General features: G+C 49.6%; 70 protein-coding genes and 2 tRNA genes. 53 read left to right on the top strand and 19 right to left on the bottom strand.

Annotated features, from left to right (window positions below; all coding sequences use genetic code 11):
* Nucleotides 1–18: 18 nt before the first annotated feature.
* Nucleotides 19–681 carry a class I SAM-dependent methyltransferase gene (locus VF399_06690; GenBank protein HEX7320021.1) on the bottom strand — a complete coding sequence of 221 codons (663 nt, stop codon included), beginning with the start codon at nucleotides 679–681 and terminating at the stop codon, nucleotides 19–21.
* Nucleotides 682–1,086: 405 nt separating this feature from the next.
* Between VF399_06690 and VF399_06685 the strand changes: the two genes are divergently transcribed.
* The 6 genes from VF399_06685 to VF399_06660 all read left to right on the top strand — a co-directional run bounded on the left by VF399_06685 (nucleotide 1,087) and on the right by VF399_06660 (nucleotide 8,047).
* Nucleotides 1,087–2,136, top strand: a complete 1,050-nt coding sequence (locus VF399_06685; protein HEX7320020.1) for a site-specific integrase — start codon at nucleotides 1,087–1,089, stop codon at nucleotides 2,134–2,136.
* Between the two features lie 102 nt (nucleotides 2,137–2,238).
* A tRNA-Leu gene (locus VF399_06680) sits at nucleotides 2,239–2,324 on the top strand.
* A 104-nt stretch (nucleotides 2,325–2,428) separates the two neighbouring features.
* Complete coding sequence (locus VF399_06675; protein ID HEX7320019.1) at nucleotides 2,429–3,970, top strand: hypothetical protein; 1,542 nt, start codon at nucleotides 2,429–2,431, stop codon at nucleotides 3,968–3,970.
* 232 nt (nucleotides 3,971–4,202) lie between these two features.
* Nucleotides 4,203–6,155, top strand: coding sequence for a choice-of-anchor J domain-containing protein (locus VF399_06670; GenBank protein HEX7320018.1), 1,953 nt, complete (start codon nucleotides 4,203–4,205; stop codon nucleotides 6,153–6,155).
* A 180-nt stretch (nucleotides 6,156–6,335) separates the two neighbouring features.
* A complete protein-coding gene (locus VF399_06665) occupies nucleotides 6,336–7,097 on the top strand; it encodes a tetratricopeptide repeat protein (protein HEX7320017.1) in 762 nt (253 codons plus the stop codon).
* 2 nt (nucleotides 7,098–7,099) lie between these two features.
* A complete protein-coding gene (locus tag VF399_06660; protein ID HEX7320016.1) occupies nucleotides 7,100–8,047 on the top strand; it encodes a carboxypeptidase-like regulatory domain-containing protein in 948 nt (315 codons plus the stop codon).
* A gap of 18 nt (nucleotides 8,048–8,065) precedes the next feature.
* On the opposite strand, the gene VF399_06655 is transcribed toward VF399_06660, so the two are convergent.
* Both VF399_06655 and VF399_06650 read right to left on the bottom strand, forming a co-directional pair.
* Nucleotides 8,066–9,586 (bottom strand): tetratricopeptide repeat protein, encoded by a 1,521-nt coding sequence (locus VF399_06655; GenBank protein ID HEX7320015.1) that lies wholly within the window; start codon nucleotides 9,584–9,586, stop codon nucleotides 8,066–8,068.
* Nucleotides 9,587–9,772: 186 nt separating this feature from the next.
* Nucleotides 9,773–11,170: a diguanylate cyclase gene (locus VF399_06650; GenBank protein ID HEX7320014.1), complete on the bottom strand. Its 1,398-nt coding sequence runs from the start codon at nucleotides 11,168–11,170 to the stop codon at nucleotides 9,773–9,775.
* A 143-nt stretch (nucleotides 11,171–11,313) separates the two neighbouring features.
* On the opposite strand from VF399_06650, the gene VF399_06645 reads away from it, so the two are divergent.
* From VF399_06645 to VF399_06635, 3 genes are all read left to right on the top strand, one after another.
* The gene (locus VF399_06645) at nucleotides 11,314–11,436 is read left to right on the top strand and encodes a hypothetical protein (GenBank protein ID HEX7320013.1); all 123 of its coding nucleotides are present in this window, start codon (nucleotides 11,314–11,316) and stop codon (nucleotides 11,434–11,436) included.
* A gap of 95 nt (nucleotides 11,437–11,531) precedes the next feature.
* Nucleotides 11,532–12,251, top strand: coding sequence for an OmpA family protein (locus tag VF399_06640; GenBank protein ID HEX7320012.1), 720 nt, complete (start codon nucleotides 11,532–11,534; stop codon nucleotides 12,249–12,251).
* A gap of 58 nt (nucleotides 12,252–12,309) precedes the next feature.
* The gene (locus VF399_06635; GenBank protein HEX7320011.1) at nucleotides 12,310–12,600 is read left to right on the top strand and encodes a hypothetical protein; all 291 of its coding nucleotides are present in this window, start codon (nucleotides 12,310–12,312) and stop codon (nucleotides 12,598–12,600) included.
* Nucleotides 12,601–12,654: 54 nt separating this feature from the next.
* Here the strand turns inward: VF399_06635 and VF399_06630 are convergent, their stop codons facing one another.
* Nucleotides 12,655–13,026, bottom strand: coding sequence for a DUF559 domain-containing protein (locus tag VF399_06630; protein ID HEX7320010.1), 372 nt, complete (start codon nucleotides 13,024–13,026; stop codon nucleotides 12,655–12,657).
* Nucleotides 13,027–13,403: 377 nt separating this feature from the next.
* Here VF399_06630 and VF399_06625 point away from each other — a divergent pair, with 377 nt between their 5' ends.
* The 3 genes from VF399_06625 to VF399_06615 all read left to right on the top strand — a co-directional run bounded on the left by VF399_06625 (nucleotide 13,404) and on the right by VF399_06615 (nucleotide 16,788).
* Nucleotides 13,404–13,637, top strand: coding sequence for a hypothetical protein (locus VF399_06625; GenBank protein ID HEX7320009.1), 234 nt, complete (start codon nucleotides 13,404–13,406; stop codon nucleotides 13,635–13,637).
* An 88-nt stretch (nucleotides 13,638–13,725) separates the two neighbouring features.
* Nucleotides 13,726–15,627 carry a serine/threonine-protein kinase gene (locus VF399_06620; GenBank protein ID HEX7320008.1) on the top strand — a complete coding sequence of 634 codons (1,902 nt, stop codon included), beginning with the start codon at nucleotides 13,726–13,728 and terminating at the stop codon, nucleotides 15,625–15,627.
* Nucleotides 15,628–15,732: 105 nt separating this feature from the next.
* The gene (locus VF399_06615; protein HEX7320007.1) at nucleotides 15,733–16,788 is read left to right on the top strand and encodes a T9SS type A sorting domain-containing protein; all 1,056 of its coding nucleotides are present in this window, start codon (nucleotides 15,733–15,735) and stop codon (nucleotides 16,786–16,788) included.
* A gap of 8 nt (nucleotides 16,789–16,796) precedes the next feature.
* Here VF399_06615 and VF399_06610 read toward each other — a convergent pair whose 3' ends face one another.
* A complete protein-coding gene (locus VF399_06610; protein ID HEX7320006.1) occupies nucleotides 16,797–18,524 on the bottom strand; it encodes an ABC transporter ATP-binding protein in 1,728 nt (575 codons plus the stop codon).
* A gap of 9 nt (nucleotides 18,525–18,533) precedes the next feature.
* A complete protein-coding gene (locus VF399_06605) occupies nucleotides 18,534–20,324 on the bottom strand; it encodes an ABC transporter ATP-binding protein (GenBank protein HEX7320005.1) in 1,791 nt (596 codons plus the stop codon).
* Nucleotides 20,325–20,490: 166 nt separating this feature from the next.
* Here VF399_06605 and VF399_06600 point away from each other — a divergent pair, with 166 nt between their 5' ends.
* Complete coding sequence (locus tag VF399_06600; GenBank protein HEX7320004.1) at nucleotides 20,491–21,804, top strand: kelch repeat-containing protein; 1,314 nt, start codon at nucleotides 20,491–20,493, stop codon at nucleotides 21,802–21,804.
* Between the two features lie 2 nt (nucleotides 21,805–21,806).
* On the opposite strand, the gene VF399_06595 is transcribed toward VF399_06600, so the two are convergent.
* Nucleotides 21,807–22,844: a T9SS type A sorting domain-containing protein gene (locus VF399_06595; protein ID HEX7320003.1), complete on the bottom strand. Its 1,038-nt coding sequence runs from the start codon at nucleotides 22,842–22,844 to the stop codon at nucleotides 21,807–21,809.
* A gap of 119 nt (nucleotides 22,845–22,963) precedes the next feature.
* Here VF399_06595 and VF399_06590 point away from each other — a divergent pair, with 119 nt between their 5' ends.
* Nucleotides 22,964–23,428 carry a cyclic nucleotide-binding domain-containing protein gene (locus tag VF399_06590; protein ID HEX7320002.1) on the top strand — a complete coding sequence of 155 codons (465 nt, stop codon included), beginning with the start codon at nucleotides 22,964–22,966 and terminating at the stop codon, nucleotides 23,426–23,428.
* A 116-nt stretch (nucleotides 23,429–23,544) separates the two neighbouring features.
* On the opposite strand, the gene VF399_06585 is transcribed toward VF399_06590, so the two are convergent.
* The 3 genes from VF399_06585 to VF399_06575 form a co-directional block, all read right to left on the bottom strand.
* On the bottom strand, nucleotides 23,545–25,197 hold the full coding sequence (locus VF399_06585) for a T9SS type A sorting domain-containing protein (protein ID HEX7320001.1): 1,653 nt from the start codon (nucleotides 25,195–25,197) through the stop codon (nucleotides 23,545–23,547).
* Nucleotides 25,198–25,366: 169 nt separating this feature from the next.
* Nucleotides 25,367–27,634 (bottom strand): VIT domain-containing protein, encoded by a 2,268-nt coding sequence (locus VF399_06580; GenBank protein ID HEX7320000.1) that lies wholly within the window; start codon nucleotides 27,632–27,634, stop codon nucleotides 25,367–25,369.
* Between the two features lie 69 nt (nucleotides 27,635–27,703).
* A complete protein-coding gene (locus tag VF399_06575) occupies nucleotides 27,704–28,513 on the bottom strand; it encodes a patatin-like phospholipase family protein (protein HEX7319999.1) in 810 nt (269 codons plus the stop codon).
* 192 nt (nucleotides 28,514–28,705) lie between these two features.
* Between VF399_06575 and VF399_06570 the strand changes: the two genes are divergently transcribed.
* From VF399_06570 to VF399_06555, 4 genes are all read left to right on the top strand, one after another.
* Nucleotides 28,706–28,999, top strand: a complete 294-nt coding sequence (locus VF399_06570) for a hypothetical protein (protein ID HEX7319998.1) — start codon at nucleotides 28,706–28,708, stop codon at nucleotides 28,997–28,999.
* 45 nt (nucleotides 29,000–29,044) lie between these two features.
* Entirely contained in the window at nucleotides 29,045–29,923 is an 879-nt protein-coding gene (locus VF399_06565; protein HEX7319997.1) for a VCBS repeat-containing protein, read from the top strand.
* A gap of 127 nt (nucleotides 29,924–30,050) precedes the next feature.
* A complete protein-coding gene (locus VF399_06560) occupies nucleotides 30,051–31,013 on the top strand; it encodes a GGDEF domain-containing protein (GenBank protein HEX7319996.1) in 963 nt (320 codons plus the stop codon).
* On the top strand, nucleotides 31,006–31,998 hold the full coding sequence (locus VF399_06555) for a serine/threonine-protein kinase (GenBank protein ID HEX7319995.1): 993 nt from the start codon (nucleotides 31,006–31,008) through the stop codon (nucleotides 31,996–31,998). Before VF399_06560 ends, VF399_06555 begins: the two co-directional genes overlap by 8 nt.
* An 86-nt stretch (nucleotides 31,999–32,084) precedes the next feature.
* Here the strand turns inward: VF399_06555 and VF399_06550 are convergent, their stop codons facing one another.
* Nucleotides 32,085–33,737, bottom strand: coding sequence for a HEAT repeat domain-containing protein (locus VF399_06550; protein HEX7319994.1), 1,653 nt, complete (start codon nucleotides 33,735–33,737; stop codon nucleotides 32,085–32,087).
* A 179-nt stretch (nucleotides 33,738–33,916) separates the two neighbouring features.
* On the opposite strand from VF399_06550, the gene VF399_06545 reads away from it, so the two are divergent.
* The 4 genes from VF399_06545 (at nucleotide 33,917) to VF399_06530 (ending at nucleotide 42,058) form a co-directional block, all read left to right on the top strand.
* Nucleotides 33,917–35,380, top strand: a complete 1,464-nt coding sequence (locus VF399_06545) for a T9SS type A sorting domain-containing protein (protein ID HEX7319993.1) — start codon at nucleotides 33,917–33,919, stop codon at nucleotides 35,378–35,380.
* A 421-nt stretch (nucleotides 35,381–35,801) separates the two neighbouring features.
* Nucleotides 35,802–39,110 carry a T9SS type A sorting domain-containing protein gene (locus tag VF399_06540; protein HEX7319992.1) on the top strand — a complete coding sequence of 1,103 codons (3,309 nt, stop codon included), beginning with the start codon at nucleotides 35,802–35,804 and terminating at the stop codon, nucleotides 39,108–39,110.
* 101 nt (nucleotides 39,111–39,211) lie between these two features.
* A complete protein-coding gene (locus VF399_06535; GenBank protein HEX7319991.1) occupies nucleotides 39,212–41,263 on the top strand; it encodes a PDZ domain-containing protein in 2,052 nt (683 codons plus the stop codon).
* Nucleotides 41,264–41,311: 48 nt separating this feature from the next.
* Nucleotides 41,312–42,058 carry a trypsin-like peptidase domain-containing protein gene (locus VF399_06530; protein ID HEX7319990.1) on the top strand — a complete coding sequence of 249 codons (747 nt, stop codon included), beginning with the start codon at nucleotides 41,312–41,314 and terminating at the stop codon, nucleotides 42,056–42,058.
* Nucleotides 42,059–42,175: 117 nt separating this feature from the next.
* On the opposite strand, the gene VF399_06525 is transcribed toward VF399_06530, so the two are convergent.
* A tRNA-Cys gene (locus VF399_06525) sits at nucleotides 42,176–42,247 on the bottom strand.
* Between the two features lie 156 nt (nucleotides 42,248–42,403).
* Here VF399_06525 and murA point away from each other — a divergent pair.
* From murA to VF399_06460, 13 genes are all read left to right on the top strand, one after another.
* Nucleotides 42,404–43,666, top strand: coding sequence for a UDP-N-acetylglucosamine 1-carboxyvinyltransferase (gene murA / locus VF399_06520; protein HEX7319989.1), 1,263 nt, complete (start codon nucleotides 42,404–42,406; stop codon nucleotides 43,664–43,666).
* A complete protein-coding gene (ispG, locus tag VF399_06515) occupies nucleotides 43,663–44,736 on the top strand; it encodes a flavodoxin-dependent (E)-4-hydroxy-3-methylbut-2-enyl-diphosphate synthase (protein HEX7319988.1) in 1,074 nt (357 codons plus the stop codon). The genes murA and ispG overlap by 4 nt, the downstream gene beginning before the upstream one ends.
* Nucleotides 44,717–45,319 carry a gamma-glutamyl-gamma-aminobutyrate hydrolase family protein gene (locus tag VF399_06510; GenBank protein ID HEX7319987.1) on the top strand — a complete coding sequence of 201 codons (603 nt, stop codon included), beginning with the start codon at nucleotides 44,717–44,719 and terminating at the stop codon, nucleotides 45,317–45,319. Before ispG ends, VF399_06510 begins: the two co-directional genes overlap by 20 nt.
* 28 nt (nucleotides 45,320–45,347) lie before the next feature.
* On the top strand, nucleotides 45,348–46,568 hold the full coding sequence (locus VF399_06505) for a Xaa-Pro peptidase family protein (protein ID HEX7319986.1): 1,221 nt from the start codon (nucleotides 45,348–45,350) through the stop codon (nucleotides 46,566–46,568).
* A gap of 196 nt (nucleotides 46,569–46,764) precedes the next feature.
* Nucleotides 46,765–48,543, top strand: coding sequence for a class I SAM-dependent DNA methyltransferase (locus VF399_06500; GenBank protein HEX7319985.1), 1,779 nt, complete (start codon nucleotides 46,765–46,767; stop codon nucleotides 48,541–48,543).
* Complete coding sequence (locus VF399_06495; protein HEX7319984.1) at nucleotides 48,530–49,567, top strand: Fic family protein; 1,038 nt, start codon at nucleotides 48,530–48,532, stop codon at nucleotides 49,565–49,567. The genes VF399_06500 and VF399_06495 overlap by 14 nt, the downstream gene beginning before the upstream one ends.
* Nucleotides 49,568–49,819: 252 nt before the next feature.
* Complete coding sequence (locus VF399_06490) at nucleotides 49,820–50,662, top strand: hypothetical protein (protein HEX7319983.1); 843 nt, start codon at nucleotides 49,820–49,822, stop codon at nucleotides 50,660–50,662.
* The gene (locus VF399_06485; protein ID HEX7319982.1) at nucleotides 50,659–54,546 is read left to right on the top strand and encodes a hypothetical protein; all 3,888 of its coding nucleotides are present in this window, start codon (nucleotides 50,659–50,661) and stop codon (nucleotides 54,544–54,546) included. Before VF399_06490 ends, VF399_06485 begins: the two co-directional genes overlap by 4 nt.
* Before the next feature lie 13 nt (nucleotides 54,547–54,559).
* Nucleotides 54,560–55,774 carry a restriction endonuclease subunit S gene (locus VF399_06480; GenBank protein ID HEX7319981.1) on the top strand — a complete coding sequence of 405 codons (1,215 nt, stop codon included), beginning with the start codon at nucleotides 54,560–54,562 and terminating at the stop codon, nucleotides 55,772–55,774.
* Nucleotides 55,771–56,562 carry a HEPN domain-containing protein gene (locus VF399_06475; protein HEX7319980.1) on the top strand — a complete coding sequence of 264 codons (792 nt, stop codon included), beginning with the start codon at nucleotides 55,771–55,773 and terminating at the stop codon, nucleotides 56,560–56,562. Before VF399_06480 ends, VF399_06475 begins: the two co-directional genes overlap by 4 nt.
* Complete coding sequence (locus VF399_06470; GenBank protein ID HEX7319979.1) at nucleotides 56,555–59,713, top strand: HsdR family type I site-specific deoxyribonuclease; 3,159 nt, start codon at nucleotides 56,555–56,557, stop codon at nucleotides 59,711–59,713. The genes VF399_06475 and VF399_06470 overlap by 8 nt, the downstream gene beginning before the upstream one ends.
* Before the next feature lies 1 nt (nucleotide 59,714).
* Nucleotides 59,715–60,278 (top strand): M48 family metallopeptidase, encoded by a 564-nt coding sequence (locus VF399_06465; protein ID HEX7319978.1) that lies wholly within the window; start codon nucleotides 59,715–59,717, stop codon nucleotides 60,276–60,278.
* On the top strand, nucleotides 60,271–61,182 hold the full coding sequence (locus VF399_06460) for a site-specific tyrosine recombinase (protein ID HEX7319977.1): 912 nt from the start codon (nucleotides 60,271–60,273) through the stop codon (nucleotides 61,180–61,182). Before VF399_06465 ends, VF399_06460 begins: the two co-directional genes overlap by 8 nt.
* A 228-nt stretch (nucleotides 61,183–61,410) precedes the next feature.
* Here VF399_06460 and VF399_06455 read toward each other — a convergent pair whose 3' ends face one another.
* The 7 genes from VF399_06455 to VF399_06425 form a co-directional block, all read right to left on the bottom strand.
* Complete coding sequence (locus tag VF399_06455) at nucleotides 61,411–62,154, bottom strand: hypothetical protein (GenBank protein ID HEX7319976.1); 744 nt, start codon at nucleotides 62,152–62,154, stop codon at nucleotides 61,411–61,413.
* Nucleotides 62,151–62,915 carry a polysaccharide deacetylase family protein gene (locus VF399_06450; protein HEX7319975.1) on the bottom strand — a complete coding sequence of 255 codons (765 nt, stop codon included), beginning with the start codon at nucleotides 62,913–62,915 and terminating at the stop codon, nucleotides 62,151–62,153. Before VF399_06450 ends, VF399_06455 begins: the two co-directional genes overlap by 4 nt.
* Complete coding sequence (locus tag VF399_06445; GenBank protein ID HEX7319974.1) at nucleotides 62,878–64,083, bottom strand: MFS transporter; 1,206 nt, start codon at nucleotides 64,081–64,083, stop codon at nucleotides 62,878–62,880. Before VF399_06445 ends, VF399_06450 begins: the two co-directional genes overlap by 38 nt.
* Before the next feature lie 91 nt (nucleotides 64,084–64,174).
* Complete coding sequence (locus VF399_06440) at nucleotides 64,175–65,296, bottom strand: glycosyltransferase family 4 protein (protein HEX7319973.1); 1,122 nt, start codon at nucleotides 65,294–65,296, stop codon at nucleotides 64,175–64,177.
* Nucleotides 65,293–65,871: a dUTP diphosphatase gene (dut, locus tag VF399_06435; protein ID HEX7319972.1), complete on the bottom strand. Its 579-nt coding sequence runs from the start codon at nucleotides 65,869–65,871 to the stop codon at nucleotides 65,293–65,295. Before dut ends, VF399_06440 begins: the two co-directional genes overlap by 4 nt.
* Nucleotides 65,868–66,680: a lysophospholipid acyltransferase family protein gene (locus VF399_06430; GenBank protein HEX7319971.1), complete on the bottom strand. Its 813-nt coding sequence runs from the start codon at nucleotides 66,678–66,680 to the stop codon at nucleotides 65,868–65,870. The genes dut and VF399_06430 overlap by 4 nt, the downstream gene beginning before the upstream one ends.
* Nucleotides 66,681–66,738: 58 nt before the next feature.
* Nucleotides 66,739–67,935: a pyridoxal phosphate-dependent aminotransferase gene (locus VF399_06425; GenBank protein HEX7319970.1), complete on the bottom strand. Its 1,197-nt coding sequence runs from the start codon at nucleotides 67,933–67,935 to the stop codon at nucleotides 66,739–66,741.
* 201 nt (nucleotides 67,936–68,136) lie between these two features.
* Between VF399_06425 and VF399_06420 the strand changes: the two genes are divergently transcribed.
* The 18 genes from VF399_06420 (at nucleotide 68,137) to VF399_06335 (ending at nucleotide 89,571) form a co-directional block, all read left to right on the top strand.
* Complete coding sequence (locus VF399_06420; protein HEX7319969.1) at nucleotides 68,137–68,856, top strand: hypothetical protein; 720 nt, start codon at nucleotides 68,137–68,139, stop codon at nucleotides 68,854–68,856.
* A 66-nt stretch (nucleotides 68,857–68,922) separates the two neighbouring features.
* Nucleotides 68,923–69,972, top strand: coding sequence for a type IV pilus twitching motility protein PilT (locus tag VF399_06415; GenBank protein ID HEX7319968.1), 1,050 nt, complete (start codon nucleotides 68,923–68,925; stop codon nucleotides 69,970–69,972).
* Nucleotides 69,973–69,974: 2 nt separating this feature from the next.
* Complete coding sequence (locus VF399_06410; protein ID HEX7319967.1) at nucleotides 69,975–71,048, top strand: type IV pilus twitching motility protein PilT; 1,074 nt, start codon at nucleotides 69,975–69,977, stop codon at nucleotides 71,046–71,048.
* A complete protein-coding gene (gene recG / locus VF399_06405) occupies nucleotides 71,048–73,126 on the top strand; it encodes an ATP-dependent DNA helicase RecG (GenBank protein ID HEX7319966.1) in 2,079 nt (692 codons plus the stop codon). The genes VF399_06410 and recG overlap by 1 nt, the downstream gene beginning before the upstream one ends.
* A gap of 16 nt (nucleotides 73,127–73,142) precedes the next feature.
* Nucleotides 73,143–74,108: a DUF4837 family protein gene (locus tag VF399_06400; GenBank protein HEX7319965.1), complete on the top strand. Its 966-nt coding sequence runs from the start codon at nucleotides 73,143–73,145 to the stop codon at nucleotides 74,106–74,108.
* Nucleotides 74,109–74,164: 56 nt separating this feature from the next.
* A complete protein-coding gene (locus tag VF399_06395; GenBank protein ID HEX7319964.1) occupies nucleotides 74,165–75,601 on the top strand; it encodes a tetratricopeptide repeat protein in 1,437 nt (478 codons plus the stop codon).
* A complete protein-coding gene (accB, locus tag VF399_06390) occupies nucleotides 75,598–76,068 on the top strand; it encodes an acetyl-CoA carboxylase biotin carboxyl carrier protein (GenBank protein HEX7319963.1) in 471 nt (156 codons plus the stop codon). The genes VF399_06395 and accB overlap by 4 nt, the downstream gene beginning before the upstream one ends.
* Nucleotides 76,069–76,107: 39 nt before the next feature.
* A complete protein-coding gene (locus tag VF399_06385; protein ID HEX7319962.1) occupies nucleotides 76,108–77,214 on the top strand; it encodes a PilT/PilU family type 4a pilus ATPase in 1,107 nt (368 codons plus the stop codon).
* 73 nt (nucleotides 77,215–77,287) lie between these two features.
* Nucleotides 77,288–78,643, top strand: a complete 1,356-nt coding sequence (accC, locus tag VF399_06380; protein HEX7319961.1) for an acetyl-CoA carboxylase biotin carboxylase subunit — start codon at nucleotides 77,288–77,290, stop codon at nucleotides 78,641–78,643.
* A 96-nt stretch (nucleotides 78,644–78,739) separates the two neighbouring features.
* Nucleotides 78,740–80,479, top strand: a complete 1,740-nt coding sequence (locus tag VF399_06375) for a TonB-dependent receptor (GenBank protein HEX7319960.1) — start codon at nucleotides 78,740–78,742, stop codon at nucleotides 80,477–80,479.
* The gene (locus VF399_06370) at nucleotides 80,480–80,956 is read left to right on the top strand and encodes a PTS sugar transporter subunit IIB (protein HEX7319959.1); all 477 of its coding nucleotides are present in this window, start codon (nucleotides 80,480–80,482) and stop codon (nucleotides 80,954–80,956) included.
* The gene (locus VF399_06365; GenBank protein ID HEX7319958.1) at nucleotides 80,953–82,872 is read left to right on the top strand and encodes an alpha-amylase/4-alpha-glucanotransferase domain-containing protein; all 1,920 of its coding nucleotides are present in this window, start codon (nucleotides 80,953–80,955) and stop codon (nucleotides 82,870–82,872) included. Before VF399_06370 ends, VF399_06365 begins: the two co-directional genes overlap by 4 nt.
* A gap of 13 nt (nucleotides 82,873–82,885) precedes the next feature.
* Nucleotides 82,886–83,527, top strand: coding sequence for a PTS sugar transporter subunit IIC (locus VF399_06360; GenBank protein HEX7319957.1), 642 nt, complete (start codon nucleotides 82,886–82,888; stop codon nucleotides 83,525–83,527).
* A complete protein-coding gene (locus tag VF399_06355) occupies nucleotides 83,500–84,195 on the top strand; it encodes a PTS system mannose/fructose/sorbose family transporter subunit IID (protein HEX7319956.1) in 696 nt (231 codons plus the stop codon). Before VF399_06360 ends, VF399_06355 begins: the two co-directional genes overlap by 28 nt.
* 16 nt (nucleotides 84,196–84,211) lie before the next feature.
* Nucleotides 84,212–84,469, top strand: coding sequence for an HPr family phosphocarrier protein (locus VF399_06350; GenBank protein HEX7319955.1), 258 nt, complete (start codon nucleotides 84,212–84,214; stop codon nucleotides 84,467–84,469).
* Complete coding sequence (gene ptsP / locus VF399_06345) at nucleotides 84,469–86,220, top strand: phosphoenolpyruvate--protein phosphotransferase (GenBank protein ID HEX7319954.1); 1,752 nt, start codon at nucleotides 84,469–84,471, stop codon at nucleotides 86,218–86,220. The genes VF399_06350 and ptsP overlap by 1 nt, the downstream gene beginning before the upstream one ends.
* Nucleotides 86,221–86,225: 5 nt before the next feature.
* Complete coding sequence (locus tag VF399_06340) at nucleotides 86,226–87,296, top strand: bifunctional phosphoglucose/phosphomannose isomerase (GenBank protein ID HEX7319953.1); 1,071 nt, start codon at nucleotides 86,226–86,228, stop codon at nucleotides 87,294–87,296.
* A gap of 64 nt (nucleotides 87,297–87,360) precedes the next feature.
* Complete coding sequence (locus VF399_06335) at nucleotides 87,361–89,571, top strand: hypothetical protein (protein HEX7319952.1); 2,211 nt, start codon at nucleotides 87,361–87,363, stop codon at nucleotides 89,569–89,571.
* Nucleotides 89,572–89,720 lie beyond the last annotated feature (149 nt).

Below are 89,720 nucleotides of genomic sequence, written 5' to 3'. Positions count from 1 at the left end.
GCTTCTTTAACAGCGCAATTACCTGTTCCTCGGTGTATCTTCTGCGGGCCATATTGAGCCTCCTTCGGTCGCCTTTCGGCAACCATTATATCCCCGGCGACTCAACTTGTAAACTGTCCAGTTTTTGGGGGTAGGGTCAGTTGCCGTAAATCCGTCCTTGCAGACGATAATTCCATTCCCAGTTTTATTAATATCAATTTCACCAATTAATCCGGCTGCTGCCTGTAATTTAAACCATTCCAGGCGATAGGGCCAGAATTCATCGGCATAACTGGAAAAAATCGTCGAACCACCCAATTTAGTCACCCTTACCACCTCTAGGATCAGTTTCCTGGGATCAATATGAAAGGCGGAAATCCCGTTTTGGATGCATATGACCCGGTCAAAGGATTGGTCAGGGAAACCGAGTTGGATCGCATTCATGACCAGTAAATGGCAGTGACCAATAAGATTAAGCGCTTTTTGACCCTTAGAAATCGATGTTTTCGAAGTATCTATACCAATAACGAAACCTGCCCTGGCAGCAAACTGGGGTATTACCCGGCCATAGCCGCAGCCAAGTTCAAGGAGCCTTTCTCCCGGCTTGATCTTGTCATAGACATGGTTGATCTCGGCTTTCAGGTACTGCTGTACCCGTGCCGGCGCCAGGTCGTAGCAGCGCTGAAGTTTATCGGCTGACAACTGATTAACATAATAATTCTGAACCTTCAGCTTAGATTGGTCCAATTCGTTTAAGGGTTTTTTTTAAAGGGTCCATCGTGGCCATGAAACCGGATCGTTTCCCCATAAGTCAAACGCTTTTGTTTCTTATATATCATCCCAACCTCCGATTTTCATTAATAGTACATCGCAGGATGATAATGTCAAGAACGGTGATTTTACCACGATAAACCTTCAAACAAGCTGAAAAATCAATTTTTTATAAAAACCAACCTTTCTATATGCAGCAGACATCACTGCTTCTATCATTTTTTACTAGAAAAACCGGTTTCGGCCGTTATTATTAGTATAGAGGAAATCCATGAGCATTGACTTTTCTTTGAGATATAATATAATGAGCCAGAATAAAATATCCGGGGGCTGCCCGTGAGGAAGTATCGGCGTGGCGACTCATGGGGCATTGACCGGTTCGCTAACGGCAAAAGACTCCGGTACATCGTTGGAACCGAAGAAGAAGCGGATAGGGAGCTCGCCCGGCTTCGTGCGGAACTTGCCAGCGGCGCGCAGCCATCCGATCCGAAAAGGAAAGGGTTGATCTTTGACAACCTATGTGCGGAATATCTAGAATATTCCAAAGCGAACAAGAAACCACAGTCACACCGCCGGGATCAGGTAAGCATAAAGAGCCTGCTCGACACCTTCGCCCAAAAACTGGTCGTCAAAATCACCGCGTACGACCTTGAGCATTACAAAACCAAAAGGCTTTTGCATGTCAAACCGGCCACGGTCAACCGCGAGCTTTCGTGCATCAAGCACATGTTCAATCTGGCCGTCGTCTGGGAGAAAATAAAAAGCCATAATTTGCACAAGGTAAAGAAGTTCAAAGAACCGGATGGAAGGGTCAGGTATCTGAGCGACGATGAAATACCCCGGGTCCTTGCCGCTTGTTCCCGATATTTAAGACCGATCGTGATCATGGCATTGAACACGGGCATGCGCAAAGGCGAGATCCTGAACCTGAAATGGACCGAAGTCGATATGAATAACAAATTGATCATAATAATCGACGCGAAGAACAACAAGTCAAGGAGCATACCCATTAATCCGGTTCTCTTCAATGAACTGGTCGTAAAAAAATCAAAAGCCAACAGCGAATATGTGTTCGCGCATCACGACGGCACAAGGTTCCATGAATTGTACTATGGTTTCATGTCGGCGCTTAAAAAGGTGGATATAAATAACTTTCATTTTCACGACCTCCGCCACACGTTCGCTTCAAGGCTTGCCATGAGCGGTATTGACATCAGGATCATTCAGGAATTAATGGGCCATAAAACGATCACCATGACCATGAGGTACAGCCATCTGTCCAGTAAAACCCTTCGGGAAGCAGTTGACAGACTATGCCGTCCGGAAGATATAAAACCCGGAAATAGTGGCGCAGACGCACAAAATTCCAGCACAACCATAGCTTAAAAAATCGATATTTGGATGTGACATGGCACACAACACAGAATAACATGGCACATTTTAAAAATTTCCTTGAAAAACCGATGAAAAGTGATGAAATTTCGAGCCGCCGGGATGATGGAATTGGTAGACATAGCGGACTTAAAATCCGCTTCTCAGCAATGAGAGTGCCGGTCCGAATCCGGCTCCCGGCATGTCGCAACGCAGTTGCAGCAAACACAATATACTGAATACCCATCTGTCACAAAGGGTATCGCGGACTAATAGTCCGTGTAGAAGTGCTTGACATCAATTCTGTTTGGTTTATAATTTTAGGGAGGACAAAATAAATATATTAATCGGAGCAATCTTACCTCTCATACTTTTTGCTCAAATAGAAAACTGGGTCTACCGGTATAACGGATCTGGTGGCAATGATTACGCCCATTCTCTGGTCTATGGTATGGATGGTAATATTTATACTGCAGGAACTAGTTCCGAAAGTGGCTCCTCCACCTATTTCACTGTGATTAGCCTGACACCTGCCGGTGACACCAATTGGGTGTACCGGTATAATGGGCAAGAGAATTCAGATGCATATGCTGTTACATATGGCGCTGATAGCAATATATATGCAGCCGGAAAAAGTGATGATGGTGGTCTCGCTATGGATTTTTTAGTAATCAGCCTAACACCTCGTGGTGATACCAATTGGGTCTACCGGTATAATGGACCGGAGAATGGTAAAGACCAAGCTCGTTCTATTGTCTACGGTATGGATGGCAACATATATGCAGCTGGATACAGCGAAGACAGCAGCACTTATTTTGATTTTATCGTTATCAGTTTAACACCCGCTGGTGACACCAATTGGACATATCAGTACAATGGATCGGGTAACGATCAGGATATTGCCAATTCCATTGTCTATGGTGCGGATGGCAATATTTACGCCGCAGGATGGAGTGCAGACAGCAGCACTTATTTTGATTTTATCGTTATCAGTTTAACACCCGCTGGTGACACCAATTGGACATACCAGTACAATGGACCGGGTAATGATCAGGATATTGCCAATTCCATTGTCTATGGTGCGGATGGCAATATTTATACTGCGGGAAGTAGTGTAGGCAGTGATACTATCATGGACTTTTTAGTGATTAGCCTGACACCTGCCGGTGATGCTAACTGGGTTTACCGGTATGATGGGCCAGGGCATGATGATGACCAGGCGCGTTCCATTGTTTATGGTTTAGATGGCAACATTTATGCTGCAGGTGATAGTCGTGGAAGTGGCACTAACTACGATTTTATAGTGATCAGCCTAACGACTGCCGGTGACACCAACTGGGTTTACCGGTATAATGGACCGAGTAGTTCAATTGATGAAGCTCATTCGATTGTCTACGGTAATGACGGCAACATTTATGCCGCTGGATATAGTTATAACAATGGTACGTATACAGATTTTTTGGTGATTAGCCTAACGACTGCAGGTGACACCAACTGGACATACCAGTATAATGGCTCAGTGAATGATGAAGATAATACAGAGTCCATTGTCTATGGAGGTGATGGTAATATCTATATCGCGGGATATAGCAGGGGCTATGACTATAGTGCTGATTTTATGGTTATAAGTCTTTCGCCAGATCTTGGTGTTGAAGAGAAAAACAATTTTATTGAAAAAAATCGGCATGGAACTACAGTCTTTAGCGGACCATTACATTTTCCGAACGCGAAGAACTGCAAGGTTTTTGACATCACGGGCCGGCAAGTCATGCCGAATGAGTTAAGACCAGGAATTTATTTCATTGAAATTGATGGGGTAATATCGCAAAAGGTGGTTAAAGTTAGGTAAAATTAAATTTTGTTGGAAAAGAAGGGGAGTGATTTTTAGTCGCTCCCCTAATTTTTTCGTGTCACGGATTTGTCACACCTTCTGATCTATAAGGATTGGAAGATCCAACCGGAAACCAATTGAAAATTGACGATCGGGATCTAATCCGCATTGTAATATCGTAATCCGATATGGGGATTGACTTGAGCGGTGAATCCAGTAATAATACGGTAATATATTCAGGGGGTTCGAAATGGCTATATTGACGCTGGTGATTTGCTGCGCCTGGACCGAGAGTTTTGAAACCCAGAATTATTTCCCGCCCGATGACTGGATCATCGTAAATGAAGACGCTCTGGACGCAGTTTGGTACCGGGCTACGGGCCAGGGGCACACGGGAACAAAGGTTGCCGCGTGCTATTATGATACTGCCTACACCGGTCTTAACCATACAAACCTGGATTACCTCATCACCCCTCGTATTCTACCCCAGGCAGGCGATACGTTGCTGGGTTTTTGGTGCCTATCAACGACCACGGCAGGCTGCAGCCTGGATATTATGATCTCAACCGCGTCGCCAATATCGATGCCTTCATTAAGTGTTATCCAGACCATCAACGTGACCGGTACCTCATGGACTCAATATTCTGTTTCCCTGGGTTCATATGCCGGTGTCCCCGTCTACATTGCTTTCAGAACAAGAAAAATTCCGCTTCACCAAGCGTTTGGTCTGGATGATATAACGCTCCCGACTAAAATCACCCAGCCGTATATCTGCAATGGCCGGTTGAGAACAAAGGGACCGCCGTCGCAAAAATATCTGCAGGTCTGGGGCAGCCATTACCAGATGGGTTATGCCCACGGGTTCTATCTCGCCGAAGAAATAATGGCATCGTTCAGTCACCGGTGGATCGGGTACACCAGTTACCATGCCTGTACACCCGCGGTGTGGGAAAATTCATTTCTACCTTCTTTCCGCGCGTACTATTATGTACCGCAGAAATTCCAGGATGAAGCTCAAGGGATATGCGATGCATTCGCCGCCAAGGGAGTGAGTCTCTATCATGCCGCATTGGGAAGAAACATAACCAGTGAAGACATCCTTGCCATGACCGCGGCAACCAGTCAAGACAAGTTCGGATGTTCAAGTGTTTCCGGCTGGGGACAATCGACCGCGGCCGATGATACTCTACAAGGCGGGTTCATCATTGGCCGGAACGTGGACGCGCGGGTGGGTCTGTACACAACCATGGGTAACATATCCTTAATAATTGCTTATACCTCTGATGATCCGGATGAACAACCTTTCTTTAATGTCAGCATGGCTGGTATCTTCGGTGCTTTTTCATGTATCAACCGCAATGGCGTCGGTCTGTGTCAAAATACCGGCAATCACCCCGATACCGACACCATACCGCCAAACTCCCTGCTCGGCGATTTTCTGTCCAGCCGGTTCGGGGTCGAGATGATTGATCCGGATGGCAATGGCGTGAATGATATTTTTGACATCGATTCGATGAAGGTCCATTCCGAACATGTGCGTTCCAACGATCTTCATGTCTATTCGCCTAACGATGCGGCGCATCCAGTACCCGCTGCAATTCTTGAGATAAATCACCTCGCGGACACGCTCCGTTTCGTTGAGCACAATACGATCCCGCCGGTAATAAACTCATCATGGAATCTCGCGGTGACCAATCACGACCGGTTGCTGTACCCGCCGGTGGGTTGTTGGCGATACCAGAGGCTGGCCGACTCGCTCAATGCCGACTATCATTTAAATACGCCGCGCACATCGAGAATCGCCAATACGGTGGCGATTGATTATGATGCCGGCACCAGCCATTGTACATACCATTCCATGGTGCTCCGTCCCGATCTGGTAGTTTCAAACCCGGACTGGCCCTGCGTCGGTGTCAGCTATGCGCGCTGTTATCGCGGCGCTCATACCCAGGGAAAAGTGTGGTATTCCTGGAATGAACTGTTCGATGGAGTAATACCGGTTGAAGAAATCACTGCCCGACCGATAAACAGGGAAGCGGTTACGGCCACCATCGTTGCCGGGCCTCTGCGATTGCCCAAAGGCAAGATCTGCCGAATCTTTGACATCACCGGCCGGGTAGTGATGCCGGACAAGATGAAATCCGGTATCTATTTTGTTGAAATTGATGGAAAGATGACAAATAAAATAATTAAAGTCAGGTAAAAATCTATATGAATTTTGTGATGCTTTAAGCAAAACAGGAGAGTGGTTTTTTTTGGGTCACTCCCCTTATTTTTTCAGGTCACGGATTCGTCACTTTTTCGGGGTAAAAAAACCGAAACAGGCCGGGAAAAAGGACTTGACAATGGCGCGATGCCGGCTATATATTAAGACGCATAGAACATGATCTACAACCTGAAAATGATTTCAATGAAGAATTTTTGCTATTTCAGTTTCATTCACCTTTTTGTGTTTTTCACCAGCGCTATCGCGCAAAATACTAATGACGATCTGTCTAAAAAAGTCATTGAGCAGGTAGCGGTATATTATGCTGGAGGTGAATATCGAGCAGTGATTAATTCGCTCGAATACACTTTACCGCAACTCAATGAATCAGCAAAGCCCGAAGCGCATAAGTACCTGGCGCTGAGCTATGCAGCATTAGGTAATATACCGACAGCACGGGAACATTTTAGAACGGCGCTCAGTTTGAATGCGAAGATGATACTAGATACGGCTATGGTTTCGCCCGATATTATGGAGCTTGTTTGGCAAGTAAAAAAAGATATATCCCGTGAAGGAGCGATGTGTTCTTGTTTTATCCCGGGCTGGGGACAGATGGCAAAGGGCGAAACCAGAAAAGGCTGTATCGTGCTTGGGGGCTCAGTTGCCACTGTGGTCACTTCAGTATTACTGTGGTTTATCGCGGAGGACAGACACGACGATTATCTTGCTTTAGGTTACGATGATCAAGCGCGGATGGACAGTTATTACCATGCCTACGATCGCTGGTACAAAGCAGCACTATTGAGTTCCACGGTATTTGCCGGTATCTACGTTTACGGTTTTTATGACGCCTTATCGGTAAACAAAACCAGCATTACCGATCAATTCGATGACATCAAAAGTAAACGCGTCCGGATCGGTTACAAGATAAAATTTTAAACATGCAAGCCATCCAAAATTTGATTATATCAAGTATTGTCTGTAGTCTTGCATATACGAGCTGTATTAATGCACCGCGCGATAATAAATACGATCCTCTCAATCCTGATAAAGCAGAAATAATCGGCAAAGCCGGTGAACCTGATGGTCGTAACATTGCTGGCGTAAACGTGGAGCTGATTCATGAATATGATGATGAAGTTGTCAAAAGTGATACCAGCGATCGGTCCGGCAATTTTTGTTTTGATAATATCGACCCGGGAGTATACCGTATTCATGGCTCAGCACCTCATTTTACCGAGGTGAGCACCGCACCTGAAAGCCTTTGGGCCGGAACCTGCCTCGATGAGTATCGACTATATTTCACTACCTTTGATTTTGAAGACGATACGGAAGGTGCAATGCCATACGGTTTCAGCAAAATAGATGGCTCATGGCGGGTTTCCAAGGATCCAATAATGGCAAATGAGCATTCTGTACCCAACGTCACCAGCGGCTTGGATATTGACGGTCATGATTCTGCCCCGTCTCTGACAATATTTAGAACAAAAGCCGAATATGTTGATATGGCACTCAAACTCAAAGTTTTGAATTCATCCAGTCCACGGTGGCAGACCGGAATTGTTTTCCGATACCAGGACACCGAGAACTATTATTTCACAAAGATCGATTCTCAATCGGCGAGCATTGGTTTTATTAAAGATTGCGTTGAGTCGACATTAGTCGACACCAACCTGGTTTTTCTGTCGGATATCTGGTATACCTTGAAAATGCGTTGCGATACTGCCGCCACGGACATCTACTTGGATGATGCGCTCATATTTCATATCTCGACAATCAACTGCGTCTTTCCGGACGGTTTTTTCGGTATGTTGGTGTCAAGTCGAGAATCAGGAATTGCCGCAACGGTAAATTTTGACGACATTCTTATAGATTACAAGCTTCAATAATATTCATCTTCAAGCTGCTTACTCAAACCCTTTTATTTCATCCAAGAGAAATACAAATCCGAGTTCCTTCGCAAGCGCTTTGGCCTTCTTTATTTCATCGGCATATTCTTTTCCCGTTGCCTTGTTAAACCGCGCTTGGACAAACAGTGCTTCTGCCGTAAATTCCCTGTTGTCCAGTTTTTTAACGAAATTGGATAATTCGAAAAGCTTTTTTTCCGCTTTTTTGTATTTTTCTCTTGCGATACCGTATTTTATGAAAATAATAAGTAACATACCTTTATCTTTACCGGTATCCGCGTCTTTGTAGATATTTTCCAGTTGAGATATATAATCAGATATTCCCGGCAAGTATTTTTTACTTTTTTCTTCGATCGCTGTTCTGACGTACTCTTTAAGCGCCAGAACCTTCAGGTCTGACATTTTGTGTTTTTCCGCTAACCCAATGCTGTTATTTAGCAGTCTGATGCTTTTAGCATACTCTTTAAGACCCCTGAATACCTTGGCTTTCATCGTACTGCATCGGATAACGATCTCTAAGAGGTCGGCGTGTAGCCCGATCTTCTCCGACTTATTCAGGTATTCAAGTGCCGCTTTATAGTCGCCCCGATCGCAATAGTTCATGCCGAGATCGAGCAATGCCATAGCGGTCCCGGGTTTGTTGCCGATCTTTTGGAAGATGTCCAAACTCAGAGTGTAATATTTAAAAGCATTGCTGAAATCGCAAAGATTCTCGTAACAAAGACCGGCATTAAGCAGGTGCGCGGCCGTACCGGCTTTATTCCCCACCTCTTCGCCAATTTTTATTGCCTTTAAGAAATATTCAAGGGCAGTATTATACTTTTCCTGATCGTTGTTGATTATTCCAATATTCCCCAGAATTACTGAAACCGCGTTTTTGTAACCTATCTTCTGGGCGATCCCAAGGCTTTTCTTAAAACAGTTTTCGGCAGTTTCCATTTTTGAATTATGCCAATAGATAAGACCGATATTGTTCAGCGATTGTGAAATGGCTATCTGATCATTGATCTTTTTGCCTATTTCCAGTCTTTTTTTGAAATTTGCCAGGGCTGAATCGTATCTGCCCTGGATGTTGTTGACCATGCCCATGGTATTGTATGCGTTCGAAATATTTTGCAGGATACCCCGGTGATCTTCGCTCCGGCGCTTTGCGCTTTTCCCCACCGATCGGTACAAATTTATTGATCTCTGCGATGTTTTTAAGGATAATTCATAATTGCCTTTATCGCGCAAAGCGCCCGCTTTTACTGTCAAAGCCTTACCTTTTGAAAGCAGGTCCATTTTCCTGGTGAACCTGATCAGTTTGTCCGCATATGATAATTCCTGGTCATAATCGCCTAGTTCACCATGCAGAACGCTTAGCCCGATCAACGCATCTCGCTTGTAATTGATATCGCGTGAAAGCCTGATCACTCTTTCAAAATCTGCCATTGATTTTTGTAATACCCCGATAATATGATATACTTCGGCCCGGCCCGTGAGCGCCCTGATCGTTTTAGTGTGAAGAGTTTGGCGGTTCATGGCTCTTTCATTCATCCGGCATAAAACACTCAACATCCAGTATCTGCAATTGGTGAATTATAACTACCAATAAACATCTGTCAACGCATCGTACATGTTAAATTGCGGAATAACCGATCTTTTGTTCATATTTTAACCAAAAAGACTAAATAGACTAGAAAGACTAAATATTTTAATATTCTGGTGCTACTCTGCCGGGCTGATCTTCTTGCTTTGTTTGTGCCGGTACATCATCCGGTCGGCCTGGGCCAGCAAGGTGTATATCGACCGGGGCCGGGCCGGATCATAACGCGCCCAGCCAATGCTCAGCGCCAGCGCGAAGGGCAGCCGGTTATACCGGTTGAAGGAATCCAGGCTTTTCTGGAGGCGGGTATAAAAGGTTCGGGCGCTCGCGTTTGATATTTCCAGGGTCAGGACCACAAACTCGTCGCCGCCGATGCGCGCGATGATATCAGACCCGCGGAAGGTTTTTTTAAGGATCTGCGTGGTCTGGACTAAAGCCCGGTCGCCGATCGGATGGCCGAACTTATCGTTGACGTCCTTCAGGTTATCCAGGTCGATGAAAAGCAGGAACACGGCTTTTTTCGCCCGGTTCGCGATCTTCAACTGGTGCTCGGCCAGGGTCAGAAACCCGCGCCGGTTATAAAGATTGGTCAGGTCGTCGACCAGGGAAATGGCGCGCAGCTGTTCTTCCATCTGCTTGCGCTCGGTGATGTCCACGATCACGCCGTCGATCCATTTCACCTTGCCGCTCTCGTCGTGCTGGGCTTTGGCGTAGACCGAAACCCAGATCGGCGCGCGGTCTTTCTTCCGCAGGAGCAGTTCCTTGTTCCGGACATAACCCAGAGATTTTAGTTCCCGCATGAAAATCAGCCGGTCGCGGGTTTTCTGATACAGGTTAACGACGCGGGTCTTCATCATGTCTTTAACCGAAGGATATCCGAAGATCTTGGCAAAGGCCGGGTTTATCTGCAGGTAGCGACCCTTGAGGTCGCCGGTCGTGCGGAAGACGCCGATGTTGACGTTATGGACGATCGTCCGGAATTTTTCCTCGCTTTCACGCAGAGCGCCGGCCGCCTCTTTCTGGGCGGTGATGTCCTGGGTCATGGTGACGATGAACTCGACGCGGCCCTGGCGGTCCTGGATCGCGTAGTAATACTGGGAGATCCACTTGGGCAGGCCGGGCCGGGGATCAGAGACCCTGAGCTCGGGCAGGAAAAGCTCGCCGCCCCGCCTGAAGATCTGCTGCACCTGAGGGGATAAATTTCTGAGGTAGGGATAACGCTGTTTTACGGTCCAGCGTTGGCTTATGCGCTCGTTCTTCTGGATTTGCCGGTTGGTCAGCCTCCAGATCTTCTTCCAGGCCCGGTTGACGGAAAGCAGTTTGCCCGTCCCGAGCCGGACCGAAATACCGACCGGCGCGTGTTCGAACACCGCCCGGTTCAAAGCCGTGCTGTGCCGGAGCTCGTCCTGAAGTTGGTTGACCAGGGTATCCAGGTCAACAGCCTGCCGTAATGGTTTATAGAGATTTTTATTTGTTCTCAAATTGCGGCGAGCTACGGTTTTCTTGATTTTTTTAACCATTTTAACCACGCTTGTCTACTAAATAATACGGTAATTTTTAAAAAAATCAAGGGGCAAGAATTGGGTTCAGCCGGTCTGGTTTATTCAATAGTATTTTACATTGTTTCTTGACTTCCGTGTAAAAAAGTATTAAAATAAATGCGATGATCAAGGTCGAAGACCTGGCTAAGAACTACAACGGGCTCCAGGCGGTGGACGGGGTTTCGTTCAGCGTTGAAGAAAGGGATATCTTCAGCTCATCCAATAGTAACACTTACCTATTGTAACATCAGTGAGTGATGCGTTCTTGACAATGTCTTAAATCTTGATTAAAATACAGTGACATAAAGATCGATTCCTAATATCAGAAAGGAGGATGATCATGAAAGTCGTACTTATCATTGTAAGCGTCATCGCTTTATTGGCGATCGGCGCCGCCGGTGTTTTTTACAGCATCAATAAAAAAACACAGGACCGTCTTGGGGGATTGTCCAACGCGATCGACAGCCTTACTATCAGAGCCGACAACCTGGAAGAGGAAAAGAACTATATCGCGAACGCGCTCGCAGCAAAGATCGTCGATATTTCAAAAGAGAAAGAAGAGGAGATCGAACGGCTGAAATTCACCCACGATGAACTTGTGACTAACCTTAAAAAAGAAATCGAAGACGGGCAGATAAAGATCACCCGGCTTGCAGACCGCCTGTCGGTCAGCATGGTCGATAAGATCCTGTTCCCGTCCGGCGAAGCGGACATCACCCCGGCGGGCTTGAAAATACTGGAACGTGTGGGCAAGGTATTGAAAAATACGAAGAACAAGATAATCCGCGTCGAGGGCCACACCGACAACGTGGCGATAAAGTCGCCGCTGCAGGAGAAATTTCCCACGAACTGGGAACTTTCAACGGCGCGGGCAACGAATGTCGTGCGTTTTCTGCAGGATAAGGTCGGCGTGGAGCCGGTGCGGCTGGAAGCCATCGGCATGTCTGAATATCATCCGGTGGTGACGAATAAGACGCCTGCCGGGCGAAGCAGGAACCGCAGGATCGAGATCAATTTGATGCCCGACATTGCCAGCGGCGCACCGCCGGACACAAAGTAGCAGCGTAACAAAAAATAAAAAGGAGCTAACGATGTCTAATGGTAGGAGATGGTTTGTTTTGTTTACGATCTTGGTGGTAGCCGCGTTCTGTTTGAATTGCGCGGCCGGGAATTACCGGTGGGACCAGAATATCAACCCCGGTCAAAAGGCCGGTTTCTGGGCCGGGCTGTGGCACGGGCTGATCATAATCATCACTTTCGTCATCAGCCTGTTCGACAAAAAGGTCGGCATCTACGAGGCAAACAACGCCGGCTGGCCGTACAACCTCGGCTTCATCATCGGGCTGTGTTTTTCGATCCTGGCACCCTGGCGGGTGACAAAAAAGCGTCATCATCATAAAGAGGAATAAGTCCGCGCCTGATCTGATAAACCCTGACCCCTCTCCATTTTTCCTGTTGATATTCTAAGGTATTCCCCCTCCCTCGATGGCAACTTTGAACAAAATATATTTAATGACTGGTGTCCCGTTAGGGGGAGGGGATAAAGGGGAGGGTGAAATATGATATGTGATTTTCTCTACCACACCATCAATATTCTTCAGCACATCGTTGTTCCAGAACCGGATTACTTGGTAGCCCTGGTTGATAAACCATTCATCACGCCTGGTATCAGGACCGCATTGATCATGCTGGCCGCCATCAACCTCGATTATGATCCTTTTCTCAAAACAGACAAAATCCTCAATATACCTGCCCACCGGCTGTTGCCGGCGAAACTTTACGCCCAATTGCTTCCCGCATATTTTATACCACAGCTTTCTCTCAGCATCAGTCATGTTTTTCCTTAAACCCCGAGCACAGTATGAGCGCAATGAACCTGAAGTCACTTATTATCACCCCCACCTTAATCCTCCCCCATCAAGGGGGAGGAGAAAAAGATTGAAGAATCCCCCATCAAGGGGGAGGAAATCCTTAAGACATAAATCGGCGATCTTTCATGCACGTCCCCATTCTACATAAACGGCATGCAAAATCAAGAAAAAAAGTGGCGAGGACTCAGTGATAAAACCCCTTGACAAACAATGAATTCCGGTTATATTTATGATTAACCAATGAAGGTGTTATTCTCATCAAGGATAACATTAACCTCAAACATCACGTTAGAGAATTTTATTTTTTCAATACCGGCAGTACGGGTGCCAGGATCGGATTGATGGCAGACAAGCCGGCAATGCACAAAAAGAACCGTCCTTTCAACCAGCGCCTTGGCCAGGTTTTAATAACGCTTGATGTCGTCAACTACGTGAATGTGATCAAGGCGCGTCAGCTTCAGATAGCTCAAAAACCGCCGGTACCGATCGGCAGGATCCTGATCGAACTTGGGTACATCACTGCCGAGGATCTGAACCGCGCGCTGAGCCTGCAGAAAGATCTGGACATCAGTTAGACTGACCTCTTAATTCCCTGTATTCGCGCTTTATAAGACTCAAAACAGCTGGTATTGACTTGCGGAATGACCTTTTATATAATGGGTTATGTATGCCGGCGATACGGATCCGACGGTAAAATCCTACAACCCGTCCAATGGCAGCGAGTTCACGCCGGCTCCCGGCGACCGGATCCGCGAGTATGAAATCCTTGAGATGATCGGCAAAGGCGGGATGGCGACCGTGTACAAAGCGCGCCACACGCTGATCAACCAGCTGGTGGCGTTGAAAATCCTCAATCATGCCCTGACCTCGGATCCTCAGTTTTGTGAACGCTTCATGCGCGAAGCTCAGACTCAGGCCCAGCTTACCGGCCATAAGAACATCGTTACCATCCATAATTTCATCATCGAGCGGGGTTTGTACATCATCATCATGGAATATGTCGACGGGATCGGCGTCAGCGGGCAGAAGATCCGCACCCTGGCCGAACAGCTAAGGCATTTCGGCGCTATGGATGCCTGGCATTTAAGGCCGATCCTGGAGGGTGTGCTCGCGGGTCTGGATTTTGCCCATGAACAGGGAATCATTCACCGCGATATCAAACCTTCGAACATCATGTTCACGAACCGGGGGGTTGCCAAGATCGCAGATTTTGGCATCGCCAAGATCATCGTGGACCAGCGTTTGACGAGAACCGGCGTTGCCATCGGCACGCCCAAGTACATGTCGCCGGAACAGGTGCGCGGAAAAACACTGGACGCGCGCAGCGACATCTATTCCCTGGGCATCACTCTCTACGAAGCGTTGACCGGTACTGCCCCCTTTGACGGGGACACGGACTATGAGATTATGCGCAAGCACGAGGAAGAAACGCCCAGACCACCGCGGGAAATAAACGTGCGCATCCCCGAAGCCTGGGACGCGATGATCCTGAAATGCATAGCCAAGGACCCGGATCAAAGACCGCAGAATTATCGGGGAGTATTCCAGATCATCGAAACGTCCTCGGCGGCGAAAAAAATGCCCGAAAAGATCGTAATCGAAAACGATGACAAAACTGGATTCGATACCGAACGCGGCGGATCGTCAGAAACGATTACGCCGGCAGATACGATGGAGATCATATGGGAAGAAAAGAGAAAGCCGGCTTTATTGTGGTGGATCATGGGTGTCGCCGGTTTCTTTATGATCGCGATCGCCGTGGCTTATTTCATTATTAACAGCAATCCCGGTAACAAAATCATGAATAATTTGAAACTTCCGGGCTATAATCAAAAGGAGACGCTGCGCAAAAGGTCGCTGGAAGGGAAACTTGCCGGTATCGGCTATCTGGTCACCCGCTTACCGTGCACTGTGGACGCGGTGATAACACGTGATGATGCCTTATTGCATGATATTATCACAGCGATGCGCAATGAGGAGCTGGAAATAAACTACGCGCACTTTGCCGACGCGCAGGGCGTGATAATCGCATCGAGCAATTCCCAGTCCGTGGGCGAGATATTCTATCCGGCGCAGGGTCTGAATGATTCCAGCCCGGTTGTTGAAAAAAACGGCACTTATGATTGCGGTTTTGATCTGCGAGTGAGCGAGAAAAAGGTCGGATCGTTTTATTTCGGCGCGATCACGGCCAAAAGCCCGGATATTCAGAGCGAAAAGGATATCCAACCTGGCCGTTTGCTGTGTATCGGCAAGCTCATCGTCCATATGGCCTACGTGGAGGACGCAGTTGCCAACAATGAAGAATGGAAACTGCTGGAAACAATCGAGACTATCGCCGTCAATGAGCCGGGGTTGGTTTATGCCCATTTCGTCGGCAAGAAAAATAAGATAATTTCATCCAGTGACCCCGAAAACCTGGGCCGGATCTACAATACGGGGCTAATCGTTGGTGACACAAGCGCCTTCAGAGAAGAAAACGGCGTCTATGAATGCGGCTTCAGTGTCAGCCGCCACGGCAAAAAATCCGGCACCCTGTACTTCGGCGTAAAGACCATCACTGAGTGATTTGGCGGGAGAATGACTGGCTGAAAACAAATTGCCATCGATTCCATGGACTTTATTGACATTTAATGATATATGGTTAAAATATGATATTCCAAAGGAGGCGGTATGAAAATTTTTTTTCTTTTAGTCGCATTATTCTTAGGTTTAAGTCTAGGCGAACAGGCGACTTTTCTTGACGGCGTGCTAACCAGCGGCGGACCAGCGGTAAAACCGGCCGACGGTTCGCGGCTGTTCGTCGTCGTCGATTCGTTCGCTTCGCCAATGGGATACTCCATGGGGCTCGGCTGCGACGGATATTATATCTGGAATGATGAGGCTTGGTCGCGTTATTTCGCGCGCATCGATCCGGTAACCCATGCCGTTGTCAACACCTTTACGCCAACCTACGGCAACCGGGACATGGCTTTTGACGGTACCTATCTCTGGGCATCGGACTGGGAGACATATAGGATATATAAATACGACACTTCGAACTGCGCTATCCTGGCTACTTATGATCCGGGCTTTTCCGGCCACGCCCACGGCATGGCGTGGGACGGGAATTTTTTGTGGGTGGGCGAGGAATCAGGCCGCATTTATAAGATGAACACGACCGGCGATACGATCCGCTCGATCCCATCGCCCGGGTCGTACCCCAGCGATCCCCGCGGGCTGGCGTTTGCCGACGGTCATTTGTGGGTGGGACACCAGGGCTATGGACGTATCTACGAGATCGACACGATCACGGGTGCGATCCTCAATTATTATAGCGCGCCGGGAGTTGTACCCGGGTGGCGGTTCCAGCAGGGCCTTGATTATGGCGGCAGTTATCTCTGGTCAACCAGCGGTGGTTCGGTGAACATGATCTACAAGATCGATATCGGCATGGTCAATGTTGAAGAGCACCGGCCAATTTCCGAAGTCAAAACCGGTCTGAGCATCAAACCGAACCCCTTGAACCATGACGGCCGGATAAATTTCACGATCCTCAAAGCCTCGGTCGTTAAGATCTCAGTGACCGACGCTGCGGGCCGGGTTGCGGCCGAAATTCTCGGCACGCAGCTGCTTGACGCCGGTGATCATCAGTATCGCTGGCAAGCGGACAAGTGCCCGCCGGGCGTGTATTTCGTCATTTTGAGGGTGAACAATATCAATCTGGCGGCAAAGATCATAAAATTGTAGTTGGGCGCTTATTTTTTGCTGACTTTTTCCTCAGCGAGCTGGTACTGGTAGAGTTTCCAGTATAAGCCCCTGTTCTTGATCAACTCCCGGTGCGTGCCGCTCTCGGCGACCGCGCCCTTATCCAGCACGTATATATAATCACAGATCGACAGCACTGAGAGGCGGTGGGATATTATGACCACGGTCATTGATGTCTTAGTTGACAGCTGCGTGATCAGCTCCTGCTCGGTCGCGGCATCCAGGTTGGAAGTCGCGTCATCGAGGATCAGGATCCTGGGATCGGCGAGCACCGCGCGCGCGATCGCCACGCGCTGTTTTTCACCGCCGGAAAGCTTCAATCCCCGTTCGCCCACGGTTTCTTCAAGGCCGGCCGGGCATCCTTTCACGAATTCCTTAAGCTGGGTCATTTCGATCGCGGCCTGCAATTTGTCGGCGTCGATGTCGCGGCCGAACGTGATATTATTGTAAAGCGTATCGGAAAATAATGAAGGTTCCTGGGGAACGTAGGCATAAAGCGAACGGTAACTGGGCAGCGTGAGATCGCCGATCTGATGGCCACCGGCGGTGATCCGGCCCTGGGTCGCGTCGGCGATCCTCATGATCAGCTTGAGCAGGGTTGTCTTGCCGGAGCCGACTGTTCCGGCGATGCCGATCCTTTTCCCCTGAGGAAGGACATGGTCCACGTTTTTCAGTATATCCGGACCGGTCGTGCCGTAACGGAAACCGATACCGCGCCCGGTTATGCCGTGATCTTTGTCGCCGGTCATTTCGATGGCGCCTTCATCCAGAACCGCCGGCGCGAAGTTTTTGATCTCTTCGATCCTTTTGATCTGCACCTCAGCGCGTTTTTTGCGGACAAAGAAATTGCCGATATCGATCATGGGCCGCAGGAGCAGGAGAACATAGGCATTGAAAGCCACGAATTCGCCGATCGTGAGGGTCTTGTTGAGGATGAAAATGCCGCCAAAAACGAGCACGAAGGCGATCCCGATCTCTTCGAAGGATGAAAAAAGACTGTGCGTCATGATCTCGACCCGCAGGGCTTTGGTCGCGGCCCCGACGCGTTCATTAAGGACCCCGGCGAAATCCCGGCCGCTCTGGTCTTCCATATTATAAGCTTTTATGATCCGGATGCCGCTGAAATACGATTGCAGAACATTGTGCGCCCGGGATATCAGTTCCCGCCAGCTCATGAAATATTTATAAATACGGGGGCTGAGCTTCAGAAAAGCGAAAACGGTCACCGTCATCGGAATGACCGCGAAGATGGTCAATATCCAGTTGATGCGTGCCAGAAAGAAGACCGCGAAAAGCAGGATCATCAGGCCTTCGATCGGCCTGAATACCCCGGAACAAGCGAACCAGGCCAGTTCGCCCAGGTCGGAATCAATGCGCTCCAGCACGTCACCGGCCGGGAATGTGTTGGTAAAGGTGTGTCCCTGCTTGAGGAGCCGCCTGAAAATACTGTTCCTTTCCTTCAGGTTGAAGATCTCATTGGTCCGACCGCGCAGATAGGGAAGGGTGACGCCGATGACCGAACGCACGATGCCGATGCCGGCCAGCAGCATTATGGACCGCATTAACTGGGCAGTCGTGAAGCGGGCGGTTATGCCGTCTATGATATCCTTGAGTATATAAGGATAAACAAGCGCCAGGAACGTGGCCACCGCGGTGTACAATATCAGGGACACGAACCTCAGGGGTCTTTGTTTCCAGAATTCGATGACGGTCTTCATTTTTTTATCTCACAGCGTACTCTGAAGGTACTGCAGCAGGTAGAGGTTACGGTAGAAACCCTTGCGCTTTACCAGTTCTTCATGCCCGCCTTCCTCAACAAGTCTGCCATTGTGAATGACGAGAACGCGGTCTGCCAGCCTGGTCGTCGTCAGCCGGTGCGCAACGATGATCGCGGTGCGGTCCTTGAACAGTTCCTTCATCCCCGCCTGGACCATTCGCTCGCTCTGCGGATCCACGGCCGAAGTCGCTTCATCGAGGATCACGATATCGGGATCGAAGACCAGGGCGCGGGTAATGGAGATCAGCTGCCGCTCGCCGAACGAGAGGTTGATCCCCTGCTCGATGATATTGGTTTTGTAGCCTTCCGGCAATGACAGGATCCGCTGGTGGATGTTCGCGGTCTGCGCGCAGGCACGGACTTTATCTTCGTCGACATCCGGCCTGAACAGACGCAGGTTGTCCAGTACCGTGCCGGGGAACAATATGACGTCCTGCGGTACGAGGCTGACCCTCGAGCGCAGGGAGTGGCTGTCGGCATCCGCGATGTCGGCATCATCGAACATGATCCTGCCGCTTTGCGGACGATACATCTTGAGGAGCAGGGAAATGATCGATGTCTTGCCGCCGCCCGTCTCGCCGACAAGCGCGATCTTCTCGCCCTTTTTTATGAAAAAGTCCAGATCGGTCAGCACCCAGTCGTCTTTTTCATAGGCGAAATTGACATGCTCAAAGCGGATGCCGCGCGTCAGGCTGCCGATCTTTTTTGCTCCCCGCGGCGCCTCTTCGGAAGGCATCGAGAGGATGCCAAAAACGCGTTCGCTCGATGCGAATGCCCGTTCAATGAGATTGATCTGGTCGGATAGGCCGCGCAGCGGCTCGAATAGCCGGGCGATGTAGCTGATGAATAAGAAAAGCGTGCCGACCGTAACTATGCCTTTCAGTGCCCACAGACCGCCGATCCCCAGGACGAGCAGGATGCCGATCACTTCACCGAAGTCGACCAGGAACCAGACCCGGTACCAGAGCACCTCCGACTTGAGCTCAAGGTTGAATTTGTCCCGCCCCATGCGGTCGATTTTCTTTAAGAAATTATCCTCCTGGAGAAAGATCTGAATGACGTTGAGACCGCGCAGGCATTCCATGATGAAGCTGTTGATCTCGGCGATCTTTTTTCTCAAAGCGATATAGACCGGCCGGACACTGCGGCCGAACCACAAGAATGCGAAAAGGAACAGCGGCAAGAGCACGAGGATCATGAGGAAGAGGTGGACATTGGTCAGTATCATGATGACCGACATGCCGACGAGCAGGGCGACATCCTGGGCAAGGACCACGGCGGTCGACGAGAAGAGGTTCTTCAACGTTTCCGTGTCGCCGTCCACGCGCGTGATCAGCCGGCCCGTCGGGTTTTGGTCGAAAAAAGAGACTGGTAGTCGAAGGATGTGCGCGAGCACTTTGTTCTTAAGGTCGGCAATACCTTTTTCGCCGATCACCGAGATCTGGAACTGCTGGAAAAAGCGGACCAGAATGACGACGACCTGGATCAGCAGATATAATACCGATATGAAGATCAGGCCGCGCAGGTCCTTGTTGGGCAGGACCCGGTCAATGACGTATTTTATCATCACCGGACCGGCAAGGGTCAGCACCGTCGAGACCAGCAGCAGCAATGCGGCGATGGTGATTTTTTTCATATAGGGACGGAAAAAAGGGAAAAGCTGTTTTAAGAGCCTGATGTCGCGTTTGTGTTTCGCCGGCTCGTCGTCCGCCACGGATTCGTCTTCATCGTGCCAGAACATAGGGGTTCATTCATTATCCACAAATCACCCGACTTGTCAATGCGGCGGCTCCGGACCACCGGTTATGTATATCAGGCATTGACATTTAACGATTTAGATTTATAATATTAAAGACAGAGACTTAAATATAGAAATTTTGGCGGAAATATGTCTGCGAGGAGGCTGCATGGTTCTTTTAATGTTCTTGCTGGGGCCGATCATATGGGAGTACAGGACTGCTGCGACGCAGGCCCGGACTTACCCGGCTATCGGTACGGTCGTGGCCGTCAACAGCGCCGGTGATTCCTGCATTTATGTCATCGGCGGTCAATCGAGCATTAGTCAAACCAGGACTAACTACGAGTACGACTGCTTGACCGACGCATGGGCCACGAGGACCCAGATGCCCTTGCCGGTAAGGTATGATTTTGGCGGATGCAGCGCTTCACGCTCAGGGGTTAGAAGGATCTACGTTATGGGCGGTTACGGGAGTGCCTTTATTTATTACGCGGACCTTGATGAATTTACGCCTTCCACCAATACCTGGGTTTCGCAGGCCGACATGCCGACAATGCGCGAAGGCGTCAGGGCGGCATGCGTCGGCAACATGATCTACGCGATCGGCGGCGACTATTTCGACGGCGTTGATCCCTATGTTTATGACATCGTGGAACGGTATGCGCCGGAAGCGAATACCTGGACCACTGGTTACACGGCGATGCCAACCGCAAGGACCGATGCGTGCTGCGCGGTCGCCGTGAACGAGACCGGTGATTCCTGCATATACGTATTCGGCGGCTGTCTTGATATCGTGAGCCCGGTGGCGTCGGGCGCGGTCGAGGAATACAATCCAGCGACCAATTCCTGGCGAATCAGGAATAGTTCCGGTTTTACGGCCCGATGGGGCGCTAATGCCATTAGCGCCGCCGGTAAGATCTACGTGATCGGCGGCACCAGCGACGGCAGCTCGTCGTTGAGTTTTGTGCAGGTCTATGACCCGGTCGCCAACACCTGGAGTTCGGAGACTTCGATCCAGCAGACAAGGGACGGCACGACCGGCGGCGTCGTGACCGGCCGGATATACGTCGTTGTCGGGTCCAACGGCAACACAGTAGTAAATACAAATGAGCGGACCATGGACATCGTGGGCATTAAAGATCTCGCTGGTGAGAAGCCTGCATCTTTGCTGAAGCTTGCGATAACGCCAAATCCGTGTCGAACCGGGACCGATATCCGATTCACGATCCATGATGCGGTATTAAAAAACAATGTAGGGCTTGCTGGACCAAGCAAACCAGAAGGTTTGCCCTACATGAAGATCTTCAGCGCGGATGGCAGATTGGTGAAACTGTTTAACCATTTAACCATTCAACCATTTAACCATGTGGTCTGGTCTGGTTCGGACGACAGTGGCCGTCCGGTTCCTGCCGGCGTATATTTTGTGACGCTCCGGATCGACAATCAGGAAGTCACGGGTAAGATCATTATCTTAGAAAAATAACCTTATTGTAGTTTCAAGAGTTTAACCGGTTCATACCCCTGAACCATCAGGAAATACAAGCCCGGCATCAGGTTTTTTCCGATAACATTGCCGCGTACGGTCTCAACGATCTTGCCGCTTGCGTCATAGACCCTGATGTCTCCCGCATCAGGAATATTAGTCAGGACCGCGGTCTGTCTGGTAAAGGGATTTGGCGCGACCTGGATCCCGGGCAGTCGAGCACTCTGACCGGCCTGGTCATCGATGTCCACCATCTGGTCAAGGAGCGCGATCGTCGGCTCATTGTTTGCGGTCCAGGCGATCGCCGCTGCCGGCGAGATGGCGGCGACCTGCCCCGCTGCCCGGTAATAGATCTGCGTGATGCCGTCAAAGAGCGTGTGGGCGGTAAAGTTCGAGAAATACAGGTCTGAGGGGCTCAACGCCGCGGTGCCCGCGGTCATGCTGAACGCGTTGGCAACGGGGTTGATGTTGGCATTGGGGCAGCCTGGATTGTCACCCATGATCAGGATCCCGCCGCGGCTCGCAAGCCATTCAAAAACATTGTACGTGAAAGCAATATTATCAGCTTGGGGGAGGTAAGTATCTTCGCAGAAATTCATATCGCCGGTCAGGAGGATGCGCTGGTGCCCGTTATTGTAGTAACTAAGGATCGAATCGACTTCTTCCTGCGTGTAGGCGCTGTTCCAGCTGCAGCCCACGGTTATCACAATGATGCTGTACTGGGTGAGATCGATCGTATGTAAACCCGTACCGCAGCACTCTATCGTGAAACCACTGTCATTGAGCATGGCCACCAGATTTAAATACCGCACGAACGGCTGGTAATTGAGGTAAACGCCATGGGTCGTGTCCCATATAACATGGCGTTGCCTGGGGCCCGCGAGCGGCGCGTTATCATCCGGTGTTACCGATCGCATTTCATTGAAGTTCGGCGTGGTCAGACCGGTGGTCGCGTCATCGTAACCAAAAAGCGCACCGGGTGTAAAGGTGAAAAAAGTGATGAACGCCAGGATAACAGAAAGAACCGTATGTTTATTCATAAAACCTCCTTAAGTATATTCATATTATACATTGCATTTTTTTTATGTCAAGACGTGTCAGTCTTGACCATAATAAAATTTTCTGTATTATTACTGTCTATACAATAGAAGGGAGTAATATGATAAAAACCATCGAAGCGTTGTTAAAAGAACATCCTTTTTTTAAAGGGATAAAACCGCCTTTTCTAAAGCTTATCGCAGGCTGCGCGGTCAATGTTCGGTTTGGCAAGGGTAAATACCTGTTCCATGAAGGCACCAAGGCCAAGAGATTCTATATTATCCGCAGCGGCACGGTCGCGCTGGAGATCTGCGGCCACGGGAAGATGTGCATTACGGTTCAGCATCTGGGTGAAGGCGAAGTCCTCGGCTGGTCGTGGTTATTTCCGCCGTACCGGTGGACCGCCACGGCACGAGTCATTATGCCGGCCAGCGCGATCGCGCTGGACGGCGAGTGCCTGAGAAAAAAATGCGAAAAGAATCACGACCTTGGTTATGAATTGATGAAGCGATTCGTTCAGATCGTCAACCAGCGGTTGGCTCATTCCAGGATGCAGCTTATCGATATGTACGGTACCGGTCATTGACCGCCGGAATTTAGATCACCGTAAAAGTACAATAATAGTAATCGCAGAAACAGCGAAGTCCCGCATAAACACTGCGGGACTTCTTGATTTATTCCCGGCTGTGCGGTGTTCGGTCTTTATTTCAGACGGATCAGCTTTTCGGTCCGGACCGAGCCGTTCGATTCGAAACGGCAGAAATAAACACCCGCATTGGCTTCCTTGCCCTCATCATTGCGCCCATCCCACGTAATGCAAGCCGCGGTCCTGCCGGACGGCACGGACAATGTCCTCACCAGGCGGCCTGCCGTGTTGTAGATCGCCAGTTTCGGGGATCCGAGACCGGCCGTATTACCGCAGGTGATCGCCGTGGTGCGGGCGAAAGGATTGGGGCACGCATTGAGCATGACAAATTTTCTGTCCTTTGTATTTTCTTTTATGCCGATGGGGGTAGTCCGGCGCGAGGTCAGGATGTCAATACTGTCGGTCGCAAAATTCCGGATGTCTTCCCAGGCACAATAATAGTACGCGTCCGTGTAGAGCAGTGAAACGCAGTGATAACCGGAATCCGCCGTGGCATTATCGGTGACGATCTCCGGCACGCCGGTCCAGGTCCCGGGGATGCCATAGGTTATTGAATAATCAAAAAAGGTCGTGTTTAGTCCGTGATTCCACGCGCAGCCCACTGAAGAACTGAATCCATTAACGCGCGGGAAAAGATCAGGCGCGCCGTCATTGGAGATATTCTGCAGAGCCATATCCCAGTTCTGGCCGTAATCCTGTGAGTACGTGAATATGATCTCCGGATTGCCGGTACCGTCGTCGCTCTGGAACGCGATATACACTGCGCCCTGGTCCGCAAAGATAGAAGGATACCGGTCGTCATAGGTATTGGCAGTTGACCAGCCGTAGAAATTCCCTGAGCCGTTCAAAGTATCGAGATAGCAGACAACGTCGTAATCGCCGTTGGTTGAATCGATGTATTCGATCGCGTGGTTCAGGATCGTATCCGTGCCCACAACATCGAGGCTGATCGAGGTCATGCCTGGATAGGTTCCCGCCGGCCGGAGCGTGAAAGCATACCATGCAGTGCTATCATACGAGAATATGACCATGACACTGTCGCTCGTGCCGGTCCGGTCCACCGTGTACTGGATCACCGCCAGTTGATTTCCGTTGCCCCAGGTCACGCATTCCGGGTATACCCGGTATTGCAAAGCGGAAAAAAGACTAAAGCCGTACAGGCTGTCCGGATTATTATAACAGGTAGCCCTCGAACGCATGAAGGCAGTGCACATTTGATATGTGGTCCCGCCGGCTGCCTGGTGCAGAGTTCCCCAGAGCCAGATCTTGCCATCGTCAGTTATTGAGATTTCCGGATTGAATACTGTATAGTTAGTATTTGACAGGCGATACACCCGGTTGTCCCAGGTAATGCCTTGATCGGTCGATGTAGCTAAACCCCATCCATAACGAACTGCAGCGCCGGTCCCGGTCCAGGGGGTATTGTAAGCAACGTAGATACGACCATTCACATCGATGTCCATTGATATAAGCTGATCATTTCTGCTATAGACATCAGGAATGGTTATATTCGGATCCCATGGCGGGTTGAGTTGGATCCATGGCGGGACAGTGGAGATCCCTGTCTGAATGCATTCAACGGATTCATTGATGAGTTCCGGGTAGACCGGAACGATATCGGTGCGGCTGGTTTGTTCTGCTTTTACAGCCACATTAGCGGCAAAGCCCAGCAAGAAAAGTATGAATAGACATACAATTTGTTTTTGCATAAAGCCTCCTTGTTCTATTCTGTTATGCATCTATGTATTATAATCATTTTTGGTAAAATGTCAAGGTGTTATCTGCTGAAATTCCATGCTTTTTAATTCAAGATAAGGAAAGCCCCGCTTAAAAATGCGGGGCTTTCCAAAATACATTATGACTCGGGCGTGGCTTTGATCAGCTGTATTCCAGATTGATCTCGACCGTACCGGTACAATCGGGCTTGAGCTGGAGTTTTTTAAACAGCGTTTCTAATTTTACCTGATTACACGTCGCGCCCTTTTTGTCTTTCACCTGCAGCGACATCACTTTGCCGTTCTTAACCGTGAGCGTAAGCACGGCTTTTTCCAGTTTCCATTCTTTGAACAGCTTTTCCAGATCACTCTTGATCTGCGCCATGATGGCGTTCTCAACGTCGTCCAGTGAGATCCCGGCTGGAACTGCGCCCCCGGTCAGGTAGAGCTGGGGTTCGATCGCTTTCTTGTCGTGACCGGATCCATCGACGCTGCGTTCCAGGCAAGGACTGGAAGCCATGCCCAAACTCTGGCCGGCCGCCCCGCCCACCGCGTAATCTGAAACGCCCTGCGGAAGGGGCAAAGGCTGTTTGACCGTGACCACTTCACCGGTCTTGCGGATGATCTTGTCGACCGCGACAAACGACGTATACTCGGTCATGAGGTGATGTTTCAGGCCGAGCTTCGTGACCTCTTCCTTGACATCTCCGCCCATTTGACCGTAGTCGGCGAGCCGCGCGATCTTCTCGCGCGCCCAGATATATTCCAGCGCGGTATTCTGTTTGTCCTCGAGGAACGGCGTGACATTGATCTTTTTCACGTAATCGCCTTTGACCGTCTTACCCGAGACCCGGATGCTGCCCCAGGCGGTCTTGTATTTGCCGAACAGGACAAGGGGTCGGCGCGCGAACAGGTCAGGCAACGAGAGCGGTTCCACGTCGTAAGCGTCGAATCCCTTGAAGGAAACCTCGATGTCGGTCAGCAGGGGGTGCTTGATGTAATCAGTGAATTTCGCGGCGGTCTGTTCGGCCTCTTCCTCATTTATCACCACAAAAGGCTCGCCCATCCCGGTCCGCGCGATGCCCTCGATGAGATAGCGGTTAACGCCGGTACCAATGCCAAAGGCGAAGAAATTGGCCGCCTTAAGGTTGTCGCGGATGATATTGAACACTTCTTTCTCAACCGAGACATAGCCGTCCGTCGCCGTGATGATGATGCGCGACAAGCCCGGCTTCTTCTCAAGCGCGAGGGCTCTTTGGAAAGCGTCCAGGATCTCGGTACCGCCGCCGCCGCTCTGGGACATCACCATATCAATGGCTTTTTTCTTGTTGGCTTCGTTCGCTGCCAGCGGGACCTCGGACAGGACATCTGAGCCGCCCGCGAAGAACAGGATGTTGAAGTAATCCTTGGGTCGCAATCCCCCGATGATATTCTTTATCAAAGCTTTGCTGACTTCCAGCGGAAATCCGTACATGGATCCGGAGACATCGATGATGAAGACATATTCACGGGACGGGACCATATCGATGTTGACCTGCTCAGGCGGTTCAAGCATGAGCAGGAAATATTTTTCGTCATCGCCCGGGTAAAGCATGAGGCCGGTCTGGATCGCGTTACCCTTTAAGTTATATCTTACGATGAAATCCCGGTTGCCGCCGTTTTTTTCAGACGGAGCAAGCGTGATCGCCGCCTTGCGGTCGCCGGACTTTTTGACCGCGACCTTGTGCGATGTCACCCAGACTTTGGAAAGAGGGATGCCCGAGCTGATGTTGACCTTGATGTCGAATTCATAAGGCGCCATCGTGCCTTCATGCAGGTACGGTGATACCAGCCAGTTGTCCTTGGTTTTGATATCGGTCGCATCCGACTCGCCCGTATAGCGCGGACCGACCACGGTCGGGAATATGAAACTATAAATACCGTCTTCGGGAACGAGGATCTCCGTATACTTGACCACGACCTCGATGACCTCACCGGGCATGATGTTGGCGACCTTCATCTGGAACACGTTCGGCCGCTTCTGTTCCAGGAGCGAAGCGACCTGACCGTTATTTTTAGCGTCCTCGTAGATCTTTTGCGCCTTGAACGTTTCCTCGATCTTCGCCTCGATAGTACGGTCGCCGATCTTCATCGTCATCGCGTGAATGGCGGATTTGGTGCCGAGCGGGAATACGTAGACGGCCTCGATCGTCTTTTTGCCGTCATTCTTGTAGACCTGGGTCAGTTCGACCTCGGCAATGACGCCGGCGATATTGACCTGGACCGTGTTCTTAAGGAGCGGAAAGCGCTCGACCTTGGGATCGCCTTCGACCAGGAAATAAGGCGACAGGCTGTCCTCGCCGGTCTCGGTCTGCGGCGCGGTGAACGCCGGTTTTGGCGAGAGTACGGTGCATACTATGCTTAATGCCGTCAGTAATATTGTGCGTATCATGTTTCCTCCTTGCTTGGTTGCTATGATATAATACCGCCGCAAAGAGGAAATATTCCGAGAAATTAGGTATTACGTGGGCTTAAGAAATTTTTGAATGTCATTCATGCGCCGGCGCGCTTCATCATACCCGCGTTCGATCGCGGGTCTGGCTTTTTCAAAATGGCTGATATCGATACCCTCGGTGTTAACGTTGATCAGAAGCGTGTCGACGGCTTTGCTCATTTCAAAGTCAATCAGGCGCGACGATATGATGTCCATGGTCGTATCCAGGATCTTTTTCATGCGGTAAGTCTTGCCAGTGGGGATCTTAGACGTTAAAAACACCTGGGGGTATGCCGATGTGGTCAGCACGTTCACACCGACGATCCTGTCCGCGCCCATCCTGCAGGCAACCGACACCGGCACGGGGTTGGGGAAACCACCGTCGATCAGGACCCGGCCCGCGTACTGGTGCGGCATGAACGCGACCGGGATGGAGATCGATGCCCGGATCGCCGGGATGAGCCCGCCATGGTCGATGACCACCTCCTCCCGCGACTCGATATCGACCGCGGTCGCGGCATAGCGTACAGGCAGGTCTTCGATCCTTTTATCGCCAAGATACGGGGTTAAGTACTGAACAACGCGTTTGCCGTCGATCAATCCCTTTTTTGACAGATGCAGGGGGAAAAGCCACCTTTTCTTTTTTTTGTCGATTTGCAGGGCAAGCTGTTCGATCTGCGCAACTGAGTACCCGGCGGCGTAAAAACCGCCGACCAGGGAACCCATACTGGCGCCGACAATGATATCCGGCTTTACCTTTAGTTCCTCAAGGACTTTCAGCACGCCTATATGGGCGTATCCCTTCGCGCCGCCGCCGCCAAGAACAAGTCCGAGCATAGGTGGTGAATTATAAGCAAAAAGGCGGGCACGGCAAGGGCGGCAAAGCCAATCCGTCTTTGAAAGAGTGCGGTTAGACAAAAAATATTTAATGCATGTTCTTGTAGACTTAAACCCTTGACAAACGATGAATTGTTATTATAATAATACATTAGGATAAAACGATTTTATAATAAAAAGGAAGGAGGTTCGATGGTGAAGTATATGTTAGTAGTATGCTCCATTCTATGCGCGGTGAATGCCGCGCCCGTGTTTTTTGCGCCTGAGACCTTGAAGAGCGGCGGCGTGAACATCGATGTATCATGGTATGGCTCGCCATTCGTGTACGACTGGGACAGCGACGGCAAAAAGGACCTGGTATGCGGCCAGTTCTCGTCAGGCAATATCTCATTTTTCAAGAACTACGGGACCAATAACAACCCTTCGTTCAACGGATATTCCTATTTATACGCCGACGGCACGCCGATAACCGTCTACGCGAGCTGATGCCAGGGTTCAGCAATCGCAGTTTGCGATTGGAATCAGGACGGGTTGCGTGACATACTGACCGGCGACCGCAACGGCTACATTATGCTGTATGTCGAAACCGCTCGCGCCGGGCTGCATCTGGCAGACACTTTACAGGCCAGCGGCGTCAACATCATGGTGAACTACAATTCCAACCCCGAGATTAACGACTGGAACGAGGACGGCAGGAAAGACCTGATCACCGGCGAGGAAAGCCCCGTTGCGCCTAATACCGGGAACATCAGGGTCTATCTTAACACCGGCACGAACGCAAGCCCGGTCTTCACGACATATACCTGCATCTCTGCCGGTGGCAGCCAGATATACCAGTACCGCGTGACGCCCAGGATAGTCGACCTTGACAACGACTCAAAGAAAGATCTGCTTATCGGTCAGGGCGATGGTCTGGTGTTTTTCTACCGGAATGTCGGCACGAACGCCGCTCCCGTGTTCAATGCGGCATACGATACCCTCAAACAGATCGACGGCTTGCCTGTCGATGCTTATTATGGATCGCGGATCTACTTTGTCGACTGGCGCGGTGACGGTGATAAGGATCTGCTGATCAGCGGCTACGACGGTTTTGTGGAATTGTACGAAAATTCCACGATCGTCGGCGTCCAGGAGGGCGTGAACCAGTTCCTGATCAGGGATCTGGCGGTCTGCCCCAATGTGGTTAGAACGAACGCTTCGTTCGTTTTCGCGGTCACGACAACCTGCACGGTCAAGTCTGCGGTCTATTCCGCGGACGGCAGGATGATTGAGCGCATTGCCGACGGCACCAGAACGCCCGGCGTCTATGAGTTCCAGTGGAACACCGCCGACATCCCGGCCGGAGTGTACTGGCTGCGGGTTAGTTCGCAGTCAGAATCCCATGCGGCGCGGATCATCGTCGTCAAATAGACGTTCGCTGCAGCGCAATTTACGGGGGGTCGCACCGCGACCCCCCGTTTTTTTACGATCGGTCCCGGATAAACAAACATGCCGGGCTGACCCTTGACACGGCGATGTTACGATTTATAATGTCGGCATGAGGGCGAAAACCAGATCGCTCCATCTTGTCGACGGGCGCATTATGCTGAGATCCATCAGTCTCGCGGAAAAAAAATATTCGATCGGACGTTCCCACACCAATGACATCATTCTTGACGGCAAATCCGTTTCCCGAAGCCATGCGCGGATCACGTGCACGCTGGAGCATTGCATGATCGAAGATATCGGCAGCGCCAACGGCACGCGCGTCAACGGCAAGACGGTCAAAACCGCCGTGCTGAAGCATGGAGACGAGATCGCGATCGGCGAATGCACGGTCGTATACGACGACGGCGAGGGCATTCAGGGGATCACTGACCAGACACAGGTGGAAACACCGGGCACGGAAACCCAAAGCCTGGCCGACCACGCACAATCCCTGGAGCAGAAGATCCAGAGCCGTGAAGTAGCGCGGGAATTTTCCAGGTTCCAAAAGCGGCTGACCAAAAGCCGGGATAAATACAAGCGTCTGGCGCACCAGGACCGGCTGACCAGTCTTGACAACCGCGCCTTGTTCGACCGGACCATAAATGAATGGTTCGACCAGGCCCGCCTGGCCAAGAAGCCATTATCCCTTATTTTCATCGATATCGATCATTTCAAAAAAGTGAACGACACGTACGGTCACGCCCAGGGAGACGAGGCTTTGAAAGCGGTCGCGCAGTTGATCCGCACGGCGCTGCGCAAGGAAGATATGGTCGCCCGGTACGGGGGAGAGGAATTCGTTGCCCTTTGCTTCGGGATGTCCTCGGGCAATGCCTGGGCCGCGGCAGAATCGCTGCGCAACCTGGTCGAACGGGCAACTCCCGGCATGCTAAGGTTCCCGATCACGATCAGCGCCGGGATCGCGACGTTTCCCGAGCACTGCCAGAAGTGCGACGATCTGCTGCGCTTAGCCGATCAGGCCCTGTACCAGGCGAAATCCGGCGGTCGCAACCGTGTCGTGAAATACCATGGCTAAAGAGACGATCGGCGCGTACAAGGTCCTGAAAGCGATCGGCAAAGGCGGTATGGGGCACGTCTACACGGCGCTCCAGCCTTCCCTTAACCGGACGGTCGTGCTCAAGGAGATGAGCAGGGGTTTGAGCTCGGACGCCCAGGCACGGTTCAAACGCGAAGCAATCTTGTGTGCGAACCTTCACCACCAGAACATCGTGGAGATCTATGATTATTTCAAGGAAGGCGGCGCTAACTATCTCGTGATGGAATATGTCGAGGGTGTCGATCTCGACGAGGTCATAAAGCGGGCGTCGCCTATGCACCCGGACACGGCGGCTGCGATCGCGCACGAGATCTGCCAGGCCCTGGCCTGCGCCCACCGCAACAATATCATCCACCGTGACATCAAGCCCAAGAACGTGCTGATCTCCAGGGACGGCGCGGTAAAGCTCACCGATTTCGGCGTGGCTCGCGATGTCGACGCGCCCGACCTAACGACCCCGGGTATGATCATCGGCACGCCGTTCTACATGTCGCCGGAACAAGCTTCGGGCGCGAAGGTTTCGTTCCAGTCCGATGTCTATTCGATGGGTATCGTGCTGTACGAAATGCTGACCGCTAAAAAACCCTTTACCGGTGACAAAAGCCAGGGTATTATCGCCAAGATCTGCCGGGGCAACTACCGGTCACCGTTCTGGCTGGATCCCCATCACAGCGCGCGGCTTAGCCGCATCGTCAACCGGGCCATGAAGCGCAGTGCCCGGCGACGGTATAAGACCGCAGAAGAAATGCTGAAAGATCTAAAACGTTATCTCGGTTGGAAGCATCAGGCGTCGGTCGAAGCCGACCTTCAGGAACTTATTTCCGGCATTGATCAGGAGCGGGAATCGACGACGATAATAAAAAAGGTGAAAAAGAAAAAGAAAAAAGTCGATATCGCGCTTTATTTCCTGATCTTTTTGATCCTGGCTTTAGTCGTGATGCTGATTTTTAAATTCCTCATCTGATGATGTGAATGCGAATATTGCGAATGATAACTAATAAGGCGAATATCCATTAATTAGCAAATTCGCGCCATTCGATATCGTTCGGATTAATTCAAGGTGTTATAATTATCCTGGAACCATTCCCAGACTTTATTTTTGTAAGTATTTTTTACGCCCACCGGATCCGTGAACCTGACCGTAATGTTGAGTTTGGTCAGCTTTTTTAAGAACGCGATCGTCCGGTCAAAGACCTTTTTGTCACGGCAATCAAGGAGTTGCACGATATACGACAAGTTATATTTTACCGATACCTTATTTATGATCTCAAAGTAATACTCGACCGCCCAGGTTTCGCCATTGTTCATTGGTTCCTGCATGAGCTGAAAGGCGGCATCAGAGCTGTTCTTGAGCGCGGTCCATTTTACGGCTACGAGCTTGAGACTGTCGTTCTTTAACTCCTTAAAGGCGATAGCGTTCAGGCTGTTCAGGCATTCCTGAGTAACGTACCCGCCATCGGCCGCTTTGAGCTTATCGACCAGCGCGTCAAAGGCCAGCCTGCCGCCGAGCTGCCCAAGGGCCTGAGCCGCGACCTGTCGCGTCCATTCATCCCGGCCCTGCATTAGTTCCCTGACGACAGCGTCAAATGCCTTGTGCCCTTTGACCTTACCGATACTCTCAAGGACCTTGTTCTTGATATCCCGCTCAAGATACTCGTCTGCATAGGTGGTATCGAGCAGGGTGATAAAAAAATCTACTGCCGCAGTATCGCCGATCGCGCCTAAGGATTCAATGAGGATCTGGTTGGCGTAATCCACGGGTATATTCCGCAGGTTAGCCTGCGTTGAGCGGATGATCTCGGGGACCGCGGACTTGCCTGCGCTGGAAAGACATTGCCTTAGATCTTCATACAGGAAGTCACAACCGGGATCGATAATATAACCCAATACGAGCAAGGCCGTTTCCTTGTTGCCGTTCTTGGCCAGGGAACCAAGAGCCGCGCCGATCAGGTCCCTGCCCGGGATCCATTTCCAGTCGCTGTTTTCAGCGAAGAACTCGCGCAGGCACTTATGGAGCGCGTTCCGGACGTCATCGTCCCGGAACTCCCCCAGCGCGGTGATCGCGTAGCATCTTTCCCAGAGCCGGCCATGAAGCGCAGCATTGATAAGGATCCTTTTTGCTTTGCCGGTACCGATCCTGGCAAGGCTGTTTGCCGCGGCCTGGGCAGACTGAGCGATGTAGTATTCTTTCTCGATATCGCGGTTTTCGTCGCCAAAATAGTCGTCGCGGGCGCTGTGCAGGATGGTCTGTAGAAAGCCCGCGTATTTATCGTCTTTTATTTCGCCGAGGAATAGGGCGATCTGCATCCACAGGTTACGGTCGCCGGCATAGGCCATGACCTTTTTGACCGCGTCTTCATTATTTATCTGCCCGAGCGCGTAAATGGCGACGCGCCTCGCCTCGGTATCCTTGGAATATTTCAGCATTGCCAGAAGCAGTGAGGCTTCGGTCGCGGGATCCGTGTTCTTAAGCCAGGTGTTTTTCTTGCCGCACACTTCGCAAGCGCCTTTTTCGGCAGCGCAGGCGCCGCAGTACGCCTGGTTGCAGTTGGGCGTCGGGTGTCCGCAGATATGCCCGTGTCCCAGTGCCGGCAGCACGATCTCGCCGTGGAAAATGTTTAGACAGATGGTGTTCTGGTAGGACTGCCAGTCCAGCCTGGAAAGGTCATCCGGCCCGGCGCTGCAGGAGAGCGAAGGGATCATGCATATCATTATTACGGATGCACACCAGGTGGTGACTTTTTGTCTCTCGATGGGCATCATTGTTGGTTCCTGCTAATTATACCAATTGTATCCGATTTTATTCCGGTTGACAAGTAGCGCTTTAACGTTTAAACCCTTGACATCAACGGCATGAGTATTATAATAATGTAGAGGCAGTAATGAAAAAAACCAGCAAGTTTTATTTTATTCTTTTAACTTCTTACTTCTTTCTTCCTACTTCTTACTTATATTCCCAAGTCGGCTGGGGACCGGATACGAGGTTGACTTTTGATTATGCCTATAATGCAGACCCAAGGGCGGCTTGCTGCGGTGACACAATTCACTTGGTCTGGTGGAAGAATTTCGTGGATAGCTTATCAGTTATGCACGACGAAGTTTTTTACAAGCGCAGCACGGATGCAGGCGAGACCTGGGGACCGGATGTGTTGTTGAGTGTGGAGGATACGCAGGTTTCTGCATTACCTCAGATTGCAGTTTCCGGAAATCTCATTCATGTCATATGGTTTGAAGATGATTTTGGCTTACTTTACAAGCGAAGTACTGATGGTGGTTCTACCTGGCGTGATATAGACTCAATAATTCCAGGTATGGGTTATTCATCAATTCAAGCAATTGGGGATACAGTTTATATTGCAGGAACAATAGGTTCATTGGGCGTCTTGCGATTTACAAAAAGCTACAATGGCGGCAATAATTGGGAACCAATTCAAACAATCACGCCGGCACATGATTCACCAACTTTAAGAAGCATATTAAACAATGCGTCGGATATTGTCGTTTCCTATGAATACACTCCAGAAATTTATAATGTCCGCAGTTTTGATCATGGTGAGACTTGGTTTGATAGCCAGCTTGTTTCTGAAGGTATTGCGAGCGGTTCTCAAATGCCAGCAATGGATACGGATGATAGTTCTGGTATTCATATCACCTGGTATGACTATAAGTATTCCCCCTATGCCTGGACTGGTGATATTTTCTATCGGGCAAGCAGAGATTCAGGCAATACCTGGGAACCGATTGACTCCTTGACCGTTCTGCATCGGGCCGTGGCATCGGATATTCTTGCGGAAGGGAATAATTTGCATCTAGTCTGGGAGGATGACCGTAATGGTTTTGACAACAATTTTGAGATATATTATCGGATGAGTAGTGATTTGGGGCAGAGTTGGGGGTCTGAGGTAAGACTGACCGATGCGCTTTACAAATCCATCGGTCCTTCGCTTGCCTGCAGCGGTGGTTATTTGCATCTTTTCTGGTCCGATTTGCGCGATTATGGTAATAACCAGCCTTGGATGCTGTACTACAAGCGCAAAGACCTTTCGTGGGGAGTCAGTGAAGTAGGGCAAGTATCTGTACCTTCGAGGATAAAAGTGGAGGTGTACCCGAATCCGTTCAGTCAAGAGCTAAAGATTGGATGCAGGATACAGGATACACGATTCAGGATTGAGGACATGTCAATAAGATTATTTGATGTGAGCGGAAAGGAGGTAGTTAGCAACAGAATAAAATATGAATCAAAGCCGTGTACGATAGACACGAGAGACCTGCCCTGCGGGGTTTATTTTGTTGCAGTGCGGGCAGGCGAGGGATGCGTGGTCAAGAAGGTAATAAAAATCAAGTAAGTGCATAAAAGAAAAATAGGAGGTTGTCATGCGTAGACTATTAGCAGTAATCATGCTCCTGCCGCTTTTTGTTATTGCGGCAGAATGGCAGTCACTCAACGGTCCGCCCGCAGGTCGGGCGGATGATATGAGCATGGGTTAACATGCTGGTCAGTATATCATCTATGCGGCGGATCAGACGCATAAGTTGTACAAGTCAACGAATGAGGGAGAATATTGGGATTCGATTGCCATTGCGGCACACCCTTATGTTACTAATCCCATTTGTGTGATTGCTGATCCAAATAAGGCATGGACTGTTTATATCGGCAAAAACCCTACTGCACCGGACGACCATTGTGTCTGGAAATCAGAGGATGGGGGATTATCTTGGAACTACAGAGATCAAGGCATCACCAACCCCAATCCCCTTTGTTTTGCGATGCACCCGACCAGTCCGGGTATTTTATTTGCCGGTTTCAATCAAGCCGGAGGTACAGCCTGCCTATATAAAACGACCGATGGAGGCATACTCTGGACAGATATTGATCTAACACCATTGAATGAATTGACGGTTTATGATCTTGCAGTTGTTGCTGATATCCCGTATAGCGTTTATGTCGCCGCCGGTGGTGGGACCGCGGATTGTGGTTTTTATCTAAGCACCGATAATGGAAATAGTTTTCAGCGTACGTTGGTAGCCGAAGTCAGGGCTGTGGCGTATGACGGCACTAATCCTTTGCACGTGTGGGAAGGTGAGATTATCAGTGATCGGGCTGGTGTCCGGCAGAGCACAAATGGTGGACTGGCTTGGTCGTTGCCGGTCTTATTGCCTCAGGGCACTTCTATAACTTCGCTGGCAGTTACGGCACCGAACCGCATCTATGCAGCCACTGATTGCGGGGTTTATTTGAGTACGGACGGCGGGCTAAACTGGAGCGCCATGAACAATGGCATTTACATCCGCCAGGGCAAGGTAATCATTGCTAACCCGAGCAACAACCAGATTCTGTATTTTGGGGCCGAGGTGGCGATATACCGGACTTCAGATGGCGGGCAAACCTGGGTGGAGAAAACCAGGGGGATGCACAATGCGTTTACCGTGGGCATAAGTACCAGATCACCCGATGCGATCTATGTCTTGGGCATATCCACCGTGCATAATAGCCCGGATCAGGGTTTGTCCTGGATGACCATTGATAATGGTGCGACCTATGGCAGCCGTTATTACATTGCCGCGGATCCGACGGATGGTCAGCGGGCATTCCATGTGGGTGAGACATTCTATGATATCAACTATGTCCGGCGGACCACCAATGCCGGTCTATCCTGGACTAATCTATTTCAAGGTATTAATGCTACCTATACATCGATCGCGGTTGACCCGGTCAACGGTCAGAATGTCTATCTGGCATTTCGTGATCCATCGCCGACGGTTTACGGGCTGCAAAAGAGCACGGACGGCGGGAACAGCTGGTTTAACATGACACCGGGCAATGACATCGTTTCAATAACTGTCGACAAATGGCAGCCCCAGACCGTATATGCCGGCAGCGGTATCCAGGATGCCCATATCTATAAGACAACCAATGGTGGAACAGACTGGTACACTTATGATCTACCGGCCACGGGTGAATGTATGGTTTTTGACATTTGTTCGAACTCATTAGCGAATAAGGTGTATACTCGTATCAGCGGTCAAAGTGCGCAGATTGGTTTGTATAAAAGCAAAGACGGCGGTGTGACCTGGAGTGCCTGTGGTTTTTTGGGACAAGATATGGCTGCTCTGGTCATGGACTGTAAAGAACCTGAAATCCTCTATACTGGCGGTACGGGCAATCAAGGCCTGACCTATCTGACAGTTGATGGCGGTGCAGTCTGGATTGCAATGACTAACCAGCTGCCATCTGATGTGGCTGATTTAGCGATGGACATTAATCAACCTAATGCAGTTTATGCAGCAACACAATATGGTGTCTATGTCAATAACCCGCAATATCTGAATAAACACCTGACCAGCAGCTCGCCCGAAGCGACCGGCATCAACAACGGCCGGAAAATGCTCTGCGGTACATCCGATATCTGGCTAACCTATGAATCTGGCGGGGTGATCTATGCGGTGCACTCCAGCGACGCGGGCAATACCTGGTCGCGGAAAATGGAGATCGGCCAGGGTTACAATCCGGCGATTGCCGCCAACCCTCATGTTGCAACGCCGCTGCCCGGTATTGTCTGGTGGGTACAGGGGACGCGCGATACGGTTTACTTTTCACGGTATCTCTCGGACGATGACTGGACTGCGCCCTTTCCGATCGCGACGACCGATAACAACTTTGGCCCGCCCTCGTTTGTCATTGGTACCGATGATATGGGCAGGATTGTCTTTAGCCATACGTATGACCAGCGGATTGACTATGCTGAATTCGATGTCTACGATCCGGTTACAGTCTCTAACCCTGAGGATGTTGGTGCCGGAACCAACCCGAGTATCGGGTTCATGATTCCGGCGCGCAACAACCCCGAGATTCATATTACCTGGCAGAACAACAACTGGATCAAATATCGTACCCGGACAATCCAGGGCACTTGGAATCAAGAAGAGACCGTCTACAATAGTTATTCTCAGAACCCCTCGATCGAAGTTGCCGGTACCAATGTCTACTTTGTCTGGAAGATGTCCAGTTCCATCGGCTATCGTTTCACTCGGTACCGTAATAATGGCGTTCATACTTGGTCAGGCATTACCGGCTTCATGTCCGATTATGATTTGAACTATCCGGTGCTTACCGGTGCCAGCGCGATGAGTTGTGTGGCGGACCTGGACGGCAGCAACACCGAGATCTTTTTCTACTACAATCCGGGTTTGAGCTGGCTTGGGCCGTTTAACATGAGCAATACTATCCAGCGGTCCTATTGTCCGCATATCGTGCACCGGCAGACCATTTTCGGCACGGTCGTGCATTTTATCTGGACCGAAAACGACGATCCTGCCTATGACATCCGGTTTGCTAACTACAACATCGGCGGTTATGATTCGGGCGAAGACCTCGCCTTCTATGCTGCCCAGGGCGGCGACACCTTGGCGTCGCCCTTCAATCTAAAACGCGCCGGTTTCCTGCACTTTGGCGCCGAACCCTATAAGCACGTGGATTATGATAACCAGTATCTGGAATACGAGTTCAGTTGTCTGGATCCGGATAAAGACTATGCGCTGGCTGCCCATGCCTATCAGGAAGGGTATACAAGGTTGCTCTTAACACTAAAGATTGACAACATCCAGATCACCGGAATAAACCTGCCGCCGGAAACGCTGATCACTTATAAGGCTATGCTGCCGTACAGTTTTTACGCTGACAGTACGATCAACATCAAGGTTTACGGCAACAAGGCGGTGAGCAGCGCCTTTGTCCTGCACCAGTATGAGAAGGACCAAGGGGAGGGCGGTGGGCCACAAGACATGGGTACAATTGCATTAGGATCAGATAAACCAATGCTGGATCTCCTTTCAAATCCGGTACAGGGTGAATTTACGATCAGGTATCTCATACCCCAAGCAACCAAGGTTAACATATCGCTCTACGATGTGATGGGTAGACTAGCAGGCGTACTGGTCAATGTCGATCATGGACCCGGCATATATAGTAAAAGTTTCAATACAATGAACTTGCCGCAGGGAATTTACTTTGTACGGTTGGTTATTGGCGCAAACAATGATGTCGTCACCAAGAAGGCGGTTTTCTTAAGTAGATAAAAAAGATACTTTTTTACATTAGCAGAAAAGGTTTATTAGATACATAATAGCAGGCATCACGTTGACAAGTAACGGGATTTTACTATAATCAAATCAATCATATGACAACTTCCCAGGCGAATTCAATAAACAAATATCTATTGGTCACGGCAGCATTATTTATCTGCGTCTGCCTGCCCTTGGCGGCCGAGGTGCTGTCCGATTCGGTCCAGCAGTCCATTATGACCGCGATCGAACAGGTGCGCCCGGCATTGGTCAGGATCCACGTGATCAGCGTTGAGGATGAGTCCGGCCGCGAAGTCAAACGCGAAGCGGTCGGCAGCGGCGTGATCGTGACGACCGAGGGGCACGTGATCACGAACCACCACGTGGCCGGACGGGGCACGCGGTTCGTTTGCACGCTGTCCGACAAGACAGAAATCGATGCCGAGCTTGTCGGCAGCGATCCCTTGTCCGATATCTCGGTGATCAAGCTCAAAGATCAGAAACGTTCCGTTTTTGCCAGCGCCCGGTTCGGCGATTCCGACAAACTGGCGGTCGGCGACCCGGTGCTTGCCATGGGCAGCCCACTCGCGTTCTCACAATCGGTGACCATGGGGATCGTGAGCAACACCGAATTGATCATACCCGAATTTCTTAAACCTTACGCCAGTATTACGCTTGAAGGCGAGGACGTCGGTTCCATTGTCCGCTGGATCGGTCATGACGCGGCGATCTTCCCGGGCAATTCCGGCGGTCCATTGGTCAATATGCAGGGCGCGGTGATCGGGATCAACGAGATCAACCTGGGGATCAGCGGCGCCATCCCCGGAAACCTGGCGAAAAAGATCGCCGACGAACTGATCCGCACGGGGAAGATCACCCGGAGCTGGTTCGGTCTTGAAGTCCAGCCGTTGTTCAAATACGGCGGTCGTCAAGAGGGTGTTCTGGTCAGCGGTACGATCAAAGGTTCGCCTGCGGCTCAGGCCGGTTTCATGCCGGGCGATATCCTGACCGCCGTGGACGGGCAAAAAGTGAACGTGCAGTTCGCTGAAGAATTGCCGTTGTTCAACCAGTTAATGATGGACTGTCCGGTCGGCAAGCCGGTCAACTGTGCCGTTTTGCGGAAAAACAAAACGATTACGCTGACCGCCGTGCCGCGCGAACGCGAATATTTTGACCCGCGCTCAGTCGAGCTGAAACAATGGGGGATCATGGCCCGCGATATTTCCACGCTCGCGGCCACGGAAATGAAACGCGCGGACAAAAAAGGCGTGCTCGTGACGTCGGTGCGTCCTGGCGGCCCCTGCGGAGAAGCAAAACCGACGATCACGTACGGCGATATCATATTGGCCGTCAACCAAAGACCGGTGAACGATATCAAGGACTTCAAAGCGGTCACGGACGATATCGTTCAGAAAAAGGAAGAGCCGGTTACGGTCGTGGTCCTTTTCGAACGGGGCACTGAACAATGCCTGGCCGCGGTCAAGATCGGCGTATCAAGCTCGCCCGAGCAGGGACAGGAGCTGCAAAAACCCTGGCTCGCAGTGGCTTCGCAGGTATTTACCAAAGAATTGGCGAGGGCGCTGGACCTGGCGCCGTACCAGGGTGTCCGGATCACCCAGGTCTATTCCAACCACGCGGCCGATAAGGCCGGTCTCGTGACCGGCGATATCATCATCGCGATCGACGGCAAGACCGTGGAGGCATCGGAACCCAGCGATGTCGAAGTGCTGGCAACGATGCTGCGCCGGTACGATATCGGCGCGGTCGTCAAGCTGACGGTTCTGCATGGCGGTGACGAGCGAACGATCACCTGCCGGCTTGAACCAACGCCCCGGCTGCCGCGTGAAATGAAAAAATACCGCGATGATAATTTTGAACTGACGGTCAGGGACATTGCATTTGAGGACCGCATCGCGCAAAAATTGGATGAAGATCAACCCGGAGTACTGATCGATGATATCAGCTCCGGCAGCTGGGCAGCGCTTTCCAGCCTCATGACCGGGGATCTTATCACGGGGATCGACCAGCAGCCAGTGGCCGATGTCGGTGATTTTGAAAAGACCATGAACACGATCGCAAGGGCGCAGCCAAAGAGTGTTGCGTTCAACGTGATCAGGGGGATCCACCGTCTGTTCGTGGAACTGGAACCGAGCTGGGAAGAGAAATGATCGTTAATGTTGACGGTGGAGATGGTATTTGAAGATCGGGGAGGAAAAATGACAGGTGAGCGCAAAATGGCAGCGATCCGCCCGTTGATCGTGATCCTTTTTACCATGGCTGCTGCCTGGTGCGGTGATACGGACAGCCTGGCCCGCGCCATTGTGGAGCAGTGGCAGGTATCAGTGGTGACGGTCAAAATAGTGAGCGAACAGTACGAATACGAAAGCAAGGCCGAGGCGTTCGGCACCATCGTTGATTCATCCGGGATCGTAGTGCTGTCCCTTGCCAGGGCTGATCCCGGCAGCGCTGGCATGTGGGATGCCGGCGCGGACCGGAAAATAAAAGATATCAAGATAATGATGGCTGACGGTTCCGAGATCGCAGCCGAGATCCTGTTGCGGGACATTGATCTGGATCTCTTGTTCATTCGCCCGGTCGATAAGAAAGGTGGCCCCTTTCCGGCGGTCAGGTTGTCCAACAGCAGCACGCCGGAGATCCTGGATGAGATCTTGATCATATCGCGCCTGGGCGAAACGGCCGGATATGTTCCCCTCGCCGCGCTGAGCCGGATCCATGCGATCATAAAGAAACCCAGGATCCTCTATGTTTCCGATATTATTAACGTTTTCAGCGGGCTCGGCACGCCGGCGTTCACTCTTGACGGCAAGGTGGTGGGCATTCTCCTGGTCCGGGTCGCCAAGTCAGAGAGTGTGAGTGCGGATATGTTCGCGGAATTCGGCGGCATGATGCCTGTTATTGTGCCGGCGGAAGAGATCCAGAGTGTGGTAAAAAAAATTAAATAAATCCTGTTAGAGAAGGTCAACCTCCAACGGGAATGCACGACAGTGGTGTTGAACCGCTGTCTGCTATATCCGTAAAAAACCGCCGATTATAATCGGCGGTTTTCTCTAACGGGATAAAGGCGGCAGCCGGATTCGCACCGGCGAATAGCGGTTTTGCAGACCGCCGCCTTGCTGCTTGGCTATGCCGCCCGTGTTTTTTGCTTTTTTTTATTTTTTACTACCGACTACTTACTACTTACTGTCTTCTGCCGTATATACTACATACTGCCTTGTACGTTGTCAATATCGCTGTTATTGTGTTTTATGTCAACTTGACATTTGTATATTGGTAATTATAATCACGTTATGGACCGGTTTGTCATAGAGGGCGGGAAAAAGCTTAAAGGTGAAGTAACGATCTCCGGCGCCAAGAATTCAGCCCTGCCGATCATCGCGGCGGCGCTGTTGACCGACACGCCGGTCATCCTTGAAAATATCCCCGATGTGGTCGACGTCCACACTATGGTTAAGCTTATCAAGCATCACGGCGCAAAGGTTTCGTTCGAAAAAAACACCCTGACCATCCACACGCCCCGGATCAAGAATATCGAAGCGCCCTATGATATCGTGCGGAAAATGCGCGCTTCCTACTATGTTCTGGGATCGCTGGTCGGCCGGGAAAAAGCTGCGCGGGTCTCCCTGCCTGGCGGCTGCGCGATCGGACCGCGGCCAATCGACCTGCATATCAAAGGTCTCAAAGCGCTGGGCGTTGAGATCAACATCGACGAAGGCTATGTCAATGCGCGGGCCGGACATATCGCGGGCGATGACATAAACCTGCTGGGCGCTAAGGGAACATCGGTGGGCGCAACGATAAATACCATGCTCGCGGCGGTCCAGGCCAGCGGCCGGACCCGGATAATTTCTGCCGCGTGCGAGCCCGAGGTCGTTGACGTGGCCAATTTCCTATCCATCCTGGGCGCTGATATCCAGGGTGCGGGTTCGTCGGTCATCGTGATCAATGGACCGCGCAGCCTGGGGGGCGCGACCTACCGCATTATCCCCGACCGAATCGAGGCCGGTACCTTTGCGGTGGCGGCCGCGATCACGAAAGGCGACGTGGTGATCGCCGGGGTCTTGCCCCAGGATATGATCGCCGTCCTTGACAAGCTCGAGGAGATCGGAGCGGTCATTGTCAGGGAACCTGATCGCGTTGAAGTGCGGGGCGCACAGAATTTATTATCGACGGCGGTGTATGTCGCTCCTTTCCCCGGATTCCCGACCGATATGCAGGCGCAGTTCATGGCGCTGCTGTCCGTCGCTTCCGGCACGAGCACGGTAAAGGAGACTATTTTTGAGAATCGCTTTATGCAGGCCATGGAATTGTCACGCATGGGCGCCGATATCAAGATCGATGGAGACACCGCTGTGATCCGGGGTGTCAAGAGATTGTCCGGGGCATCGGTAATGGCATCTGATCTGCGCGCCTCGGCATGCCTGGTTCTGGCCGGCCTGGCCGCACGGGGCAAGACCGTAGTGCGCCGGATATATCACCTGGACCGCGGCTACGATAGGTTCGAAAAGAAATTGCGTTTTCTCGGCGCGCGCATCCGGCGAATAAAAGAATGAAAACAAAGTTCAAGCGCAGTAAGCAAAAAAAGGTCGTAAGTATCGGCAGCGTGAAGATCGGCGGCAATTACCCGGTCGCGGTCCAGTCGATGACCAGGACCAAGACCAGGGATACCAGACGCACGATCGCGCAGATAAAGCGTCTTGCTGCTGCGGGGTGCGAGATCGCGCGGTGCGCGGTGGTGAATGCCGACGATGCCGGGGCTTTGCGGCAGATAAAGAAAGCGGTCGGGATCCCGGTGGTGGCGGATGTCCATTTCGATTACCGGCTGGCGCTGGCCGCGCTCGATGCCGGGGTCGATAAGGTCCGTATTAACCCGGGGAACATCGGCGAGACATGGAAGCTTGAGGAAGTGATAAAAAAAGCGCGCGACCTCGGCGTGGCTATCAGGATCGGGATCAACGCCGGATCATTGCCCGTAAAGGTACTGGCCCGGCACCGGCACCCGACCCCGCGAGCGATGATCGACACCCTGAACGCGAGCCTGGAGATCTTTGCCAGGAACAAGTTCGATCGGATCGTTATTTCCGCAAAAGCGGCAAGCGTGCTGGATACGGTCCATGTCTACCAGATCATCGATAAGCGCTGTATTTTCCCTCTGCATATCGGTATTACAGAGGCCGGCCTGCCCTTTGAAGGCGGGATCCGTAGCGGTGTCGGGCTGGGTATCCTTCTCGACCAGGGTATCGGCGATACATTGAGGGTTTCACTCACCGCCAACCCGATTTACGAGGTGGCGGCAGCATACGAAATACTGATGAGCCTGGATCTCAGGCAGATCCGGCCCCTGATCATCAGCTGCCCGACCTGCGGCCGATGCGACGTGGATCTCGTAAAGATCGCTGAAGCGGTCAGCCGGTCGTTGGCTGATTGCCGCGCCCGGATCAAGGTGGCGGTCATGGGATGCGTGGTGAACGGCCCGGGCGAAGCGCGCGAAGCGGATTTTGGTATCGCCTGCGGCAAGGGGATCGGATCGGTGTTCAGAAAAGGCAAAGAGATTAAAAGAGTTCAAGAACGTAATCTGATCAGAAGCCTATTGGAGGTGATCCATGAGAACACTCATTATTGACAACTATATGCCTAACTCACCCCAGATGGAAGCATTATACAAGACAATATGCGGGATAACGGTTCACACGGTCGAGGTAAAGGATTATTCAAGCATAAGCATCGGTGAGGATTTTAAATATTACAACGCGATCGTCCTATCGGGGTCACAGCGCAAACTCGCCGAGGTCGGTAATTTTGATCTTTATACGAACCTTGTCGAGGTTTTGAAGATCTGCGAAAAACCGATCCTGGGCATCTGCTTCGGACACCAGCTTATTTCCATGGCGTTCTACGAGGGTGTGGTTACTTTGAACGAAAAGATCGAAGGTTACTATATGGTTAAGAAAAGCGCCCAGGACGAGCTTTTTGACGGGCTCGACGATAAATTTTTGGTCTATGAGTCGCATCAGGAGATGGTCAGCAACGTGCCGGGTGAATTCATTCCACTCGCGGAATCACCCAATTGCCCGGTGGAGGCGATCAAACACCACGAGAAGATGATCTACGGCGTGCAGTTCCATCCTGAGCGGTTTGATGACAAACACCCGGCCGGGCAGAAGATCCTTGAGAACTTCTTCAAGATCGCGGTGTATTTTCTATGATCGATCAGGCGAAAGGAGAGAAAAAGATATGAAGAAAGATATCGACGCGTTGATGAAAGAGCGAAAGATCGATGCCCTCGTCGCTCAAGGTTCGACCGTCAATGATCCAGTGATGTACTATCTCCTGAACGGTGTCAATGTCAGCGGTACCTATATTAAAAAACGCGGCGAAAAACCGTATCTGGTCCATGGCCCGATGGAGCGGGGAGAAGCGGCAAAGACGGGACTGAAGCTAATCAGCGCTAGCAAGTTCGATATTCAAAAGATATATAACGCATGCCGTGACCGGAAGGAAGCACATGCCGTTTTCACGAGTACCGTGCTCGGTCAATTGAAAGTGAAAGGTAAAGTTGCTTTTTATGGCAATTATCAATTGGGCTCCGGGTTTGATCTCCTGAAAAGATTGACCCACCACTGCCCGAAGATCACCGTGGCGCGCGAACCGGAAAAGAACCTGGCGATCGCAGCCCGCGAAACCAAAGATCCGGATGAAGTCGGTCAAATAAAAAAGGCTGGATTGGGAGTAGGGCGGGCTTTCAATGCGGTCATTGGTGGCGTCAGGAAGATGAAAGTCAGCGGCGATGCGATCATGAAAGAGAAAGGGAAGAAGCTTCTGATCGGCGACCTGCACCGCATGATGAGGGAAGAGCTGTACGGGAACGGGCTGGTGAACACCAGCGGCATGATCATTTCCCAGGGCCGCGATGCCGGTGTCCCGCACAATTCCGGCTGCCTGAGCGAACCAGTCAAGCTCGGCCGGACGATCGTCTTCGATATTTATCCCCAGGGACTGGGCGGCGGCTACTATTTTGATTTCACCAGAACGTTGTGTTTCGGACACGCGAGCGGGAAATACCTTGACATCTATAAGCTCGTCAGCGAAGCTCAGGATATCGCTTATGACCGGATAAGAACGGGCGTCATGACGAAGTCGATCGAGCAGGCGGTCTGCATGTTATTCGAAAGGCAGGGCTATCCGACATTCCTTTCCAAGCCCAAGACCGAGACCGGTTATTGCCATTCCCTGGGCCACGGCGTGGGGCTTAACGTCCATGAGAGCCCGACCTTCGGGCTCGCGAAGACGAACCACGACATGATCCTGCCGGGACAGGTGTTCACGGTGGAACCCGGTCTGTACTATCCGGAAAAGGGGTTTGGCATAAGGCTCGAAGACATCGTTTACATAGACCAGCGCGGTAAACCGGTGAACCTGACCCGGTACCCGCGGAAACTGGTCGTGGAGATGTAAGCCGGTTTTGTCATTGCGAGCGATTATCGTGCGACGCAATCTCAATTTATTAATGAGCTGAGCAGTATAATTTGTAAATCAGTTATAAAAACACACGTAATTTCGTAATATTGTTCGCAAACCCTTGACAACCGCATGAAATTACCTATAATATTCACATAATGAAATATAGCTGTAGGTAAATTTAAGGAGAATTATGAAACTGAAAAAATGGCTTGAGACCAGATATGATATTTTGATACAAAAATTCAGTGATAAGGAGTTTCGATTTGAGGATGCACTTAGTATTCTTGAACAACCACCAACCCAGGATAATAATGAAAAGGTAAATGCGGTATTATCCGAGCTACGCAAGGCTGGACGTCTTGAAACAAAATTTGATCCAAATGACGCACGAAAGAGGATTTATATACTCAAAAGCAAAGAAAAATATATTGCAGAAACATTGGCCATAGATAAATCTCAGCTCACGCGCGGCGATCTGGATGTCTTGCTGAAGAAAGCTGCCGATTTGATACGTACGCGTGTGGATTATACTTTCATTCTTGTACTGCTTTTTTATAAGCGGATTTGCGATAAATGGGGTTTGGAATACGATAAAGCCAAGACTGACGTTTCGAAAGAGGGACTTTCCGAAAAAGAAGCTGAACACGAAGCGCGACAATCCATGTATCATGATTTTGATATTCCTAATGAATACCGATGGGAAGATATCAGGAAAGATCCGGCGCGGATCGCAGAAAAATTTTCAGGTGCGATGAAGCAGCTTGCCGAGCACAATCCCGAATTGCGCGATGTTTTTGAAAATGTCGATTTCGTGCAATTTACCAACAACCGTGAAAATGCGGAAATCCTGCGGCAACTCGTCGAACTGTTCAGCGCACAGTCCCTTCATTACGTATCACCCGATATATTAGGCGATGCCTATGAATGGATCCTGCGGTATTTCGCACCTCAAAAGGCAAAAGAGGGCGAAGTGTACACACCACGTGAGGTGATAAATTTGCTCGTGCAGATTCTTGATCCTCAGCCGGGCGATCGCATCTATGATCCGGCGCTGGGTTCGGCAGGCATGCTCATTATGTCGTACCAGCATATTAAAGAGGAAAAAAGTAAAATAGATGCTGACAAATTATTTTTATTCGGGCAGGAGGCTAATTATAAGACTCTGGCATTGGCAAAGATGAATCTTTATATTCATGATATTCGCAATGCCCGCATTACTTTAGGCGACACGTTGCTATATCCAAAATTCAAGCAGGGAGAAAAGCTTCAGCAATTTAATATTTGCATGGCAAATCCTCCATGGAACCAGGATGGTTATAACGAGGATGTGCTTAAGAAAGGTGAATTTTGGCATGACCGCTTCAGCTATGGTTTTCCAACCAAACAATCAGCGGACTGGGCTTGGATACAGCACATGCTTGCATCAGTCAATGTTGATAGCGGTAGAGTGGGTATTGTGATTGACAATGGCTGTTTGTTCCGTGGCGGCGCTGAGAAAGCAATCAGAAAAGGAGTTATTAATAAAGATCTGCTTGAAACTGTCATTCTACTACCAGAAAAACTATTTTACAATACGGGCGCACCTGGTGCAATATTGATATTCCATAAAAATAAACAGAAAGAAAGAGAAGACAAAATCTTGTTTTTAAACGCAAGTCAGGAATATGAAAAACACCCAGAGATACGAAAACTCAACCATCTGAGTGGGGCGAACCTAGCAAAAATGACGCAGGCATATAAGAATTTCTCTGAAGAAAAAGGCTTTTCGCGAGTCGTGGGAAAAAACGAAATCGAAAAAAACGATTACAATCTCAACGTCACGCTCTATGTCTATCCTGAAGAAGAAATCGAGCAGATAAATATTGCTAAAGAATGGCAAGAACTCAATCGACTGGATGGCGAAATTGTTGAAAACAAGAAAAAGATAGAAGACTACCTTAAGGAGCTCAAATACGATGTTTCAACCTAACTTCACCTATACCCACAATATAGTAAGTCTGCTCTCTAAGATCTCGGCGGCGCGCGAAGTCATCCTGAATTCACCTTTAATCCCGAAATGGGAGGTTGAACTACGGCGCGAGGCTATTATTCGCACTGCACATTCTTCGACTCATATAGAAGGTAACAACTTGAATTTGGAGCAGGTGTCCAAACTTGCACAAGGGCGGACAATCACTGCAACACGAAAAGATAAACAAGAAGTGTTGAATTATTTGGAGGTTCTCCGAAATATTGAAAAAATTGTGGAAGGTGATGCGCTATCAGTTGCCCATATTCTGAGAACGCATAGACAGGTGACAAAGGATACACTTGAACATCCTGAAGATTGTGGGACATTCCGAACTCGATATGTGGTTGTGGGTAACCGCATGACCGGCGAAATCTTTTTTCGACCGCCAAAGAATGAAGAGGTCCCGGGGTTGGTTGAAAACCTAATCGGCTGGCTCAATTCTTCTATTGCGAAAGAGCTTGATCCGGTTATAGAAGCCGGACTTACCCATTATGAATTCGTTAGAATTCACCCGTTTATTGATGGAAACGGCAGGACCGCACGTATTCTTGCTTCGTGGATCCTGTATAAAAGAGGATTTGACACAAAACAGTTCTTCTGCCTTGATGACTATTATGACGCGGACCGCCCGGCGTATTATAAAGCATTACAGAGCGTCAATCAGGTGATGCTTGACACGACGAAGTGGCTGGAGTATTTTGTCGAAGGCGTCCATGTAAGCGTTCAAGCAGTAAAAGAACGAATCGTGCGCCTTAGTAGCGAACGCTTGCGCAAAACCCAAAAGGGTCAGATCGCCCTTACCGAACGGCAGATGCAGATAGTGGAATTTCTTGTTGCGCAAGGTAAAATCACTAATAGAGACATGCAAAAAATGTTCAAAATTTCTCCACAGGCTGTTCATAAGGAAATATTAAAGTTAACAAATCTTAAGGTTGTTAGACCTGTTGGTGAAGGTAGGGGTCTTTATTATGAGCTTATATAAGGTTGATGATTTGGTTGCTGATTTGGTTGATGATTGCAAAACGCCAAAGGGGCGAAACGTGCGGCAAAGGGGCGCTAAATGGGCAGGGATCAGATGTACGATAGACCGGTGTTAAGAATATATGGTTATTGTGAGCAACCATTACGCATTGTCATTGTGAGCGACAGCGAAGCAATCTCAAAATATTTACTGTTCGAGCAGGATCGAGAACTTCCTATTAATCTATTCTCCACTGATAGGTGAGGAGTATTAATGTTATTTTCTGAAAAATATGGGTATAAAAAAGTCCCAATGCTGGCAAAGGACGAAATGCCTCTTGTGAGAAAAAACAAAATATTAAATCTTATTTATAAATTTTTATATAAAGACATAATTGATGATTGGTTTGTGGATGATCAATTTAGTAATTCCCCTGCGTTACTTTTTGCAAAATTTGTATGGACTGATTTTTTTAATGGTAACCTATTCGAGGTAGATACTTATAAGGCTCGGCAGATTGTAGCAAAAATTAGTAAATTAGCAACAAGGCTTAAGTGGTATGAAGTATACGATTATATTGAATTTATATTAAAAAATCATCCAGACAAGGCAGAAATGAAATATTTCAAGAAAGATATATTGTACCTCTTCAAGAAGGAAAAAATACCACTGACAATAATAAGCAATAATATATGTCCATCTGAATTAGATAACCTAGAAGAAAACAGGGAGATAGAAAAAGCTTTAAGCATTTCAGACAAATATAAACCCGTGAAAGGATGTTTAACAAAAGCATTGGATCTTTTTTCCAAACGTCCAAAACCGGACTATGCGAATTCTATAAAGGAGTCTATCAGTGCAGTAGATGTATTGGCGCAGATCATATTAGGTAAAAAAGGCAGTCTTGGTAAACTCATAAATAGTTTAAAAATACATCCTGCTCTAAAAAGGAGTTTTAGCAATCTCTACGGTTGGACATCAGATGATGCAGGCATTAGACATCCTAAAAATAAAGAACCTATAAGTTGTGGTGAGCCAGAAGCAAGGTATATGCTTGTAACTTGCTCTGCTTTTATTAATTATGCAATTATAAAATTAAATGTAGGTATGAAATGACAAAATTGAATTGGGATAAGATTGGTAATGAAAAAGATTTCCAGCGATTTATTAATCACTTATTTGCACTCGAATGCAATTCTCCCGGATTTGTTCCAAGTAGTCCATATATTGGTGCTGACAGTGGTTGGGATGGATATTTCAACGGTTTCTATCAATACGAGAATAAATCTGGTGCATGGTCTATTCAGTCAAAATGGACCACGAAATCTCATAAAAATGCTATTCCTCACTTGAAAAATGAGATTAAAAAAGAACTTAAAAATGCCCAAAAGAATAACGTGGATCATCTTCGCATAGCAACGAATGCTGAACTGGATGTCAACGAAGTCAGAATTCTCGAAGTAATGAATAAAAGAAAGACAAAAACACTTAAAATCTGGGCTCGAGAAGATTTGACTATGCGAATAGAAAAGCAGCCATTTCTAAGGTACTACTTCTTTGGAGATCCGCAATTCCCCATGTTTGTACCTTGGAAAATATATTTTGAACAATATGAAAAAACTCTTTTATCAACTAATAAATTATTAAAATTCGAAAGGGAATCAAGGCAATGCTATCAATTTATTCTTAAAGATAGTGTAAGTATACTTATTATCTATGCTGCTGGGGGCAACGGAAAATCACATTTATTGAGAGATATAGCAAAAAATGCACATCTCGCTGATGATGAACGACAATGTTGGCTGATTAGACCGGGTCTTAGAAATATGAATGATGCAGTGCAAGATGAACTTGTGTGTGGAAGAAAATATATTCTAGTATTAGACGATGCTGACAGATATTTGGAAGAAACAAAAGCATTAATCGCTTTGGCTAAAAGCCAAGCCTTTGCAGTTAAGATAATATTGGGAGTCAGAACTTCTGGCTTAGATTCAATCCGGAATATCGTCAGAGATTTTAGGTGTGCTAGTGTTATTGAGGAGATGCCTATTTCAAATTGGAGCAAACAAGACCTTCTTGGATTGCTTCACCTTGTTGTTGATAAAGAAAAAATAGATAATGAAGAGTTTATAGTGACTCATTATTCTAATCCATTTATATTGACTTTTATTGGGAATCATAAAATGGAAAATAGAGTAATGGATTTAAGAATATTCCAAGATCAAATAGTAGACAGTGTCGAATATGACACAGAAAAGGCGTTGTCAAAATTCAATATTATTAAGGAAAAATTGGATGACTTATTGATAAATATTGCAATTGTTGTACCTTTTGCAAAGAACAATAACAATGAAGTAATTAAAAAGTTAAGTGCACTTAGCGGGTTTAGTGCTGAACAATTGATAACATATATTGATAAACTAATAGAAGTTGGAGTATTAAGAGAAATAGGTAGGTCCGTGAGATTTAATCCAGACATGATCGGCGATCTATATCTTACTTTTAGACTAGACAAATTAAACGAAAATGCTATAAAATGTTTGATACAAAGATGGCTGGGAATATGTCCTGAGACAATATTTAATAATTTAGCTGCGATATCCCGATATGGAGATTTAGAAAAGGTCAAAATTACTTTAAAACGGATTGTTTATGACTGGATTGACGAGTCCCACAGCACGCCCAATAATGTCAGAATAAATAGGCTCTTACAAATTTCAAAAGTAACTTATTTCATTACTGAAGAAATATTGGATTTGGTTTACGCTTACCTTCGATCGAAAGCGCCACTATCGGCAGATCCGATTATTAAGGTCTTTAATGTTAATTATGAACTGAACTTAGATAACATTGGTCCTGTAATCACCAACATCATGGAGATTCCAGGTTTTCAAAAAAAAGCTATTCAATTAATTAGAGAATTAGCAAATAGTGAATTAAAGGGTACTTATGATAACTATAAGCCACGAACTTTGATTAAGGAAGCTGTGTCACCCATCAATCATAGACCAGATATGATAAAAGACATATTAGCAGAATTATCAGTTTGGCTGGGAGATTTGCATTTTAGCATAGTCGAAGCTGAACTAATAAGTAACTCAATATCAGAAATTTTGGCTGGTACTCACGCATATTCACAATCACAATCTGGTCAGTTTGTTTTTGGTGAGCGTACTTTATCAGATACACAAACCATCCATGAACTAAGAGATACTGCATTGCACTTATTAAGGCAATTACTATTATATCCAAAATTAGAAATAATAATACAGGGAATCAAAACAGCTGGGAGTATAGGAAGAACATGCATGGGACGTGTTTCTGAAAGTAAATTACCCTTGGCTAAAAGAATAGCTGATGATCGGACTAAGGTCATCAGAATGATTGCTACATTAATTTCTCCGGATGCCAATTTTTATCTTTTAAGTGAAATCGAAAATTTTCTTATAACTGCGTGGGCTCAAGATATTCCCGGAACTATAGAAGCAGTAGAGTTGTTGAGAAAGTTTCCTCGTTCACCTGATTATCTTGTTTATAGGTATTATGTTGCTCCGGAATATGTTATAGAAAATTTTGACATGGTAGAGAAACAATCACCTGCGATTAACAGATGGGAATGGTTTGTTAATGAATTTATGCATCATAGATGGAATTTGAAGACAGATGATCTGAAAAATTTGGTGGAAAAGATCGATGCCTCATATAAATCGCCTTCTGAAGTGGTGGCTTATTTAATCTCATTGGACGATAATCTTGAAAAATGCAATTCAACTGGCAATCCACCTCTCATTCTTAGTTGGGCACAACTGAACACCGATATTTTCAAATCAATCCGAACGAATCCTGACCTTTGGTGCAAAATTCCAGATAGATTTAAAAATGAAATTGACCTAGCGATTTCCAAATTAGATAATATACACATTGAGGTTATAGCAAATGAAATTTTGAATCGTCCGTCAGATGTACCAAGTAGTAGAGTAGCTTTATTCATAAGATTGATAGAAGAAGGCACAATGCCAGTAGATATAAAAGTTAATTGGTTAACTAGGCTGATAAATAATGGGTCGTCGAAAAACAGGATTTCAGTTGGCCGGAATTTATACTTTATCTTTGAAAAAACTAAAGACGTTTTGGTGATGATAAGATTGATGAATGATATTATCAAACAAGAAGGTCCATTGTCACTAATAATGATTTCTGCGATTTCTGATATGCTGCATTGGATTCGTCATGCGAATCTATCAATTCCTGAGAATGAAGAAGTAAACGAATTTCGCAGTGTATCTTTACGCTTAATGAAAGACGTCCCTTGTATTGATGCAAATGGACAAACCGTTATTGACTTTTCATGCAGTGACATTATGAGTCTTCTTGATTTTACTAAATATCGATTGGATATGGAAATGAAGATGGTAAAGCATAATGGTGTTGATTTTTATAGGTTTGAGGCAATTCCGTATGAGGGTTTGAAATGTTTATCAAGGTTGATACATAATTATGATGAATATAAAATGATATTGAAATGTGTCATTGATTGGTATAAACGTAATCCGTTATTACTTTACACCCTTGAGTATTTGATAAGTCCAATTATCCACTTAAAACAAGATTGCTCAAAGGAAACTTATTTAGAGAAGTTTATTCAGGAACAAATCAATGCCGGAAAGATAGATGAGGTTTTGATCACGGCAGGTTTCTTGAAGTTCAATAGTGTAACAATGCCGCTTTTGCTAAAAGTATTACAGGAAGCTTTTAAAAGCAGTTTGGAAAAGTCTGCAAAACGCATGTTTTCTGCAGTAGTTAATTCTGGTACTCTAACATCAACGCCAGGTAAGCCACCCCCTGTTCTAGAAAGCAAAAAAACAATTCTTCGAGAAATGTGTGATAAATGTCCTCCTGGGTCAGTCAGAAATTTTATAAGACAAGTGATTAATAGTATAGAAGCAGAAATACAGGTTCTTCTTCAGGATGATGAAGAATTTCTAAATCCCAAAATATAGAAGGTTTTGAATTATGAATAATATCAATTCATCATATATCGATAGAGGTTTAAAAGATTGGGAAATAATGACCTTAGATCATGTGATTGAAATTTTTGATAGTAAGAGAATACCTTTAAGTGAAATAGAAAGAGCAAAAAGAAAAGGTAGATATCCATATTGTGGTGCGAATGGTATATTAGATCATATCGATAATTATATCTTTGATGGTGAATATCTATTATTAGCAGAAGATGGTGGTTTGTATGGTAAATATGAGCAATCATGTTATTTGATGACCGGAAAATTTTGGGTTAATAATCATGCACATATTCTGCAGGCCATCGAAGCTAAATCTAGTAATAAATTTTTATTATATTTGCTAAATTTTATGGATTTACGGACATATATTGTGGGTTCGACTAGAGTTAAACTAAACCAGGAGGATTTAAGGAAAATACGAATTAATCTCCCTCCCCTCCCTGAACAGAAAAAAATTGCTGAAATTCTATCAACTGTGGATGAAGCGATTACACAAGTGGATACGGCGATTGAAAAGACTGAGAGGTTGAAAAAAGGATTGATGCAGGAGCTTTTGACTAAAGGGATCGGACATAAACAATTCAAAGACACGGAAATAGGAAGTATACCGAAAGAGTGGGAGGTGAAGCATTTAGGTGATGTTACAGAAATCAATAAAGATGCCAAGGATTTGCCAATGGATTATCCGGACCATAAGTTTCTATATATTGATATTGACTCGGTAGAGAATGGCACAGGTAAAATAAATCAGGCAAGGGAAATAATGGGAAGAGATGCTCCATCGCGAGCGCGGCGTGTTGTATATCTGAACGATGTGATCATGTCAACGGTACGGCCCTATTTGAAGGCGTTTGCATTAATTCCAAAAAATTATGATGGTCAAATTTGTTCAACGGGATTTGCAGTGTTAACGTGTAAAGCATACTTAATTCCACAATACTTATTATGCACATTATTTTCCAAGGTCGTTATTGACCAGTGTAACAAAATGATGATTGGTGGTCAATATCCAGCATTAAATAGTGAACAAGTATCGAAAATTACTATTCCCATGCCATTACTGGGTGAGCAGCAGCAAATTAGTGACATTCTCGCCAATGTTGATGAAAAGGTGGAAGTATTGAAAACAAAGAAGCAAAAGTTCGAAAAAATAAAAAAAGGATTGATGGATGATTTGCTGACAGGAGCAAAAAAGGTAAAAACATGAAGCCATGTGATGCATTCCTAAATGTTGCAAAAAAGGATCTAAAAGCTGCGCAGACTCTTTATGCAAGGCGCTTGTACCCGCAGGCAATCTTTTATCTACAACAGTCCATAGAAAAATCGTTTAAAGCATTCGGAATTCTTTACGATAATCTTACGGTGGTTGAGTTAAAGAACAAAGTCGGGCACTTTCCATTAAGGGTTTTGAGCCACATGATGCAGAAAATTAAGGAGACCCCGGAATGGCAGCAATCATTAGACATATGGTTACATGGAAAAGATAAGATCGCAATAACACCTGATAAACTTGATGAAACAATAAAGGTGTTTAACAACGTCAAATTATTTGATATGATTGAAATGCCAAAATTGCGAAAATTGTTAAATGTCCTTCTTAAATATATGTCGGGACCGGTACGAAGAAAGAACCTAAGCGCAGTTGCTCCTACAATATATAATGGTATCGCATCGTATGCGAAAATGACAAAAAAGAAGTATGCGCCTAACATGACAGAGGCAACTTCTAACAAAGCCATGGCTACGCTTCAAAAGATATTTCCTTATATCGCTGAAGCTGAATATCTCCTGATAATGCTTTCATTATCTATTCCACCATCAGCTATACAGAATTCAAGATATCCAATGTATAGCGGAATTCCTAGTAAAATCTATAATGCAAAACACTATTTAGTTAAAGCTTTTCCAAAATTGGTGAAATTTAGTCATATCATGCAAGAAAAATTAGCATGGATTTTTCGTGAATTAAATAGGCTTGATAAAATGTATGGATAAATTTTCTGAAAAATCATTGGTCGAAGATTATTTCATAAAGCGTTTGCAGGAGCTTGGTTGGAAGTTTGTGCCTGCCGAGCAGCTAGAACGGGAGAGTTTTGAAGAGCCGTTGTTGGTTTCCACTCTTATACGTTGTATTCAGCGCATTAATAAAGATACGGGCATCGGTGATGAGGAAATAAGCAAGGTTCTGAACGAGCTGAAACTTGTCACCAGTGGGCAGGAGGGTGCAAAGCGGATTTTGAATTATTTCAAATTCGGCGTGCCGGTCAAACTTGAAAAAGAGAGGGTGATTAAGTTTGTACAGTTGTTTGATTATGATATTCACCCTCACCCTCACCCTCTCCCATCAAGGGAGAGGGAACAAGATGGAAAGGCCTCTCCCATCAAGGGAGAGGGATTTGTTGGTAGTAATGAATTTGTTGTTAGCAGGCAGGTTCAATATTCCGGCAAAGAAAAAATACGTACCGATATCGTGCTTTATGTAAATGGCATTCCTTTGGTGAATATCGAGTGCAAGGACCCGACCAAACCGGGAACTTCATGGTATGATGCCTTTGCGCAAATAAAGGAGTACGAAGATTCAGTACCCGAATTATATAAATATGTTCAAATAGGTATCGCGGCCGAGAGCCAGGCACGATATTTTCCGATTGTACCCTGGCAGAAAAAAGAGGATGTTAAATGTCATGAATGGCGGAGGACAGAAGAGATTCTTCGCTCCACTCAGAATGACAAAAATATAAATAGCGTAGATGCGGTATTGGAAATATTGGAGCCATATAAGCTGCTTGATATAGTTAGAAATTTTTTGTTTTACCGAGTGGAAATGGGTAATGCGACAAAGGTTATTACGCGGTACATGCAATACCGGGCGGCGAATAAGATGGTGGAAAGGGTAATAACAAATCTACATCCTCACCCCGATCCTCTCCCATCGAGGGAGAGGCATTTAGATAGGAAAAATGGATTGATCTGGCATTGGCAGGGGAGCGGCAAGACACTGACCATGATATTCGCAGCGCATAAGTTGTATTTCGATAATTTTTTGGAAAATCCATCCATTTTTTTCATCGTGGACCGTATAGAGCTTGAAGAACAGCTCTATACGGAATTTTTCTCTTTGGATATTGTACAGCCTGAAATATTAAATACAGTCGAAGAATTGGAGGCTATTTTAAAGCATGATAATTACCAGGGAAAACGCGGTTTATTTATAACTTTAATTCATAAATTCCGATTTGACGAACTTGATACATTGCGAAAGCATCTTGAAAAGATCAGCAAAGATAGAAATACGATCATGACGCGTAAAAATGTGATTGCTTTCATTGATGAAGGACACCGTACCCAGTACGGGACGCTTGCCGGTGAAATGAAGGCAATCTTTAAGAATGCTTTCCGATTTGCTTTAACCGGTACACCCATTTCAAAGCAAAAACAGCGCAGGGATACTTATCTGGAATTTGCTTATCCTCCTGGGGAGAATTATCTTGATCGGTATTTCATCGTAGATGCTATTAAGGACGGATTCACCGTACCGATAGTATATCAACCACGTCTTGAAAATTTGCATCTTAAAAAAGATATGCTGGAAACCTTTTTAGAAGTAGAATGGGATGAAATCCCAGAGCAGCTAAAACCTGAAGTAGAAAAGAAATTGAAACAAAGATTGAATTCCATAAATTTATTTCTTGAAAATCAAGAAAGAATCGAAAAAATAGCAGCTGACATTACCAATCATTTCAAGACAAATGTCGATAATAAATTCAAGGCGATAATCGTCGCTGCCAGCCGAAAAGCATGTGTCCATTACAAGAATGCTTTGGAAAAACACTTGCCGCGTGAATATTTTGATGTCGTGATGACATCTGAGCGGGATGATGCTGATGTTATCTACGGTTATGTACGTGAAGCAAGAGCCCGCTACAATGGCAAAGATTATAAAAGTACATTGAAGAAAATAATAGAAAAATTTAAAGAAAATACTCATCCAAAAATCCTGATCGTGACCGATATGTTGCTTACCGGATTTGACGCGCCGGTATTACAGACCATGTACCTTGATAAGCCCCTGAAAGAGCACAGATTATTGCAGGCGATCGCGCGGACTAACCGTCCATATAAAGGCATTAAGGAAGCCGGAGTTATCATCGACTATGTCGGCATTTTGAAGGAATTCAAACGGGCGTTCGAGTTGTATTCCAAGGATGATGTGATTGACCAGGCGCTCAACGATTTCGAAAGCCTCCAGCATGAGTTTGATCAGTTGATATCGGAATTGAAGTCGATATTTGGAAAATTGATGCAAAATTATGAACGCAGCACGCTACTGAAGGCGGTTGAGATCCTGACTACCGATGTGACCAGAGAGGAGGAATTTTTAGAAAAATACCGCCACTTGCGTAACGCATTTGAACTTTTAGGATCTGATCCTTATAAGTTAGAGCATTTTGAAGAATATCGATGGATTTCCGCTGTTTACACATATTATATGAAGATGGTCATGCATGGCACTAGTGTCGATGCATATGTGCACCAATATTATGATAAAACGCTGAAATACGTCTATAAGTCGACGGAAATTGAAAAGATTGAACAGGAATTACCCGAGATAAAATTTGATGCTGATTCGTTGAAAAAATTGGAAGAAAAAGTAAAAAGCAGGGAAGAAAAAGCGGCAAATATCTTGTTTGCCCTGCAGAGATTTGTATTGGTGGATAAACAGACGAATCCGATTTATGAATCGCTTGTCGATCGCGTGCAAAGGTTAATGGAATTGTGGAGGGAAAAGACCAAGGATTATGAACGCATATACAAGGAAGGAGTCTCAATATTCGATGCAGCATCTGTAATGTTGTCTAAACAACAGAAATTGGGTTTGTCGAATCTTGAATATGCCATATTTCTGGTTTTAGAACAAAAATTGAAAATAAAGGACGATTTTGCTGAAAAAATAAAGATATTAATCGCGCAAATGCAGGATATAATGTTCCCGGGTTGGATAATGCAAGCGACGGCCTGCAAAAACGTAGAACAGGAAGTGCGTAGATTCGTTCGTTTATTTAAAAATGAATACAAACTTACAATGACCGATGTTGATAATTTGTATAATGATCTTATGAAATATATCAAAAGCTACGGAGTATAGATTGGCCAGTTATTCTATTGTACACAGAGCCATCAAGTATCCCAGGATTGAATTTAGAACCGGCAAGCTTAGCTTGGTATTGCCAAAAGGCATGCATGCCCAGGATGTAATTGTACGGCACAATCATTGGATAAATGAAAAAAGCAAATTAATAAAAAAATATCTCAGATACAGTAATCATGTAAAAATTATTTATCGGCCCGATGATGTTTTTAAAAAAGAAGCTGAGAACAATATCAAAATCTATTCGAGAGAACTAAAAATAGGAGTTCATAAAACGCTATTTAAAAGCATGCGAACAAAATGGGCAAGCTGCAGTCCCCGGCATAATATAACTCTGAACACTTTGATGAAGTATTTACCTAAAAGATTTATTGAATATATCATTTATCATGAATTGGTGCATATTATTGAAAGACATCACAACGAGCGATTCTGGAGTGAGATTAAAAAGAAATTCAGGGACCACAACAAACTGGAATCATCACTTTTCTCATACTGGTTTATTCTGCAAAAAAGACTGAATGCAGCAAGGATTTTACGATCAGGTGATACTGATGAATGAACTTATTACCGGTTTCGAGAATTATCTGATAGCACTGGGGCATGAGCTCAACACGATCCGGTCGTATATCTATGATATCCAGAAGGTGAATATGTATTTTTCTGATCTCAGCAAGAGTTTGGAATCAGCGACCACGGATGAACTCAGAGGTTATATACATAACCTATATAATAAAGGTAAAAAAGCAACTTCGATAAACCGTAAGGTTTCAAGTATTAAAGCTCTCTTCTCTTATCTCGTGACAATCGGCAAGGTGGAAAAAAATCCTGCAACCGCGCTCGATGTGCTGAAAATAGGACGGAAATTACCAGAGACCTTGTCGGTAATTGAAGTGGAGGCGATCATTGAATCCGCCAATGATCTAACACCGCTGTGTCTGCGGGACCGGGCTTGTTTGGAATTGCTCTACGGAGTGGGCCTGCGCATATCAGAACTTTTAGACCTTAAGATTTCCGATATCCTTTTCGACGATGAACTGCTCAGCGTGATCGGCAAAGGGAATAAACAGCGTCTTGTTCCCTATGGTAAAAAAGCAGCTTATGCTATTGATAATTACTTAAGAAGCGGGCGGCCTAAGTTAGTAAAAGAAAAAAGCATACCATACCTAATTGTTAACGCGCGAGGTAAACAGTTGACACGGATGGGCTTTTTGAAAATTCTGCGTAAGTATCGGATAAAAGCTGGAATTAAAAAACGTGTAACGCCGCACATGTTCCGCCACTCCTTCGCTGCACACTTGCTCGAAGCAGGAGCTGATCTACGTGTTGTTCAGGAGTTGCTAGGACATGTCGATATTTCGACTACGCAAATCTATACGCACGTAGACCGGGAATATTTGCATCAAGTTCATAAAGATTGTCATCCAAGTGAAATGAGCTGGTATAAAAAAAAGAAGAAGGGATGAGGGGATGAGATAAAAATCGAGGTTATGAAGTTAAGAGGCTGTGAGGTTAGGAGGTTAGGAAAAAAATGGGGATACGGGGATAAAAAAAGATGAAGTTGGGAAGCTATGAAGTTATGAGGTTAGGAAAGCAGGATTAAACTCATAATAAAAAGTTTATTCATTTATTTGGTTCAAATTAAAAAAGACCACATAGACCAGATAGATCAGACAGACTAGAAAGACGATTTCTTATTTATTTTCTATTTCTTTTAAAAATTTTTCCGCATCGGGTTTGTCATCGAGCGTCCAGTCCGCCGGGTATGTCGGCTGCTTGATCTCGATGGCCTTCTGAAGGAAAAAGCGGGCCTTTTCATAATCTTTCTTCCTGATGTAACACCTGCCCATATCCACGAAAAGCACCGAATAATTGGAATCAAGCGCGATTGCCGTGTTCAGGGCATTGATCGATTTATTGACGCTGCCGCCCATGATCCCGGGCAGTTCGTAGTAGAGCATGGCCCGGGCGTCGAGCGCGCCCGTGTGTTTCGGATCGAGTTTCAGAACCTTGTCGATCTCCTTCTTGATCTCAGGTACCGAGCCGAGCGAGTTGAGCACGCCCTTGGTCTGCCCGACCCGACCCAGGTTGACCATATACCAGAAATGGGCTGATGCCGAACTGTCATTGATCTTAATGGCTTTTTTGGCGTATTCCTGCCCCTTTGCATAGAGGTTGATCTTTTCGGTCTTAGTCCCGGCGTTGTCGCCCAGGATATAGTATACATGCGCCAGCTCGCAGTTCGCCCTTAAGTTTTCGGGCTCGGAATTGACCAATGCCGTCAGGATCTCAAGGCTTTTGTTCAAATTGCTGCTGTTTAGATGACGGGTCTCAAAAAGTTCGACCGCTTTGTCGACCGTTGCGTTGCCGTCCTGCGCAAATAGCGCGACGCAGGCGACCATTAATGCCAGCGCGATCGGTCTTAGTGTACGGTTCATGATGCCTCCTTGATTTTTTGCCCTTTAAGCACAATGTCACTCCGGCGGCGCGCGATCATTGTCGCCAGGGTAAAAAAGTTGATCACTTTCTGCTGGGTGCGGTAATAACCGTAAGCAACAGGCGGTTTTTCAGTCACCTTTATCGCGAGACTGGCTCGTGTGTCCGTGATGTAGATGGCTTCTTTTTTTAACGTCAGGTCGTCGTCGCCATTGCCGCCAAATCCATAGCGATAGCCGGCCCGCGCGGCCATCCGACGGACTGCCGGATTTATCCGGTTGAAAGGATATGATATGCAGCGGATCGTTCCCAGCTCTTTCTCGATAATAGCTTTGGATCCGTTCAATTCGTACTCAAGTTCGGCCGTGCTTAGCCGGGCAAGGTTGCGGTGGGTCATCCCGTGCGACCCGATCTCCATGCCCCCTTTTTTCAGTTGATGGATCTGGTTCCAATCCAGGTGAGCGACGCGCCGGCCCGTCAACGAAATGTCCCAGGTGTTCTTCTCGCCGATGTAGCCCACGATCAAAAAGACCACGGCCCGCACTCCGAACTCACGCAGGATGGGAAGAGCATGGCGATAGATATTTTCCTCGCCGTCGTCAAAGGTAAGAATGATCCCTTCATCGCGTTCACCGGGCAATCCGATCGGGATCTTTGTTTTAATGAGCTGTTCGATGAATCCCCTTAACTGTGCCGGCTGGTTCCATGTTCCGCACAGCTGGAGATCAGTGGCTATTCGATGGAACTGCAGAGCTTTTACCACGGTTGATGGCGATGGCGCCGAATGCCGCACCCAGGATGACGATCGCGCCGAAAAATACGAACAGCAGGCGTCTTGACACGAACGTCGCTACCGACCCGATGATCAGCGCCACCAGGGCAAAGGAGCCGTTAAGGATCCATTCGCGCAGGGAGAATATCCGGCCCCGGATGAGCTCGTCGGCGCTGCGATGAATCAGCGTATCCTGGCCGATGAACACCGGTGATATCGCGATCCCTCCGATCAGGCACAGCAGACAGAATACGTAGAAATTGTTCAGGAACGGAAATGCTATCAACACGCCGCCAATAACAACGAAACATACGAGCATTGTCATCTTCAGGTCGTAGTGATGCCCGGCAATGCCGGTAAGGTAGGCGCCGACGAGCAAACCGATCGCACCCACGGACGCGAGGATGCCGACACCGCTCGTGCCCCATGCCATTTCCTGCTGGACGATCGGGATCACCAGGACATAGATCACGCTGCCCGCGATGATCATGAGAAAGATAGTGCAGATGGCGAACAGCAGGTCCCGGATCTTGATGATGCTTTTGACCGCGTCAAGCAGATCGTGGATGATCTTCCGCAGCCCGTTATATATGAGCAGATAGAGCCCCCTGGCCTGCAGATGTGTTTCTTCGACTTTACGGAAGGCGAGATCGACTTTCATTACATAAAGCATTACCGCAGATATCGCAAAGGTCAGCGCGTCAATGATGAAAGCGGCCGCCCAGCCGTCGATGCCCAGCGCGGCCTTCCACCACCGCCAGTCAATGATAACACCGCCCAGCAGCATGCCCAGGAACGTCGCCCCCCGGCCGATAAGGTTAATGACGGAGTTGGCAGCGAGAATGCGTTTCTTGGCGACCAGGTTCGGGATAATCGCGCTGCGCGCCGTGTTGAAGAAAAGCGCCAGCAGGAACATGGCGAAGACCAGTGCAAAGACCGGATAGATGTTGTGCGTGAGGGCAAATACCAGCGGTATCGCCAGAGCGCAAAGCATGCGCAGCGCATCGCATATCACCATGACATTCTTCTTATGCCAGCGGTCGACCAGGACGCCGGCGATCGGGCCGAACACCAGGACCGGCAGCGTGATGAAAATGGCGAGCAGCGAGAGCAAGAAGGGCGTGCGGTTTTTCGGGAAAAGACCGATGAGCGCGATCAAAGCTATGTAGTCAAGTTTGTCGCCGAACTGGTTGACCGTCTGGGAGTATACAAAAATGGAAAAATCCCGGATCTTGAGGATGTTCCAGAATTTAGCCGTCTTTATTTATTACCTCCTGGTAGAAGTCACAGACCTGCTGGGTGACTATTTTCCAATCGAACCGCAGTGATTTGGCCCGGCCCTGTTCGCCGTACTGCCGCATCAGGATTGGATTCTTAAGCAGGTGAACGATCTTCTCGGCCAGGGCCTTGTGATCGCAGGGCGGGAAGACCAGCCCTTCTGCCTGATCGTCAAGGATCGTGCGGTAACCGGGTATGTCGGACGCCACGATCGGTTTTCCACTGGCCATCGCCTCAAGCAGGACGATACCGAAGCTTTCGGCACCCGTTGCCGGCGAAGAGTAGATGTCGCACGACGCGTAATAACGAGGCAGGTCTTCAGGGCTCACGCGTCCTACGAATATCACGTGGTCCTGGATATGCCCTTCGATATACTGCCGGTAGTAATGTTCCAGGAACCCTTCGCCGACAATGACCAGCTTGGCATCGGGGAATTCTTTGATGATATCGGGAAAAGCCATGAGCAGGTATTTCAGTCCCTTGCGCGGTTCGAACCTGCCGACGAACAGGATCTTTGGATAGTAGTCTTTCAGCATGTCGATCGGCTGGATATCGGACCTGAACCGGTTGGTATCGATGCCGTTGGGGATGATCCGGTAATGGCCGTCAGGGAAATACTTGGCCACGCAATCCCGGGCCACCGATGAGACCGCGATCAGACCGTGGATCTTTCTGAAATATTGTTCAAGCACCGGTTCGAAGAGCACATAACCCAGGCTTTCCTCATAGGCCGAATGGAAGGTGATGAAGTTCTTGGATGTGGAATACTTGAGCGCGAAGTACGGCAGGACCGGCGCCAGCGGTCCGTGAATATGGATGACGTCGAAATTGTTGGACTGCAGGAATTTTCTGAATTCCCAGGGCAGTTTCAGGCTCAGGGTGATGACCGAAAAGGATCGGTTCTTGGGGATCTTGAACGCCCTGCCCATGCGGATAATATTCTCGTCGACATAGGGGTAATTCCGACCGAACGACGGGGCCACGATCTTCGCGTGGTGGCCGAGCGCGTTTAAGTTTTTGAAAAGGTGCAGGATGTGTTCGGATACACCGCCGGTGTGGGGGTAGAAAATATCGGAGACCAGGAGGATCTTCACCCCGCACTTTCCTTTCCGCGGCCAGTCCCGCGATTCAGCGAATGCTCAATTGACCGGGTTTGTTTTCCGGTGGTTTTGGGCGATTTTTTCGAAAGTGCGGGGCCGATCCCCGAACTTCCGAAGCCGCCCGCGCCCCGGCGGGTTTTACGCAATCTGGTCACGGTCCGTAGACGCGGCCGTTCGACCCGGCTGAAAACCAGCTGGGCGATGCGGTCCCGGTCATGGACGGGAAAAGGTTTGGAACCGATGTTGAACAGGATGACCATTATCTCGCCCCGGTAATCGGGATCGATCGTGCCCGGAGCGTTCAAAACGCCGATGCCATGGTTGCGGGCGAGACCGCTGCGCGGTCTTACCTGCGCCTCATAACCGGCTGGCAACTCGATGCTGATACCCGTGCGCACGGTCGCGAAACCTCCCGGCGGCACGATAATTGTGCGAGCGGTGCTGGCGTGCAGGTCGCAGCCCGCCGCCTGTTCGCTCTGGTAGCGCGGAATATTTTTACCTTTTATCTTCACGGTCAGCCGGCCCGGCGGGATCACGGTTTCAGGATCGGCGCGATTGATCTTGTTCATGCTATCCATTCGGGCTGGAAAACAAACCACTGGTCAGGATATGTTTTGATCAATTCTTCCATTTTCCGCACCAGTGCAGCATGGAATTCATCCTCGCTGGTAAAGAACAACGGCGGGTCAACGCATCCGCGGTAACGGTGTTTTTTACCTATCGGGTTGAGCGTGAGGTGGCCAAAGAGGACCGGCAGTTTCTTGCGGACGATAATGGATCCCAGGTTGCGGGGGATGTTCCTTTTACCATCGAAGACCGTGACGGTGATGCCGTTATTGGCAATATCGCGGTCCGCCAGAATGGCCAGGATGCGGTTTTTCCGGATAATGTCAAGAAAAGCATAGGCGGATTTCGCGAGCGGATAGGTCTGCATACCGGTGCGTTCGCGGTGGCGGGTGTACAGTTCGAGCATAGCTGGCTCGAGTTCCTCGACGAGCGCGCTCATCGGGTAGTTGATGGCGGCAAGATAGGAACCGGCATAATCCCAGTTGCCGAGGTGGAACGTGATCATTATGCTGCCCCTTTTGTATTTCAATGCGGCGGCGCAGTTCTCAATGCCGACCGGCTCCACATCCTGGATGAGTTCATCGGCCGATATAAAACCAAGCCTGAAGAAATCGACCAGGACGCGCGTGTAATTTTGGAAAGTTTTTAGGACGTAGTTATTGAGATCGCGGACCGGTATATTGTCGTGAGCAAAGATGTGATCGAGGTTGGCGCGGATATATGAACGTCCGACTTTATTCAGCGAACAAGCTAGTTTGCCCATGATCATCGCAATGCGCTCGGCAGCCTTGGGCGGTGTGATCTGTGCCATCTTTACTCCCGCCCTGTATAACGCTGCTTTCACGCTCGCAATGGACTACGTTCAGCGGTCAACCCTTGTAAACTGAAAGGGCAGTGCCGAGAAGGCTCATCGCTTCGCTAATGTCCGCGGTTTTCAGGACGTAAGCGATCCTGATCTCATTGCGGCCCTTTTTCAAAGAGGAATAAAAACCGTTTGCCGGCGCCAGCATGATGGTCTTGTCCTGGTGGCTGAAATCAGTAAGGAGCCACTGGCAGAAATGGTCGGCGTCCTTCAACGGCAGTCTCAGGACGGTGTAGAAAGCGCCTTCGGGTTTGTGCCCGAATACGCCGGGCACGGTTTTGATGCATTCGAAGAGGACATTACGACGTTTCTCGTACTCTTCGATCATCGGCCTGATATAGCGGTCAATGTGTTTGTACGCGGCGATCGCGCCGATCTGTTCGAGCGTGGGCGGGCACAGGCGCGCCTGGCAGAACCTGAGCACGGCATCCATTACCTGTTTGTTGCGGCTGATCACGAACCCCACGCGCGCACCGCAGGCCGAGAACCGTTTGGATATCGAGTCGATGACGATAACCCGTTCTTCGATCTCCGGCATAGACAGAGCGCTGATCTGCCGTTTGCCGTCGTACACGAATTCGCGGTATACCTCGTCGGATACGAGGAAGAGATCGTGTTTTTTGCACAGTGTCTGCAGCACGAACATCTCTTCTTCGGTGAGTACCGTGCCGGTCGGGTTGTTCGGCGTGTTGATGAGGATCGCCCGCGTGCGGGACGTGATCTTTTCTTCGATCACTTTTGCCGGCGGCAGGTGGAAACCGTTCTCCACCGTTGTCATTATCGGGACCAGCTTGATGCTCGACATCAGCGAAAGGCCGTTATAATTGGTATAATAGGGTTCGAAAACGATGACCTCATCCCTGGGGTCACAGACGGACATCAGCGTGAATATTATCGATTCGCTCCCACCGGTCGTGACCCAGACATTGTCGAGCCCGATGTCAAGGCCGAGGTTGCGGTGGTAAGCGACGATCGCGACCCTGAGGTCCAGCAGACCGCCCGAAGGCCCGTAGCCCAGGACGGTCTCCTTGTGATTCCTGATCGCTTCAAAGATCTCAACCGGCGTGTCTATGTCAGGCTGCCCGATGTTGAGATGAAAAATCTTGATGCCTCTTTTTTTTGCATCATCCGCGAAGGTCGCGAGCTTGCGGATCGGTGAATACGGCATGATATTGGCTCTTTTTGACAATGTATTGTGCTTCATGTTCACATTATATATATCCCACGCGCGATGTCAACAATTTCGCAGAGCTCAGAAAAACAATCTTCGCTCTGAAGATTGCAGTGATATTTGGGCGTTTTGTCCGCAACGATCGATGATTTCCATGTTTTTCGAGAAATCTTCCGGGTCTCTATTGACAAGAGAACAAATTTCAGTAATATTTACGATACGAGGAGGCTTTTCATGAAAAAGATCATCAGTATCGCTTTTATTTTGGCGCTTACGGCTTGCGAAACGGGATTTGACGTGAACCTGACATGCGTGTCATGGCATACAGCCCAGTCGGTTGCGGTCGAAAGCAGCCTGCTTGGCGCAAAAGATCAGGTATTCGTAACCCTGTTATGGAGGTGGACCTATCAAAAGCCCCAGGGCGACGCGGTGATCGTCCAGCGCAGCACCGGCGGCTCTACGAGTTATGTCACGGTCGATACCGTCTGGAACATTGACACGATCATGAGTTTCATCGATTCGGACACGATCCTTCAGCCCGGCGGTCAGGTATCCTACCTGCTGTCCATGCTCAACGCGACGGCGGTCAATTCTTTCGATACGATCGATTTTGAACTTCCCGCCGCTCAAAATTTCTATCAACCACAAGATACGGTGATTGCGGCGGATACCACCCTGCAGATAATCTTCGCGCCCATCACCGGCATGGATTCCACCAATATCGCGATCTACGAAGGCGGACCGACATCGATCGACAGCTTGTTGAATTTCCTAACCAATCCCTTGTTCACCATCACGGTCGCGGATACCGTATTTGTGATATCGAATGTCGACAGTCTGTTGCCGAATAAGTACACGCCGTATACCATCAAGCTGATGTCCACAAAACTAAGCGACCTTTCCACGGACGCCTCCATAGGATTCCGCGCGTTCATGCGCGTAGACTCTTTATAAACTCGCGGATGCGCGTCATTACCGGGGGATAAATGCCAATAACCCCTCATTTAGCGCATGGCTAAGATCGATCTCGACGTCCTGCTCGAAGAACTTGTTTTAAAAGAGGGCTCTGATCTGCATTTGCGGGTCGGCGAACCGCCGGTCTTCAGGGTCGCGGGCAACCTGGAACGGACCGATTATCAGCCCCTTTTTGATCAGGATATCGAGGAAGTTATCTACGGGTTGATGAAACCGCTCCAGCGTAAGTTGTTCGAACAAGCGCTGGAATTCGACATGGCTTACGAGATCCCGGGCGTCGCCCGCTTCCGGGTGAACTGCTTCAAGCAGATGAACCATGTGGGCGTTGTCATGAGGATCATCCCGCTCAAGATCAAGACGATCGACGAATGGGGATACCCGGCGGTCATGAAACGGATCGCCGAGCTGAACCGCGGTCTTGTACTGGTCACGGGACCGACCGGCAGCGGGAAATCCACGACCCTGGCCGCGATGATCGAACATATCAATTCGGTGATGAAGAAGCATATTATCACGATCGAGGATCCGATCGAGTTCCTGCACCGCGACAAGTCTTCGATCATCGAGCAGCGCGAGATCGGCATCGACACGTCCTCTTACGCCGAAGCCCTGCGCCGCGCGATCCGCCAGAACCCGGATATAATCCTGGTCGGCGAGATGCGCGACCTGGAAACGATCGGCCAGACCATAACCGCGGCTGAGACCGGCCACCTGGTATTCTCCACGCTGCACACGATCGACGCGGTCCAGACCATCGACCGGATCATCGACGTGTTCCCGCCATCGCAGCAGCAGCAGATCCGGCTTCAGCTTTCGACCTGCCTGCAAGCGGTGATCACCGAGACCCTGGTGCGCCGCAAAGACGGCGCCGGCAGGGTCGCGGCATTCGAGATCATGGCTTGCACACCGGCGATCCGCAGCGCGATCCGGGAAGCCAAAACACCGCAGATCTACTCGGCGATCCAGACCGGTTCCAAGCTCGGCATGATCCAGATGGACCAGTATCTGAGAAACCTTTTGCATCAGGGATTGATCGAGATGGAAGAGGCGATCGCGCATTGCACCAATCCCGATGAGTTCGAAAAAAGAGTGTGATCATGATCCGCATCCAGGAACTACTGCACGCGCAGATCCAGTATAATGCCTCCGACCTGATCCTGAAAGTCGGTTCCCCGCCGATCCTCAGGGTCAACGGCGATCTTGCGCCCGTCAATCTTCCCCCAATCACGGAGCTCGACGTGGAATCAGGCATCGTGGAGATGCTGCAAAAGAGTCAGATCGAAGAGTTCAAGAAGAACAGCGAGCTTGACATTTCCTACGAGCTGCCGCAAGTCGCCCGGTTCCGGGTCAACTTTTTCAAGCAGCGCGGGCACCTGGGCGCCGTGTTCCGCCTTATTCCGGCCAAGATCCCGACGATCGATGATCTTGGTTTTCCCAAGGTATTGAAAGACCTGGTCATGCGGCCGCGCGGACTGATCGTCGTGACCGGCCCATCCGGCTGCGGCAAATCCACAACGCAGGCGGCGCTGATCGATTTCCGGAACGAATGCGATACCAGCCATATCGTGACAGTCGAAGATCCGGTCGAGTTCATCCATACTAACAAGAAAGCCCTGGTAACACAGCGCGAGGTCGGTCGGGACACGCATTCGTTCGCCAACGCCCTTAAATTCGTCCTGCGGCAGGACCCGGACGTGATCCTGGTGGGCGAGATGCGCGACCTCGAGACGATCTCCCTGGCCATCACCGCGGCAGAAACCGGTCATCTCGTCGTCACAACCCTGCACACCGCGGATGCCATTTCCACGCTGGACCGGATCATCGATGTCTTCCCGCCGCATCAGCAGAACCAGATCAGGATGCAGCTGTCACTCAACCTGCTCTGCATTTTTTCCCAGAACCTGCTCAAACGCGTTGACGGGTCAGGCCGGATCGCGGCGTACGAGATCCTGATCGCCACCGGCGGGGTGAGGAACCTTATCCGGGAAGCAAAGACGCACCAGCTGCTATCGATCCTCCAGACTTCGCAACAGCAGGGCATGATCACATTCGACGCATGCCTGGCGAATCTGGTAAAGAGAAAGATCGCCGGCCAAAAGGAGGCTGAGGTCAAGGCGCTCAATCCCGACGCGTTCCACAAAGAGATGGAAGAAATATCACAGACCAAATAGTGGCTAAAAAGACTTTTCTAAAGTTGTCCAGCCCAGTTCAGTACATAAAAGGAGTCGGCCCCAAGCGTTCAGAATATTTAAAAAATATCGGCGTAGAGCTGGTTGGCGATCTTATATTCCTGGTCCCGAGACGGTACCTGGATTACTCCACCGTCGTAAAGATAAAGGACATCAAGGTCGATGATGAGGTGACGACGATCGGCGCGGTGCACGCGGTCCGCTGCCAGCGCACGCGCAAGCGCGGCGACCTCTTGAATGTTCTCATTCATGACGAAACCGGAGCGCTGATGCTGAAATGGTTCAACCGGCCCGACCTGCGCAAGAAATTCAAGGTCGGTGATTGGCTGATCGTTTCCGGAAAGGCGACTTCTTACTATGGCAAGCAGCTTATCAATCCGTTGTACGAGATCCTGGAAGAAGAAATGGTATCGGAAAAGAAAACGGGCGCGATCATCCCGGTTTACCCGCTGACCGAGGGCCTGAGCATCTGGGACGTCCGGCGTTTTGTGCGGATCGCGCTCGATGAATGTCTCGGCGAGGTCGAAGAGTCGCTGCCCGGATACATAATGGAAAGAAATAGGCTCATGCAGCTTGACCGGGCGATCAGGGCACTGCACTTCCCGGCCAGCGTGGCTGATGCCGCGGACGCGCGGCGGCGGATGGTCTACGATGAGTTTTTCTTCTTTGAACTCGCGCTGGCGCGGCGCAAGGCGCAGCTCAAGGATGCGCCGGGATTTGCCTGCCGCGAAACCGGGACCCTGACGCGGCAGCTCGTGGATTCGCTGCCGTACAAGCTGACCGCAAAACAGGGTGAGGTTATCAGGCAGATCGCGGACGACATGGGGCGTCCCAAACCGATGAACCGCCTTTTGCAGGGCGATGTCGGGGCCGGGAAGACCGTCGTCGCGCTTTACGCGATGCTGATCGCGGTGGAGAACGGCTGCCAGGCGGTGCTGATGGCGCCCACCGAGATCCTGGCGGAGCAGCATTTTCTTACCATGCGCGATCCCATGAAGAATATCGGTGTTGCCGTGACGCTGCTGACCGGCAGCCTGATGTCCCGTGAGCGTGAACAGGCGATACAGAGCATCGGTTCGGGCGCGGCTCAGATCATAATCGGCACGCACGCGCTGATCGAAGAGCAGGTTGTTTTCAAGCGGTTGGGTCTGGTCGTGGTCGATGAGCAGCACCGGTTCGGCGTCATGCAGCGCGCCGCGCTCGTTTTCAAGGGATCAAACCCTGATTTTCTGGTCCTTTCCGCGACCCCGATCCCGCGAACCCTGGCCCTGACCCTGTACGGCGATCTTGATATTTCATTGCTCGATGAAAAGCCCCCGGGGCGGGGATCGGTCGTAACCCGGATCGTGCACGAAAAAGAACGACTGCAGACGTACGAGTTCATCGCCCGCCATCTGGCTGAAGGCCGGCAGATGTTCGTTATCTGCCCGATCATCGAACGGTCGGAAAAACTAGACTTGAAATCGGTGCGTGAAGTTCATGAGGAGATAACGCGCGCCTTTCCTGAAGCCCGCGTCGCGGTGATCCACGGGCGGCTGGAGACCGATGAGCGCATTATGATCATGGATGAATTCCGGCGGGGCGAGATCGCGGTGCTCGTCGCGACCACGGTGATCGAGGTCGGCGTTGACATTCCCAATGCCACGCTCATGATCATCGAACACCCGGAACGCTTTGGACTTGCGCAATTGCACCAGCTGCGGGGGCGGATCGGCCGGGGAATGAAGGAGTCGTTCTGCTTTCTGTTCCTCAGCTCTTTTTTAACCCAGGAAACCTATGACCGGGTCGCGCTGTTCGCTTCGACCACCGATGGCTTTGTTCTTGCCCGGAATGATATGAAGCAGCGCGGTCCCGGCGAAATACTCGGCAAACGCCAGCATGGCCTGCCCGATATCAGGATCGGTGACCTGGAAGATGACCAGGAGATCCTGTTCCTGGCCCGGGACGACGCATTCGGCGTGGTGGAGAAAGACCCGGACCTGGGCCTGGATGAACATCAGTTCATTCGCAGGAAAGTCCTGCGGTTCGCCGAACGCGAAAGCCTGCTGCGGATCGGCTGATAAGAGGGGGATGTTTATGAAAAAATCAGTGATCTGTTGCCTGAGCGCATGCCTTTTGATCTTGAGCGCATGCTCGAAACTTCCGAACAGCGTGGGGCGTCCCCGCGATGTCGTGGTGATCGCTTCGTCCGTCGATACCGCGACCATCAACCGGACGATCCAGATCGTTAATTATTTCCCTCAACCCGAACCGATGTTCATTTTTATTTTTGCCGCCGACACGGCCGGCCATGGGGTCAAGACCTTTAATACCCTGTTCCTGTACGGATCCTTAGAAGATAAATTCATCAGCACGATGCTTAACCCCGATGCGCGGGCGGCCGCAAAGCGCGATACTTTTACGCTCTTTTTGATCCACGATCTCTGGGCCCGGCCCCAGACCGCGGTCATCATGGCCGCATCGACACCGCAGTACGTTGTTCCGGGATTGTACCGCTACCGGGAGAAGATCCGCTCGCTGCTTGAGGAAAATTACTACGCGCAGCTCAAAAGCCGCTATTATGAACAGGCGATCGACGAGAACATCAAGCGCAGTACGGTGCGCTTTGGGTTTACGGTCGATGTCCATGAGGGATGGCTGGTGGATTCAACCCACTGGGAAAAGGGCTTTGTGTCGGTCCACGCCCATTATCCCGACCGCAGCGTGTTCTTCTACCGGGAGAAACTGACACAGTCATTGTCCGACAGTTTTGTCGTGAAAAAACGCGACCTGCTGACCGGCCTGTACTACAACGGCGACCACATCCTTAAGGATCTGACCTGGATCGAACCGGTCGAGTTCAAGAGCATGCGGGGGTACAGGATCAAGGGCGTCTGGCAGAATGACTCGCTGGTCGCGGGCGGGCCCTTTCTGTCCTATGCGCTGACCGACAACCAGATTCTCTATTTCATTGACGGACTGCTTTTTTCGCCCGGCGAAAGAAAGACCGATTACTACCTGACCCTGGAAATAATCATGAATTCGATCGAGATAACGCCTTAAAAAACTTCCCCTTGACAAAGGTTCTTATATGATTACAATTATTATGTGGAGGACCAATGGCTGAACAAGATTTTTCCGAAATTGCCAAGCTGAGCGAACGGTTCAACAAGGATCCGAAATCCAGGATCTTCGTGCAGCTTGCCGATGCCTATCGGAAAAACAACATGGTCGATGAAGCGCTGCAGGTGATCAACCAGGGATTGCAGTACCACCCGGAATACCCTCTTGCCTTCCTTATTCTCGGTAAATGCTACTATGACAGGCGGCAGTACGGTCAGGCCAAAGAAGCAATTGAAAAAACCCTGCGTTATGACCAGCAGAATATCGTGGCGTTGCGCCTCCTCGCACAAATTTGTGATAGTTTGAAGGATGATGCCTGTCAGCTTATGGCTTACCGGGGGGTCGTGGCCATCGATCCCTTCGATGCAATGGCCAAGGATAAACTGGCGGTGCTGGAAGCCAGACAGAGCAAAGGTCCGGTGTTCACGCTCACCCTTGCCGAGGAATATGAGAAGCAGGGGAATCTTGCCGAAGCGTTGAAGGTGTACGAGCAGCTCCAGTTCACCGACCCGACCGATCTGGTCTTAAAGGAAAAGATCAAAGAGCTCAAGCAAAAGACATCACAGCCGGCTGCACCGGACGAATCTCCGAAACCGGGCAACGCGTTCCAACCGGACTCGCCGCTGGAACTTGCTTCCATGGTCGACATAATGCAGGATGTGCACGGGACGCTGGAACCTTCCGCGCCGGAAATGAAGTTCGAGAAGATCGAACCGGCAGTTAAAAAAGGAAATGTCACCGGCAAGGTAACCAGCGACATGGATTTCATCATGGAAAGCCCGAAAGAGAAAGCGCCGCCCGTGATCGAGCCGGTCGTGCCGATGAAACAGCCCGAACCACCGCCGGTTGTCAGCGAGCCGCCTCCGGTCAGCATCTCCATTCCTGAACCTGCTATCACGCCGCCAAAAAGCGATGAACCCCAGGAAGTATCGACCCTCGATGACTTTCTGGTCGAGGCGCCGAAAGCCGAGGAACCGCCGGCGGTGAAGGATACAGTATCGCTGGTCGCTGAACAAACCATTGAAGAACAAAAACCTATTGAAAAGATCGAAAAAGAAGAAACGATCGAAAGTATTGAATCATTACTGATCCCGGAGTATTTGCCACCGGCCGAACCTGAACCGGTAGCCGGCGCCGCGCCGGTCATCGAGATCGAGAAAAAGGAAGAGCCGATAGTCGAAAAGACGATCGAACCCGGTGCCCCGCCAGAACCGATTTTGGCAACGGCACCCCCTGATGTTCAATCAGTCATCGTGCCGCCGGCTAAGACCGAGGAGAAAAAAGCAGAAGCACCGGTCGAACCGCCACCGGCTAAGACCGAGGAGAAAAAAGCAGAAGCACCAGCGGGAGCGCTTCCGGAAGAGAATAAGGAAAAGCCGAAGGAAGAGGATTTCAAATCGTTCCAGGATTGGCTGTCAGGATTGCTGAAATGAGATCGCGGGATGTTGAAAAACTTATCAGGATCGTCCAGGAGAGCGATATCGCGGAACTTGAGATCACCGACTTCTGGGGCCGGCGGATCAGGATCAGCAAAACGGCGGGCGTAAAAGGGGAAACAGGCATGGTTCCGGGCGTGGTCGTAACGCAGGCCAGTGAATCGGCGGCCGCCGCGGCCAAACTGGCCGAGAAAACATCAGAAGAAAAGACGGAGAAGAAAAACGTCGTCGCCATCCGCTCGCCGATCGTGGGATCTTTCTACCGGTCGCCGGCGCCCGATGCTCCGCCTTATGTTGAAGTGGGCGACACGGTAAAGCCGGGACAGGTCGTCTGCATTGTTGAAGCGATGAAACTGATGAACGAGATCGAGAGCGATATCGCGGGCAAAGTCGCCAAGATCCTTGTGAAGAACGAAGAAGCGGTGGAATATAACCAGGAATTATTTCTCATCGAACCATTATAGATGTATGAAAATAAAAGCTAAGGATCGATAGGAACCATAATGGAACTAAAAATATTGTTGGAAAAGATGGTGAAGGTCAACGCGTCTGACTTGCATCTCAAGGCGGGCGCGCCGCCGGTCTTCAGGATCGACGGACGTCTCGTCATAGAAAAGGGCGAGTCGCTTACACCGGAAACGCTTAAGACCATGGCATACCAGATCATGACCCCTTCGCAGCAGCAGGCTTTTGAACGCATGAAGGAAATGGATTTTGCCATTGGCGTCCGCGGCGTCGGCCGTTTCCGGGTCAATATCTTCCTCCAGCGCGGCAGTATCGCGATCGCAATGAGGGCCATCCCGATCTCGGTGAAGCGGATCGATGAGTTGAACCTGCCCGCGATCCTTAAGGAGCTCTCCCTGAAACCGCGGGGTTTGATGTTGTGCACGGGGACGACCGGCAGCGGAAAATCAACGACGCTGGCCGCGTTGATCGAGCATTTGAACGAGAACGCCTCGCGCCATATCATTACCATTGAAGATCCGATCGAATATCTGTTCCGCGACAATCTTTCGATAATAAACCAGCGGGAAGTATTGATGGATACAATATCGTTCTCGATCGCCCTCCGGCACATCCTGCGGCAGGATCCGGACGTGATCCTGATCGGCGAGATCAGGGACCGGGAAACAATGGACGTCGCTTTAAAGGCTGCGGATACCGGGCATCTGGTGCTGTCCACCCTGCATACCCTCAACGCGGCTGAGACGATCAACCGCATAATCTCTTTTTATCCGCCTCACCAGCACCAGCACATCAGAGTGCTGCTGGCAACAACGCTCGTGGGGGTGGTTTCGCTCCGCCTGCTGCCGCGGGCCGACGGCAAGGGGAGGATCCCCGCCGTCGAAGTTTTAATCTCAACACCCACCGTCAAAGAATACCTGCTGGACCCGGTCAAGACACTCCTTGTCCAGTCAGCGATCGAGGAGGGGTACGGGCAGTACGGCATGCAGACGTTCGATCAGTCCATTTTCCGTCTTTACAAAGACGGGCAGATCGCTTACGATGATGCTATCCAGGCCGTCTCCAACCCGGATGAATTCAAACTGCGTCTGGTAGGTATCGAAGCAACGGCGGAACGGGGCTGGGGTTCCTTCGAGAAGAAGTAAGCTCCAAATAAAACGAATGATACCGAATGAAACGAATTCGTATCATTCGCCGTAATTCGATCCATTCGCCAATATGAAGTTCGACAAGATACTCATCGCCAACCGCGGGGAAATCGCCATAAGGGTGATCCGCGCTGCCAAAGAGTTAAAACTCAAGACTGTCGCCGTTTATTCGGAAGCCGATGCCGATGCCCTTCATGCCCGGCTTGCCGATGAATCCGTCTGCATCGGAAAAGCCCAGGCTCGCGAGAGTTACCTGAATATAACCCGGATCGTGAGCGCCGCCGAGATAACCGGCGCGAAAGCGATCCATCCGGGGTACGGTTTCCTAGCGGAGAACGCGGAGTTCGCCGAGATCTGTGAATCCTGCGGTATTACTTTCATCGGTCCGAAGCCGGAGCACATCAGGGCTATGGGCGACAAGATCAAGGCCAAGAAGACCATGGCCGATATCGGCGTGCATGGGATCCCGGGCAGCGACGGCGCCGTCGAGAGCCTGCGGGAGATAAAGAAGGTGATCGGCCGGATCGGATACCCGATCATGCTCAAGGCAGCGGCCGGAGGCGGCGGTAAGGGCATGAGGATCGCCCGCAACGAGGATGAGCTCGAATCGGGGTTCCGCATGGCGCAGGCCGAAGCAAAAGCCGCCTTCAATGACAACCGCATATATGTCGAAAAATTCGTCGATAAACCCCGGCATATCGAAGTACAGATCCTCGGCGACAGCCATGGGAATTTCGTCGCGCTCGGGGAGCGCGAGTGTTCGATCCAGCGGCGCCACCAAAAATTGATCGAGGAGTCGCCGTCGCCCGTGGTCGACGAGAACCTGAGGAATAAACTCACTGAAGCGGCCGTGAAAGGCATCCGGTCCATCGGTTACCAGTCCGCCGGAACGATCGAGTTCCTCATGGACGCCAACCGGAATTTCTATTTTATGGAAATGAACACCAGGATCCAGGTCGAGCACCCGGTGACGGAAATGGTCACGGGCATCGACATTGTCAAGGAACAGATCAGGATCGCGCAGGGCGACAAGCTGTCTTTGACCCAGGACGATATTAAGATCGTCGGCCACGCCATCGAGTGCCGGATAAACGCTGAAGACCCGAGCCGTAATTTTGTCCCGACGCCGGGCAAGATAACTTTCTTCCACATGCCGCAGGGTTTTGGCGTACGGTTCGATACCCATATTTTCGCCGGTTATTCGATCCCGTCCCATTACGACTCGCTGATCGGCAAGCTTATTTGTTACGGCAAGACCCGGGACGAGGCGATCGCCCGCATGATCCGGTCATTGGAGGAGCTGGTGATCGAAGGGATCCCGACGACGATCCCGTTCCATCAGATAATCATGGACAATAAAAAATTCCTGGCGGGCGACCTGTCGACCAATTTCCTGGACGAGCTCATGCAGTCCAAAGCGGGATAGCGGAAAAGAAACGTCGTAAAAGTCGATTTCTAAAAAATCAAAAGTTCGTGAGGCTGTTATTATTGACAAAAAAGCTTTTTACACTATAATCTATGAATGATATGGGTATTTTTTGTCATTGCTAGTGACAGCTCAGGTTTTATTGATACCCTCTGGACGCCGCCGGATACGTTAAAACCGGCGGTTGTTGTTGAAACCGCAGATACGACAAAAAAGGATACGATATGGATCTATGAGATCCCCGATATTGTCGCGCTGAAAGGCAAAAACGCCCTTGACAACACCGTCGCTGAAGTACCGGTGTTGCTCTCTCCGGTCTATCAGTACACAACACCCGAGGTCTTCCTGTCTTCGCCTTTTTTTCTCTTAAAGAAAAACAATTCCGTGCTGCTGGCTTCACACTCTTGCGATCCCTTGCAGACCGGTTACTATTTGAACAGCCATCCGTTGAATGATCGGTTCAGCGGTTTTGTCGATCTGAACGCCGTTCCGGTATCCTGCCCCGACAGCATTGCCGCGTTTAAGAACACCGGAGGGAACCTGCTCGACATTGACTTGAAAAGCAAGGTCAATAGATACGAAAGGCCGTTCTCGGTCATCAATTTTACGACCCTGGGTGATAACACGATATACAATATCGATTTTACGCGTGCCTTGACCAATGACATGGGGTTGTTTTTTAGCGGTCTGTATTCGAATATATTCAAATCCCAGGATAACCTTTATCATAAACTGAATGCCTATTGCGGGAACCTTTACTGTAACCGGTATCTGCCCCTACGCTTTGACTTCCTGTATTCATCGAGCGCGTACGGTACCGAGGAAGAGAACTCATTGTTCGATGTCTCTTTTACCGCGGACATTTTACATAACAAACTGTGCGTTTATTACAGCCGCTTCGGCATATCCTGGGCGGATTCTGCCGGCGACAGTCCGATCAATGATTCAAAGAATTTCGGCCTCGTGACCGAAACTGTGAAAAAAACTGGACTTTGCGACCTGTATCTCGGCCTGGACGGTGTCCTTTCCGCCGTGACCACTGACCACGAAGGAACATTCAATGGCCGCAGCGGCAAAGTATTCACGGGCATCGGCAAAATCTGGCAACGGCTGGTTTTTGGCGCGGATAATTCGACGAGCTGCGGCGATGACGGGGCGATCCGCTTCTCGCCGCGATTGACGGCCGGTTATGATCTATTCGACTCGACGTTTGTAACGGCATGCGTAAGCCGGGGTTTTCGCCTGCCGACGATCGCGGAAACGGATGCCCCGATCGATACGGCTTTGTACGTACCTAACCCTGAATTGAAAGCTGCGACCTGGTGGAACAAGGAGATAGGCTTGAAAAAGGGAAACTACTCGGTCGCGCTTTACAATACTGATCTCAATGACTATATAGTCTACGTCCAGGACATTGACTGGGGTTATCTCCAACCGCATAACAGAGGGGGCTGGTCTCTTTCCGGGATCGAAGGCACGGTCGGATTTTCGCTGGGTAAATTTTTGGACTACAAACTGGCCGGGAATTATCTTTTTTCAGGCGAGCCGGCCTATTACCTGCCATCGCGTTACCTGAGCTCGTCGCTCACGCTGAAGCATGAGAACGAGCGGTCCATGCAGGCGATCGTTCTTCAGGGACAATATATTGGCGAACGCGCTGACCTGTCCAATACTGTCTATCCGGAGGTTGGTGTTGTGTCGATCGTCGGCATGATTAGGTTTATTACCCTGACCGCGGTCCTGAAAGTCGAGAACATCCTTGACCAGGATGTGCCCTTTACGCCAGTGCCAAGGTTAAACACGAGCCTTTCGCTCCGGTGGGAGTTCTGGGATTAGATGCTGATACTGCGCGTTGATGACCGGTTGATCCATGGCCAGGTCGTGGCCGGCTGGGCACGGCCCCTGGGCATTGAATCGCTGATCCTCGCGTCCGACGCGCTGAGCGCCGATGAATGGGCATGCACGGCGTACCGCCTGGCAGTGCCCGAAGGGATGAAGTTCCTATGTTGCAGCATCAAGGCGTGCGCCGAGTACGTAACTAACGGTAAGGACAAGAAAAGGATCATGATCGTTGTCGAAAAAATTGCGGACGCATACAGCCTGGTCGCGGACGGGGTGCCGGTCAAGGAGATCAATATCGGCGGGATCAGCTATACCGACGGCGCCCGCACGATCACGCCTTATGTCTATTTATCGCCGGATGAGATCGAGTGGGCCGTAAAGTTGTACCAGATGGGCATCAAATTGATCGGCAAGCAGCTGCCAAATTCGCCCCCGGTCGATGTCGCCAAGAAACTTGCGGGTGTCAGATGATACGGCTGGCATTGTATATCCATAATCACCAGCCGGTCGGCAATTTCGACCATGTGTTCGAGTATGCCTTTACCCATTCCTATAAGCCTTTGCTCGAAGGCCTGCTCCGGCATCCGGCAGTCAAGTTCGGCATTCATAATTCCGGACCGTTATGTGAATGGATCGAAAAAAATCATCCCGATTTCTTCGAAATGCTGAAGGCAGCGGTTAAAAGCGGACAGGCGGAGATCATTACCTCGGCCTACAGCGAACCGATCCTGTCACTGATTCCCAAGAGGGACCTGGTGGATCAGATCCGTTATTTCACCGATTACCTGACAAAAAAATTCGACTGCCAGCCCCAGGGTCTATGGTTGACCGAACGGGTCTGGGAACCGTCACTGATCCCGGCGCTGCTTGATGCCGGCGTCGTGTATACTATGCTCGATGACACGCATTTCCGCTATGCCGGGGTGACCGATGACAGCCTTTCCAGTTATTTCGTGACCGAGGAAGAGGGCAGGTTGCTCAAGGTCGTGCCGATCTCCATGAAACTGCGCTACCTTATTCCGTTCCACCAGGTGGATGAGACGATCAACTACCTGCGCGATGAAGAGCACCAACGGCCCGGGAGCCTGAAATGCCTGGGTGATGACGGCGAGAAATTCGGCGTCTGGCCCGGGACCCATCAGTGGGTATACGGTCACAATTGGCTTGAGACATTCCTGAGCCGCCTGGAAAAGGAAACGTGGATCCAGACCAGCCACCTTAACGACGTCGTGCGCGGGCAGCCCGCCGGTCGGATCTATCTGCCGACGGCTTCTTACGAGGAGATGGGCGAGTGGGTACTGCCCCCGCAAGCGGGTCGTGATTACCATGAATTAAAGAGGATGGTCGACAAGAAGTATTTTTATCTCGTGCACGGCGGTTATTTCAAGAATTTTTTAAGCAAATACCCCGAGGCGAACCTGATGCACAAGCGGATGGTCTACGTGTCCAATCATGCGGACGACTCGGTGGAGACCCGGCGGGCGCTCTGGCGGGGGCAGTGTTCGTGTGCTTACTGGCACGGTATTTTTGGCGGTCTGTACCTGCCCCACTTGCGCGAAGGGATCTACCGTAACCTGATCGAAGCCGACAGCGCTGTCATCAGGGAGGACATAAGGAAAACCGATTTTGACGCGGACGGGCAAGAAGAGTTGCTGATCTCGACGAAGCAGCTTTTCTGCTTGATGAAACCGCAGACCGGGAGTTTCATCGAGATCGATGACCGGCAGCGGAAAATGAACATCCTCAACTACCTGGGACGGCGCCGCGAGACCTATCATCAGAACCTGCCCGCGGCTGGCGACAGCGGTGAAGTGAAATCGATACACGAGGTCGTGCGCAGCAAGGAAAAAAATTTCGCACAGTACCTTATCTACGACCGTTATGAACGGGGGTTCGGGCTTGACCACCAGTTCCAGGAACCGCCCACGGCGCACGATTTTTACCAGCAGAAGGAAAACGCAGCCGGGATCCTGACCTACGATAAATTAGAAACCGCAGCCGACCAGGCGTATCACGCCGTCTTCGCATCGGATCGACTGGAGAAAAGAGTATTGGTCAGCCGCGACCAGCCGGTCATAAAGCTTCAATACAAGGGCGCGGTCGAATGCCTGGGTGTGGAATTTTCGCTGGGGCTTTTCAATCCGGGTCTCAAGATCAACAGCCGCCACTCCCTGTATGAACTGCAAGCGCTCGAAGGGATCGAGCGCTTTGATATAAGCGGCGACGGTCTCGCGCCGCTGACATTCGCGGCGAGCGTCCCGTTCACCCTGCTCAGTTATCCGATCGAGACGATCTCTTCATCCGAAGCCGGTTACGAAAAGAATTTCCAGGGGGTGTGCTTTTTGTTCATTTTCCGGTCGTCTCCCGATATCGAGATAAAGTTGTGACCGGCCGCGTACCATGAACCCGTTCGTGCTTGCCGTGATCGGCAGCGTCATCATTCTTGATAAATACGCATTTGGCGAATTCGGACTTTCCCAGCCGCTGGTGAGCGGCTTGATCATCGGCGCCCTTTTTGGAAAGATCCAGGAAGGCATCCTGCTGGGCAGCGCCTTTCAGCTGTTTTTTCTGGGCGGCCTGCCGATCGGACGCGATATCCCGCCGGACGGCCAGGGCGCGGGGATAGCGGCATGCGGTTCGTATTTCCTGCTGGGTAACAACAACCCGCCGGAAAGCGCGCTCCTCGGGGCCGTGATCCTGGGGCTTGCTGCGAGCTTGCTGGGCGGCAACATGGAGATCATGGTGCGGAGGCTGAATGAAAAACTTTATCACTTGTTCATGCGGCACCACTCGTGGCTGTATGCCTGCCACCTGGGCGGCGTGGCCACCGCTTACCTGCGCGGCATTGTCCTGTTCATCCCTCTGTTCTGTGTTGCCCGGATCCTGCATCTTCCGCACGTGCTCGTTTTTACCAAAGAACTGCTTCTGATCATCGCGGCCAGCGTCGGCGTCGCGCACGGTTTTTATCTTTTCGTGAAGAAGACGACCATTATCTATTTTATCCTGGGGATCGCATGCGCCTTGGTTTCATTCGTTTTTTAAAACTATTTTTTTCCAGCTTGTTCATACAGAGCTCATGGTCTTTCTTCTCCCTGCAGGCGATGGGGTTTCTCGCCTGCCTGGCCGCGGGCGTGGATAAAAAGAAACGCCGCGAGGTGATCGAGAATCATAAGGGATTTTTCAACACCCATCCGTATATGTCGTCGTATATCATCGGTGCGACGGTTCGGGCGTATGACAAAAGCGAAGACCCGGCCGATATCAAGAAGCACGCCACGATCGCCCAGCAGAGCTTTGCTTCCACCGGCGACCAATTGTTCTGGCAGGCCCTGCGGCCGAGTTTGCTCACGCTGGGCGTCATCGCAGGGCTTAAATTCGGCTTGATTGGTCCGGTCATTTTTTTCGTTGCTTACAATATGATCCATATCTTTCACCGCGCTCAGGGTCTGATCGACGGGTACCGTGTCGGATGGGATGTCATCTATATCCTGAAATCAAGACGCTTCACGCTCGTGCAGCGCGTCGCGGAAAGCCTGGGCGCGATCTGCGCCGGCCTTTTGCCGTGGCTATTGACTCGGAGTCTGATATCATTACTATTTATGCCGCTGGCTATCATGTTTATAATATTATTGATCAAAAGAATTCCAGCCGTGATCGTGATCCTGATCATCATGCTGGTAACCATGATCACGCTGATCGCGCGTTTATGAGCGTTCGGGTATTGGCATGATGAAAGAGACCATTACGATCCTCAATGAAAACGGGCTGCATGCGCTGCCGGCATCGCGTTTTGTGAAGATGGCGGAGCGTTTTCAGTGCGATATCGAAATGATCAAGGACAGCATCAAGGTGGACGGCCGTTCCATCATGGGGATCCTGACGCTGGCCTGTGAGAAAGGCAGCAAGGTGATCCTCATGTGCAACGGGAAAGACGAGCACGAAGCATTCACCGCGTTACGCAAGATCCTTGAAGGGCAGGATTGATGGCAAAAGAGAAACTGATCAAGGGCATCCCGGCGTCTAAAGGCATCGGGGAAGGAAAGGTCTTTATTTACGAAACGAAAAAGATCGAGGTCTTTCAGACGCCGATCATGTCGGTTTACCTCAAGGACGAGATCGAGCGGTTCGAGAACGCGCTGGCCAAGACCAAGGTCGATCTGCTGGAAGTGAAAAAGCGGATCAACCAGGAGGTCGGTGTTGATTTCGCGGAATTCCTTGACGCCCAGATCCTGATGCTGGAAGACAAATCGATCGTCGATCTCGTAAAAAAACATATCAGTGATGAAAAGAAGAACGCCGAATACATCTACCATGAGGTCATCAGCAACTACGCGCAGAAACTGGGGGAGAGCAAGGACTCCTATCTGCGCGAACGCGTCGCCGATATCTGGGACGTGGGAATGAGGGTCCTGAGGAACCTTCTGGGCCTTGCCCACTCTTCGGTGCTGGAAGCACCGGAGGGTTCGGTCCTCGTGGCACACGATATATCGCCATCCGAGGCGACGCTGATCAATCCCAAACATGTCGTCGGCATCGCCACCGAGATCGGCGGCCGGACCTCGCACACCGCGATCACGGCGCGCGCCCTGCAGATCCCGGCGATCGTCGGCGCGGAGGGGCTCACGAACAAGGTCGAGAACGGCGAACTCGTTATCGTCGACGGCGACCGCGGTATTTTAATAAGGGATCCCAGCGCCAGCCGGAAGCACCTGTACGATATCGCCCGTAAAAAGGTCATCGAGGAAGAAAAAGCGTTGTCGCCGTACTGCGATCTGAAGCCCGAAACCCGCGACGGCAGGCATATCGATATCTCCGCGAACATCGAATTTTTTGCGGAAGCGAACCAGGCCAAAAAATACGGGGCATGGGGCGTCGGCCTGTTCAGAACTGAATTCCTGTACCTGACGAGAAAGGGGAATCCGTCCGAAGAAGAGCAGTACAAGGTGTACAGCGGACTGGCGAAAACCATGAAGCCGCACCCGGTGATCATCAGGACCTTTGACCTGGGTGGCGATAAGATCTTTTCCGACTACCACGAAGCTAATCCTTTCCTGGGCTGGCGGGCGATCCGCGTATGCCTCGAAAACCAAGAATTCTTCAAGACCCAGCTGCGGGCGATCCTTCGCGCCTCGGTTTCAGGAAATGTCAAGATCATGTTTCCCATGGTGGCGACTTACGAGGAAATAAAGCGGATAAAACTGATCTTTGGCGCGGTGAAAAAGGACCTTCGGTCCGGCAAGATCGATTTTGACAACGATATCCAGCTGGGGATCATGGTGGAGACACCGTCCGCGGCCGTGATCTGCGAGGCACTGGCGACCGAGGTCGATTTTTTCAGCATCGGGTCCAATGACCTGACGCAGTACACGCTGGCCGTGGACCGCGGTAATGAGCGGGTGAGCCAGCTTTTTGACCATTTTCATCCGGCCGTACTGAGATTGATCCATAATGTCGTCGCATGCGGTCATAAATCCAATATCTGGGTGGGGCTATGCGGGGAGCTGGCCGCTGATGCGCTGGCGATCCCCCTGCTCGTCGGCTTTGGCATCAACGAGCTGTCAATGAGCCCTTTTTCCATACCGCGGGCAAAACTGATTTTAAGGACGCTGACCATACCAGAATGCGAGGAGATCGCAAATGGTACGCTAGTGCTGCGCACCGCCCTTGAGGTCAGGAAATTTCTGAGACGCGAGATCCGGAAAAAATTCCCCGCGCTCGAAGAGGTTTTCAAATAACGATCATGGTTCATGCCGGCCGGCAAGCCCGCACAAGATCCGCCGCCTGCAGCACGGGACCGAAGATCAACATGCGCGATATCATCTATTCGCTGCCTGACCAGCTCCTGCAGGCGGTAACCTTCGTGCCCGGGACTGCGCGTGCTTCACGACATGCGAACAAGGTCGTTGTCTGCGGCATGGGCGGATCCGGGATCAGCGGCGAGATCCTGTCCATCCTGTACCCGGAAGTGAGCATCCGGAGCAGCAAGGATTATAACATTCCGGCATCGGTCGGAAAAGGTACGCTGGCGATCCTGATAAGTTATTCGGGGAACACGGAGGAAACACTGGCGAATTACCGTTATCTGTCAAAGCTCAAGGTACCACTGGTAACGGTTTCATCCAACGGCCGGCTGCAGCAAAAGCGTGTTTTGTTCAAGGTCAAAGTCCCCGCGGGGCTGCCGCCGCGCGGCGCTCTCGGTTATCTCTACGGTCCCCTACCGGTCATCCTGCACAGGTTCGGGTTGATCAAGGACAACCCGGTTTTCGGGATTATTAATCTGGTCGCGTTCTTGAAAAGAGAAAGGAATGACCTTGACCGGGCTGGGGAAAAGATTGCGTCGCATCTTACCGACAAGTTCGTTTTCATTTACGCCAATTCGCCGGCCTTCGGCGTCGTCGCGAACCGCTGGCGGTGTCAGCTGAACGAGAATTCCAAGGTCATCTGCCATACCAACGTGATCCCGGAAATGAACCACAACGAGATCGTGGGATTTGGCCGGCCGCGTGGACTGCGCGCGGCATCCGCCGTGATCTTGCTTAACGACCCGGCGGCCCATGCGCGGAACAAGCTCAGGACGACTATTTTAAAGGAGATCATCCAGAATGAGACCAGCGAGGTTCTGGAGATCGAACCGCAGGGGAAAGACCTTGCCCAGCGCGTTTTTTGGACGATCATGCTGGGCGATTTTTTAAGCTATCACCTGGCAGTAAAAACGGGCATCGATCCCCTTCCGGTGAAGAGGATCGATTATTTGAAACAAAGATTATCGGCACCTGGAGTATTGTTTCTGATAAATGGACGCAAGCGATGAAGTCAGGCTATGTATTCTGACATTAAAAGGTGCTAAACCAACATGTTTAGTAAGGAGGAGCTATATGAAAAGTATTTTAACATTGCTGGCGATGATTGCATTAAGCGCTTTTGCCCAAAAAGCCGATTCATTGTGGAATAAAAATGCATACAGGTATGGTCAGTATTTTCTACGGGATGATGTACCAGATACATTTACCGCTCTTACCGGCGATTCGCTTAATTTAAGACGCTTCATCGCCCATGGGACTACCAGCGATTTAGTCCAAATTTCCGGTGCTGATGATGCTTTTCAGGTTAGCGGAGAAACAACCGCTGTGGCATTGTCATCATGGTTCAGAACATTAGAAGTTATAGCGAGTCAACCTGATTGGGCTTTTGCTGTAGGTGGAGTAGCAAACAATGGTAAAGCAGCTGGATATTTTGCGGCAGCCGGTACTCCACTGGTGGTGGTTTTAAATAATTATTACACTGCCCAAGATGAGACTTTGGCGATTTTTGGCACATCGACGTCCGATTATACAAAAATATTTACTCGTAAATCATGGATTGATACATTAGGAATATATCACGGCATTAGTACAAAAACGGATTCGCTTTATAATAAAGGTGCATACATTTACGGGCAAAATTTTCTTAGAGACAACGTAACTGATACCATTGGGATCTTGAAAGATTCCATTTTTACCGGCAGCCGCTGGCGCTGGGGCGCAGATTCCGTCGTATCCATTTTACGAATATCCAACCTTGACAGCACATATAATAGACTGATAGGGCTGGAAGTAAATCTGCGTAATAAATTATACGATCCGAATCTCCAGGCGCCGCTTATGTTTGGTGGATACTTCAATGTCGATACCGTGGGCTCCGGATTGGCCGATGGCGGTTATCGGTACGGTGTATTTGGGAAGGCCCACGGCGGCGCCGCGGAAACGCTTTCATGTTATGGGGTTTTCGGCGATGCGGAAATGGAAGAGCACTCAGCCGGCCGATTGTATGGTGTCTATGGCATGGTGCACGGCGGCGGTTATGGCAAGAAATATGCTGTTTTTGCCGATGCCAATGAAAATAATTACGGCGTCGAGACCCCAGACTCACTCTTTGGCGTCTATTCCTGGATAAACCATTCCGCCGTTGCATCCCGGCCATCATTCGCCGGGTATTTTTTGAATGTGGGTCAGCCCGGTGATACCTGCTTTGGCATATATGCAAATGCTTCGGGCGGTGATAAAAACTTCGCCGGTTATTTTTTGGGAAATACCTGTGTACAAAGCGGTAACTTTACGATCAATAATAGTTCTTTTAACCGTGACTTCATTCACGTCGCAATGAATCAGGAAGGACTTGCCGATACGGGTGTATATTTCCCGAAGCGTTCTTACACCACTTGGGAGGATAGCGGGGGGATCGCAATCTGGTCAGGATCACCGGCAATAATGATGAGGTTTCCAAAGGTGCTGGAACCGATTCCGGAAAGTGTAGCATATGTCACAATGGGTTTAGCGGCTGATGAGTTTCAGATATGCACGGAAGGTACGTCGGCAGCGAATAAAGACATAAACTTTTACAGCCGGGGGAATATCACGTTAGCGTTGAAATCAAGGAAATTACAGCCGGAATACGGCAATCAACGGATATTTGTCCGCGAACAATGGAATCGTGATGCGATACCATTTGAAAGTTATCCGTTTGCGATCTATATGGATCGTCCGGGCTACGGTTTTGGAATGTTCACATTTATGAAGATCAAACCGAACTGCTCTGAGTTCGGACACAATCCTAACGACAGCGTGAGGGTCATTGATGCCGTAACGGATACTTTGTTTGGAAAATATGGCAGTCATGGCTCGGGATTCGTTGAGTTTATTCGGTGGGGGATTCTTGACACTATTATGTATCAGCTACGCCACACGACCGGCGATTTAATCACGGAAATGTTATTGGGCACGACCGATACGACTTTTTTCAAGCCCTGGTCCTGGGAATTGAAAAGTGACGGAGCAACCGTATTCAAAGTTGATACTATAGTAGGAATAACCGGAAATGGACTGATCAACGGTCATCAGCATTTTACCGGAACCTGCATAATAGATACAGTTGTGATCAGGGGCGTCTCGGACAATTCGATAGTCACCCTGACCGCCAAAGGAACGACAGGGTTGAATGGCGGGCTGTCATGGGCATATTTAAATATTGATTCAATTATTGTTGCTTGCATCGCTGCTGATACGGCGCAGATGCGGACTAATGGATATTGCTGGAAAAGAGAAGAATAATAAAAGGATGGCCAAACGATACGACAGCGCGGTGCCAGCTTAACGAGAATTCCAAGGTCATCTGCCATACCAACGTGATCCCGGAAATGAACCACAACGAGATCGTGGGATTTGGCCGGCCGCGTGGACTGCGCGCGGCATCCGCCGTG

The organism is bacterium (assembly GCA_036382775.1).
GTDB lineage: Bacteria > Hydrothermota > Tepidihabitantia > SM23-42 > JAOAFX01 > DASVHD01.
Note: the sequence above shows the minus strand (reverse complement) of the source record. Positions and strands in the feature narration are given on the sequence as shown.

What these genes read in the sequence shown, in the direction of transcription:
- VF399_06650 (HEX7320014.1), bottom strand. Translation starts at nt 11,170, where the DNA reads ATGGTTAAAAAAATCAAGAAAACCGTAGCTCGCCGCAATTTGAGAACA.
- VF399_06425 (HEX7319970.1), bottom strand. Translation starts at nt 67,935, where the DNA reads ATGAAGCACAATACATTGTCAAAAAGAGCCAATATCATGCCGTATTCA.
- VF399_06560 (HEX7319996.1), top strand. Translation starts at nt 30,051, where the DNA reads ATGAGGGCGAAAACCAGATCGCTCCATCTTGTCGACGGGCGCATTATG.
- VF399_06545 (HEX7319993.1), top strand. Translation starts at nt 33,917, where the DNA reads ATGAAAAAAACCAGCAAGTTTTATTTTATTCTTTTAACTTCTTACTTC.
- VF399_06495 (HEX7319984.1), top strand. Translation starts at nt 48,530, where the DNA reads ATGTTTCAACCTAACTTCACCTATACCCACAATATAGTAAGTCTGCTC.
- VF399_06500 (HEX7319985.1), top strand. Translation starts at nt 46,765, where the DNA reads ATGAAACTGAAAAAATGGCTTGAGACCAGATATGATATTTTGATACAA.
- VF399_06395 (HEX7319964.1), top strand. Translation starts at nt 74,165, where the DNA reads ATGGCTGAACAAGATTTTTCCGAAATTGCCAAGCTGAGCGAACGGTTC.
- VF399_06505 (HEX7319986.1), top strand. Translation starts at nt 45,348, where the DNA reads ATGAAGAAAGATATCGACGCGTTGATGAAAGAGCGAAAGATCGATGCC.
- VF399_06355 (HEX7319956.1), top strand. Translation starts at nt 83,500, where the DNA reads ATGCGCCTTGGTTTCATTCGTTTTTTAAAACTATTTTTTTCCAGCTTG.
- VF399_06340 (HEX7319953.1), top strand. Translation starts at nt 86,226, where the DNA reads ATGGTTCATGCCGGCCGGCAAGCCCGCACAAGATCCGCCGCCTGCAGC.
- VF399_06410 (HEX7319967.1), top strand. Translation starts at nt 69,975, where the DNA reads ATGATCCGCATCCAGGAACTACTGCACGCGCAGATCCAGTATAATGCC.
- VF399_06475 (HEX7319980.1), top strand. Translation starts at nt 55,771, where the DNA reads ATGAAGCCATGTGATGCATTCCTAAATGTTGCAAAAAAGGATCTAAAA.
- VF399_06335 (HEX7319952.1), top strand. Translation starts at nt 87,361, where the DNA reads ATGAAAAGTATTTTAACATTGCTGGCGATGATTGCATTAAGCGCTTTT.
- VF399_06575 (HEX7319999.1), bottom strand. Translation starts at nt 28,513, where the DNA reads ATGCTCGGACTTGTTCTTGGCGGCGGCGGCGCGAAGGGATACGCCCAT.
- VF399_06620 (HEX7320008.1), top strand. Translation starts at nt 13,726, where the DNA reads ATGTATGCCGGCGATACGGATCCGACGGTAAAATCCTACAACCCGTCC.
- VF399_06645 (HEX7320013.1), top strand. Translation starts at nt 11,314, where the DNA reads ATGATCAAGGTCGAAGACCTGGCTAAGAACTACAACGGGCTCCAGGCG.
- VF399_06640 (HEX7320012.1), top strand. Translation starts at nt 11,532, where the DNA reads ATGAAAGTCGTACTTATCATTGTAAGCGTCATCGCTTTATTGGCGATC.
- VF399_06605 (HEX7320005.1), bottom strand. Translation starts at nt 20,324, where the DNA reads ATGTTCTGGCACGATGAAGACGAATCCGTGGCGGACGACGAGCCGGCG.
- accC (HEX7319961.1), top strand. Translation starts at nt 77,288, where the DNA reads ATGAAGTTCGACAAGATACTCATCGCCAACCGCGGGGAAATCGCCATA.
- VF399_06375 (HEX7319960.1), top strand. Translation starts at nt 78,740, where the DNA reads ATGATATGGGTATTTTTTGTCATTGCTAGTGACAGCTCAGGTTTTATT.
- VF399_06420 (HEX7319969.1), top strand. Translation starts at nt 68,137, where the DNA reads ATGAAAAAGATCATCAGTATCGCTTTTATTTTGGCGCTTACGGCTTGC.
- VF399_06485 (HEX7319982.1), top strand. Translation starts at nt 50,659, where the DNA reads ATGACAAAATTGAATTGGGATAAGATTGGTAATGAAAAAGATTTCCAG.
- VF399_06360 (HEX7319957.1), top strand. Translation starts at nt 82,886, where the DNA reads ATGAACCCGTTCGTGCTTGCCGTGATCGGCAGCGTCATCATTCTTGAT.
- VF399_06370 (HEX7319959.1), top strand. Translation starts at nt 80,480, where the DNA reads ATGCTGATACTGCGCGTTGATGACCGGTTGATCCATGGCCAGGTCGTG.
- VF399_06585 (HEX7320001.1), bottom strand. Translation starts at nt 25,197, where the DNA reads ATGCAAAAACAAATTGTATGTCTATTCATACTTTTCTTGCTGGGCTTT.
- VF399_06665 (HEX7320017.1), top strand. Translation starts at nt 6,336, where the DNA reads ATGATCTACAACCTGAAAATGATTTCAATGAAGAATTTTTGCTATTTC.
- VF399_06570 (HEX7319998.1), top strand. Translation starts at nt 28,706, where the DNA reads ATGGTGAAGTATATGTTAGTAGTATGCTCCATTCTATGCGCGGTGAAT.
- VF399_06385 (HEX7319962.1), top strand. Translation starts at nt 76,108, where the DNA reads ATGGAACTAAAAATATTGTTGGAAAAGATGGTGAAGGTCAACGCGTCT.
- ispG (HEX7319988.1), top strand. Translation starts at nt 43,663, where the DNA reads ATGAAAACAAAGTTCAAGCGCAGTAAGCAAAAAAAGGTCGTAAGTATC.
- VF399_06550 (HEX7319994.1), bottom strand. Translation starts at nt 33,737, where the DNA reads ATGATCCCTTCGCTCTCCTGCAGCGCCGGGCCGGATGACCTTTCCAGG.
- VF399_06580 (HEX7320000.1), bottom strand. Translation starts at nt 27,634, where the DNA reads ATGATACGCACAATATTACTGACGGCATTAAGCATAGTATGCACCGTA.
- VF399_06510 (HEX7319987.1), top strand. Translation starts at nt 44,717, where the DNA reads ATGAGAACACTCATTATTGACAACTATATGCCTAACTCACCCCAGATG.
- ptsP (HEX7319954.1), top strand. Translation starts at nt 84,469, where the DNA reads ATGGCAAAAGAGAAACTGATCAAGGGCATCCCGGCGTCTAAAGGCATC.
- VF399_06480 (HEX7319981.1), top strand. Translation starts at nt 54,560, where the DNA reads ATGAATAATATCAATTCATCATATATCGATAGAGGTTTAAAAGATTGG.
- VF399_06590 (HEX7320002.1), top strand. Translation starts at nt 22,964, where the DNA reads ATGATAAAAACCATCGAAGCGTTGTTAAAAGAACATCCTTTTTTTAAA.
- VF399_06610 (HEX7320006.1), bottom strand. Translation starts at nt 18,524, where the DNA reads ATGAAGACCGTCATCGAATTCTGGAAACAAAGACCCCTGAGGTTCGTG.
- VF399_06615 (HEX7320007.1), top strand. Translation starts at nt 15,733, where the DNA reads ATGAAAATTTTTTTTCTTTTAGTCGCATTATTCTTAGGTTTAAGTCTA.
- VF399_06600 (HEX7320004.1), top strand. Translation starts at nt 20,491, where the DNA reads ATGGTTCTTTTAATGTTCTTGCTGGGGCCGATCATATGGGAGTACAGG.
- accB (HEX7319963.1), top strand. Translation starts at nt 75,598, where the DNA reads ATGAGATCGCGGGATGTTGAAAAACTTATCAGGATCGTCCAGGAGAGC.
- VF399_06460 (HEX7319977.1), top strand. Translation starts at nt 60,271, where the DNA reads ATGAATGAACTTATTACCGGTTTCGAGAATTATCTGATAGCACTGGGG.
- VF399_06655 (HEX7320015.1), bottom strand. Translation starts at nt 9,586, where the DNA reads ATGAACCGCCAAACTCTTCACACTAAAACGATCAGGGCGCTCACGGGC.
- VF399_06490 (HEX7319983.1), top strand. Translation starts at nt 49,820, where the DNA reads ATGTTATTTTCTGAAAAATATGGGTATAAAAAAGTCCCAATGCTGGCA.
- VF399_06625 (HEX7320009.1), top strand. Translation starts at nt 13,404, where the DNA reads ATGGCAGACAAGCCGGCAATGCACAAAAAGAACCGTCCTTTCAACCAG.
- VF399_06530 (HEX7319990.1), top strand. Translation starts at nt 41,312, where the DNA reads ATGACAGGTGAGCGCAAAATGGCAGCGATCCGCCCGTTGATCGTGATC.
- VF399_06660 (HEX7320016.1), top strand. Translation starts at nt 7,100, where the DNA reads ATGCAAGCCATCCAAAATTTGATTATATCAAGTATTGTCTGTAGTCTT.
- VF399_06430 (HEX7319971.1), bottom strand. Translation starts at nt 66,680, where the DNA reads ATGGCACAGATCACACCGCCCAAGGCTGCCGAGCGCATTGCGATGATC.
- VF399_06630 (HEX7320010.1), bottom strand. Translation starts at nt 13,026, where the DNA reads ATGACTGATGCTGAGAGAAAGCTGTGGTATAAAATATGCGGGAAGCAA.
- VF399_06400 (HEX7319965.1), top strand. Translation starts at nt 73,143, where the DNA reads ATGAAAAAATCAGTGATCTGTTGCCTGAGCGCATGCCTTTTGATCTTG.
- VF399_06595 (HEX7320003.1), bottom strand. Translation starts at nt 22,844, where the DNA reads ATGAATAAACATACGGTTCTTTCTGTTATCCTGGCGTTCATCACTTTT.
- VF399_06365 (HEX7319958.1), top strand. Translation starts at nt 80,953, where the DNA reads ATGATACGGCTGGCATTGTATATCCATAATCACCAGCCGGTCGGCAAT.
- VF399_06535 (HEX7319991.1), top strand. Translation starts at nt 39,212, where the DNA reads ATGACAACTTCCCAGGCGAATTCAATAAACAAATATCTATTGGTCACG.
- VF399_06470 (HEX7319979.1), top strand. Translation starts at nt 56,555, where the DNA reads ATGGATAAATTTTCTGAAAAATCATTGGTCGAAGATTATTTCATAAAG.
- VF399_06670 (HEX7320018.1), top strand. Translation starts at nt 4,203, where the DNA reads ATGGCTATATTGACGCTGGTGATTTGCTGCGCCTGGACCGAGAGTTTT.
- VF399_06350 (HEX7319955.1), top strand. Translation starts at nt 84,212, where the DNA reads ATGATGAAAGAGACCATTACGATCCTCAATGAAAACGGGCTGCATGCG.
- VF399_06540 (HEX7319992.1), top strand. Translation starts at nt 35,802, where the DNA reads ATGCACCCGACCAGTCCGGGTATTTTATTTGCCGGTTTCAATCAAGCC.
- dut (HEX7319972.1), bottom strand. Translation starts at nt 65,871, where the DNA reads ATGAACAAGATCAATCGCGCCGATCCTGAAACCGTGATCCCGCCGGGC.
- VF399_06455 (HEX7319976.1), bottom strand. Translation starts at nt 62,154, where the DNA reads ATGAACCGTACACTAAGACCGATCGCGCTGGCATTAATGGTCGCCTGC.
- murA (HEX7319989.1), top strand. Translation starts at nt 42,404, where the DNA reads ATGGACCGGTTTGTCATAGAGGGCGGGAAAAAGCTTAAAGGTGAAGTA.
- VF399_06555 (HEX7319995.1), top strand. Translation starts at nt 31,006, where the DNA reads ATGGCTAAAGAGACGATCGGCGCGTACAAGGTCCTGAAAGCGATCGGC.